This window comes from Paenibacillus sp. NPDC058367, from assembly GCF_042723305.1.
In the GTDB taxonomy this organism is placed as follows: Bacteria; Bacillota; Bacilli; order Paenibacillales; family Paenibacillaceae; genus Paenibacillus_AQ.
Genome location: NZ_JBHXIZ010000004.1, coordinates 1 through 115,343 on the forward strand (window position 1 = coordinate 1; position 115,343 = coordinate 115,343).

Here is a 115,343-nt window from a genome sequence, read left to right on the forward strand (position 1 = left end):
ACTTGCATGTATTAGGCACGCCGCCAGCGTTCGTCCTGAGCCAGGATCAAACTCTCCAATTAGTATTGAAAAGAGCGATATGCTCATTTTGAAACATCTGACGAGAAAATTAATTCTCTAATTTTGGATTTCACTTTCGTGATTTCCTACTCACTCGTTGTTCAGTTTTCAAAGATCAAGTTCTCGTTGGCGCCGTTTAATGTCTCAGCAGCAACTCTTATACTATATCATGTTCGACCGTTTAATGTCAAGCTCTTTTTTTAACTTCTTTTTCGAGCTCGGCATGTGTGTTTCTCGGCCAGAAATAGAATATATCATGTATAGAGATTCATTGCAACACTTTTTTTAAATATAATCTATAAATAAGAGACTGTGCTATTAATCTCCCTTTATATATTGGTATATACCTTTTAGCACAGTCTCATTTATACAGTCTCTTAATACTTCCTTCTCTAAGCAATGATCTCCTGAATATACAATTCTCGCTCCAACATTAGGTTCACAATCGTACCATCTACCTTAATCATAGGACGTGTTGGATTAGCACGGTCAGTAAATATGATCTCTCCATGACGTCCATCGCTCAGACGTATTCTGGTTCCATTAAACAAATCGGTACTCTTCTGTATAAAGGTCTGTACAACGACTGGGTCGAGCTTACCGAAGCTTTCTGTCATTATCTGCTCTAACACTAAATAAGGAGACTGTGCTTTTCTATAGGCCCTTTCTAGAGTCATTGCATGGAATATATCTGCTACCGCAACTACTTTAGCGTAAAAATGAATCTGGCTACCTTCTAGCTTAAGTGGGTATCCAGACCCGTCAACCTTCTCATGATGCTGCAATGCTGTTAGTCTTACCCCTTCATTAATCGCTGTAACATTACGCAACAATTGATAGCCATATGTAGTATGTCTGCGAACCTCTTCTATTTCAGCACTATTAAGTGACTCCGGCTTATGTAAAAGAGAACTATCTACTTTTGCGTTTCCGATGTCATGTAGCAATCCGGCAAAAGCGATCTGCATCCAATCCTTTTGCGGATACCCGCACCACTGAGCGATCTTATATGATGTTAACGCGGACAGTACGGCATTGTGATAGTTGTAATCCTCGTCTTTTAGCGTACGTGGAGAAAACTTCAACACATGATAATCCTTCAAATGACTAATAAGTAACTCTAATTGACTCCGCAACTCAAAAATAGGAAGTGAGGCTGCCGTTACCGAACGATAGCTGGTCCTAATAAGTGCGATCATTTTTTCATATTCATCATGTAGTGGGGAATTGTTCTTGATCAGCATCGATTCATTTATAATCGCTCCAGCTTTAAGTGCTGTCTGCTTGGCGTTTTTTTTGACAGCATCAGAGTTGGCCTCTCCCTGAACACCTTCGATCTCCACTTGCCCAACCAAAAAAGCTTCTAAAATTTCTAGATCACGGGGGAGTAGTATTTTTCCCTTGGTGAACAAAATCCCCCCCAAAGGTGTAATTACATCTTTGGTTATCTTTGAGCCCGCTTTAACTTCTCCAGCCAATACACTTGGCATATACTCAGCCCCTTAATTTCTATAACAATAAGCTCAGGATTACCGAAATCTAATATGACAGATAATTTCTGAGAAAATAGTACTTTATATACTGATTTATACTCTATCGGCTAATTATAGTACGGATAAAAGGAAGCGACTAGTGAAATGAAAACTATTCTTATAAAAATTCTCATTAAATTTCATTAAATAACTAGCTATTAATTAATCACAGCAAAAAGAGCAAGGGTCTCTGTAATAGAAGCCCTTGCTCTTTATTGAATAAAACCTACTCTAAATTATCTTCTTGATCCTCAGCGATTGTTTCCGGTTGATCAATATCACCAGATTCATCTACTGTTACTTGTTCCTCGAGGCCTTCCATATCTTCAGACAATTCGTCTTCTTCGTTCTTATCTGCTCTGCACAGAGTAGCCACTGCATCATCCTCGCGGATGTTAATTAGCTTAACCCCTTGCGCATAACGACCCATAGTAGAGATTCCATCCATGCTGGTACGAATCAAGGTACCGCTTGTAGTAATGATCATTAAGTCTTCATCGTTCTTAACGACTTTTAGACCAACTACAGGGCCATTCTTCTCAGTGAGATTAATGGTCTTGATTCCTTTACCACCACGAGTCTGGGAACGATAGTCACCGGCTGGTGTCCGTTTACCATAACCCTTGCTAGTAACAATCAGAACCTCAAGCTCCTTATCGACACAATCCATACCGATGACATGGTCATTACTATCAAGCGTAATGCCCTTCACGCCTGTCGCGCTACGACCCATAGAACGAACATCATTCTCTGAGAACGTAATCGACATTCCGCGAGCTGTACCGATAATAAGATTTTGCTGTCCATCTGTCAGCTTAACCTCAATTAGAGAATCCTCTTCACGAAGGTTAATAGCGATAAGTCCGCCTTTGCGGATGTTATTGTAATCCTCAAGCGGCGTCTTCTTCACGATACCTTCGCGGGTAGCAAAGAACAAGTACTTGTCACTATCGGTCTCTTCCACTTGGATTACGGCACTAATCTTCTCACCTTGTTCAATTTGAATCAGGTTGATGATTGGTGTCCCACGTGCAGTACGTCCCAGCTCTGGGATCTCATAAGCTTTAATCCGGTACACCTTACCCTTATCAGTAAAGAACATCAGATAGTTATGAGAGTTACTCACGAAGAGATGCTCCACAAAGTCCTGATCCTTGGTGTCCATCCCCATGACTCCGCGCCCTCCACGCTTCTGACTGCGGTAGGTGCTTACAGGTAGACGTTTGATGTATCCCGTATGTGTAATAGTGATAACAACCTCTTCACGCGGAATAAGGTCTTCATCCAGGATACTTTCTTCACCAACGGTAATCTCTGTCCGGCGTTCATCAGAATATCTATCACGAATATCCTGCAGCTCGTTACTGATGATTTCCAGTACAAGATGCTCATTCGCCAAAATTTCACGGTACTCTGCAATTTTAGCTAGCAATTCGTTATATTCATTCTCGATCTTTTCTCTTTCCAGACCGGTCAGACGCTGCATCCGCATGTCGAGGATCGCTTGAGCCTGCTCTACACTGAGGCTAAAGGTGCTCATTAATCCCTCGCGGGCTATATCCGTTGTCCGAGAAGCTCGAATTAACGCAATCACTTCATCCAGATGATCCAGCGCAATACGCAGACCTTCTAAGATATGAGCGCGTGCTTCAGCTTTTTTAAGATCAAATATAGTACGACGACGAATAACTTCAATCTGGTGCTGCAAATAATGATAGAGCACATCACGCAGATTAAGAATTTTCGGCTCGTTGTTCACGATGGCCAGCATGTTAATACCAAATGTAGATTGCATAGAAGTATGTTTATATAGATTGTTCAACACAACATTTGGATTCACATCACGTCTCATCTCGACAACTACACGCATACCGTTACGGTCAGACTCATCTCGAAGATCCGTTATACCCTCGATCCGTTTCTCACGTACTAATTCTGCGATTTTCTCAACCAGTCTCGCCTTATTCACCTGATACGGCAGCTCATGTACAATGATGCGAGCCTTACCGTTATTCTCTTCAATCGTTGCCTTTGCACGCATGGTCACTGAACCACGCCCCGTACGATAAGCCTGACGAATACCCTCACGACCCAAAATATATCCAGCCGTTGGGAAATCTGGGCCTTGGATATACTCCATCAATTCCATAGGGGTGATGTCAGGATTCTTAATCATCGCCTGCACACCATCGATAACTTCACCTAGGTTATGCGGTGGAATATTAGTAGCCATACCTACAGCTATACCAGATACCCCATTAACGAGCAGGTTCGGATAGCGAGCTGGTAATACAACTGGCTCATTCTCTTCACCATCATAGTTGGGTGCGAAATCAACTGTTTCTTTGTTCAAATCTCGAAGCATTTCGCCTGCAATCTTGGAAAGACGGGCTTCTGTATAACGCATCGCTGCAGCCATATCACCATCAATCGAACCAAAGTTCCCGTGACCGTCCACAAGCATATAGCGCATAGAGAAATCCTGAGCCATCCGTACCATTGTTTCATAGACGGCTGAGTCACCGTGAGGGTGGTACTTACCGATAACCTCACCGACGATTCTTGCCGATTTCTTATGAGGCTTATCCGCAGACATTCCAAGTTCCGACATCGCAAACAAAATGCGTCGGTGAACCGGCTTGAGTCCGTCCCGCACATCTGGCAAAGCCCGGCTAACAATGATGCTCATTGCGTAATCCATAAAGGATTCACGCATTTCCACGCCAATGTCCCGATCTTTGACTTGTGGGTTATTTTGTTCAGCCATGAGTTGCTGGACCTCCTTCAGTTAAAAAACCGCTACCCTTAATTATATTACTTTCACAAAAGTAGCACAATTAAACATGATAGCCTTTTATCTTCTAATATTGATTTCTTTTGCGCTGATTAGGGTATTCGCCCTTTCCGCAAATGTCTTTAGTACATAGACTGTAAAGACAAGAAACACGGTTTTATTATCCTAGTATCGTTCGATAAGGCATAACCCCATATCCTTATATTATACCATTGTTTAGGTAGCTTGTCCTGATTTTCAGCTGCCAAAGATTATGCTTCCACAGCAAGTTTTGTACAAGGGAATTCAAAAGAGCAAATGCTGCACAAAATTGTTAAGGAGGAAGATAATGAAGATTCAACGAGTCCCAAGTAAATGGGCTAAAACAAAAGTTATCCTTCAAAATCAATCTCTATCTCTATATGTGCCTGATACTCGTAAATATGATTTAAATGTTCTTAAAGAAATGCTTGCGTTATATGCCATGGTCTATATAAAACCTGATCGCGGAAGCTTTGGTATTGGTGTAATGAGAGCTGAGCAGCGTACGGTGATTTTAAGTCCTAGCCAGCAGAAGACTGAAATGACTGTCACCGCCAATAACGAGGAGAGAGAACAGCAAGAAGCACAGGTCCTATATATTTTAAGATATGCAAAGACGGCAGAAGTTTTCTTCTCCCCCGAAGAGCTGCATGAGGCCTTACAGAAACGAATTCAGAACCGTACCTACCTCGTCCAAAAAGGAATTGATCTCCTGCGTCATCAAGATCGTCCCTTCGACCTTCGAGTTCTTGCCCAAAAGACTCCATCAGGTGCATGGGAAACAACAGGAATGCTCGGAAGAGTAGCTGCCCCTCAGAAAATCGTCACCAATTATCATAGTGGAGGCAGTATTCTGTCAGTAAATACATTATTAAAAAATCATATGAACCCTTCTGAAACACTCTCCACGATTAATCAATTAAAATCTTTAGGGGTACAAATTGCAGGCCAATTGGAAACCACCTATCCAGGAATTAAAGAAATTGGTCTGGATATTGCCATGGATCAACATATGGATATGTGGCTGCTTGAGGTCAACACGCTTCCATCCATTGTTGTATTCAAGTTATTTCCTGATAAATCTATCTATCGTAGAATACACCGCTATGCTGTAGCATACGGACGTGTAAAAGCTAGAAAATCCCCATATACTACCCGCAATAGGCAATATACTAAAGCCTAAAAATCAGCTCTGAAACCAAAAAAACCTCCAGCATTCTCATTCCGTTAGGAACAGAAGCCGGAGGTTTTTATTCTTGAATGTAATTGTTACACATCAAGGTATCTGACGCTCTTCGCATGCTCATGGATAAAGTCACGTCTTGGTTCAACATTATCGCCCATCAGCGTATCAAAGATACTATCAGCGAGCATCGCATCTTCAATCGTTACTTGTAGCATCATACGAGCCTCAGGATCCATCGTCGTGTCCCACAGCTGGGTAGCATTCATTTCACCCAAACCTTTGTAGCGCTGAACATTGACCTTAACATTCTCACCAAAAGAGGCGATAATCTCATCGCGTTCCTTCTCGCTACCTGCATAACGGATCACTTTGTTGCGTTCTATCTTGAACAATGGCGGTTGTGCGATATAGATATAACCTGCATCTACTAGCTTCCGCATGTAACGGTAGAAGAATGTTAACAACAAAGTTCTAATATGAGCTCCATCGACGTCGGCATCCGTCATAATAACGACTTTATGGTAACGAGCCTTCGATAGGTCAAAATCATCACTGATTCCTGTACCAAGAGCAGTAATAATAGCCCGGATCTCGGCGTTAGATAAAATACGGTCTAAGCGTGCCTTTTCTACGTTTAGAATCTTACCACGCAGCGGTAGAATCGCTTGGAAATGACGATCCCGGCCCTGCTTGGCCGATCCACCCGCAGAGTCACCTTCGACGATATACAGTTCGCTGATAGACGCATCCTTGGATGAACAGTCCGCAAGTTTACCAGGTAGTGCACTGACTTCAAGCGCACTCTTACGGCGGGTTAACTCACGAGCCTTACGAGCGGCTTCTCGTGCACGTGAAGCTGAAAGCGACTTCTCAAGGACACGGCGTGATACTGCCGGATTCTCTTCCAGGAATTCCTGCAATTTCTCTCCGAACAGTGATTCTACTATTCCACGGACTTCACTATTTCCGAGCTTAGTCTTCGTTTGACCTTCGAACTGAGGCTCTGGAATTTTGACAGAAATAATGGCTGTCAATCCTTCACGCACGTCGTCGCCAGTCAGATTTGAATTACCATCCTTCAGCACACCCGCTTTACGGGCGTAATCGTTGATAATACGTGTTAGAGCACTTTTGAAGCCGGATTCATGCGTTCCGCCCTCATGGGTATTAATATTATTCGCAAAAGAGTAGATGTTCTCTGTATACGAATCATTATATTGGAGAGCTACTTCAACCTGAATCATATCCCGTGAGCCTTCCACGTAGATTGGTTCCTCGTGCAGCGCTTCTTTTTTCTCATTCAGATATTTCACATATTCAACGATACCACCCTCATATTTGAACACGTTGGTGACATCGGTCCGCTCATCATGCAGTGAAAGCTCAATTCCTTTGTTAAGAAAAGCTAGCTCCCGAATACGAGTAAGCAGTGTCGCATATTCAAAGACCGTGGTTTCAGTAAAGATTTCAGGGTCCGGATGAAAAGTTGTAGTCGTACCTGTCTCTTCCGTATCTCCAACAACTTTGATCTCATACTGTGGTGCACCACGTCTGTATTCCTGCTGATAAATATGCCCATCACGCTTAACATTAACAACAACCTTCTCAGACAAGGCATTTACTACGGAGATACCCACACCGTGTAAGCCGCCTGATACTTTATATCCGCCGCCGCCGAACTTACCGCCTGCATGCAGTACTGTCATTACAACTTCAAGCGTCGACTTTTTAAGTTTTTCATTTTCACCTACAGGTATGCCACGTCCATTATCGATAACAGTAATCCCGTTATCCTCATGAATAATCACTTGAATCCGGTCACAATAACCTGCTAGGGCTTCATCGATACTATTATCTACGACCTCCCACACCAAGTGATGGAGACCTTTAGAACTAGTGGAACCAATATACATGCCCGGACGTTTCCGGACAGCTTCTAGCCCTTCCAGTACCTGAATCTGGCTCTCATCATATGTCGGTTGATTCATTGACATGCCTTCACCTACTTCTTTCAGATTATCTCTTTGTTACTAAACGCAAGTTATATTTCGAGCAAAATTTTGGCTCTTTTTTTGAGAGTGGAGGAGGAAATGGGGGAGTAATACACGATATTTTTAGTTACGACAATAGATTTTGCTTCCTCTTCACCAATCCGCTCAAGCTTCTTGTCCTGCTCAGAGTGAATGACGAATTGCTTAGACACCTTGGAAGATTTCTCAATCGAAATATCAAATATTGCAATTAACTCCGAAGAGCGAATAATCTTCTCCCCGCCCAAATGAATATACATGATCTTCCTCCGCTCTTTATAACTCCACTTTTCCATCATGAACATGATATAGGCTGGCGCCCTTTAATTTATCGGCATTCAGACCCTCAATCCCGGTAGCGGTAATGAATGTCTGTACCTTGCTTTGAAAGGTTTCAATAAGCTGGGTCTGTCGGTAAGGATCAAGCTCGGATAAAACATCATCAAGAAGCAGCACAGGATATTCTCCGATTTCTTCATGGATCAGCTCGATTTCCGCCAGCTTGAGCGATAAAGCCGTTGTACGCTGCTGTCCCTGAGAACCGTAGACCTGGGCTTCCCTTCCGTTGATAAAAAAGGACAGGTCATCCCGATGGGGACCCGTCAGCGTCATGCCGCGCCTGATTTCTTGTTCTCTTGTTTGTGATAACTTTAACATAAAATTGTCTAATAAGACAGCTTCATCTTCCTCATCCCGATCGCCGAAAGAGGGGACATAGAGCAATTTCAGTTCTTCTCCGCCGTTCGTAATCCCCCGGTGTATGCTTTCAGCCCATATTTGCAGCTTCTTTATGAATTGTTTCCTTTTTTTGACGATTTTAACACCATGCTCCACAAGTTGAGCATCCCAAATTTCCAAAAGGTCTTTTCCCGCTGCCTCTTTCCCCCACAACTGCTTCAGCAAATTGCCTCTTTGTAAGAGAATTTTTTGATACTGCTGGAGGTGAAATAGATAACTGGGCTGGACTTGGCCAATCTCCATATCGAGAAAACGCCGTCTGATGCCAGGTGTGCCTTTGACTATCTCTAAATCTTCCGGTGCAAACATGACCACATTGAGTGATCCCACAAACTCACTAAGACGTCGCTGTTCTAAACCGTTAATCTTAGCTTTTTTACCTTTGGCAGATAGGGTGAGCTCTAGCTTGAGATCGCCGTACTTACGTTCTACCTCGGCAATGATCTGAGCAGCGTCTCCAGGGGCATCGAATGAGATAAGTTCGCGATCCTTCGAGGTGCGGTGGCTTTTGGTCATCGCCAGGACGAACAATGCCTCCATGAGGTTTGTTTTGCCTTGGGCGTTCTGACCCAGAATCAGGTTCACATCGCCCAAGCTCTCCAGACGCAGCAGCCCGTAATTCCGATAATGCTGCAGACCGATATTTTTAACAAACACGAAATGGTTCCTCCCCTAGCCTACTCCTCTTTGACTCCTCCGCCTTCAACCTGAAATGTGCCGTTATCCTGCACTTCAATTTGATCACCCGGATAAAGTTTTCTTCCGCGCCGTTCCTCTACTTCTCCGTTAACAAGTACATGTCCTTCTTGCAGCAAAGCTTTAGCCATTCCACCTGTGGATACACAATCAGAAAGTTTCAGGAATTGATCCAGCTTAATATATCCACTGTGGATAAGTATTTTTTTCATGGTTTTTATCCTTTCAGCCACTTATCCACATGTTCATGAATGTTGGCATTAATTTGTTGTACGGTAAGGCAAAATAATATACAAGCTATTGGTTTGATCGAGCGGCTTCAAAATGATCGGACTCATCATTCCTGTAAATGCTATTACAAGCTGCTCACTCTCAATAACTTTTAAGACATCGAGCATATATTTGGAGTTGAAAGATATTTTGAGCGGTTCACCTTTGAAATCAATGACTTCAAGTTCTTCGCGAACTTTACCAAGCTCAGAAGAGCTAGATGAAATTTCAATACCGCCTTGCTCAAGCGTCTGCATGCGCACAATATTGGTTTTTTCTTCACGGGACAGCAAATAAGCACGATCAATCGATTCGCTTAATTTTTTTGTGTCCAAAGTTAGTTCTGTTTTGTAGGTTGTTGGAATAATTCTAGAAGTATCCGGATAAATTCCATCAAGGATCCGTGAATAGAACAGTACTTTGTCGATTTTAAAGAGAACTTGATTGTCCGCTACTACAATATCAACGAGCATATTTTGATCAGGAATAATCTTGCTTAGCTCATTAAGAGTTTTACCGGCGATTACGATATTTGCAAATTGGACATTCTCCGTACCTTCTAGTCTTGCTGCTCTTGTAGCTAAGCGGTGACGGTCTGTCGCTGTAAACTTAAACTCATTATCAGCCAGATTCCACAGTATACCTGTTAAAATCGGAGTTGTCTCTTGGGTAGAAATAGAAAAAGCGGTTTGTTTAATCATATTTTTCAGCAAATCACCTGGCAGGGAGATAGTATCGTTCTCCTCAATACTCGGTAGCACCGGGAATTCTTCAGGGTCTAAACCTACGATCTGAATCTCAGTGGATCCAGAAGAAATATACGTTTGGAATCCTTCTTTAACTTCCATGTGAATCTCTTTGGAGGGCAGCTTCTTAATAATTTCGACGAAAAATTTAGCGGGAAGAACAACACTTCCTGGCTGATCTATCTTCACGATCGTATGGCTGTCATTCTCTGCTGGAATAAATGATTGAATTGAAATATCGGTGTCGCTTGCAGTTAATGTGACGCCTTGATGGCTAACTTCCAGCTTAATACCGGTCAGAATAGGGATGGTTGTTCTACTGGATATAGCTTTGGATACGTGTTGAATGGATTCGTTGAGTTCATTTTTAAGAATGCTTATTTTCATGATTTCACTCCTAGCTGAAAAATTGGGAATTTCGTTGTATTTGTATCTCTTTATTACGCGTCTTTACATGATGAATTATTATAGTTATTTAATAGTATTAGTAGTAGGGGCGTCTAATATGTGGATAACCCTATCAAATAGCATAAAATTAAGCCTACCCACATGTGTATAGATTGTGTATAGGCTCTTTGTTCCTCTTAGGAAGGATTTTTAATTTTCTCCGCAAGATTATTTACCACTTTGTACAACTCCTGATCGACCTTTAATGACTGTGTAATTTTGTCATGCGCATGAATTACGGTCGTATGGTCACGTCCTCCGAATGCCTCACCAATCTTAGGGAGCGAATAATCGGTTAGTTCACGGGAGAGATACATTGCGATTTGACGTGGAAAAGCTACGGCTTTCGTACGTTTTCGCGCTTTGAAGTCTTCAAGGCGTAAATTGTAGTATTCACCGACTTTTTGCTGAATATCAGCGATGGTAATCATCTTAGGCCGGCTGGAAGGAATAATATCCTTGAGTGCTTCAGCTGCCAAATGAGTGGTTACATCCTGGTTAGTTAGCGAAGAGTAAGCAACAACCCGGATTAATGCACCCTCCAGCTCACGAATATTGGTGTCAATCTGGTTAGCAATATACATCATGGCCTCATTAGGGATATCAAGGTTCTCTGCCTTCGCCTTTTTGCGCAAAATCGCAATTCGGGTTTCTAGATCGGGTGGTTGAATATCCGTAATCAAGCCCCACTCGAACCGGGAACGTAGCCGTTCTTCCAGTGTGGGAATTTCCTTTGGCGGTCGGTCGCTGGAGATGATAATTTGCTTGCGTTCTTCGTGGAGCGCATTGAACGTATGAAAAAACTCCTCCTGCGTGGACTCTTTTCCAGCGAGGAATTGAATATCGTCAATAAGCAAAATGTCAACGTTACGATACTTATTGCGGAAGCTTTCACCGCGGTTATCACGGATTGAATTGATAAATTCATTCGTGAATTTCTCTGATGAGATGTAAATAACCTTGTTATTCGGGTTATGTTCTAGAACATAGTGCCCAATGGCATGCATTAAATGGGTTTTGCCCAGACCTACACCACCATATAAAAACAAGGGATTGTATGCTTTGGCCGGCGCTTCGGCTACTGCCAGTGAGGCTGCATGCGCAAAACGGTTGCCGGAGCCGATTACAAAAGTGTCAAAAGTGTACTTGGGATTGAGTAGATGCGTTTGCGCTTCTTCTCGTGATACTACGGGAGTGGGAGCGGATTGTTGAACCACAAGCTCAGGCGGCTTGCTTTCTTCAATCACGAATTTTACATCCACTTGTTTCCCAGTGACTTCGTAGACCGTTGCTCCTACTAGTTTGGTGTAGCGACTTTCCAGCCATTCTACTGCGAACGTTGTAGGTGCCGAGATAATGAGAACCTGGGAGTTGAAGGTTATCGCTTTAGTAGCCTTAAACCAGGTATCAAAGCTCGGCTTGCTTAATTTGGTTTGAATAATCGATAAAATTTGCTGCCATAATTCGGAAGTATGGCTGTCCACAGACTGTCACTCCTTTAAATCTTCCAAATGTGGCATCAGCCATGAAGTGGAAATGTCGAAGAAAATAGGTTGGTGCTGATATTTATCCCCAGTAGGCAATATGAAGAGACAAAAAAATATGGATAAATTTGATTTGTTCACAACTTTATCCACAGCTTGTTGATAATTAAGAGAACAAACAAATCTATTCACATTCAAAAGTAATACCATCATAGCAAAACGCCCCTTATTTTTCAATGAGCAGGGCTATTTTATCCACAAATTCAAGCACTTGTGTACAATTATTAGGAACACCACTACATATTGTTGATAATTTGTTTACGGTTCGACACTTTACGCCAAAGCTTCGATAATTTTATACACAGGTTGTGCTCATCTGTGAGTAGTCGACTTTATTTTTTGATCACAGGTGGATAACTGTCATATCTTGTGGATTACTTTTTTTCTAATGGGAGTTGTGGATAAGCGGCTTGAATTAGAGAGAGGGTCTGGAGCCAGCAGTAGGTTGACTTTTGCGCATAAAATATGTTTAAATATATAAAGGTGTTTTCTGTAAGGATATGTCTCGATAATTAAATGATGATTCATGTAGATACTGTCCCTACTATAAGGACGGCTTAGACCGTTTCTGCTTATATGACAGTAATTAAGTTCCTGTAAGGGAGGTGCAATTATGAGACCGACATTTAGACCAAATGTGAGCAAACGCAAGAAGGTTCACGGTTTCCGTAAAAGAATGAGCACGAAAAACGGCCGTAAAGTGCTGGCAGCTCGCCGCTTGAAAGGCAGAAAAGTTTTGAGTGCGTAAGTTAGGCCACTAAGGGACCACTCCGGTGGTCTTTTTTTACTGCTTTTTATTATTATTTGCTCTGCAAACGACTAGGATCTCGCTTAATGCGCTAGCTACACTTTGCGGGGCTATTTAACGTATATACAGAATTATTTTGTGAGAAGTTGAGAATATTTTTCTTTCTATAATATAGAAGGGAAATTTCGGCGTTGTAGTCGCGGTCGTTTATGGCGACATCCAAATGACTATACTATTAGAAGAAAAAAATTCGGAAGGATACTTTTAACCGGATTTATGAAGGAGATTCCCGTGCACAAAAAGTTACGATTACGAAACCGTGCCGACTTCAGTCGTGTATATCGCCATGGGAAGTCATTTGCGAATCATCAATTTGTAGTGTATTGGTTTAGCAAAAAAGAGGTAGAGCGATTTAGAGTTGGGGTATCGGTCAGTAAGAAGGTTGGAAACGCGGTTGTCCGTAACCGAATGAGAAGATTGGTGAAGGAAATCGTCCGTCATCATGAACCTGAAATTGCAGGTGGACTCGATATGGTGTTTATCGTAAGAAAAGGAGCGCTTTCCATGGAATACGCAGAGCTCGAAAAAAGCGTGCTGCATGTACTGCGCAAAGCCAAGCTACTCAAGGCTTCCCGCAAATAAAGGACGCATAAGAGGCTTGTTTATTTGTATTCATAATTATGGTATGATTTACGGTGGAATGGAATGTTCAAGAGAGGGGTTTTGAAGTGTCTCTAATGAAGACTAGACGGGGAAAATGGTTTCTCCTCATCACAGTGATGGTGTTGTCGTTAGCTGTTCTGTCGGGATGCGCTCCGTCAGCTGCTGTTACGCACACTACGGAGGATTTAAAGAATGGAGGCTTCTGGCAAAGTAATGTAGTGTATTATTTCGCCATTGCCTTGGACAAGTTTGCTGATTGGTTTAACGGAGAATATGGTTTAGCCGTACTTGTGATGGTTATTATTGTCCGCACGTTGATTCTTCCGCTTACGATTAAACAGGTGAAGAGCTCGCGGGCAATGCAAGCCATTCAACCGGAACTCCAAAAGATCCAGAAAAAATATAAAGACACACCTGAAAAGGTGCAGCAAGAAACGATGCGTTTGTTCCAAGAGAATAAGGTTAATCCAATGGCGGGTTGTTTACCGCTGATCGTACAAATGCCTATCTTTATCGCTCTCTACAACTCGATCTACTATAATCCACATCTACGGGAGCACTCCTTCTTATGGCTGGAGCTAGGTAAGCCGGATCATCTGTTTATCTTACCAGTGCTTGCAGCATTAACAACATTTATACAAACTAGAATGATGACTAAAATGAACCCGATGCAACAACAAGGGCCAATGCAGTTCATGATGATGATCTATCCAGTTCTGATTTTCGTTATGTCCTACAACTTCCCAGCAGCATTGCCGTTATACTGGGTTTACAGTAACATTTACACTATTGTTCAGAACTATTTCTTATATCGCAACAACGATAAACATAAATTGGCAATCGCAAGTGCTGTGAAAAGTACAGATGACTCAACTGCTGTGAAGAGCAAAGGCGGCAGTAAAGCATCGAAGGGAGCCAAAAAGTCAAAATGAGCAAAGTCGTCGCAACAGGGAAAACCATTGAAGAAGCTGTAGAACGGGGACTAACCCAGCTTGGAGTTCAAAAGGACCGGGTAACGGTCAACGTACTTGAGCAGCCATCAAGAGGATTCCTGGGATTGATCGGTGCGAAAGGTGCCAAGGTTGAGTTAACCTTGATAGCCGAAGCCGCACCGGCATCAGCGGCGAGTGCTCCGTCACTGCCTCAGCAGTCAACAAGAGAGAGCAAACAGGAGGCTAACGGCGGTGTGCCACGCCAAGATTCCGGACAACCGGTGGAGGAAGCTTACCAAGAAGCCGTTCATTTCATTGTGGATGTCGCTAAGAGCATGGGGCTCGAAGTGGAAGTCGAAATCGTCCACACTAAGGAATCCACGATTCTGCAGATATCAGGTCCAGATTTGGGACTTTTGATTGGTAGAAGAGGACAAACTCTCGATGCTCTGCAGTATTTGGCTAATATCGTAGCTAATCGTTACTCCGACAGTTTTATACGGCTTGTGCTAGATGCGGAGAACTTCCGTGAGCGGCGTAAAAAAACTCTCGAAGAGCTGGCTGATCGTTTAGCCAGTCGTGTCATTCGGACTCGTAAAGAGGTAGTACTGGAACCGATGTCACCTCAGGAACGGAAAATTATTCACTCCAGATTACAGGATCATCGGCAAGTGAATACCCTTAGTAAGGGCGAAGAGCCAAATCGCCGCGTCGTTATAACTTTGAAGTAAAGACTATATGATGCAATGACTCCTTGACCAATGTAAGGGGTCATTGCTTTTTTAACAATATAAGACCGTTTATGATCAAAAAAATATAGGTTTTGGGGTGAAAAACAGCATGCTTAGTGACACCATTGCTGCCGTATCGACGGCATTAGGCGAGGGAGGAATTGCTATTATTCGGGTAAGTGGCCCTCAGGCTATTTCCCAAGTGGCGCCTTTGTTTCGTAGCCGAGTTCCGTTAACTGAAGCGGAATCGCATACCGTTCATTATGGGCATATCGTTAGTCCGGATAACGGAGAGAAGATGGAAGAAGTACTTGTAACCGTAATGAAGGGCCCACGTTCTTTTACGACCGAGGATGTAGTAGAGATCAGTGCTCATGGGGGTGTAATTTCTGTAAGAAGGGTGATGGACTTACTTCTTCAGCAGGAGATAAGGTTAGCCGAGCCGGGTGAGTTCACCAAGCGTGCTTTCTTGGGTGGACGTATTGATTTATCACAGGCTGAGGCGGTTATTGATCTCATTCGCTCGAAGTCGGATCGTGCGTTTTCTGTGGCTTTAAAGCAGGTTAGTGGATCCTTGTCGGATCGAATTCATGCTTTGCGCCATACACTTATTGAGATGCTGGCTCATATCGAAGTGAATATAGATTATCCAGAGCATGATGTAGAATCCATGACAGCTGAATTTATTAAAGATAAAAGCAGTGAAGTGATGGAAGGAATCACAAAGCTTCTTAAGACTTCTAATGAAGGAAAAATTCTTCGTGAGGGGATAACGACAGCTATAGTTGGTCGTCCCAATGTTGGTAAATCTTCTTTATTAAACGCGTTAGCACGTGATAACAAAGCGATTGTAACAGATATTCCCGGAACAACACGTGATGTCATCGAAGAATATATAACGATAAACAACATTCCGCTTAAGCTGCTTGATACGGCGGGAATTCGTGAAACGATGGACGTAGTGGAGAAGATTGGCGTAGAACGTTCCAAGGCGGCAGTTAGTGATGCGGATCTGATTCTACTTGTGCTAAATGCTAACGAAGAGCTGCATGAGGACGAATTGGCATTGATGGAACAAATCCACGGTAGACAATGCCTAGTGATCATGAATAAAATGGACTTACCGCCCAAACTGGATAAGGATAAGTTGCTCTCGTTCTTTGAGGAGTCCAACATCGTACCGATGTCTGTTCTGGAAGAGGAAGGTCTAGACAAACTTGAAGATGCCATTTCGACACTCTTTTTTGGTGGAAAGCTGGAATCGGGTGACTTGACATATGTAAGTAATGTGAGACATATTGCACTGCTTAAAAAAGCCTATAAATCACTACAGGATGCATACGATGCGGCGGAACAGTATATTCCAATTGATATGATTCAAATTGATGTACGGCTAGCATGGGAACAACTCGGTGAAATTATTGGCGATACGGCAGCGGATTCGTTGTTAGATCAAATATTCTCACAATTTTGTTTAGGAAAATAAGTTTTACATTTTAATATAACATTTAGGGGGAAACAGGACATGAGTTATGATGGAGGCAACTATGACGTAATCGTCATTGGCGCCGGTCATGCCGGTTGCGAAGCAGCTCTAGCGTCAGCACGAATGGGCTGCAGCACGTTGATGATCACAATTAACCTGGATATGGTTGCATTCATGCCCTGCAATCCGTCCATAGGCGGACCTGCCAAAGGACATGTGGTGCGTGAGATTGATGCGCTAGGCGGAGAAATGGGCCGTAATATAGATAAGACTTTTATTCAGCTTCGTATGCTTAACACAGGGAAGGGACCTGCGGTACATGCATTGCGTGCACAAGCTGATAAGTTCTTGTACCAACATACAATGAAGGAAACGATGGAGAAAACGCCTAATTTGACGCTTCGTCAAGGGATGGTTGAGCGTTTAATCGTTGAGGATGGACGCTGTGCAGGTGTAGTTACGAAGACAGGAACAGAATACCATAGTAAGACAGTTATCCTGACTACAGGTACTTACCTGCGTGGTAAAGTGATCATGGGTGAACTGACATATGAGAGTGGACCTAATAATCAGCAGCCATCAGTGAAGCTGTCTGAGAATTTGCGGGAGCTTGGTTTTGAATTGGTGCGTTTTAAGACAGGTACACCTCCACGTGTACATCGCGATACGATCGATTTCTCGAAGACAGAAATTCAACCCGGCGACGATGAGCCTAAATTCTTTTCGTTTGAAACGAAATCATCGAACAATGAACAGCTTCCTTGTTGGTTAACTTATACCTCTGAGGTTACTCATCAGATTATTAATGACAACCTTCATCGTGCGCCGATGTTTACGGGTATTATTGAAGGAACAGGTCCACGTTATTGCCCATCTATTGAAGATAAAGTAGTAAGATTTAGTGATAAATCTAAGCATCAGATCTTTTTAGAGCCAGAAGGAAAAAATACATCGGAATACTATGTACAAGGTCTGTCGACTAGTCTTCCTGAGGATGTACAGCTAGCCATTCTGCGTTCTATCCCTGGTATGGAAAAGGTAGAGATGATGCGTAACGGCTATGCTATTGAATATGATGCAATGGTTCCTACACAGCTATGGCCATCTCTTGAAACTAAACGTCTACCAGGTCTTTTCACTGCTGGACAAATCAATGGTACTTCCGGTTATGAAGAAGCAGCTGGCCAAGGTGTAATGGCTGGAATTAATGCAGCGCGCAAAGTGCAAGACAAAGAACCCGTAATCTTAGATCGTTCACAGGGATACATTGGTGTACTCATTGATGATCTGGTGACTAAGGGCACTAATGAACCTTACCGTCTGCTTACTTCACGTGCAGAATATCGTTTGTTGCTTCGCCATGATAATGCAGATCTAAGACTTACACCTATCGGTTACGACATTGGTTTGATTACACAGGAGCGTTTCGATAACTTCACGGATAAAAAAGAACGGGTGGAGCGTGAAATTGTTCGTCTGCAAGAGACAAAGGTTAAACCTGTTGAGGTAAACCATGTACTAGCGCAATATGAATCGGCACCTATTGTAGACGGCAGTAATTTGCTTGTTTTGATGCGGCGTCCAGAACTTGTATATAGCTTCGTAGATCAAGTCTCGCCATCACCGGAAATGCTGGATGCAGAAATGAAGGAGCAAGTAGAAATCCAAATCAAATATGCCGGATATATTGAAAAACAGCTCCAACATGTGGAGCGCTTGCAAAAGATGGAGAAGAAGAAAATTCCAGATGACATTAATTATAATGAAATCCATGGATTAGCGATGGAAGCGCGGCAGAAGCTGACTAAGATCCGTCCAATCTCTATCGGGCAGGCCTCTCGGATTGCGGGAGTCACACCTGCCGACATTTCCATTCTCCTCGTATATCTCGAGCATTATAACCGGGTAACCGCGGCGAAAGGATAATCTATGGATAATACGGAAGTTCAATTCACACAGCTTTTACAAGAAAGAGGCATTACACTTACAGCAGAACAATTGGAGCAATTCGATCTTTACTATAAGGAACTCGTATCCTGGAATGAAAAAATGAATCTCACTGGAATAACAGAGCGTGAGCAGGTTTACACGAAACATTTTTATGATTCGATCTCCCTAGCCTTTTTCCTTAATATCAATGAGATAAACAATTTGGCAGATATCGGTTCGGGAGCCGGGTTTCCAGGAATTCCGCTTAAAATTTGTTTTCCACATTTGAAACTTACGATCATTGATTCATTAAGTAAAAGAATTTCTTTTTTGCAGCATGTCTGTACTACGTTGAAATTAACTGATGTGCAATTGATTCATGGTCGAGCGGAGGATATTGCCCGGCAATTCAAGCATCGTGACGCTTATGATTTGGTGACTGCGCGTGCGGTGGCAAGATTATCCTTGTTGAATGAGTTTTGTCTTCCTTTCACACGTAAGGATGGAGTTTTCGCTGCCATGAAGGGAAGCGATCCATCAGAAGAATTAAGTGAGGCGAAGTACAGCTTAAAAGAGCTTCGTGCTCAACTTGGTAAAGTAGAGTCGTTCAGCTTGCCTGTGGAAAATTCGGCGCGACATATTGTCATTATTCGTAAGACAGGTGCCACTCCTGCTAAGTACCCACGAAAAGCGGGAATTCCTGCCAAAACACCACTTATCAAATAATGTTTCACGTGAAACATTATAGATTGGCAAATATATTTAAGGTCATCTTCTTTTTAGAGGATGACCTTTTTTGAGTGGAATTGCGATAACGATCTTATATGAACGTTAATTAAAAGATAAACTAAATTGATATGTTTATTAAGCGGCTATCATTATGAAAATGCAGGAAAAATAGGTCTTTACGGAGAATATGATTATGTAGAGAAAAGTGATAGAATAGCATAGTAGACTTTTAATTTTGTATATAACTCCTTCTCTGTACTCTTGTTCGAAAGAAGGAGAGATTATGATGCCTGATAGCTGCAGGCCATTTCATAATATCAGAATGTTTTTTATTGCTGTACGATACGCTTTCCGAGAAGAAGGTCAAGAAGATCGTACTATAACGAAATTAGGTGGTTATGAACGGAATGAAAGAACAATTTACCAAGCTATTTGGATTTACCGAGCGGAGCAGCGGAGAAGAAATTAAACAAATACCAGTTCATGAGGTCATTAGCAGTCCTTACCAACCACGGACGATATTTGATGACGACAAGATCGATGAGTTGTGCCAGACGATTAAAACTCATGGGGTCATTCAACCCATAGTTGTACGCATGCGAGATTCCGTGTACGAGATCATCGCAGGTGAACGACGCTGGCGTGCGGTCAAAAAGCTTGGTTTAGAGACGATTCCAGCCATTGTTCGTGAATTCAATGATTCACAGGCCGCATCTATTGCGCTTATAGAAAACTTACAGCGTGAGGGCTTGACCTCTATTGAAGAAGCTGTTGCTTATCAAAAGTTAATTGATCTTCATCAATTGACACAAGAAAGCTTAGCACAACGACTAGGTAAAAGTCAGTCTACCATAGCTAATAAAATTCGCTTACTTAATTTACCTGAAGAGGTTAAGACGGCGTTAATGGAGCGTCAGATTTCTGAAAGACATGCACGTTCATTATTATCACTCGATAGTGTGGAGATGCAACTGAAAGTGTTGGCAGAAATCATTTCAAAAGGCTTAAATGTTAAACAAACAGAAGCTCGTATTGCTTTCTACAAACAAGTCTCACAAACTAAAAAATCAAAGCGGGTCTCCTATACCAAGGATGTTCGTCTAGCTCTTAATACAATTCGTCAATCTATTGATATGGTGTCAGGCTCAGGGATGGAAATCAAAACGTCAGAAAATGACCGTGGTGACCATTACGAGATTGTAATCCAAATCCCCAAAAGATAAATTGTTTCAAAAGCTAAAGGCGGCCTTGAGGTGATTGGCCGCCTTTGGTGTGGCTAGGACCGGGATGTGTTGGTCAGGCCTGTAATTTAAAGTTCCAGTATATAATAGTTGTCTATATTCTTCATAAAGTGTGACGCTATCTCAGCGTCAGGAACATTTGTACTTGCGATCTACGAGAAGATTCTTCCTAACTATTCGAGGTGAAATAAGTGTCCAAGATTATTGCCATAGCAAATCAAAAAGGCGGTGTCGGTAAAACAACAACCTCCGTGAACCTAGGTGCCGGTATGGCTACATTAGGAAAAAGAGTGCTTCTAGTTGATATCGATCCTCAAGGTAACACTACTAGCGGCGTTGGCGTCAACAAGGCGGACGTGGCGAATTGTATATATGACATTCTTATAAATGAGGTAAATCCTCTAGAAACCATACTGGAAACTCAAAATGAAGGACTGCATATCATTCCGGCGACCATTCAATTAGCGGGTGCGGAAATCGAGTTAGTATCGACGATTTCCAGAGAGCTAAAGCTAAAAAAGGCGCTGAATGCGGTTAAAAACAATTATGATTATATTATCATCGATTGTCCTCCTTCACTTGGCATTTTAACAATCAATTCTCTTACGGCAGCGGATTCGGTAATCATCCCGATCCAGTGTGAATATTATGCGCTTGAGGGTTTGAGTCAGCTCTTAAACACCGTTCGTCTGGTGCAAAAAAATCTCAACCCGCATCTGAAGATAGAGGGAGTATTATTGACTATGCTCGATGCCCGGACCAATCTGGGAATTCAAGTGATAGAAGAGGTTAAGAAGTATTTCCAAGAAAAAGTATATAGAACGATTATTCCACGGAATGTCCGGTTAAGTGAAGCACCGTCACATGGGCAATCCATTATTACTTATGATCCTCGCTCTAAAGGAGCGGAAGTGTATTTAGAGTTGGCAAAGGAAGTGATTTCTTATGAGTAAACGATTAGGAAAAGGTCTGGATGCGCTAATTCCATCTTTATCAATTAATGAAGATGATAAGGTAGTTGAGATCCCTTTAGCTCAACTTCGGGCTAATCCATATCAACCGCGCAAAGACTTTAATGAAGAGGCCATTCAAGAACTAGCAGAATCGATCAGACAACATGGCGTGATTCAGCCGATCATTGTTCGTAGCGTATTGAAGGGGTATGAGATCATTGCCGGCGAACGCAGATTCCGTGCCTCGCAGTATTGTGGCAAAGCTACAATTCCAGCAGTCGTTAGAAATCTTAGTGATCAGCAAGTCATGGAGATTGCATTAATCGAGAACTTGCAACGTGAGAACCTAAATGCAATGGAAATTGCAGTGGCTTACCAAGGCTTAATGGATCAGTTTTCACTCACGCAGGAAGAACTCTCGCTTAAGGTAGGAAAGTCCAGATCTCATATCGCCAACTTCCTGAGATTGCTTTCTTTACCTGAAGAAGTAAAAGAATATGTTTCACGTGGAACAATGTCAATGGGGCATGCGCGGGCAATTGTTGCTTTAAAGGATCCAGAAGTAATTAAACAACTGGCCGAACAATGCGTGGAACAACAGTGGAGTGTAAGAGAGTTAGAAGAAACAGTGAAGAACTTGGACCGAAAACCTACTAATGGAGTTAAAGTCAAAGTTATTAAACGTGATCCCTATATTGATAATGTAGAGGAAGTATTGCGTGAACGTTTTAAAACAACGGTGAAAATAAAACAGGGTAAGGAAAAAGGGAAGATTGAACTGAATTACTACAGTGCTCAGGATTTAGAAAGATTGTTGGAATTATTGGGTAACTAAATGGGTATCTATGCCAAGAACATATCCTGAGATATCCTTAATCGGATAATTAGGGGTATGTTTTTTTGAATAAGTTGATTAAAAAAGGGTAATAGACGAGGAGCGAGGTTATGGAAGACTTCGTATATCTGGATCATGCAGCTACTTCCTGGCCTAAACCACCAGAGGTTGCAGCTGCGATGATGAATGCTCTGCAGTCAGGAGCGAATGCTGGTAGAGGTAATTACTCGCTAGCGATAGGAAGCGGTCGAGTGTTAGTAAGGACACGGAGTGTGCTGGCGGGATTGTTCGGTGTATCTAATGCGCAAGATATAGCTTTTACCCATAATACTACGATGAGTTTGAATATGGCGATCAGAGGGACGCTTAAAGCGGGAGATCACGTGATTTCAACGATGACAGAACACAATTCTGTGAGACGGCCGCTGGAATACTTGCGTAAGACACTTGGGATAAAAGTTGACTATTTAAAAGTGGATCGTGAAGGGCAATTGGATTTAAAAGAACTCAAAAATGCTTTCCAGCCGAATACCAAAATGGTGATCTGCAATCACAGCTCCAATTTACTAGGAAGTATACTCCCTATCGGTGATATTGGTGATATCGTTAAATCGCATGGTGCTGTGTTTCTAGTGGATGCAGCTCAAAGTGCAGGCTCACTTGATATTGATGTTAAAAAAATGAATATAGACTTATTGGCATTCCCGGGGCATAAAGGGCTGCTTGGACCACAAGGAACTGGCGGGCTTTATATATCACCTGAATTGGATCTTGAACCCTTAATGCATGGAGGAACGGGGAGTCAATCTGAAAACAGTGATCAACCCTCTGTTCGTCCAGATCGATATGAAGCGGGAACACAAAATACGGTAGGGATTGCCGGTTTACTAGCAGGTGTTCAAAAGGTACAATCTTTAGGGACGAATGTTATCCATGAGAGTGAATGGACATTAACTCAAAAGCTAATGGAAGGGTTGTCCAACATCCCAGGCATTAGAATATTAGGACCCTCTCTAGGGGCTCCGAGAACTGGCATTGTATCTTTTGTGGTAGATGGAGAAGAATCGGCGAATATTGCTCACCGTCTAGATCGTGATTATAAAATAGCGGTCAGAGCGGGTATGCATTGTACCCCTTTGGCACATAAGGCGGTTGACACGCTAGAGAGTGGTGCTGTTCGGGCGAGTGTAGGTGTAGATACGACAGAGCAAAATATAAGCAGAATGCTGGCTGCTATGGATGAGTTATATGGCAATGCCCGCAGCAGATGAATAAAAAGGATGGTCCATTCATGTCTGAATTAAATCAATTAATTAGTGAGCAGTTGCAGTGGTTTGTGTTTGGTTTTACAGTAATTATGTTGGTGCTGATAATCACTGTGATCGCCCAGGGGGCTAAGCTGCGTGCTATGCGGCGTAAATATGAGGCCATGATGGCTGGAAGCGGTGTGGAGGATCTGGAAGGCCTTCTAATTGATCTGAAGAACCAAAGCGACATGCTGGAAGAAGAACAACGTGAGCAAAAAAACGTATTAGAAGCAACTCAAACTAGAATGCGTGGCATGAAGTCCAATATTGCGCTGAAGCGTTATAATGCCTTTGGTGAACGTGGCAATGATCTGAGTTTCTCAGTCGCTATACTGGATGACAACAGTAGTGGTATTGTATTAACCAGTCTTCATAATCGTGAGAATTCTTACATTTACTCTAAACCTATGCAGAATGGCGAATCACAATATGTCTTATCACCTGAAGAAAAAGAAGTAGTTATTCTCGCGTTGCAGCGGACCTAGCATGAAGATTCCATTGCTTTAAGGCAGAATATAGACTCGTAGCTATAATATCAGATAATCGCATAACTAAACTTAATCGCGTGTTCTGTAATACGAAATACTCCATAAAGCCGCCGACATTAACGATTCCTGTCAAATGGATATCACCTACCGGCGGCAATTGTTTATTTACGCCAGCACCTGGTCTCAAAGGCCCTTCAACGACTTGGATGCATCCCACACTAGTAGAGTGACCTAAACAAGCATCTATACCGATGATAAAGGGGTTACTATATCTTTCGTTGATTAGGGATAGAGTTTCCTCAAGGTTAACGGCATGGACAGGCTCCTCAAGAGTTCCATATAAATGAAACAGCGGACTATGAAAACGCGACAATGCAGTGCCAACAAGAGGGCCAAGAGAGTCTCCTGTGGATCGGTCCGTACCTACACAAATGACGACAATCTGTGTTTCCGGGCGTGTACGTGCAAAGTGAAACAGCAGTCGGTGAGTAATAGCAGAATAGATATCGGGATCGGTATGTGATATTTTTAAACAGGACGTTTCTTGCGCTGATGTAGCTTTGGATGAAAAATTCATACCATCTTCCTTTCTGAAGCTGATTCTATTTGATGGTATCTAGTATATGGATAGAAGAGGGGTTTTATACTACAGCGGCAAGAGATAGGACGATAAACCTATGGGAGGCGTAACGTATATGCAGGAAGAGATGTTGATCGCGTTTGACTCTACCCAGCAGGCGCTTCGTGCTGAAATGCTGCTTGAGTATGCGGAAATTGAAATTGATATATTTCCAACCCCGAAAGAGATCACGGCAGGATGCGCGATATCGATACAGTTTTATCAAAGTGCACTGGAAGAGGTACAAAGGATAGTAACGGAACAGAATATCGAAATACGCGGTATCTACGGAAAACACAACGAGAACTACATACTGATTGAGAGGTAGGGAGGACTATACAATATGAATAGGTGGATATTAGAGGCTACTACTCCCGGTGATGCTGTAAAAGATGCCTTGCGTTTTAAAGATAAGGTGTGGAATTGGTTTACCGATGCTGATATGTGGGCAAATGTTTTATTCTCAGGACTACGAATTCTTATTATTTTTCTCTTAACTAGGGTCATTATTAAGATTGTTTCTAATATTATTGATCGTTCGCTTGAACGTAAAACCGGTGGCAGAATTCTGTCTAACACACGAAGGTTTACTACGGTAGGGGAATTGATGAAAAATGTAGTAACGGTTATCTGTAATTTTGTGATGATCATGCTCGTTCTTTCAGAGTTCCACTTCGATTTAGCACCCTTGTTGGCCGGAGCGGGTGTACTTGGTCTGGCAGTAGGTTTTGGAGCACAAAGTCTGGTGAAGGATGTTATTACAGGGTTCTTTATTATTTTGGAGGACCAATTTGCAGTTGGTGATGTAATTCAGACAGGTACTTATAAAGGGACTGTAGAATTAATCGGATTGCGAACAACAAGACTGTTAAGTGCAACCGGAGAAGTATTTATTATCCCTAATGGACTAATTACGAATGTAACGAACTATTCTCTTTCCAATGCATTGGCTGTAGTTGATGTTCCTGTTAAAATGGAGCGAAGCTTGGAAGCCACGTTAGGATTAATTGGCGAGGCGCTAAAAGGAATAGAAGAACGTAACTCCCATGTGCTTGCTTACCCTAATGTGCTCGGAATACAGTCCATGAGTACCTCGGAATATGTGATTCGTATAGCTGCCAGCTGTGCTCCTAATGCAAGAGATGCAGCGGAAAGACAAATTCAGAACGACATAAAGCAGGCATTAGAGAAACAGAGCATGCTGGAACTAGCTCAAGCTGAAGAAGAAGCACGTAAGAAAGCAGAGGCAGAGGCGAAGGCTGAAATAGATCTTGCGAAAACAGAACATGCACTAGAAGTTAAAGGGTCGACAAACACTGGATCAAGACGGCAAATCGCAGCTACACAAGAAGGAGAAGAGGGGGAAGAATAGTGGAACGTAAAGTTTTTCAGCTTGGGGATATAGTGCAAATGAAGAAGCAGCATCCTTGTGGATCTAATGAGATGGAAATCATTCGCATGGGGATGGATATCCGAATTAAATGTACAGGCTGTCAGCATAGTGTTCTGATTCCCCGTGCTAAATTCGAGAAGAATATGAAGAAGGTACTGCGCTCTGCGGAGGGAAATACAGACAATAATTAAGCTTGCAAATGGCATGTCTGCATGATACAATTATTTTTGCTGCGGAGAGGTACCCAAGAGGCCCAAGGGGGCTGACTCGAAATCAGTTAGGCGTGTCAAAGCGTGCGTGGGTTCGAATCCCACCCTCTCCGCCACTTCAGCATATATAACATTTAATGAATCCTTCGTTCCTGTAACGGAGGTTTTTTTGTGTCTATAATTGCCGATATACAGGATAATATATAACGCAAAAAGAAGGGCCCTTTCGGGTCCTTCTTCAGGAGGCAGTACATCAATGATGTTTGGAATTTCTCTGTTTATAGCGACTAAAGTGATTTAGGCGTTGCTGAGGCTAATGCTTTTTTAAGGCAATAACCCACTACTCTTCCCAGCTTACAATAGATGCTGAATCAGATCTCCTGTGATTGTGTTCGTCTACGACGGCCAACGGAACCACACCTCTCTTTTGTACTGCCTGAGTATAGTATGTGTAATGTCGGGCTTTTTATACACATTTATTTTTAAAATATTTTTGAATTAGTGGACCCGTGCTTTTTCAACCTTTTTCCACTTTCGATTTTTGTTGGTGGTCTCAGGGAAGGTGTCTCCTTTTTCCATTTTAATGTGCTGTGGATTAGAAATCTCAGTATGGAAGCTTCGGGCTTCGCCTACCTCTGTGTACATGCCTGGATTGGGGGCCTTGTCGCCTTCTTCATATTCCGTTTTCTCACCCATCATTATTCCTCCTTTTTTAGTGTAGATGAATTCGTAATTATTGTGCGCAGGTAGTGATTTTTTCATGTAAAAAGAGGGGGAGGAGTTGTCCTGTATTAATATTGCTTGCACTCTGCTGTTCATTTTGGTATATTAATCAGGTGCGAGTCTATGTTTGTGCTCGTTCCTTGCTCCTGACGTGATTAGGGGCCTCAGACCATAAGGAGGTGAAAATTATGCGCAAATATGAAGTGATGTACATTATTCGTCCTGACATTGAACAAGAAGCCGTTCAAGCAGCAGTCGATAAATTCCAAGGCATCATCTCCAATGGCGGGGAAATTACAAAGCACGAAGTGCAAGGTAAACGCCGTCTTGCGTATGAGATCAAGAAATTCCGTGATGGCGTTTATGTTTTGGTTAACTTCAATGCAGAACCTGCAGTAGTTACTGAATTAGAACGTCTTATGAAGATTTCTGACGAAGTTATTCGTTATCTCATTACGAACGACGTTGCTTAAGATCTTGACAAGCTTTGTAATGAATCGCTCTAAAGGAGGGGACCAGAATTGTTGAACCGTATCATTTTGATCGGACGGTTGACCCGTGACCCGGAACTTCGTTATACTCCCGCTGGTGTTGCCGTAACGCAATTTACGCTAGCCGTAGATCGTAACTTTACGGGCCAGAACGGTGAACGTGAGGCAGACTTCATCCCGGTTGTAACCTGGAGACAGCTAGCAGAAACCTGTGCCAATTACTTGCGCAAAGGTCGTCTGACAGCAGTGGAAGGACGCATCCAAGTGCGGAATTATGAGAATAACGAAGGCAAACGTGTATACGTAACTGAAGTTATTGCTGATAATGTTCGTTTCCTGGAATCTTCACAGAGCCGTGAAGGTGGAAATACTTCAAGTGGTGCAAGTAGTATGCCTGAAGAGCCAGCATATGGTGGCGGTGGTAACGCTGGACGCGGAAATAACAACAATAATTTCTCGCGTAACAACAATACTCAAGATCCTTTTTCGGGCGATGGTAAACCGATTGATATATCGGATGATGATTTGCCATTTTAATTAGGAAGGACTGAAAAGAATATGGCTTTTAAACCAAGAGAAGGCGCTGACAACGACAAAAGACCAGCACGTCGTGGTGGACGCAACAAGCGTAAAAAAGTTTGCTTTTTCACTGTGAACAAGATTACTCACATTGATTATAAAGATACCGAACTTCTTAAGAAGTTCATCAGCGAACGTGGAAAGATTTTGCCACGTCGTGTAACAGGTACAAGTGCAAAATACCAACGCGCTCTTACCATTGCTGTAAAACGCTCGCGTCAAATCGCGTTGCTTCCTTACACAACGGAATAGGACGTTTTATAAAAGCAGTCGGGAAACCGGCTGCTTTTTTTGTATGCAGAAAAGGAAGTATTAATAGTAGGGTAAGCATGAAATCGAATTATTTGGGCGTTGAATCGTTTGACGTTGGCACTTTATTATGTTAAATTACAGCTATCCTATAACTAAAGGGGAAATTTTGATGTCGGTGACCGTTCTTAACTAGCAATTTCATAACACTTGATTAGGAAGGCTTTAGCAGGCTCGTCATGAGGCGATTACGTGCTCTATTTGAGTTCGTATTACGCAGCAGTCTGTTGTTCCTTACGGGTGGATGATTTAGTTAAGAACACACGAAGCGTCAAATGGCCTCTTTACGGCTGTTGTTCTCTTTGTAATTAACCGTGCTCTTATTGCACGGTTTTTTTGTTTTTCGGCACCTGTTCTCATTTCGGGGCCTTAGGACGATAGAGGGCATCAGTATAAAAAGAAGGGCAAGGACTGCCATAGTGGCATTCTTTGCCCTTCTTTGCGTTATGGAGAATTAGGTCCAAACCAATAGAGATTTGAAGGAGGATTTGCTGTGAATTTACAAAGTCTAAACATGCTGGAATACGAAATCATTAAAACAGAGCTTGGGCGCCACGCAGTATCTTATGTAGGAAAAAAAGCTGTAGAAGAGCTTATGCCAATGACCTATTTGCCGACGATTCAAAGAGCAATGGAGGAAACTTCTGAAGCTAAAGAACTGCTGGAACGAGGATCGAGTGTACCCATTCCTTCACTAGAAGGCATTGAGTGGATCATGTCATTAATGGGGACTGGATATTTGTACAGTGAGCAAGATTTCACTGCGGTTGCTACATTTCTTAAGAGCTGTAGTCAACTGCGCAAATATATGGCCTCTAAAGAACAGAGCGCTCCGCGGATTGCTGCATATGCATCCTCGTTGATGGAGTTAAATCACGTGAGGGAGGCTATTGATCGCTGTATCCGTTTTGGAGCGATTGATGATGGAGCAAGCAAGGGGTTAGAGCGAGTTCGAAAACGGATTGTAGTGGCTAAAGAACGTCTTCATAAAAAAATCGACGGAATTATGTCACGCCATCAATCGATTTTGCAGGAGAATATTTATAGTCAGCGAGGTGGCCGTTACGTTATCCCCGTAAAACGGGAATATCATAAACAAATAAAAGGATCGGTGCTTGATCAATCCACAAGTGGACAGACGGTGTTTATTGAACCAGACGAGATCGCTGCTCTCCAAATTGAACTTGATTTACTTTTGGGTGAAGAGGCGCGAGAAGAAGCCGTAATCCTCAGCATGCTGACTAGCTTGGTAGAACAGGAACAGGCTGCCCTGCACCTTAATATTGAGGCTACGGGCACGTATGATTTTATTTTTGCTAAAGCTAAATATGCACGAACGCTGGGGGCATCTTCTGTTACGCTGAATGCGAAAGGCTTTCTAAAGATGAATGGAGGCAGGCATCCCATGCTGAAGGGGATGATTCCGATCAATCTGGAGGTTGGTAAGGGGTATAAATCCCTCATCATTACAGGTCCAAATACAGGTGGTAAAACTGTGGTCCTTAAGACACTAGGGCTGCTGACGATCATGGCTCAATCGGGGCTGTTGATTCCGGTCGAGGAGGGTAGCGAATTCACTATTTTTACGGATGTAATCAGTGTAATTGGCGACGGACAAAGTCTGGCACAATCCCTCAGCACATTCTCGGCGCAAATGAAGAGTATTGAGGGAATGCTGAGAGATGCATCTAAGGGGGTGCTGCTGCTCATTGACGAGCTGGCGGCTGGTACGGATCCCGGGGAGGGCATTGCGCTCTCTATCGCGATTCTGGAAGAGCTGAGCCGTAAAGGGGCGAATATTATTGTTACTACACATTTTAATGAGCTAAAAGCCTTTGCAGCCGCAACGACGGGCTTTCAAAATGCGCGAATGGAATTTGATAAAGAAACGCTACAGCCGTTGTATCGATTGACGATTGGAGAAGCGGGGGAAAGTTACGCTCTGCAGATCGCTAAAAAGCTGGGGATAGAGGATAACGTTATTAAGAGATCATGGGAAATCGTAGAGGCGCAGCAACAAAGGCTACAGAAAGGCAGCGGAGAGGCATGGGGAAATCTTTTCAGCAAAGATGGAGAACAGGAATATGATGCACTTCCAGTAGAGGAACATGGCAATGCAGAAGAAGAGGCTACTCCATCTGACCGCAGCAAGGAGAAGCTGATTCAATTTGAAATTGGAGATGCAGTCGTGGTAACGTCACTCGGCCGGACAGGGATCGTATATGAGAAGAGAGATCATTTAGGAATGGTTGGGGTGATGATCCAGAAGCAAAAAATGAAAATTAACCATAAGCGGTTGAAGCCCTATCTTTCAAAAGAAGAGCTATACCCGGAGGAATATGACTTTGATATTATTTTTGAGAGTAAGGATACACGTAAAAAGCGCAAGCTGATGCAGCGTAAACATGTTGAGGGTTTAACGATTACGCACAGAGATGAAGAATAGATTCAATGAAGATCTGTCCACGAGACAGGTCTTTTTTTATAGATATAACGAAATAAGTGAATTTCAAGCAGGAGTAAAGGCCTAGGGCTTAGAAGTTATTGTAACCACCATAAAACTTTGTTACAGTAAAAATATTTATGTTCCATAACTTAAATGTAGATATACGTTCAACTAGAGAAGGGAAGAAACACATGAATAATAAGAAAATATGCAGGTTGTTGTTAACGCTGCTCGTGATGGCAACTCTATTGTCAGCATGTAGTAGAACAACTTCTAGCAGTAATCCATTATCTTCGCGCCATAATATAGTAGACGATAAGCCACAAGCTGGTGGAGTAGTTACCTACGGATTCTCCTCACCATTTACGGGTTTGTTTGAGCCTGCTTTTTATGAAGGTGAAGATGATTTTCATGTGCTGGAATTTATTACTGAGCCGATGTTTCAGGTAAATGATGAACTAGTGACGGTTCCTAATATCGCCTCTTGGCAGGAATCTGATGATCATAAAGTATTTACCTTTAAAATTAAACCGGGAATCCGTTGGCATAACGGTGATGAATTAACGGTAGAGGATTGGAAATTCGCAATTGAAACTATTGCTAGTCCAGATTATACGGGCTCGCATTATTATAGTGTTGAAATGATTCAGGGTGCAGAGGCCTATCATGAGGGAGAAGCGAAGGGCATATCCGGATTGAAGGTTATAGATCCTTATACTTTGAAAATAACTGTAACTGCTGCACGGGTAAACACCATCGATAGTCTGTGGCCCTATCCGATGAATAAAAAATACTATACTGGAATTGCTGTTAAAGATATGCCTGAAAGTGACCAGATGCGAAAATCTCCTATAGGTATTGGCCCTTTTGAGGTTGAACATATTCAGCCTGGCCAGAGGGTAGAAATGAAACGTTTTGATCAATACTACAAGGGCAAAGCGCTATTGGATGGGATAGTGTATAAGGCATTTGACGATAAGGAAGTGGCTGAACGCTTTCAAACAGGAGAGATTGACATAGAGTCAGCCCCTCGGGATGCTTATGATGATCTAAAAAAACTGGATAACATTAACATCCTGCAAACTGCTGAGCTAGGCTATGAATATATAGGTTTTAAATTCGGGCATTGGGATACGGAAACCGAGACCATCGTAATGGATAACCCTAAATTTGAAGACAAAAGATTACGGCAAGCTATGTATTATGCTTTAGATCGTGAAGGGATCATCAAAGCATATTCCCACGGTCTAGCTGAGGCTGTAGAGACTCCAATATCTAGCACTAGCTGGGCGAAGATCCCTGATACTGAGATTAATGCTTATCTATATAATCCTACAAAGGCCAAGGAACTGCTGGATGCTGCTGGGTTCTTGGATCTAGACGGTGATGGATTACGGGAAGACCCAAAGGGCCAGAAGCTGATGATCCATTTTGATTCTATGCTAGGCAGTCAAACAGCAGAGCTACGTACTAATGCCATTTTAAGAAATTGGCGTGATGTTGGACTCGATGTACAGCTGAACGGTGGAGCCTTAAAGGAATTCCATGCTTTCTACGATGCAGTGGAAGCCGATGATCCGTCTATCGAACTATTTTACGGAGTATGGGGGTTAGCGAGTGATCCCGATCCAACAGGTCTATGGAGAGAAAATGATCTATGGAACTATCCCCGTTGGTCTTCCGAGCGGAATGAAGAGCTGATTCGTGAAGGCGTAAGTATGAAGGCATACGATATGGATTATCGTAAAGAAATATACTATGAGTGGCAGAAGCTGGTTAATGAAGAGGTGCCTATGATCTTTTTTGCCGAACGAAAAGCGATAGTTCCAGTAAATAAGCGCCTACAGGGCGTTCGCGTGAATTCAATGAGTACGATTATTGACCCTTATAAATGGTGGATTAAGGAAGAGGACGAAAAATAAAATAATAATTTTTTGTGAAAAGTGAAATCAAATTGTAGTTTCATTCGTCATATATAGTATGGAGGATGACGACGATGAAGAGACGGATAGTAGTGGGGGCAATCGCAGCTGTATTAGTCGTTGTCTTAATTGCGGTATGGAGGCCAACTGGGCTTGGTTTTAAACCGAATATTGACGCGGAATCAGCAGTGCTTCTAGATATGGATACCGGAGATATATGGGTGGATATTAATGGTGATGTACCCATGCCACCGGCCAGTGTATCTAAATTAATGACAGAAATGATTGTGCTGGATCAAATCTCCTCTGGAATGATTAGATGGGAGGATAGAGTCCCAATTAGTGCCTATGCAAGTAAAATGGGCGGCACAAGTCTCTCATTGAAGCGGGGAGAATTCTATACTATAAGAGAATTATTCGAAGGAGTCACTATTTATTCTGCCAACGATGCTACTGTTGCATTGGCTGAGTATATGGCTGGTTCAGAAGCCTCTTTTGTGCTCATGATGAACGACAAGGCACATAGTCTAGGCTTATCTTCTCGTACAATATTTACTAATGCAACGGGCCTATCAGGTAAGGATCTTGGTTTCACTGATCCGAATATGCATATCAGCGGTGAGACTATGATGACAGCTCGTGATACCGCTAAATTGGCTGCCGCACTAATCTATCATCATCCGGATATTCTCAATATTTCCAGCCGTACACAAATGCATTTGAAGAATAAGGGGCTATATGTAAGTAATAGCAATTTCATGTTGCCAGCTATGGGTGGCATTTACGCTTATGAGGGTACAGATGGTTTAAAGACTGGACATAATAACCGGGCAGGATACTGTATTGCAGGCTCGGCTCAGCGGGATGGGCATAGGCTTATTGCAGTCGTTATGGGGGCAAAGACTTATGAGAGCCGATTTGAAGGGGCAGCAAAATTATTTGATTACGGATTTTTCCGTGGTTTACAATCCGGAGATCGGGTTAAACATATGATGAATCCGCTCAGAATTAGGAACTAAAGTCGGAGCGCCATACCAGTATTTATTACTTGGTTTGGTGCTTTTTCCCTATTCATGTCGTTATTTGTGGTTTCTTTTTATCCATTTAGTGATTACAATAGAAATATTGTTTTAGTCCACATTATTTTAGAACAGCAAAAAACTTTTTTTTCTATAATTTTGAATGACCTGAATTTCTTGAAAGGGGGGACAATAAGATAATGGAATAAGGGTCAGTTGATCGCCGTGAGAAATAAAGTCATGACTGCCTGATAAAGATTCAGGAAGCATTATATATATGGCAAGCAATTATTCTACAATAAAGAAGGAATCAAAAATGAAGGAATCAAAGATGAAAAAAATAAAGAAAAGATATATCGCCCTCATTGTTCTTGTTGTTATTATAGCGGGAGGCTTTCTGTTTCGTAATTCCCTGGCTGTATTAGCCTTCGACCTCTTTTTGTCTGATCGGGTTGAAACTAAGCTAAAGGAAGAATCTTACCAGCCGCTTAAGGATGATAATAAGGTTAAGCCAGAACCGGTTGTGTACAAGAGCGATCCGTTCTCAATTATGTTGCTAGGTACCGATCAACGTGATAATGAAACGGCACGTTCAGATACCATGATGTACGCTGTTGTTCGGCCTGAGGACTATAAGATCCTGCTCATTTCTATTCCGCGTGATACGTATACGGAAATTATAGGTCATAAGGATAATAAAAAGGATAAGATTACACATGCCTATGCTTTTGGGGGGCAACAGATGGCCAAGGATTCTCTAGAAGCTCTGCTTGGTCATGATATTCAATATTATGCGACAATAAATTTCCAAGGACTCAAGGATGCTGTAGATGCTATTGGAGGCGTTCCGCTGCCGATTAAGAAAGACATTGTGAACAAGGGTAAGGATCATGAAAAGTTTACAATTGAAGCTGGAAAGTCGCTTTATAACGGACAAGAAGCACTGAACTATACGCGTTATCGTGAGGATAGTGACTTTAACCGTACCAAACGCCAACAGGTTTTTATTGATGTTGTAGCGAATAAAATGTTATCGATTAGTCAAATTGGCAACATTCCGAAGTTGCTGGATATTATGGGAGATAATTTCAAAACCGATATAGAGCCTTCGATGATCATTAGTCTAGCCAAAAAATTCATGGGCGGAAAAGGCATGGATATCTCAAGCTTCACAGTTATGGGTGAAGGTAAACGTATGGATGGTGTTTACTATGATATCGTTGATGAAGAGGATTTGAGTGAAGCTAAGGCGATGATCGACAACTGGATGAGTGCAGCAACACCTGTAGATCAACTAATTGAGCCGGGAAAAGCAAGTAATGCACTGGAGCCTAAATCAACAGCAGTTACGCAATAATTCTAAAGTGGAGTTCAAACTCATATAATTAATTGCAGCAGCCATTCACATTCTTATGGCTGCTGCTTACTGTCTTCATGCTATAATGTATTGGAACGATTATTAAGCTGCCACGTATTAATAATTTTGCATGGTAGTAAAAGGAAGTTAAAGAACCGTAATTCCTTCGGAACTCTTTGAGGAGGATCAAGAGATGAATATTGCATTTTTTTTACTTCCGAAACAGGAAGTCGCTTGCGTAACGATCGATTCAACGCTACGCCAAACGTTGGAGAGGATGGAGTATCACCGTTATACTGCTGTCCCTATTTTGAACCGAAATGGAGAATACGCTGGTACGGTTACAGAGGGTGATCTGCTCTGGTATATGAAGGAATCCGAGGGCAAGGTTACTTTCGAGAACGCTTCAAAATTCTTGCTTAAAGATTTGCCGTTGAGGATGAATAACAGACCTGTCTCGATTGATGCGGATATGGAAGATCTGATTAATTTGGCTAAGGTACAGAACTTTGTTCCTGTAGTCGATGATATGAACCGGTTTATTGGCATCGTTCGCCGGAGTCAAGTCATAGAATATTGTGAGAAATTTGTATCAAAACAATCTCAAGAGTCATTATAGCCCAATTTATTCGCGGTAATAGAAGCAATCGGAACAAGGCCTGTATTTCCGGCGATAACGGAAAGCAGGTCTTTTTTAAAAATGTAAGAAGTACTAGTTCATCCCTTGTTGAAGCATACTTAAGGTGCGCGGGGCGCCCTTGTGTGACACGGAATTTTTTATGCTATAATGGAGAATAAAGCTTTTTGCCGGAGGTAGAGAGACGTGTCCAATGTGCCGAAGGATCTGGATGTCGCTAAACGCGCCAAGGTAATTGAATGGTTAAAAACAGAAGTGATTGACCAAGTTTCACGGTTATTTAAAGCGTTATGGGAAGGCAGTACTACCCGTGTGGGCGACAGCCTGGCTAGTTTGATTATGAGCTCTTATATTTTGGGCCGCAGACTAGGGATTCCCTATCGTCAATTAGATGACTTGCTACTCGAGAAGCTCAGAAAGCATAAGCAGGAAGGGCATCAACTGGAAGAATGGTATCAAGATATATCTGCTTTAGAAGAACATATGCGTAAGAGGTGAATACTGTTGAAATTTCGCTGGTCATCTGTGGCTTGGAGCGTAGTATATTTACTTTTGCTGCTTAGTTTAACGACTCCACTGCTCATCATCACTACCCTATTTATGATTGTTCCGGCAGTAGTGTTATTCACTACGCTGAACACCAAACAATTCGTTATACACGTATTGCCGGTGTTGCTGATTGTTGGTCTGATTACACCTATTTATGTGCTGATCGCGGCGTATTTCTTAATACCTGCTCTGGTAATGGGACGTTGGTATAAAAGACATGCTTCAGCAGTATCTACCGTGATTGCAGGTACGGTTACGATTCTTGGAGAATTCCTGTTACTCTTATTACTCGGTACGGCGTTATTTAACTTTGATTTGTCTAACTATGTGAACGATGTGCTGCAGATGGTTAACTCTCCTCTGTCTGATCTTGGTACTGCTAATCCACTGTTTACTGATCTTGGATTTACGACTGAGGATGTAAACAAGCTAAGTCATATGACGGTTCAAATGATCCCAATGACTCTAATCGTAAGCTCTTTTATGATAGCTGTCATTACGCATTCTATTGTTCGTCCGATTCTGAACAGTATGAATTATGCAGTGCCTAAGATGAAGCCTGCTCGTGAATGGAGACTTTCGAGATCGTTTATTTGGTATTATTTGATTGGTGTGGTTCTTCAGCTCTTCTTCTCAGGATCAGAGAATAATTACATCCTCATGATTTCTGCCAATCTACTGCCGTTGCTACGAATTGGCTTTATGATTCAGGCGATTGGATTTTTCTTCTTCCTGGCGCATGAACGCAAATGGAACAAGATGGTTGCCATTCTGCTAGCAATACCGGTCATTTTGCTGCCGCCGCTACGCATTATCGGTATTATTGATCTTGCTTTCCCACTGCGGGAGTATGTGACGAAATCGAAACGATAGGGTGAGAGTTCATGCCTAAATTTCTGCAAAGGCGCTGGCACGGCTATCATACCGTATGGGCGTTCATGCTGCTGTTGGCCCTTATTATAATTGTTAGTATTTATAACTGGGCTCTTGGGGTCGTTAGCCTGTTTCTGGCAGGTACATTATGCTTCTATATGCTGAAGACGGAAATTTCGTTCCGCCGTAATCTGGTGGAATATATTAACGGATTAACTTTTCGTATTAAGCGAGTGGAGGGAGAAGCAGTGAGTATGCTGCCCCTCGGAATCATTCTGTTTAGCGAAGATCGAACAGTAGAATGGAATAACCGCTATGCTGGTGATATTTTTGCGCGCAAGTCTTTAGTTGGGGAACCGCTACTGGAATTGCTGCCGGATATGCAGTCTTTTTTTACGACGAATGTATCGGGAAAACGGGATGTTCACAAAGATGGCGTATTGCATGACACTCGCATTGAGCTCACTGTGGATGAACGATTTTATCAAGCTGTCATTATTCCAAGTGAACGTATTCTTTACATGTATGATATCACTGAGCTTGTGGTGCTACGTGAGCGTTATGAGGATGAGAAGCTGGCGATTGGCATAGTGATGATGGATAATCTAGATGAATCTGCTCAAGGAATGGATGATCAACAGCGTACTTCTCTGATCGCTAAGGTAGCGAGTGAGATCACCGAATGGAGTAAACAGTTTGATGTTTATCTGCGTCGTCTGTCGTCTGAGCGTTATCTAATGCTACTTAATCATCGTAGTCTGCAAGCACTGGAAGAAAGTCGATTCGTTATTCTCGATGAGATTAGGGAAATGACGGCCGACCTTAAAGTACCCATGACACTGAGTATTGGTATGGCATTTGGAGCGGACTCTGCAAGCGAGCTAGGTGCCTTAGCACAATCCAGTTTGGATATGGCGCTCGGCCGAGGTGGAGATCAGGCTGCTGTAAAAGCAGGCCAGAGGTTGTCTTTCTACGGTGGAAAGAGTAATGCTGCGGAGAAGCGTACACGAGTGCGGGCACGAGTCATTGCGCATGCGCTGCGTGATTTAATGCAGGAGAGCGACCGTGTGCTGATCCTCGGCCACCGGACACCAGATATCGATGCTGTTGGTGCTGCGATTGGCCTTCTGAGAGCCGCACAGATGTATAATGTAGAGGCTAGCATTGTGATGGAGACTCCTAATCCTTCCATAACGAACATGATGGAGCAGATTCGGAAAGATGATGAATTGTTTAAGTCGTTCATCACAACGGAGCAGTCTTTACAAGTGATGACGGAGCATACACTGCTTATTGTTGTAGATACCCATAAGGCATCTATGACAATGGAACCGCGGCTTGTGCAATATGCGAGTAGAATTGTGGTGGTGGATCATCACCGTAGAGGTGAAGAGTTCATCAACGATGCTGTACTTGTCTATTTAGAGCCCTATGCTTCATCAACCTGTGAGCTGGTGACAGAGTTGCTTCAATATATCCATGAGAAGGTAAAGATTAGTCCATTGGATGCTACAATGCTCTTAGCGGGAATTACTGTAGATACGAAGCACTTTGCACTGCATACAGGCTCACGTACATTTGAAGCTGCAGGGTTTCTGCGCCGAAATGGTGCGGATACCGTTCTTATTCAGCGTATGCTGAAAGAGGATTTACAGGAGTATATTTCAAAAGCCGAAATTATCAAACATGCGCGTATGATTTATGATCAAATCGCATTGGTCGTTACGGCACCAGGTATGAAGATTCCACAGCTACTTATCGCTCAGACTGCGGATACATTACTTGGGATGACGAACGTAGTCGCTTCATTTGTCATTAGTGAGCGACCAGACGGCCTGATAAGCATTAGTGCTCGATCACTTGGGCGTATGAATGTACAGGTCGTGATGGAAAAAATGGGTGGCGGTGGGCATCTATCGAACGCCGCGGTACAGCTAGAAGGAACATGTAAAGAAGCAGAAGCCAGACTGCTGCAAGTGCTGGCTGAAATCGAATCGAAAGAGGGTTTATTCGAATGAAGGTCATTTTCATAAAAGATGTTAAGGGTCAAGGTAAAAAAGGTCAGGTTAAAGAGGTATCCGAAGGTTATGCTTCGAACTTCCTATTACCACGTGGATTAGTTCGTCCGGCAACGGAAGGCAATGTGAAGACGCTTGAGAATCAAGCAGCTGCTGAACAACGCCGTAAAGATAACGAAAAAGAAGAAGCTCAGCAACTGGGCAAGAAGATAGATGAGCTTACCCTGACTATGAAAGCAAAAGCAGGTGAAGGCGGCCGTCTATTCGGCGCAATCACGAGCAAACAAATTGCTGAAACGTTAGCTTCCACTCAAAGCATTTCCATCGATAAGCGCAAGATTGAGCTAGGAGAGCCGATTCGTCATTTGGGAGTGTTTCAAGTAAGTATAAAACTACACACTGAAGTAAAGGCTACCCTTAAGGTTCAGGTAACGGAGGAGTAACATGGGTGGAGATCTCTTTTTCGATCGGGTTCCCCCGCAGAATCTTGAGGCGGAGCAAGCGGTAATTGGTGCTGTTCTGTTGCAGGATGAAGCGCTCATTACTGCAATGGAACGGGTGAATACCGAAGACTTCTACGATAAAGCGCATCAAATGATTTTTGAGGCGATGGTGCAGCTCGGAGAAGAGAGCCAGCCGATTGATCTTGTTACGCTTACTTCTAGACTGCAGGACAAGGGAGAGCTCGAAGATATTGGTGGTGTTAGCTACCTAGCTAAGCTGGCGCATGCTGTGCCTACTGCGGCTAACGTAGAATACTACGCGCAGATTATTGAAGAAAAGGCTATGTTACGGCGTTTGATTCGTACAGCGACGCAAATCGTAAGCGAGGGTTACACTGGCGGTGAAGATGTAGCCGATATGCTGAGTGATGCAGAACGGCGAATTCTTGAAATCTCTAACCGGCGCAGCGGCAGTGGATTTATCGCAATCCGTGATGTTTTGATGGAAGTATTTGATAAGGTTGAACTCCTCCATCAGAATAAAGATAAGGGCGGCATGTCAGGTATTCCAACGGGATTTGTGGATTTAGACCATATGACTAATGGATTCCAGCGCAATGATTTGATTATTGTTGCAGCCCGTCCTTCTGTAGGTAAGACAGCATTCGCGCTAAATATTGCTCAGAATGTGGCCGTGCGTGCCAAAGAGACGGTTGCCATATTTAGTCTGGAAATGTCTGCGCCGCAGCTAGTACAGCGGATGATTTGTGCCGAAGCTAATCTGGATGCGAATACTATGCGTACCGGTGACTTCAAGAGTGATGATGATTGGTCGAAGCTGACTATGGGCATTCAGTCCCTATCGGAGGCGGAGATTTATATCGATGATACAGCAGGGATTACTGTAACGGATATTCGTGCGAAATGCCGGAGGCTCAAGAAGGAAAAGGGCCTGGGGATGATCGTCATTGACTACTTGCAGCTCATTCAGGGCCGCGGTAAAGGCGGGGAAAACCGTCAACAGGAAGTATCGGATATATCCCGTACATTGAAGCAGATCGCTCGTGAATTGGACGTGCCGGTTATCGCCCTGTCGCAGCTTAGCCGGGGTGTGGAACAACGTCAGGATAAACGACCGATGATGAGTGACTTGCGTGAATCCGGTTCTATCGAGCAGGATGCCGACATTGTTGCGTTCTTGTATCGTGACGACTATTACAATCAGGACACTGAGAAGAAAAATATTATTGAAATTATTATAGCTAAACAGCGTAATGGTCCCGTTGGGACAGTAGAGCTTGTCTTCCTCAAAAACTTCAACAAGTTCGTTAACTACGAGCGAGCACATGCAGAACCATTTGCTGGGTAACCTGTCATGTATGATATCCGAACGATTGCACATTTCTTTGTGTAATCGTTCGTTTTATTTGACTTTGAAAAAAACGGCTGTTACACTGAGTATTGTCCTTTAGTGGGTAAATCCGCTTGGAGTCCGGAGGGCTACGTACATAAGAATGACGTACAGGGCCCATATTATGAAAAATAATGGTGCTTGCTAGCACCTACGGAGGAATGAACATGTCAACGGTAGTCGTCGTGGGAACACAATGGGGAGACGAAGGTAAAGGGAAAATCACTGACTTTCTAGCGGAAAGTGCAGATGTGGTTGCCCGTTATCAAGGGGGCAATAATGCCGGTCACACGATTCTGATTGACGGTGAGAAGTTTAAGCTCAGCTTAATCCCTTCTGGTGTATTTTATAAAGAAAAGACTTGTGTAATTGGTAACGGGATGGTTATTAATCCAGCTGCCTTGATCCAAGAAATTAATTATATTCATGAGAACGGCTTTGACACTAAAAACTTAGTGATCAGCGACCGGGCTCATGTTATTATGCCTTATCACATGGTACTGGATGCTCTGGAAGAAGACCGAAAGGGTCCGAACAAGATTGGTACAACACGCAAAGGCATCGGTCCATGTTACATGGATAAGGCTGCACGTAACGGTATCCGTATTGCTGACCTGATGGACGCTGAGGAATTCGAATTGAGACTTCGTCACTTGATGGAAGAGAAGAACCAAGTGATTACTCAAGTATATGGCGCTGAAGCTCTTGACGTTGAAGAGATTCTGACTCAGTACCTGGAATATGCGGAAGTGCTACGTAATTATGTGACAGATACGTCGGTCATTCTTAATGAAGCTATTGATGCAGACCGCAAAGTATTGTTTGAGGGTGCACAAGGGGTAATGCTTGATATCGATCAAGGTACGTATCCGTTTGTTACTTCTTCTAACCCTTCTGCAGGTGGCGTATGCATAGGTTCTGGTGTTGGACCTTCTAAGATTAAACAGGTTATCGGGGTTGCTAAAGCCTACACTACTCGTGTTGGAGATGGCCCGTTCCCTACAGAACTGAACGATGCAACTGGTGATTATATCCGTGAAACAGGTCATGAATATGGAACAGTTACAGGACGTGCTCGCCGTGTAGGTTGGTTTGACAGTGTTGTTGTAAGTCACGCTCGTCGTGTAAGTGGAATCACAGGCTTGTCTCTTAACTCGCTGGATGTGCTGAGTGGACTTGAGACTGTGAAGATCTGCACAGGCTACAAATACCGTGGTGAAGTAATCACGCATTACCCAGCTAGCCTTAAGATGCTGGCAGAGTGCGAAGCGGTGTATGAGGAGCTTCCAGGTTGGAGCGAAGATATTACTTCTGCAAAAACATTGGGCGATCTGCCAGCGAATACACGCAGATATGTTGAACGTGTATCTGAGCTTACAGGGATTCCGATCGCCATCTTCTCAGTAGGCCGTAACCGTGAGCAGACGAATCAAGTAATGCCAATTTATATCTAAATAAATTTAGTCATATATAAGGGACCTCGCGAGAGGTCTCTTTTTTATGTTTACTTTTATGCGTATGTTTCCCGAAGCCGGTTCTAGTCAATACTGGGAGTATAGAAAAACATGGAAAAAATATACCAGATAGACTTGAACATAGGTGAGAGGAGAGAAGAAATGAAGATCGTGAAGCGTGCACTGGGAGTATGTCTAATTGTAGTACTCGCAAGTACACTTTCTATTCTAACTACGGGCGTGGTTGTAAATGCTTATATTCAGTCGGTGCTGGCGAGCTTCGATATTAAAGTGGATAGTCCAGGCCCAGGTTTAGGTGGGATGGTCAAGAGCATTATTGGCATGGATAGCCAATCGGACTCCAATAAAGCGAATAAAGAAGCGACGACAACAGGCAGCGCGGTAAACAAGGATAAAGATAACAGTAAGGATACACCTGAAAAAGGGGAGCCGGTGGAGGAAAAAGCACCCGAGGATGCTTTACCGGTTATGGGCCAAGCCTCAAATGAGTCTTCTACTAACGAAAGCCAGAGTGGAATTTCAGAGGACCAGAAATTGGTAATGACACCTGAGGCAATAGGTGACTTAAAAGATAATCTCCCTTCGGCGGAGAAGGTAAATATATTCAATATCTTGATGTCCAAACTACCGCAGGATGAGATGCAGAAAATCTCCACGGCGATGGAGGATGGTCTAACGGAGGATGAGGTTAAGGAGCTGCAACAAGTCATTGCCAAATATGTTGATCGCGATGAATACGAGAGTATAATGAAAATGCTTACACCAACTACAGAAACTCTACAGCAGCCATAGTAATTGTCAATTTCTAGACACAAGAAAAAGGCTAAATTTTCATATTTGCGCAAAAAACCCGCGTATTTCGTGGGTTTTTTTATGTGTACAAAGTTGAAATTTTTCGCTCAGCTATGGTACATTAGACAAGGATGTTCAAAGGGTTAATTTTTTGTAACCAATTGTAACCTTTTTGAGGGTCCATTAGAAGCAGGAATTTAGAACTAGGATAAGCAGAAACATTCATGGTCGTAATCTATATAATCGAGATCGTACAACTAGCTTGGCCGTTCATATCAGATGACAGAGCGGACTGAAAGGGAGAGTTTCATGAAGGGATTTAAGTTCATGCGCCGGATGGGGAAACTGCGGAATAGTGACACAGCAGAATCCGGAGCAGATGTTCAGCAGAGCCACAATTTCGATCACGACTCCACACACTTTCATCAAGAAAAAGGGACTCGTAGATTCCGGCGTTCTTGGATTTTGGGAGCTGTTGGCCTAGTACTTCTAACCACTGTATTGATCGGTGCAGAGAAAAAGTATGTAGCAGCCAATACCGAAACCTACTATCAAGTGTTGGTGAAGGGTAAGGAGATCGGGAAGCTTAACGATCAGGCACAGCTTAATCAGCTGTATGATAAGAAGCAACAGGAATATCAGGACAAGTATCCAGATTCAACGATGGTGCTTCAGACAGAAGGCATTACAATTAAACAGGAGAAAGCGTACAAGCCGGAAGTTGATAGTGAAGCAACGCTTAATAAACTAGATGGAATGCTGAAGGCCTATGCCGTAGGTGTACAATTATTGGTAGATGGCAAGGTGGTTGGCATTGTTAAGGATCAAGAGACCGCAAATGCGGTGCTTGAAGGGGTAAAGAATCATTATGTTCCGCAAACTAAAGTAGCAACGGCTAGTAAGCTCACAAGAACAGCAGCCTCAAGTTCAAGTGCTGCGAAAGCAAAAGCTCCTAACCAAGTGGAGTCAGTCAAAATTAGTGAAGAAGTTGCTATTGTTCCAGTGAAGACAGATCCTAACAAAGTATTGGATGTCGAGGAAGCGGTCAAAACTCTTACCGAGGGTAAAGAAGCACCACTTCTTTATACCGTTCAAGAGGGCGATACGATTTCGGGGATTGCCAAACGGTTTGAAATTACGCAAAAAGAGATCTATAGTAACAACCCGGATGTGAAAGAGCTAACGTTGAAGATTGGAGATACACTGAAGCTGAAGGTACCACAGCCAGATGTTACAGTTGTTACTGTAGAGCAAGTGTCAGAGCAGGTGGTTACTGAGCCTGAAGTGATCGTGCGGAAAAGTGACCAGTTACCAGCAGGCAAAAGTAAGGTCGTTCGTCCAGGACAAACGGGCCTTAAAGAAATGCAGTATCGGTTAACAAAGAAAAACGGAATGGTCGTACAAGAAGAGTGGTTGGGTCAGACCGTTATTAAATCTTCTCTCCCTGAAGTGGTTTATCGGGGTACGAAGGTAGTTGGTGAAGGAACAGGCATGTTCAGTTGGCCAGTAAGCGGAGCAACCCTTACTAGTAGTTTCGGTGAGCGCTGGAGCCGTGCTCATAAGGGTCTAGATATGGTATCTGGCAACCGGAGCATTAAAGCCTCTGATGCCGGAACTGTAATCTTTGCTGGTGTGAAGAGTGGATATGGAAATGTGGTTATTGTGGATCACCGTAACGGATACGAAACCTATTATGGCCACTTAAACAGCATCTCCGTTTCTACGGGACAGCGTTTGGAGCAAGGCGCCAAAATTGGCGTAATGGGCAATACTGGACGCTCGACGGGAACACATCTGCATTTTGAGATTCGGAAGAATGGCACTGCGGTAAATCCAATGAAGTATTTGCGATAATTCATAGTTTAACCTCAACTGCTCGATTAAACTCGAGCGGTTTTATTTTTTTTAATATAGGAATGACGATATAGCTGTTTCTTTTTGCTGGGGAAGCCGATTCCTTATTTCGTAGGATGTGACGGTAAGACAGGTATGTTAAAATAAAGGAATGATCTTTAAGTAGGGATAGGAAGGTGAAGCTGAGACATGCAGATGGGAACGATTCTGGTAGTAGACGATGAACAGCCTATTGCTGATATATTGAAGTTTAATCTAGAAAAAGAAGGCTACGAGGTTATTTGTGCTTTTGATGGTAACAGTGCAGTAGAATTGGCATTGTCCAAAAAGCCTGATCTTATGCTGCTTGATCTTATGCTGCCTGGTAAGGACGGGATGGATGTTTGTCGTGAGGTTCGTTCTGCACATTTGGACATTCCTATCATTATGCTTACTGCCAAAGACGGAGAGATTGATAAGGTGCTTGGTCTAGAGCTTGGTGCGGATGACTATGTGACCAAACCTTTTAGTACACGTGAGCTACTCGCCAGAGTGAAGGCCCAAATGCGGAGACAGCACAAACCGTCACCGTCGGGAATGGCGAATGAACCTGCAGAGACCAGACAGGGTATATACCATTTTGATCTATTTATTGATACAGATATGTATCTGGTTTATAAGGGTGGGGAGCCGCTTGATTTGACCCATCGTGAATATGAGCTGCTCTACTATATGATTAAACATGCGGGTAAGGTGATGACCCGGGAGCATTTACTGCAGGCTGTGTGGGGATTCGAGTATTTCGGCGATGTGCGGACCGTAGACGTGACGATCCGTCGTCTAAGAGAGAAAATTGAGGAGAATCCCAGCAAGCCGGAATATATTTATACTCGGCGCGGACTTGGCTATTTGATGCATAGCCCTAAAAGCGGAGGACTGTGATGAAGTGGTGGTCCTTTTTCCGGACAATTCAGGCCAAGCTTATTATTATTTATGTGCTGCTGATTCTGATAGCTATGCAGTTAATTGGAGTCTATTTTGTCAGCTCGATGAAGAACTCGTTAACGGATAACTTCACGAAGGATCTTAAAGCACGTGCGGAGATGCTGTCCATCCTGACTGCTGATAAATTCGGTAGTGAGGCTGGTACCGTTGACGAGGAAACGGCTGTAGAAAGTCTGCGTGGTATGGTTAATAATCTTTACATTAACGGGGCCGAGATTCAGGTGCTTGATGCCAGCGGCAAAATCATCACCACCTCCGTGCCCTCACAGAATGACTATGTCGGACAGCGCAACACTCAGACCGTAGTCAATCGCGCCTTGCAGGGGATCAGTGATAATGAAGAATATATTATTGCTGATGATAATGTGCGGAAAAAGGTTGTGGCCAAGCCGGTACTTTCCGGTGACAAGGTAGTAGGTGCAATCTATATTGCTGCTGACATGAAAGATTTATATGCGACCATGGGCAGGATCAACAGTGTATTCATCTCTGGTTTGCTGTTAGCCTTGGGACTGACAGTTGTCCTATGTGTTATTCTTGCACACACCATTACGCAGCCGATTAAAGAAATGACTAGGCATGCAACAGCTGTTGCTGAAGGTCGGTTCAATCGAAAAATGCCCGTACTCGGCAACGATGAAATTGGACAACTCAGTCAGGCATTCAATTATATGACCGGCAGATTGCGTGAGGCGCTCTCTCAGAATGAGGAAGAGAAAGAGAAGCTTACCTCTATTCTGACGAATATGAGTGACGGTGTGGTAGCCACGGATGAGAATGGTGTAGTCATTCTTATGAACCTTCGAGCAGCACTTATGCTGGGAACAGAAGGTCCGTTGCCGGAAGGTGCCCCACTGGATAAATTGCTAGGTCTTGATTATGAGCAGAGTGGTTCCTTGGCTAAAGGAAATGCCCAGTCTGCAATGCTTCATCTGACACATATGGGTGGAGAAGATTCTAATATCGTGAGAGTTACGTTTACTCCGATTCATCGCCGTGAAGGTGGGATTGCCGGTACTATTGCCGTGCTGCAAGATGTAACTGAGCAAGAGAACCTGGAGGAATCACGCCGAGAGTTCGTCGCGAACGTTTCGCATGAGCTAAGAACACCACTTACAACGATTAAAAGCTATGTGGAGGCACTTGATGATGGAGCGCTTGAGGACCCGCAGTTAGCGGTTCGTTTTGTTGGGGTTATTCGTAACGAAACCGAGCGTATGATTCGTTTGGTTACGGATCTACTGCATCTGTCGCGTCTGGATTCCAAGGAGGCACTTCTCAGAATTCAGCAGACGGATATTACTGAAATGCTAGAGGATGTAGCAGACCGCTTTTCTTTTCAGATTCGGCAGAAGCGGATCGACATTAGTACAAGGGTCCGTAGGGATGTCAGCACAGCATGGCTCGATCGTGATCAAATCGATCAGGTCTTGGGGAATTTGGTCTCCAATGCATTAAAATATACGCCAGAAGGCGGTACGATTGAATTGGAAGCCTTGAAAAGTGAGGATGGAATGCTCTCCATTTCTGTACGTGATTCCGGGATTGGTATTCCGAAGAAAGACATCGAGCGGATCTTTGAACGTTTTTATCGGGTGGATAAGGCGCGTTCACGGAATATGGGAGGCACCGGACTTGGCCTTTCCATTGCCCGGGAAATTGTGAAAGCCCATGGAGGCTCTATTTCCCTGCAATCCGAGCTTAATGAAGGCTCTAAGGTAACCTTTACACTACCTCTGAATGCGCAAAGGGGGAGTGAGGCATGAAGGAGAGATTGAAGTCATGGATTCTAGCCTTGCTCGTGCTGGGAAGTCTTGTTGAGAGTTACTATTTGATTTATCGCTTGCCTGGTGCAGACTCAGCGGTACTCTCCGAGAATCTATATGTGAAGACAGACAATATGGGACCGGAGGAAAAGGTCGAGAACCTGCTGTACCCTGATAAAATGATCATCCATATGGGCGATAACAAACATACGCTTTTTTATCCAGACTCAACGTTCTATAGTTTGATTATGAATCGGTTAAAAGGGCGTGGATTTGAAAGCTTCCAGCGGCACTCGGTACAGGATTATGATTGGGATAAGATTCGAAATGAGAATCCGGGGATTGAGCTTTCGTTCGGATCCGGCATTCCGGTAACGTTACTTCAGCGGGTTATGCAGCTGTCACCTGATTCCCTATTTGAAGGAGAAAGCATTGATCGCATTTGGATCTATAACATTAAGAATGACTCCAAAGCGCATGCCATTTTCTTCAGTACGAGAGGCGACATTATATATGAAGCGGCAAAAGCGGATTTAACTGTGCAAGACGTGCAGCAGCATGTGGATTTCGGCAAGAACTGGACGCCTTACAAGTCCGTAGATGGTGATTATTATGTGCCAGACAGCAAGATTTCTCTGGTTCAGGTTGAGATGCCTTCAGGCATGTATACCATAGAACAAATGCAGAACAATCTTTTCTTCGATGTTGGAAGCACTAGATATATTCGCGAGAAAAATGGCTCGGAGATTTATACGGATAGCAAACGGAGTCTTCAGGTCGATAAGGAACGGAATTGGATGAGCTATAGCGATCCTGCCGCACTTCCAGCCGGAGACAGTACACCTGCCAAGGATGCGCTTGAAGCTGTAGAATTTGTGAACCAACATGGTGGATGGAATGGAACCTATCGTCTTGAAGCCACCGAGGAGGGGAGACAGGAGAGAAAGGTCTCTTTTCAACAATATTATGGTTCCTATCCATATGGCTCCTATCCGATCATGAGTAACTCGCAGCTGCAGTATGGTGTAATTAATCTGGAATTGCAGCAAGGCACCGTATCCTCTTATGAACGCTCGTTAATCTATATTGATGAGAGTAAGGCAGAAAAGAAAATCGTAGAGCTATCTGGAGGCGTGGAGCTAGAGAATCAATTGTCTGCGGTTAGCAAAACTTCGGCAGTGAAGGATTTAACGCCTGCGTATGTACCTGTAGTGAAAGAAGAGAAGCTGCAACTACTTCCAGTCTGGAAGGTTACGCTTATTGACGGCAGCGTTCTTACATTAAATTAATGTACAAGTTGTTCATATAACATTTAGGAGGTAAGGGTATGGATTGGGGAAGAGCCAAAAATGTACTAATTTGCGCCTTTTTAGGTCTAAATCTGCTGCTATGTTATCAGCTGTGGATTGATTTGCGCGATCAGGTTAGTGCCAATCTCGATTTCACTTCCCTGTCCGAAGAAACCCAGGCGGTCATGGAGCAGAAAGGGATTCGTGTGTTGTGTCCCATTCCGGCTTCTACCCCGCAGCTTCCTAATATAACTTATCGATATTCTGCTGAAGAGCAGAATGAACCACCCATTAAATTAGATGTTCCTATAGACAGCAAGCTGATCTATTCTTCCTTCACTGACCTTAGCAAGGCGCTTGAGAGTCAAATACCGGATATCGCAAATTATCGTTTTGATTCTCAAGAAAGTGAAGTTGGGAAGTTCGTGCTTCACCCGCTAGTTCAGAATCAGTGGTCGCTATTCCGAGTTAGGTTAGAGTTGATTAATAGTGATCAGAAGATTGTAGCTTTCCGCTCACCTAAGATTGAGATAGGGGCAAGCAGTAGCGATAAGGAACAGAAGGTACTGCCGGCATCGCAAGCGCTTAGCAGTTTGATTGAAAAATATTTTCCGGCAGACTCCGTAGTAAAGGAGATTGAGCTTGGTTATTATGGTGAGTTGTTCAACTCCGAAAGTCAGGTAGCGTCGCCAATGTGGCGGTTCATGCTGGAGAACGGCAATGCCTATTATGTGGATGCTATAAGTGCGGACATCATCAGTCCGAAGACAACAGATTAGAAGGAGTAAGGAAAATGGGGATTTCATTTACAGTACTGTCCAGTGGTTCTACCGGAAATGTAACGGTGGTTCGGAACGGGGAGACAACACTTATGATTGACGCGGGACTAAGTGCCAAGCGGATCGATGAGCTGTTGGCCATGCGCGAGCTAACGGGTAATGATATAGACGGGATTCTAGTCACACACGAGCATTCCGATCATATTAAAGGACTCGGGGCAATGGCCCGTAAATACGATCTTCCGATTTATGCGAACACCAATACCTGGGGAGCCATTGAAAAAGGCATTGGAAAAATACCCGACTATAACCGAATCATTATGGAGTCGGGACAGCATAGGGATTTTGGTAGTCTGCGTGTAGAATCGTTTGCAATTTCTCATGATGCGGCGGAGCCGGTGGGTTACAATTTTTATGATGGAAAAGAAAAACTGTGTGTAGCTACAGACCTGGGGTATGTTAGCGACAAGGTAAGAGATGCAATTTCAGAGGCCGACGTATTGGTGCTGGAGGCGAACCATGATATTGAAATGCTGAGGATGGGACGTTATCCGTGGAATACGAAACGACGCATACTTGGCGACATGGGTCACCTTTCTAATGAAGCAGCCGGAGCAGCACTAAGTGAAATTCTCACAGGACGGACTAAACGTACCTATTTAGCGCATTTAAGCCGGGATCATAATATGATGGATTTGGCTAAAATGTCGGTACGTTGCGCAATGGAGGATCGGGGCTGTTTCTTTAAAGATAGTGAGTTTAAGCTTTGCGATACGTATTATGACCAACCTACGCCATGGGATAAGCTGAGCCAGTTGTCATAAGCTGATCAAGCTCAGCAGTCTTTCGTTCTAATTCTTGGCGGGAGATCAGGCCTTTATCGATCATCAATTCGATCATAGCACTGAAGGCAAGGGTCATATGGTAGTGTTCATCCTTCAAATCGCCAAGCTTACCGATAAACTCCACCAGATCCATATTTGTGGAAAAAGAATTCATAATTATACCTCCTTATGTAGTAAAAACAGAACTGGAGTTGTAAAAAATTCGCAGGCTTTTTACCTCAGGAAAATCACGAATTGAGGGTTGCCTGTGATACAATTATAGACGTGATAAGCAAACTCTAAATTTATGGAACCTTTCTATTAGTGTAGTCTTTTAAGTTGCAAAATATTCCTAGTAGAGAAGATATATTGAAAGATTCTAAAATTCTTTCGATTAACTGAAACTATTGTGTGGTTAATGGATAAAGTGAAACTTTTTAGTGATTGTTGGAGTCTAAAGGATGCAGAGGTATATGCTTGGAACGTGATTGCTAGAGGTTCAGGTTTTAGATACTGTGAACGGTTGGCAATAGAAGGGGGAGATTTTCGGTGGGATTGTTTGATGACGATTTCTATTCAACTAAAGTATCACGGTCCAGAGGGGATGAAGCATCAAAGGGATCATTTGCTAACCGCAAGCATTCTGTGCGAAGATCGCGCAAGGGCTTATCCACTTGGCAAATATCCGCCGTCTGCTCCTTAATCAGTGCTGTGGTGGCAGTGTTTTTATTCAGTATGCTTACTGGACAAATGAGTCACGAAACTGCCCCGAAGTCGGTAGTAACAACTGAGGAGGTTGCCCCAAGCAGAGATCCGTTTGATCGTATCATTCAAGCCGCTGCTACGGTTCGTCCTGCAGTAGTAAGTATTATCAATCATAAAGAAGATAATAAAGAATTGAACATTCTGGATGAGTCAGCATTAGGCTCTGGAGTGATTTATAAAAAGGTAGATAATAAAGCATTTATCATTACTAATAACCATGTCATCGAAGACTCTAGCAATCTTGAAGTCGTAACAGTAGATGGCGAGACACGTAAAGCTACACTCGTTGGAACGGATAAAGTGAGTGACATTGCGGTGCTTTCTATTGATGCCAAGGGTATCAATACAATCGCAGAGCTCGGGGATTCCTCGAAGCTTCGTTTAGGTGAAACGGTCATTGCCATCGGAAACCCGTTGGGACTTGGTGACACATTGACTTCAGGTATTGTCAGCTATACTGAACGGAAGGTTCCCGTATCCTTGAATCAGGACGGCGTATATGATTGGGAGCAAGAGGTCATTCAGACCGATGCAGCAATTAATGAAGGCAATAGCGGCGGGGCGCTTGTAGATCTGGATGGTAAAGTCATCGGTATTAACACGATGAAAATCTCCGATGCAGGTGTAGAAGGGCTGGGTTTTGCTATTCCAGCTAACCATGTGATAGATACCGCTAATGAACTGGCTGAGAAAGGGCGAATTGCCCGTTCCTACTTAGGCGTATATTCGGTAGATTTAAACAATCCTTACATTCCTCTCGCAGAGGACCAACGCAAGGAACTGAACCTACCGAACAATGTTAAGGATGGGGTTGTCGTTCTGGATGCTGTTGGACCTGCACAAGAAGCGGGAATACAGTTTAATGATGTAATTACGAAATTTAATGATGAACCTATTACATCCACGCTCTCCCTTCGCAAGTATTTATATAATCAGACGAAGATTGGTGAGGATCTGAAGATTACCTATTATCGAAATGGGAAAGTCAATCAGACTACAGTAAAACTTCTTGAAAAACCAGAGGAATAATATGCTGGAAGTCGGCATATAATGATATAGCAGTAATGACAAGTAGAGCGGACTACCCCTTCGGTTGAGAAGGTAGAGCTTCCTGAAATAGCGATACTCTGTATCGCTATCGGGGATCTATTTCTTCTAAAGTTTTGATAAATATGGCAATTATAAGCTGATTTAATCAATTTTGGGCTGACTGGCAACCCTTACATTGGAAGGTAATACTTATTAGGGTAGAAACGGATATATACGGATGCCAGCTTGCCTTTGCTAATCAGGTGTGGTAATATGATATCAATCATACATTTAGTCCCTAATTTTCGCATTGAAAAGGGCTGTTATATTCGGTAATACAACCTTTTTCAATGTGTGAATTTTTTCTTTGTTTGAAGATAAAAAGAACATATTAATTTAAATTTGTGGAGGTAACACACATGCAAACAGGTACAGTTAAATGGTTCAACGCAGAAAAAGGATTCGGATTTATCGAAGTTGAAGGCGGAAGCGACGTATTCGTTCACTTCAGCGCAATCACTGGCGACGGCTTCAAAACTTTGGACGAAGGCCAACGCGTTGAATTCAACGTTGTTCAAGGCAACCGTGGACCACAAGCCGAAAACGTTGTAAAACTGTAATAATAGAAGAAACCGTCCCAGCTTGTGAAAGTTGGGACGGTCTTTTTATATCTAGTTAGTCACTATTGACTTACAGGATGGGAGGAACGGCAATGAACTACCGGAAGAAACCTTTGGAAGAAATACCGGAAGAAAATACCGCGATTTGGGCGTGTACCAATGATGGATGCAACGGATGGATGAGGGATAATTTCGCATTTGAACATGCGCCTTCTTGCCGTCTATGTGACTCTCCAATGGTTCGCAGCACGAAGATGCTACCACAATTGCTTAATTCGAATGGCGATCTCAAATCGCTGAAGAAGGGTATTTCCATTACCTAACCAATGCCTTTATGAGTCAAGCTTGTTATAGAACAGTGAACAACTTCAAGACGGTCAAACCGTCTTATTTTTTTTGCTTTTTTTAAGGTAAATTGTGATTTTTGTCACAAATCATTTGAATTTCACCGTTAAAAGTATCCCTTTGTGTGACATTTATCACAAAATGACGTCTAAATTTTTGACACAATATAATTAACGAAAAGGGGAGAAGGAAGGGAAAAATATGGATACAGTAATGCTGTCGCGTATACAATTTGCGTCGACGACAATATTCCACTATTTCTTTGTACCGGTATCAATCGGACTAGCGCTCTTGATTGCGATCATGGAGACCATGTACGTTAGAAAAGGCAATGAAGAGTACAAAAGAATGGCACAGTTCTGGGGAAAGCTATTTCTCATCAACTTTGCAGTAGGGGTAGTTACAGGTATTTTGCAGGAATTTCAGTTCGGGATGAACTGGTCTGATTATTCACGTTTTGTGGGTGATGTCTTCGGGGCTCCGCTTGCAGTTGAAGCATTGGCAGCCTTTTTTCTGGAATCTACTTTTATTGGGATTTGGATATTCGGCTGGGACAAAGTGTCCAAAAGAGTGCACTTGTTATCCATCTGGCTGGTAGCATTCGGTACGATGTTATCCGCTTTCTGGATTCTAGCAGCGAACTCCTTTATGCAGCATCCTGTGGGCTTTGCGATAAATAATGGACGGGCAGAAATGAATGATTTCTTCGCGCTCATTACGAACGGACAATTGCTGGTTGAATTCCCGCACACGGTTCTTGCTGCGTATGCAACAGGCGCCTTCCTCGTAACGGGTATTAGTGCGTATAAGATATTGAAGAAACAAGATGTATCTTTCTTTAAGAAATCTTTTCAAATTGCAGCAATCGTAGGTATCATTTCTTCTATTGGTGTAGCCGTGGCAGGCCATGCGCAAGCACAGTATTTGGTTGAGACTCAACCTATGAAGATGGCGGCTTCTGAAGGACTGTGGGGTAAGAGTGGTGACCCAGCACCTTGGACCGTATGGGCTAACATTGATCCTGACAAGCAGGAAAGTACTGGAGAATTTCAAATTCCGTATATGCTAAGCTTCCTTTCATACAGTAAATTTTCCGGTGAAGTTAAAGGTATGCTTGAGCTGCAAGCTGAGTATGAGCAAACCTATGGCCCCGGTGACTATATCCCGCCAGTACGTACGACATTCTGGAGTTTCCGGATCATGGTTCTAGCAGGAACGTTAATGATCGTAATGGGTATGTACGCAATGTATTTAATGTGGCGCAAAAAGATGGACCGTCCAAACACTTGGTTTATGCGGTTTATGTTATGGGGAATACTGCTTCCTCCAATCGCGAATACAGCGGGTTGGGTCATGACCGAATTCGGGCGTCAGCCATGGACGGTATTCGGATTGATGACAACGGAAGACAGTGTGTCGCCTAACATTACAAGTGGTCAGGTTCTATTCTCTGTTATTTCTTTTACAGCGATTTACGCCATTCTCGGATTAGTTCTAATTGGTTTGTTTATGAAAGTGATTAAAAAAGGTCCTTATGCGATGGATAACGATCACGGGGATTCGCATGATCCATATAACGAGGAGGGCGCCCAATGATGTCTCTTAATGAATTGTGGTTTGTGCTCATTGCAGTTCTGTTTATAGGGTTCTTCTTCCTGGAGGGTTTCGATTTCGGCGTAGGGATGGAAACACAAATTCTCGCTAAGAATGACACTGAGCGCCGGATTCTGATTAACTCGATCGGACCCTTCTGGGATGGAAACGAGGTATGGTTAATTACTGCTGCGGGTGCAATGTTTGCGGCTTTCCCTGAGTGGTATGCAACGTTGTTTAGCGGATTTTACATTCCCTTTGTCTTTGCTTTATTAGCTTTGATTGCACGTGGTGTTGCTTTTGAATTTAGAGGTAAACGGGATTCAGTAGCTTGGAAAAAAACTTGGGATGTTTGTATCTTTTTCGGCAGCTTCCTCCCACCTTTCCTCCTTGCTGTGGTGTTCGCCAGCTTCATCAAAGGTTTGCCGATTGATGGGGATATGCAAATGTACGCAGGTTTTACAGATATCGTAAATGTGTATACCGTAGTAGCTGGTGTGACTGTTGTCCTTCTTTGTTTGGTACATGGTCTCATGTTCACAACGTTGCGTACAGTGGGTGATCTACAGGCTCGCGCTCGAAAAATGGCGCAAAGATTGCTTTTGCCACTTGGGGCTCTATTGCTCGCTTTCGTGGTAATGACTTATTATATGACTGATATTTTCGAACAACGTGGTTTAGTTCTTATGATTATAGTAGCGCTGGGAATTATCGCGTTCATATTATCGGGTTATTTCATGACGAAGAAGAAGGATGGCTATGCTTTTGGAATGACAGGAGCGGTAATAGCATTGTCCGTAACTTCTATCTTTGTAGGATTGTTCCCACGTGTCATGATTAGTTCAATCGATCAAGCCTTTAATTTGACAATTACCAATGCGGCTTCGGGACATTACTCTTTAAAGGTAATGACGATTGTGGCACTGACCATCCTTCCATTCGTATTGGGATATCAAATTTGGAGTTACTTTGTCTTTCATAAACGCGTTCACGAGAAGGAGCATCTTGAATACTAATGGATAAAAATTTGCTTGGGTATAAAGGAGTTAAGCCGGTATTTCTGATCGTTGGCCTCCTTACCCTGGTGCAAAGCATGTCCATACTTCTGCTGGCCAAATGGCTGGCAGAAGTCATCTCTGCGCTATTTGCAAGAGAACCTCTGAAGGAACAATGGGCTACTTCGCTATTGTTCCTTCTTGCATTTCTAGTGCGCCATGCTTGCGCCATGCTGATGAGCCGTATCTCTCACCGCTTTGCGGAAGCAACAGGCAGCAACATGCGGAGGGAAATGATGGATAAGCTCTTCCAGCTTGGACCCAGAATGGTGGGCGGGCGTGGAACCGGGGATCTTGTCACACTTGTGCTGGAAGGCGTAACAAAGTTCCGCACATATTTAGAAGCGATTATCCCTAGAATGGTAGGGATGTCAATTACACCGATTTTGGTGCTTATTTATATCTACAAGATGGATACCGCGAGTGGGATAATTCTAACGATCACTATGCCGATTATTATTGTTTTTATGATCTTGATCGGGATGACGGCTCGCAAGCAGATGGACCGTCAGCTGAAATCTTATCGTACCTTATCTAATCATTTCGTAGACTCCCTCCGTGGGCTAGAAACGCTGAAATTTCTGGGCCGCAGTCGTAGTCATAGCACGAGTATTGCCACCGTCAGCGATCGGTATCGCTCGGCGACGATGCGTACACTGCGAGTAGCCTTTTTGTCTTCGTTCGCGCTGGACTTCTTTACGATGTTATCCGTTGCTTCCGTCGCGGTAAGTCTCGGCCTGCGTCTGGTCAACGATCAGATGACACTGGTTACGGGCTTAACCATTCTGATCTTGGCACCGGAATATTTTTTGCCTGTACGATTGGTAGGTTCGGATTTCCATGCTACTCTCGATGGTAAGGAAGCCGCTGAGGCAATGAAAAGCATTATAGATCAGGATGAAGTGAAAGCTGAAGTAGTAGGTTCTAATGGTGACCAAGCATTGAGATCAGCATCGAAAACACCAGAAGAGATATTCACTTGGCATAAAAATAGCGTACTTACATTAAATGATGTCAGTGTGAAATACGAGGAAGCTGGTCTTTCTTCGCTGGAAGCGGTGAACCTGCAATTTAAAGGAGCAAGCAAAATTGGGATTATCGGAGAGAGTGGGGCCGGTAAATCTACACTAGTCGATATCTTGGGTGGTTTCTTACACCCTACTTCAGGAAGTATCACAGTAAACGGTACAACGGTTAGCGCATTAACGGATGAGGCTTGGCGAAAGCAGACCTCGTATATCCCGCAGCGCCCTTATATTTTTAGTGGTACATTGGCTGATAATATTCGCTTCTATTACCCTGAGGCTTCTATGGAAGCTGTGGCTGCAGCTGTGAAAGCTACTGGATTATCAGAGCTGGCGGCAACCCTTCCGAATGGCTTGGATGAGATGATCGGCGGCGGAGGTCGTTCGTTCAGTGGCGGGCAGGAGCAGCGGGTTGCGCTGGCTCGAGCTTTACTCAGCAGTCGTCCGATTATGTTATTGGATGAGCCAACGGCACATCTGGATATTGAGACGGAATATGAGCTGAAGGAGACGATGGTGCCTCTTTTTGAAGGAAAGCTGGTCTTTCTGGCTACACATCGCCTGCACTGGATGCTTGATATGGACATTATTGTAGTAATGAAACAAGGAAAAGTGGCAGAAATCGGTACCCATCAGGAATTGCTTGCCCGCAAGGGTGCGTATTATGAGTTGATTGGGTCGCAATTGGAGGGAATCCATTGAAACGTGAAGGATGGTTTGCTCCGTATGTATCGTCGTATTTTTGGCGTTTTGTGCTTATTATCGTGCTTGGGGCGTTGACGATTTTTACAGCCTCATCATTAATGTATACTTCAGGATTTCTGATCTCAAAAGCGTCTACACCCGTCGAAAATATTCTAATGATTTATGTACCGATTGTAGGTGTGCGTACGTTCGGAACGAGTAGGGCTGTCATTCATTATGTAGAACGTTTAGTTGGGCATGACACGATTTTGCGAATTCTATCTAAGATGCGTGTGCGTCTGTACAATATTTTGGAGCCACAGGCTTTGTTCCTGTCGTCACGCTTCCGCACTGGGGATATTCTCGGGATGCTTGCAGATGACATTGAATATTTGCAAAATGTATATCTACGCACCGTGTTTCCAAGCATTATTGCTTTGCTGATTTATGGAGCAGCTGTGATTGCACTGGGTACTTTTGATATCGCCTTTGCGCTATTGATGGCTCTGTATATATTGGTGTTAGTAGTGGTGTTGCCGTTCTTATCTCTATTGTTCACACAGAAGCGCCAACGTGAAGTGAAAGTAGAGCGTAATCGTCTCTATCAAAAGCTGACTGACGCCGTACTTGGTATGGGTGACTGGGTCATTAGTGGACGACAAAGCCAGTTCGTAGACACTTATGAAGCAGATGAGAGAAAAGTAGCCAAAACCGATGCAGCGCTGCGCAGCTGGGCACGTATTCGTACGTTCATTGGGCAAGCGGTAATTGGGATTGGCGTGCTTTCTATGCTGTATTGGGCCGCTGGAGAGTTTGCAGATGGTGCTATTGCAGGTACTTTGATCGCAGCTTTTGTATTGGTTGTTTTTCCTGTAGCAGATGCTTTTCTGCCAGTGTCCGAAGCGGTGGAGAAAATCCCGCAGTACCGTAACTCCTTGGAGCGATTGTCTGGTGTAAATGGAACTGAGCAGAACATCGTATCTGAAAAAGTATCAGTAGTCGATGCTCTACCTAAGGCCATAAAGAGTGCTCACATCAAGCTCGAAAATGTAGGTTACCACTATGGATCAGCGGATAACTGGTCGGTTCGCGATCTCAGCCTCGATATTCCACAAGGTAAAAAGATTGCGATCATCGGCCGAAGTGGTGCGGGTAAATCGACGTTATTAAAGGCTATTCAAGGTGTTATTGAACCTTCTGAGGGCTCGGTTACGATTAATGGAATCGCTGCAGATGCCTATGGCGAGCATATTCCTTCTATTATAGCGGTGCTTAATCAGAGTCCACATTTATTCGATACTACAGTAGCTAACAATATTCGTATGGGTGATCCGAAGGCTTCCGAACAAGCCATTAAAGAAGCTGGCGCCTTAGCCAAAATGGATACGTTGATCTCCTCGTTGCCAGATGGATATGATACCTTTGTTCGTGAAGCGGGGCAACGTTTCTCCGGTGGAGAGCGTCAGCGGATAGCGTTAGCTCGTATTTTGCTGCAAAATACCCCTGTTGTCATACTCGACGAACCGACTGTAGGGTTGGACCCGCGGACGGAACGTGATCTTTTGAAGACAATGTTTGAAGCCATGAAGGATAAGTCACTAATTTGGGTAACGCATCATTTGGTCGGTGCGGAGCAGATGGATGAAGTGATTTTTATGGAAAATGGCTCGGTAGAAATGCGTGGAACCCATGCAGAGCTGATGAAAAAAGAACCACGTTACCGCAGATTATATGAGCTGGATCGTCCGGTGGAGTTTCTAGGGTAGGATGGAGAGTTTAAAATAATATTTATAGATAATAGAGAGAGAGAAATGATGAGATTCCTTTTGCCCTTCGGGGTGGGAGGAATCTTTTTTTGGTGAAGGGCAAGAATATAGACAATGGATGAACAGATCGCTGGAATGGATAGATAGGAGTTCCATTTTCGTGGGAAGTATGGTAGAACAATAGAAGGAGTATTAGGCCGTAGCGGCACAGAAAGGGATGCTTGGTTGAATGTATGTAGTATGTAAAGAACATGTAGAATTAGCTATTGATTTGTTTGTGGACGAGTATGAAGATGCACCAGATGTAGTAGATTTGAAGGAAACGGAATTCTCTGACTGGGACCCGCCGGCAAAGTGCACCCAATGTGAGAAGAACGCTGAATATTTGGTGGTCTAAAGGACCTTTAAGACTTATAAAAAAACACCTTGCAGTCCCGGAAATGGGCCGCAAGGTGTTTTTGCGTGGAATAATTATAGGTGCATTGGAGGATTAATCTTATGCATCTGCTGCATCTGCCATATTGGTCAGGGAGCTACCTGGGTTGTTCTTGCGGTAGACAATGGCTGAGATGATGGCAAGCATTGCTGCAATAGAGAGTCCCCAGTAGATGTTTGAGTAAGCGGCCCGGAGCGGCAGCCCACGCTGCCATTCCAATGCACTTGCGGCCATAGCTACGCTGAAGGCGCCGCTAAAGAATTGCAGTAGCTGGAACAGTCCCATCCCGGAGCCTATTTGTGAGGAAGGCAGAATCCGTGAGATTTCATTGGATACACTACTGGACAACGTCGTGAAGGCAAGACTCATAATCATATAAATCAGCATAACGGCAATCCAGGACCGCCCAGCGAAGAATGCGAACAGGACGGTAGCAGTCAACACAAGCAGTGGAGCGAAACGCAATATCCCCGCATTGCCATAACGGTCGATGATTCGTCCGACGGAGCGGGAAACGAAAATGGCGAGCAGCGAACCCGGAAAGATCACAAGCCCGGCATGACTTGCACTGAAGCCAAAGCGATGAGTCAAAATCTGTGGCAGCAGGAACAAGGTGGCGAAGCTGCACAGATAGGAGGCGATACCGACCACCGCCAGTACGAGATATGAGCGGTTACGGAAAAGCGCGGGCATTACAAATGGGTCGGGCGTGCTGCGGATGCGGCCAACAAATAAAGCGATGGCGACAAGTCCGGCGACCAAGGCCACCCACAGCCCACTAGTCAGGAACAGCAGCAGACCGGTGGTGCCGACGCCCAAGAGCAGCCCACCAAGCACATCGAAGGAGCCCCGGGTGGGTACCTCTTTAGGCAACAGGATAAGGAACAATGGCACGAGAAGCAAAATAGCTGCCGTTACAGCGAACAACCAGATCCAGCCGAGATATTCGACGATGGCTCCGCCCGCGACCGGACCAAGGCCTAGGCCGAGTGAAACGGCTGACATAATCGTCGCCATCGCTTTGCCGCGACGGGCTTGCGGGACATAGCGGGTAAACAGCACAAGAGATAAGGACATTACTGCGCCCGCGCCCGACGCCTGTAGAATACGCACGATAAGCAGAAAGATAAAGTTGGTGCTGAAGAAGCCGGCCACAGCCGCAAAGCCTAGCGTCAACAAGCCTATCACCAGCAGGCGGCGGATCGGCAGAAAATCAGAGAGCCGGCTGTACGTGATTGAGGCGATCGAAAACATAATGGAATACCCGGTAACAATCCAAGAAGCGGATGCAGCTGTAATGCCGAAGGCTTCGGTTACATCAGGCAGTGCCAGATTGAACATGGCTGTATTCATGATGACGAGAACCACAGCGATGCTGAACAGCAGAGTCAGCAGGCCTTCCCGTGGAAGAGTCGCTTCCGGAGCGGAGGCTTCATGATCCGCATTCACGGATAGGTTATTTACAGAAGTCATGTGCGAAGCACTCCTTTTTTATTGTTTAATAGTTCGATTACTTACGAACAATTGAAATATAGCATGCGTTGATATAAAATGCAATTAGGATCACCAATATTTTTTTCGCATTAAAAGTAGGACAAAGGGGATAATCATCCATGAAAATACTATTTCATCCGGACCGCAAGGACATTCAGCTTGCTTCCGTATTGTATGCGCTCAGCGATCCGATTCGCCTCCATATCGTATCGGATATTCATAGAAATGGAGAACAGGCTTGCAACGGCTTCAACGTTCCGATTGCCAAATCCACCATGTCTCACCATGCCCGTACGCTGCGCGAGTCAGGGGTTGTGTTTACGCGGGTGCAAGGAACCCAGCGTATACTGTCGCTACGGAAAGAGGATCTGAGCGCACGTTTCCCAGGATTGCTGGATTCTATATTGAGTGCTTATGAAGCTGGGGAAAAGCCGGATTTTGTAATGGAGGAGCGGGAGGAAGGGAAGTAACGGATTGAGCCCTATGAGGACAGGGAATACATGAAATACAAGAGATATAAGGATTGGGCGAGAGAAGGTACTCTCTAAAACTATAAGGGACGCCTAGAGCGCGTCCTTTTGCTATTTCTATAGAGGACTATAATAGGAGGCATTTATGCTTATTCAAATTATTGGCGTAGGAAAATTGAAGGAAAAGTATTTGATCAGTGGCATCGCGGAGTATGCTAAACGGCTGACACCGTACCTGAAATTTCAGGTGATTGAGGTGGCAGATGAAAAAGCACCCGACTCTCTAAGCGAAGCAGAGGTCGGTATTGTTAAGGCGCGCGAGGGGGAACGCATCCTCGCGCACATAAAGAGCGAGGCGCATGTCATTGCGCTCGCGATTGACGGCAAGCTGTGGAGCTCGGAAGAGCTTGCCGCAGAAATTGACCGGCTCGGCACCTACGGGACGAGCCATGTCGTGTTCGTCATCGGAGGGAGCCATGGGCTCTCCGACGAGGTCATGCGCCGCGCGCAGCAGCGCATGAGCTTCGGGCGCATGACGCTGCCCCATCAGCTCATGCGCCTGGTGCTGGTGGAGCAGATTTATCGCGCGGTGAAGATAAATCGGGGGGAACCTTATCATAAGTAGGGCGAAATATTATGCTTTTGAGTATGAATCTTCGCACAATCTCCGTTGTCGGCTTCGGTAAATGACTACTAAATTAATTTGTCATGTGACAATACTGATGACAGCGGTCACTATTAAATACAATTAGTTCCATTATAATAGATCTAGCTAGTGGTGCTAAGTGGTATACCCGGATTGTTCGCGACAGATGAAGGTAAGGCATATGAGGCAGTGAGCTTTGCTGGAGGAACGGGACTTGAAGGTGATCCCTATCAGATTGAAACCGCCGAACCATTGAATGCTGTTCGTAATTATTTAGGTGCTGGTATCTACTTCGAATTGACTAAATATGGGGGAAAGCAAAGTGATAAAAATAAAAAGACTGCAATTATCTATTGTACTTGTGCTTGTAATGACGTTGTTTGTGGTTCCTGTTGCTCAGGCGGCTCCGGTCGGCCAAGTGGCCGAGATTACTATTATCGTTAATGATAGCGTAATCCCGAGTGACGTCGAACCCGTTGTCCATAAAGGAACCGCGCTTATGCCTTTGAGGGTCCTTGAAGACTCGCTCGGCGTGTCTCTTAACTGGAACAGTTCTACACAAACAATAGCGGTTTTTAAAGGAGATGCATCGGGTACGCTGATTATAGGCGACCCGACCGCCAGCATTAAAGTCGGTGATGTAGAGGAGAAGGTCACGCTCGATCAACCTGCTAAGATCATTCAGAACCGGGTTATGGTACCGGTACGTTTTATTGCCGAATTATTCGGTGCAAAAGTAGTATGGAATTCCACCATGAAAACCATCACCATCAGTACTCAGCCATCGGGTGACCAAGAATCGCAGAATTCTAAAGGCAGTGGAGTCAAGGGTGATAAAGGCGATACCGGAGCGACTGGGCCAGCGGGAGCACAAGGCCCATCAGGACCGGCGGGATCACAAGGAGATCCGGGGCCAGCGGGAGTACAAGGCCCATCAGGACCGGCGGGACCACAAGGAGATCCAGGGCCAGCGGGAGCACAAGGCCCATCAGGACCGGCGGGATCACAAGGAGATCTGGGGCCAGCGGGAGCACAAGGCCCATCAGGACCGGCGGGAGCACAAGGAGATCCGGGGCCAGCGGGAGCACAAGGCCCATCAGGACCGGCGGGAGCACAAGGAGATCCGGGGCCAGCGGGAGCGCAAGGCCCAGCAGGACCGGCGGGAGCACAAGGAGATCCGGGGCCAGCGGGAGCGCAAGGCCCATCAGGACCGGCGGGAGCACAAGGAGATCCAGGGCCAGCGGGGACTTCTTTTACCTCGGAAGGATTTTCTGTTACGGGTACGACATACTCAATCGCTAGTGGCACGATATTTACGAATTGGAGTGAGGCGTCCCCTTATTACGCAAACCCTGCATTTAATCCTGCTACAGGGATATTTACGGCACCGGCCACTGGCAAGTATGCTATACATGCAACTGTTAACTATAAGACTAACGTTCCAGTTAGTATAAGCTTAGGAAGTGGCATTGATCCATTTTTTACCGTAAAGAAGAATGGCAGCACTGATTTAATAAAAGGTTATATGCCTATCTTGGACGTCAATATGGCGTTAATTTTAACTATAAGGACCGTACTAAGTAGTGCGACGGTGACGCTATCCGGTGATGTAGAGCTGCAAGCAGGTGATGAAGTTGGATTATATTACGAAGCTGACGGTCTAACCCTTGGTTTCAGTACGAATATAGTATGGTCGATTCATCGGCTATCCTAATACAAGGTTGCATGAGGTGAAGTTGAACCTTTGGTAATAGAAACACATCTTAACAGATATAGAGTCGGGCCATTCTCTTTGGGAGAATGTCTGGCTCTATTTTTGAATAGGACTCTTTAACGAGGATAGTTAAGCAAATGTCTACAACAAATTATTGATCTTTAGGGGTGACTGGTTCAGAGTAGAACTGTTGATATCGTTCCAACAATTTCTTACCATTCTTCTTGACATAGTCTCGTTACTTTCTAACATTATATCCTTTATAGGAACCATAGAAAATTCCTGAAGATGAGTGTAGATTTACAGCGTTTGATGCCACGCGGTTTGTAGGTTCTGTATTAATTTCTACACTGTCATAAAAGCGACTTCTTTTTGCATCACAACAGTTGCATTCCAACCTTGCTTGTTTTTAATGTGCTTGGCTGGGGAGCGGGCGTTATCGTGTTGGAACCCGAATCATTCCGAAATTGGATTCGTGAGGAAGCCCAAAGAATTCTAAAACGCTACTGACATAACGTTGTCAGTAGCGTTTTTTTATAATTGGACATGTAAATGTAAAGGAGATAGATAGTAAAAAGTATGTTTTACAACGGCTGTGGGACACAGCCAGACCTATTATTAGGAAGGATGATATCTTGTGAATTTCGCTTCTGTACGTATCATTACTGACGACGTGGATCGTCTCGTCGAGTTCTATGAGAAAGTCATGGGGGTTTCGGCAGAGCGACCTGCGCCCGTATTTGCCGAACTCGTTCTGCCATCATGCACCCTTGCAATCGGCCACTCCCAGACGACGCAGCTATTCGGCGCCGGTTCCGCAGTGGGGGCCAATAATCGCACTGTCATTATTGAGTTCCGCATCGACGATATTGAAGCTGAATATATGCGCTTGAAGCCATTTGTTGATAATTGGGTAAAGGAACCGACCATGATGCCGTGGGGGAACCGTTCTATGCTGTTCCGCGATCCCGATGGCAATCTTCTTAACCTCTTCGAGCCGGTGACCGAGGATGCGATTAAACGGTTTAGAAGTAGACATTGACGGGCAGTAAAGGATGGACTTCAAACTTGCCGTTACAGACAGCGCAGGGAACCGTATCATAAGTAGGGCCAAATTTTAATGCATACTATTTTTGGTTAAATCAACGCTCCAGTGAAATAATGCTGGGGCGTTGATTTCTTGTTTGGCGATTAGTTGGCTTCAGCAGAATTTTGCATATGGACAAACTTTCTGACTTCATTTCTAATAAATTTCTTGATTGCGCTTTTATTGTATTGAATTTCGAATAGTTCTGAAAGAGAATATTGAAGGATGTGAGTTTCATTTATTAATAAAAGCATAATGGGTTGAGAAATTACCTTGTAATTGTGTGAGGTTAAGTAGATGTTACGGTGAACCGTATCATAAGTAGGGGCAAGTTTCTTTCATTTTGGGTTGGTGGGTCTTAGTGATAAAAACTTGGATTATAGTCAGAACGGGGTTCAAGCACGTGGCGGATCGGGAAGGGGAACATATGACAAGGGTGCCTGCGGAGAATCTTCCCTCTGCCCGATAAGAAAGAAAATGCCCCCTCCGCTATTTTGGCGGAAGGGGCCGGTTCCTTACATCAAAAACAGCAATCAGGATGTTGTTGTTCTTTCCGCCAGTGTAGTAATCGACTCAATGTCTTGATCGGTTAATAGATCTAGAAAATGCTTGCGTATTGCCTTTGAGACTATGGGAAGGGCTTCGTCTAAGGCTGACCTTCCGGCGGAAGTAATGATGACTTGAACACCGCGATCTGTGTCTAGAGGTTTCCTCAGAACTAGACCTCGTTTTTCCATCCGCGTTAGATGATGTGATAGTCGGCTCTTATCCCAGTCCATCGAGTCAGCTAATTCCTGTTGGCGAAGCTTACCATTGCCAAATTGGACTAGCCGGTCTAATACTCCAAAATCACCCTCTGAGAGTCCTGTGTGTTCAGACATTTCTTTTACAACGCGACCGAAGATTCGTTTAAAGGAGCCTTTCCACATATTCCATATCCGCATTTCATCTTCGTTAAGTTCGTTTATATCCATACGAATATAATATCATGGTTGACGCATCAACCACAAGGTGTTACTATGTATTCATAGGTTGATATGTCAACTTAAGGGAGTGGTATTGTCTTAAGGTTGATACATCAACTGAAAAAGGTATTTAATGGGTCTGCAGATGATGCAAGGAAGGAGAGGGGAAATGCATAAACCCGTCGCCTTGGTCACTGGGGTCAACAAAGGAAACGGCCTTCGAACATCCCGTGCGCCTTGCGCTCCTCGACGAGGACGGTCCGACGGGCACATTTTTAAACGAGAGACGTCAGCTACCTTGGTAATGTAATCACGAGCGACGTATCACCGAGAGATCCACGAAACCTAAAGGCGTAACGCCTTCCCCTACAAATATATAAGGAGTGTGTTATTAAATGGAATATGTGAAGCTTGGACGCAGCGGGTTAGAGGTTTCGAAGTTAAGCCTTGGAACCATGAGTTTCGGCGTACCTGAACGCGGCAATACTCCATGGTCTCTGGATGAGGAGCAAAGCAGACTGATTATTAAGAGGGCACTCGAATTGGGCATCAACTTTTTCAGTACTGCCAACATGTATTCCGACGGAACAAGCGAAGAAATCCTCGGGCGTGCCTTAAAGGACTTCGCTCATCGTGACGAAGTCGTCATAGCTACAAAGGTATTTGTTCCGATGCGCAAAGGTCCGAATGCTATGGGACTTTCCCGCAGGGCCATCATGACCGAAATTGATAACAGTCTAAGACGACTCGGAACAGACTACGTCGATGTGTACCAGATCCATCGGTGGGATCCAAATACGCCGATTGAAGAGACGATGGAGGCTCTTCACGATTTAGTTAAGGCGGGCAAGGTCAGATACCTCGGAGCATCTTCCATGCTGGCATGGCAGTTTGCGAAAGCTCAGCATGTTGCAGAGCGCAACGGTTGGACACGGTTCGTCTCTATGGAGAATAGATTAAACCTGCTCTACCGGGAAGAAGAAAGAGAAATGCTCCCCCTTTGCAGAGACGAGGGAGTTGGCGTCACTCCTTACCTGCCTTTGGCTGCAGGCCGGTTAACTAGGGATTGGAATGAACAGACCTCACGATCCGAGAATGACCAGATAGCTAAAGCGTTGTTTATTAAAACGGAAGAAGCTGATCGTAAAGTAGCAGAGAGAGTTGCGGAAGTCGCTGCTAACCAAGGAATTCCACGCGCACAAGTTGCTCTTGCATGGTTGCTGCAAAAAGAAGAGATCACCGCCCCAATTATCGGTTCGACCAAGACCAGCCATCTCGAAGATGCCGTTTCGGCGTTGTCGGTTAAATTGACACCTGAAGAAATTACCAGTTTAGAAGAACTTTATGTACCACATCCATTAGTATAAATTGGACACATCTATACAACGAATCCTATGTATTGAACTCTTCATGGAAACGATCCATGAAGAGTTGATGCATGGAAACTCCCATGAAAGAGGAGCCACAAAAGGTGTTTGTAACACTTAAGAATTCTACGGCAGTTTCAAAAACATGCCGTTTCAGCCATCGCGGTGAACCGTATCATAAGTAGGCCGAAATTTTTGTGCTTTACCACTTAACAACATGAAGAGTTAAGACCACTACCAATTGTCGTTCTGTAGTCTATGTCACTGTTGTGTCTAAAGGTAACAGGCGAACCTTGCCACTCTATTTGGCTATCACAAGCTCATGCGACGTAGCCGTCGGGGAGATGAATAACTGGTGAAAGAAGATTAATTCCCATTCTGTGTATTCTTTTTGTTTTTAATCAAAATTGCACTTGCGAATGTACCAATTAATAAGAAGATACCAATCAATAGTGTTACATTTTGCATACCTGAATTAAAAGCATTAAAAACGAGCGTCTTCATTTCATCAAAAGCAGGCATAGCTTTAAATGTTTCAGCTTGCTTGCTATCAAAAATTTGTGAACCTGCAAAAGCTCCAGCTTTATGGAAAACATCCAGCATTTGATTTTTAAACTCGGTAGGAATATTGGTTAAATTCATGATATTAGTGTTCAACGAATCGTTATAACCTTCCGTTAATTTAATTCCTAGCATTACAACACCAAAGGAGATTCCCACTTGTCTAAAGACATTTAAGATACCAGAAGCCATACCTACATACTTTTTATCAACTGAACCCATAGCAGCATTTGTAATAGGTGGATTGACTACAGCATTGCTAATCCCTAAAAGAATAAAGCCAGGCATCAGATAGCTCCATTCAAACGGAACTTTGATCATATAACGCATAACAAATATTCCGATTGCACCGATAAGTAGTGCTCCACTGATTAACCAACGATTACCAATTTCCCCTGAGATAATTCCTGCGATTGGACTAAGAACTATCGTGAAACCACTAATGAGTAGCATTTTTACACCTGTATCAAAAGCTGAATAACCCATGTAATTTTGCATAAGAATGGTTAAGTAAGTAAAACCCCCGTATAGTCCAGCACCTAATACAAAAGCTGCAATATTAGCTCCATTGAATGACCAATTTCTAAAAATAGATAATTCAATCATGGACTGTGCTACTTTTCTTTCAGTAACGATAAAAGCTATAAGCAAAATAAGTGATAATCCAAGTAGACCTAAAATGTGCCAGTCAGTCCATGCATAATCTCCATTCATCGCCTTTTGAATTAAGGCCAAAATCATCGTAAAAATCATGGCTGTGCTGAAAATCAGTCCCCAAATATCAATTCTTCCATTTTTGTTTGTTTCACTTTCTTTAATAACAAACATTCCTAGTAAAATTGCTACAATCCCAACAGGAATGTTAACGCAAGTAAGGTAGAATCTACACCTCTTTTCCCGAATGAATGAAAATCAATGTTCCAATCAAGCTTTTGCTCTATAGATGTTAAGGTGAACCGTATGACAAATTTTAGCCATAAAAAAACCCGAAAAGCAACACTTTTCGAGTGTGTTTTCTTTCGGATCATTTCGTCATATCAAGGACGATTCGACCATTGATTTTGCCTTCTAACATAAGATCGTAGATCTCATTAATATCTTCTAGTTTACGTGTCTCAATAATGGTTTTTATTTTTCCTTCTGCAGCGAATTGTAATGTTTCTTGTAAATCTTTGCGAGTGCCGACAATCGAACCGACTACCTTTGTACCGTTTAATACCGTATCAAAGATCGGGACATCCATGGATTCAGGAGGCAGTCCAACCATGACGCAGGTACCGCCGCGACGAATGGCCCGGTAGGCTTGGTCGAATGCTTTTTTCGCAACTGCTGTACAAACGACACCATGCACTCCTCCGATTTCCTTTTGAATCCAGTCTGCGGCATCTTCTTTTAATGCGTTTACGGTTTTGTCTGCGCCAAGCTGTTTGGCAAGCTCCATCTTTTCATCCGACGTGTCGATGGCCACTACGTTCATTCCCATCACTTTTGCATATTGTACGCCAAGATGACCCAATCCTCCGACGCCGAAAATGGCTACCCACTCACCTGGCTTTACACCCGATACTTTCAAAGCTTTATAGGTCGTAACGCCAGCGCAAAATAAAGGTGCCGCTTCGATGAAGCTTAAATTATCAGGAACCTTCACTACATAATCGGCAGCTGCCACACAATATTCTGCATATCCACCATCTACGGAATATCCAGAATTTTGCTGATCGAGACAAAGAGTCTCTCTTCCTGTAAGACAATACTCACAATGACCGCAGGCTGAGTACAGCCATGGAATTCCTACTCGGTCTCCTACCTTTAAGTGTGTAACTCCTTCACCTATTTCTTCAATAATCCCAACGCCTTCATGTCCGGGAATAAGAGGGAGTTTCGGTTTGACGGGCCAATCGCCATGAGCAGCATGCAAATCAGTATGACACACTCCGCACGCCTGAATATGGACAAGGATTTCTTTGTGTCCGGGTTTTGGTTTAGGTACGTCTTGTAGTTCTAACTTTTCTTTGAATTTCTTTACTACAGCGGCTTTCATCAGCATACTCCTTTAGTTTTTTGCTTTTCAAAAAGTAGTATGTTCATGAGGCTAACTTTAAATTCTTGAGACTTTTATCACTGATTAACACTCACATCACAAGTAATATGTTAGAATATCAGAACAGCTTTACTGCGTTACCGCTTTATCAACTTCATAATTCACGAGCTATGATGGCTAAGGATTACACTTTAGCTGGAGCAGCTTCTGGAGAGACTGCAGAAATTCCGCGGCGCCGAAGGGTTCACAATCTCAGGCAAAAGGACAGAAGAGTACTGAATATGTATTTGTCATGCTGATCGCCATCAGTAGGGCGAATATTATTTGATATTCTTACGATCTGGGAGATTGGATGACATCCAATCTCTCTTTTTTTATTCCAATTTATTGTACTCACAAGGGGGAACTAGGTATGGCACAACCAGAATTAAAGAGAGAGCTGGCTAATCGGCATGTTCAACTTATTGCTATTGGCGGCACCATTGGTACAGGATTATTCTTGGGATCAGGCAAGGCGATAGAGAAGGCAGGCCCATCCATTATGATCACGTATTTAATCGTGGGTATTGCTGTGTTTTTTGTGATGAGAGCACTGGGAGAACTCCTATTATCTAAAGTGGGCTATCAATCGTTTACGGATATTGCTGAAGACTACCTTGGATCACGGGTCGCATTCATTACTGGTTGGACCTATTGGTTTTGCTGGATCATGACGGCTATGGCTGATGTCATTGCTGTTGGCGTATATGTACAGTACTGGTTTGATATCCCGCAGTGGGTTCCTGCCATCGCCTGTCTAGTCGTGTTATTAGGACTTAATCTATTAACTGTAAAGAGCTTCGGGGAACTCGAATTTTGGTTTGCTTTAATTAAGGTAATTACGATTCTCGCCTTAATTGGTCTTGGGGTCATTTTGCTGATCATTGGGTTTAAGACGGATGCAGGATCGGTGACGGTACGAAACCTATGGGAGCATGGGGGATTTTTTCCGAACGGCATATCAGGCTTCTTATTTTCTTTTCAAATGGTTGTATTTGCTTACGTGGGTGTGGAATTGGTCGGGGTGTCGGCAGCGGAAACAGCGGATCCGGAAAAAAATATCCCGTCGGCAATCAACAAAATTCCTTTACGGATTCTATTTTTCTATGTCGGTGCGCTTTTTGTCCTGCTATGCATTAACCCTTGGACGGAGCTCAGCCCGGCAGAGAGTCCTTTTGTAAAAACCTTTACTTTAGTAGGGATTCCAATTGCCGCAGGGATTATTAATTTTGTCGTATTAACTTCAGCCGCTTCCGCTTGTAATAGTGGGATGTTCTCGACCAGCCGAATTCTCTATAATTTGAGTAGAAATAATCAGGCGTCACCTCGTTTGGGCAAACTGAATAAAAACCATGTACCAGGTAACTCGTTATTCATTTCTACAATTGTTATATCTGTGGGTGCACTTTTGAGTAAACTTATTCCGGAGCAGGCTTTTGGAATCGTGACAACGATAAGCGCCATTTGTTTTATATGGGTGTGGGGCATTGTGCTCATCTGCCATATTAAGTATAAGAAAACCCGGCCAGACTTACAGGCGAAATCCAAATTCAAAGCACCGTTCACACCGGCTATTAATTATATTGTCTTAACCTTGTTCGCTGGAATACTGATCATCATGCTGTTCGCTGGAGAAACACGCCCGGCTTTATTGTGTACTCCGTTATGGTTTATTTTATTATTCATCTTGTATTCGATTAGAAGCAAAAAAGGGAAAAGTAATCAAGCTTGAGTGAGGTCAACATCAACTATCGTATGCCTAGTGTTAACTGCAACTTGGGGTTGCGGGGCTGCAACTAAAGCGTTCTTTACTTCTGCATACGATTAATCCAATATAGGCTTATGAATTGCAGAAAGGTAGTTGCTGCTATGATCTTTGGGGAGAAGTTAAAAGCGGAAAGAAATAAAAAAAGTTGGTCACAAGAAGAACTGGCCGAGAAGCTGTTTGTAAGCCGACAGTCGGTTTCGAAATGGGAGAATGGTCTAAACTACCCAAGCATTGAAATCATTATTAAAATAAGCGATCTTTTTGGGGTAACTATCGATGAGTTACTAAGGAGTGACGAGGAGTTGACCAAAAAGGTGATAGAAGAAGGCAAGAAATTGGCTCACCCGAAATTAAAGTTTGTATTTGATGTCTTCGTAATAGCAGGCATTGTGCTATTAGTGATTAAACTCTGTGTTCTCTTTCTGAACAAAGTAATGGCACTAGAGATTACCTTGAATGGCGGGTCATTCTTTTGGAACTTCGGTTCTTTGATTTTAATGGTTATCGGGGGAATTGGCTCCAGCATACTGAAAGAAAAATATAAACAAGAGTAAGCCGGTGAGCCGGGAATAGCTATTAATAATGTAAAAAGGACAGCTGATCGCTGTCCTTTTTACATTCCACTTTATAAGGTTATTCCTTGTTAACTAGGTTTGCTTTCTTTTCAACCATGATCTTGCTCTTCATCGGCATAAATAATGTTATAACAAACGCGGCGACGGATAAAATCATCATAAAGTAATAGGCGTCACTTGCCCCAAGAATGGATGCAAGAGATTTAAGGATCTCAGGAGTAGTCGAGGGATTGCTCTGCATCACTGTGGCCGCATGACTTGTTGCCTGCACAGTATAAATCGTAATTACGACAGCAGTTCCGATGGCTCCGGCAATTTGGCGAACGGTATTGTTCACTGCTGTACCATGGGTGCCGAGTTGTTTGGGCAGTGCATTTAGTCCAGCCGTATTGAGTGGCATAGTAATGAAGCTTAATCCAATTCGTAAACCAATGGTACGAATCATTAGATACATATACGTGGTCGATTCAGATAGATCAGTTACCGCCCACATAGATGGAATAATAAACAGTAAACCAATGATGAACAGTGGCTTGGCACCAAAACGGTCATATAATTTACCGGTGACGGGTGACATGAACGCATTTACGAGTGCCCCCGGCAACAAGAGTAGTCCTGCATCAAATGCTGTAAAACCACGGCCATTCTGCAGATAAATAGGCAATAAAATCATATCTGCGTACATCATCATCGTGATTAATACGTTAATAAGAGAAGTCATCGTAAAAACTTTATTTTTGAAGACAGACAGGTTCAGCAGTGGATCATCAGACTTGATTTGTCGAAGACAGAATACGGCCGTAACAGCGATCCCGATCCCTAAGGTCAGAATTACTATTACATCGTCCCAGCCTTTACTGCCTGCACTACTGAAGCCGTATAAAATTAAGCCAAATCCAACGGTTGATAAAAGAACACTTACTACATCAAGCTTAGACTTAGACGTCTCGGATACATTCACTAAATACTTGAATGCCAACGCTATAACAATGATGACGAGTGGAATGAGGCCGATAAATAACCAGCGCCAAGAGTGATATTCAACAATAAATCCCGCAAGCGTCGGCCCAATAGCAGGAGCAAATATCATCGCCAGTCCAAGCAGTCCCATAGCACTGCCGCGTTTTTCAACAGGGAAAATAGCGAGCACAACGCTCATCATGAGCGGCATTATAATACCGGCACCTGCAGCTTGGATCATCCGTCCGACTAAGAGTAGACTAAAGCTCGGCGCTGCTGCACAAATGATTGATCCAATTAATAAAAATGACATGGCACTTAGAAATAATTGACGTGTTGTAAAACGTTTCATTAAATAGGCTGTAATCGGAATCAATATCCCGTTGACCAGCATAAAACCCGTTGAAATCCATTGTACAGTTGTTGCCGTGACATCAAATACATCCATCAGACTACTTAAGGCGACATTTAAAAGCGTCTGATTGAGTGTAGATAAGAAACAACCAAAAATTAGAATGGTTAGTAGGATTCCTTTATTTATTTTCTTAATATCTTCTTGCATGGTGCAGGCCTCTCTTCATTGCTTTTTCGACATAGTGTCGATAAAATAAATCATATCAGCATTTAAACGGTATTCCTATTTGCAATTTTATTGAAAATGTCGACTAATCGACAGAATGGGTAAATTAGTTGATGAAATACTATATAAACGATAATAGAGGGATGAAATGTCCGAACATAAAAGAGTTGATCCACGAGCCATTCGCTCAAAAAAGATGCTGAAAAATGCTGTTTTTTCATTATTGGCCGAGAATGTGGAGATTTCTCAATTGACTGTCCAAAAAATCGCCAACCGTGCTGAGCTGAATCGTTCAACGTTTTATTTGCATTATGAGGATATTAACGATTTATTGCGCCAGATCGTACATGAAATCTTTGATGACCTGTCCATGAAGGTTGAACCGTTATTACAAGTGAAGAGCAGTATCGAGCAGGAGCAGTTGGTCACATTTTTAAGTTATTTTTATGAATACCGGCAAATCTTTGCTGTATTGGTAGAGCACAAAGGTTTTAAAAACCAATTAACCAACCTATTAAAAAATACTATCGAAAAGCGAAGAAACGTGAGAAACATAGATTCCACTAAGGAGGTTGTCTCCCTTGATATTATTGCAGCATCACTATTAGGGATTATTATGTGGTGGATTAAGGATGGCAGCCAATATAGTGCGGAATACATAGCAGGCCAAATTACCTTGATGTATAAAAGAAGGTATTTATAATCGCTAGACTATGCTACAGGAGGACATGGGTAAAAACCGCTGTATGATGTAGAGAGACAAATTTCAAGATAACGGATATTCTCCGCACCAACCTTAGGTAAAACTATAAAAAGCGGCAGTCTAGGACGTTATTTCTCGTCCAGAGGCTGTCCGCTTTTTTTAAAATCAAATTATTTAAAATCAACTTTAATTTGTGCTATCTCACTGTTCGTACCAATGCGTAATGGCGGTCCCCAGGTACCCACACCTGATGTAACAATAACTTGAGGACTGTCTAAATTCTTCTGATAGTGTCCGTAATCTACTGTGAACATAGCATTGGTGATTAGATTTGCAGGGAATACTTGTCCTTGATGCGTATGTCCACTAAGTATTAAATCGACGTCATCTCCGTATTCAATCATATTCGTTGGTTGATGATCCATTACGATAACGGGCATAGTTGTATTAATGCTACTCATCACTTCAGAAGTAACTGCTCTAGCATGTCCTTGATCACCAATCGGTGATGAATCTCTCCTGCCAACTACAACGAATTGATTATCAATAACGACATGCTCATCATTTAGAAGTTTAATATTACTCTTATCTATAAAGTTCACAATCTCATCGTATGATCGTCCTGCATCATGGTTACCTAAACAAGCATAAACCCCATAGGTGGACTGAATAGTATTTAATAACTCTATTCCTTTGGAAGGATTAGAGAGCGCATAGTAGTTACCATTAAATATATCTCCTGACATCAACACAATATCCGGCTGCATGTTATTAATACGATCAACAACGTCTTCAATAAACTTTACATCATTTACGTAGCCTAAATGTAAGTCGCTGATCAGAACAATATTTAAATGATCTAACGACGTGCTTTTATGTATTTGGATCGGATAAGTAACTTCTTTTATTTGATTCGCATTATAAATCCCATAGGACACCAACCCTATGACTAGAATTAATACTACTGACCTTGTATGAAAAATAACACGTTTTGGCGCAGGGGAGGGGATGATTTTGATCCATTTACTAATAAGTAAGATTACATCGGAAAGGAGTAACAACAAGAACAAATAGAAGTAGATCCCCATCCAATAGTCCCCGAATTGACCAATAAAATTAACAATACTTGAATCGGTCGTCATAGCTGAAGAGGACAATAGTAAATTAATAATGATTGTTACCGCACACAAGCTGTAGATGACTCCGTATATAATCCCATTAATATTTGAAAATACATGTTGTAACCATTTGAAAATTTTTCTTGCGATGTAATAGTTACTTGCCGCGTACATAGCGAATATAAACAGAAATGCGAATACCATATGATGCACCGTCCTATTTTTTTAGATTTCAGAGAGCAATCGTTTATAATCAATAATTATGAGCAAATGGTCAGGTACTCAGTAACAGTAACATATTTTTTCATGTTGGAAGAGGAGATTGTTGATTTTGAATAAGAAGAAAAATGGATCAGATCAAATCGTACTAGCCGCAATCGAAACGATTGAGGAAGTGGATTTTCTACTTATGACGGAGTTAACGGCATGGTTTGTTCTTTCTGGTTATTTGGAAATTATGCGAAATGGTTCGGATATTTTGATTCGGACAGGCGATATTTTCGTTTTTAATAAAGGTGATATTGTCCGTGTAATTGGCAGTGAAGAGAATGCGACGCTCTCGGTAAAGTTTCTAACCAATGAGTATCAAGAGGAGTTTCCGGCATTTAAGCTTAACATTCCACTATCGATGGTGTACAAAAAAGATGGATATGAGCTTGTGAAGAATTGTATGGCGTACTTGTACGTCGAAAGGATATATCCGGGAGCCGGTTCTGATTATATCATCGAAGGGTATTCGAAACGTTTAATCGGATTGCTGTACCGATATCTTGGGCCAGAAGATGAAAAGAAGCAAGTGCATACTGCTTCGGATAAGGTAAAAGAAATTGTATCATATATCAATGTTAATTATGCGGACAAACTCAGCCTGGATGAGATTGCTGAAAAGTCTTATAGTAGCAAATACTACCTGGCACATTCCTTTAAAAATCAGCTAGGGATTTCAATCGGAAATTACATCAAAGAAGTGCGATTGTTTCATAGCTTACGTATGCTGGAAAATACGAACGAGAAGATTGTCACGATTGCTTTAGCTAACGGCTTTCCCAATGTACGCTCATTTAACGAGGCATTTAAAATAAGGTATGAGCTTTCACCTGCTGAATTTCGTGAACAGCGTCAAATAAGAGCGGTGCAGAATCGTGTCGACGCGGAGCTGTCCCAAGATGTATTAGCCTTACTATCGCCGTATGTGCCGTTAGGTGAATTACCGGCTGGCCCATCTATTGCCCCCAATCGCATCGAGGTTCAATTAGATTTGCATAAAACGATCGGCCAGTACTCAAAGGTGAATCATGTTCTTAAAATAAAAGGTAAACTTATGGATAGCCGTTTGCTCGAAGTGCGTCAGCGTCTAGGGGTGAAGTGGGTAGCGGTCAATCGTATTTTTAAAAAAGTGGATATACGGTTGAGCGAAGGGAAGCTGGTCTGTTCATTTAGTGAGTTGGATCGAATATTGCAGCAGATCGTGTCTGTTGGCATGATTCCCTACCTTCAATTTCAATCTATAGATTTGGATGATTGGGAGGAGCGGGGATTTCATAACAATGAATGGTTTCAAACGGTAATGACTGAATTGAATCTCCATCTGCAGCAAAATTATATGACAAGTCAGGATTGGATGTACGAGTTCCGCTGCTTCTATGAAATGAAAAATAGCAGGCAATTGCGTCTGTCGCTAGTGAATGCCATTTCAATTTTTAAAAACTATAAGAACGTGGTCATTCATTTTCCCATCCCGCCAGAAGATGCGGTGTTGCTTGATATAATCTGCCATAATGCCGTTTATTGCATTGATGACTGGACCCGTATGCGCAAGATTCCACTTGAAACTGCGCTTAATTATCTATTTGATGAAGACTACATTCGGGTCATTGGTGAGAATACAAACATGCAAGATCAGAACCGTATTTTGGATCGAATGCTGATTTACGATCAGGATGATTATCTACACGCCTATTCGGATCTAGCGCAAGCAAATGCAAGCATTTGGCAATATATAAACCTAATGAATCAAAACGAAATTGCAGGTCACTATTTCCCTCCATTATCACTCGATTCAGCGAAGCTGTTTGAGTATTTTCCAGATGAGCTGGCAAGTAAGCTTTCATTACTTACACCGGATGGTCGTTACAAGGACAATTGGTATGCGACAGAGTTTGTGAGTCGCTTGTTTGATGAGATTGTGTTCAAAAACAACTCATGTATCGTGACAAAACAGCAAGATAATTACCGCATTTTAACTGTTTATCCAGAAGAAGAGCAACATCTGTTTATCAATGAAAATAAGGAAAAACTAGAATTAGCTTGGCATAAGGCAAAAAGTCCCTATGTTTTTATAAAGATGGAACTTACAAACCTTGAAGGGACATACCGATTGATCAAGCAACGATTAACTACTGAGCAAGTAGATCAGCGATTAGACCTTGCTGATTTAAGGAAATGCAAAAAGTTGTCTTTCGAAGATATTGCGTATTGGAATGCAATTAATCGACCTTCGAGAAGCGTAGAACAACTGAAAATAAAGGGGAATCATACACTTGAGTTCGAAGTTCCGCTATTTGGGATTGTTATGATCGACTTAGAAAAAACCAACGATTAATGCTAAATATTGCTCACTCGATTTCTTGATAAATCGAATGAACGCAATATTTAGCTTTTTTTTCGACAAGATCCTGATAGTTAAAATGTAAGCGCTATATTATGATTGTGAAAAAGAAAGACGATACCGGAGGGGGTCGCCGTGGTGGACAATTTTAATACTAAACGCGTTAAAAAAAGTGAAATCGTGCAAAAGGTGAAGGAAGATAAAGCTAAGCTGCGAGCGCGAAAGCAAGAAATTAAAGCGCTACCGGAAGCAGAACGAACAGCAGCGATTGAACAGGACAAACAATTAAGAAAAGAGCAAAAGCAACAAACAAAAATGGAGTTGAAAGCTCTAAGTCGCAAAGATCGTAGAGCGATGAAAAAAGAAGCTAAACGCTACAAGAAAATTAAAAATAGACCAAGACGTTTCACCGGCTGGTCGATCGTAGCGCTTGTTGTCATATTGTTGTTCGTACAATTCGGTGCAACCGCTTCTAGCATCATCGATGCGCTGACAGGAAAACACATTACAGCCGTAACCGATTCCCCTGAGGCGCTTGCAGCACGTGAACAAGGTGGGAAAATAGCTGAAGAAATTGCGAATGAAGGCATTGTTCTATTGAAGAATGATGATAAACAGCTGCCTTTGAAAGATAAAAAGGTTAACGTCTTCGGATTAGCTGCATTAGAGCTACGTTATGGCGGCGGAGGATCGGGTGCGGGGGATACTTCCCGTGCGGTTAATTTATTTAAAGGTCTAGAAAATGCAGGTATTTCATACAATACCGAGCTTCATGACTTGTATCAAGAGGTTGGTGCAAAAGCAGGAGTGGGCAGCAAGGCGAGTACCGGAGTCATTCAAGTTGTAAAAGGCATGTTAGGCGGAAACTCTAGCGATGAACCTAAAATCGATTATTTATCGGACGAAGCCATAGCACAAGCGAAATCCTATTCGGAAAATGCAATTATTGTCATTGCTAGTGAGAGTACAGAAGCTAGTGATGCGACCGCTGAGCAGTTGAAATTGACAGCTAATAAACGCGCTTTGATTGAAAAGGTTGCACAGTCATTTGAAAATGTCACAATCGTTGTAAATGCGGGGAATGCCTTAGAGCTTGGTTTCGTAAATGAATTTAAATCTATTAAATCTGTCTTGTGGATAGGAACACCTGGGCCTTATGGTGCCAACGCATTAGGAAATATTCTTGCAGGAAATATTAATCCATCAGGCCGTATCACGGATACGTACGTGTATGACAATTCATCGGCTCCAGCAAGTGAGAACTTTGGAGACTATAAATACGATAATTTGAAGTATTCATTCCTCAATTATCAAGAAGGGATCTATGTCGGCTACCGTTTCTATGAAACCTTCTTTTTAAATGATGAAGCAGGCTATCGAGATACCGTGTTATATCCTTACGGACATGGATTAAGCTACACGGATTTCGAGTGGAAGGTTCTGAATCAGTCATTGTCGGTAGACAAGATTGAACTACAAGTCGAAGTGAAAAATGTTGGCGACAGAGCCGGAAAAGATGTTGTTCAAGTATATTATTCAGCTCCGTATATTGCAGGCGGCATTGAAAAATCGGCCATCGAACTGGCCACTTATGCAAAGACGTCTCTGCTGGAAGCAGGTCAATCCGAGGTGCTTACCCTTTCGTTCGCTACGGAAGAGATGGCTTCTTATGATATGAACGTAGAGGAAGCGTATGTATTAGACCCAGGCACATATACGATTAAAGTGGCTCGCAATGTACATGATATCGTGGCAAGCTATGACCTTGAGTTGGCTGACAAGAAGGTTTTCAAACAAGATAAGGATACCGGAACACCTTACGAGAATCGCTTTGAATTAGCAAAAGGTGAAGTTACGTATTTGTCCCGGAATGATTGGGAGAAGACTTACCCTTCAGATGAAAATATTAGTCATAAAGCACCGCAAAATGTGGTCGACGCATTCTCAAAAGAGCCGGAAGCTTCAACGATGGAAATGCCAACGGTTGGCGCTAATAATGGCTTAGTACTGGAGGATTTGAAAGGTTTAGCCTTTGATGATCCGAAATGGAATGAATTCATGGATCAGTTTACATTGGACGAAATGATTGATTATGTAGCAAACGGCGCTTATAGAACGATGGCAGTAGAGCGTTTGGGTGTTCCTAAAACGTTGTTGATGGACGGACCGGCTGGATTTAGTTACTTCTTTAAGCCAATCGAAGCCGCGTCATATCCGTCTGAAATCGTCATTGCAGCAACATGGAACAATGATCTAGCCTATCAAATGGGAGAAGCGGTTGGTAAAGAAGCGCGTGCGTATGGCATTCAAGGCTGGTATGCACCGGGGATGAATATTCACCGTACAGCACAAGGCGGCCGTAACTTTGAATACTTCTCAGAAGATCCTGTGCTTTCAGGAAAAATGGCGGCATCAATGATAAACGGCGCAGAAGACCAAGGCATTATTGCCTTTATGAAGCACTTCGCGCTGAACGATCAAGAAACCAATGCTCGTTCAGGAAATCTGATCTGGGCCAACGAGCAAGCGATTCGCGAAATTTACTTGAAGCCGTTTGAGATTACGGTTAAAGAAAGCAGCCCTCTAGGCGCAATGTCCAGCTTTTCGATCATCGGGACAAAGTGGGCAGGAGCGAATTCCATCTTGTTAAATGATGTTCTGCGTAAGGAATGGGGCTTTGCTGGATTTGTTTCCAGCGATGCAGTCTTTGGGTTTATGAAAGCGCCGGATGCGGTTGTAGCTGGCAATGACCTCATGCTTGATATTATGACACCAAGTAAAAACGAGAAATTATTAAAACAAGCATACAAGAAGGATCCTGCAGGAATCACAAACGGGGTTCGCACAAGTGTTCAGCATGTGTTGTACACGATCCTGCAAACCTACTTATTCGAAAAATAGGCGTAAGCATGCGGGGTGAAGAGATTGAAGTATAGAGCATTAATCGAAAGTATGACCGTAGAAGAAAAGGCATCTTTAATGTCTGGCGCAAACTTTTGGAATACAAAAGCAATCGACCGGGTGAAGATTCCCAGCATTATGCTGACAGATGGACCGCATGGTTTGAGGAAGCAAGGCGGAAAGGCAGACCACTTAGGCTTAAATAAAAGTCTGCCTGCCACTTGTTTTCCGACGGCGGCAACCTTGGCTAATAGCTGGGACAGACAATTGATCTATGAGGTTGGTCAAACGATTGGAAAAGAAGCAGCTAGCGAAAAAGTGAGTGTGTTGCTTGGTCCTGGATTGAACATCAAGCGGAATCCGTTATGCGGACGAAATTTTGAGTATTTTTCCGAGGACCCTTATTTAACGGGAGAATTAGCGAGTGAGATGGTCAAAGGCATTCAGGTGAACGGCATTTCTGCATGTCCTAAACACTTTGCGGTCAATAGCCAAGAACATATGCGAATGACGATTGACGAAGTCGTGGATGAACGCTCGTTAAGAGAATTGTATTTAGAAGGATTTAGACGTGTAGTTGAGAAGGGTCAACCGAAAACCATCATGACCTCTTACAACAAAGTCAACGGTACGTTCGCCAATGAAAATAACGATTTGTTACAGGATATTCTGTACGGTGAATGGGATTTTAATGGCGTAGTCGTTACGGATTGGGGCGGTAATAATGACCGTGTTGCAGGATTGAAAGCAGGCAATCAATTGGAGATGCCTTCAACCAATGGAATTACGGATCAAGAAATCGTGCAAGCCATTAAAAACAATGAGCTAGACGAAGAAGTACTGGATGACGCTGTCGATCGTCTGCTTGAGTTAGTCTTTACTACCCAGCTACATGATCAAGATACATCGCGTATCGATTATGAGGAGCACCATGATAAGGCGATTGAAGCTGCCAAACGTTCGATTGTGTTATTGAAAAATGACGACAAGATATTACCGCTTAAACATGGCAATAAAGTTGCGATTATTGGTGATTTCGCCAGTAATCCTCGCTACCAGGGTGCTGGAAGCTCGCTTATTAATCCTGCCAAGCTATCCAATGCCTGCGATGTGCTCGGTCAATCTGGCTTATCGATTGTGGGATATGCGAAAGGCTTCAAGCGAATGGGTGGAAAAAATGACCGTTTACTAAAGGAAGCTGTTACGTTAGCTCAGAAAGCAGATACCATTTTGCTGTTCTTGGGGCTAGACGAAGGCAGCGAAGCCGAAGGTGTTGACCGCGTAAACCTTAGCTTACGTGATAACCAGCTCGAACTGCTTCGTTCATTAACAGAAGTCAATTCCAATATTGTGGTGATTCTCGCTGGCGGTGGTGCCATTGAAATGCCGTTTATAAAGAATGTCAGAGCTATCGTTCATACCTATTTATCTGGACAAGGAAGTGCTGAAGCGTTAAAGAGTGTTTTACTTGGAGAGTACAACCCAAGTGGTAAGCTCAGCGAGACATTCCCGATCAAGTATAGTGATGTCTCTTCTGCTCCTTATTATCCAGGTAAGGAGGCAACCGCAGAGCATATCGAAGGCATTTTTATCGGTTACCGTTATTTTGATACCGTGAATAAACCTGTGTTATTTCCGTTTGGTTATGGGCTGTCCTATACAACCTTTGCATATACAGATTTAACGGTTGATCAGCATCAGGTTTCATTTACCATCACCAATACAGGGGCAGTCGCAGGGGAAGAGGTTGCGCAGCTCTACATCCAGAAACAAGATTCATCGATATTTAGAGCCAAACGAGAATTAAAAGGTTTTGAAAAGGTGAGCTTAGAGCCTGGCGAAAGCAAACGTGTCACAATGATTCTGGAGGAACGTGATTTTTCGTATTATAATCCGACGATTCACGATTGGGCGGTCGAGCCTGGCGCTTACGACATTCAAATCGGAAGTTCGATCCAGTCTATTCTTTTGCAGGAACGTGTTATGCTTACGGGCGATTCCGTTTCTTGTGAACATACAAAGGAGCAATTCCCACATTATTTTAGCGGACATGTTCATGAAGTAACGGCAGCGGAATATAAGGGGCTCTTGGGTTATGAACCTCCTTCTCCTTATTGGGATCCAAAGCAGGACTTGGGGTTAAACGACACCATTGCTCAAGCCAAATATAAGAACGCACTTGGAAAAACAATCTATCATATTGTCCTTTTCTTTAACAAGTTTTTTGAAGTAGTCAATAAACCTCTGCTAGCGAATAATGTCTACTTTGTTCTGAATATGCCTTTTCGTCAAATCGACCGTTTTACTGGTGGAAAAATTAGTCGAAAGCAAATCTTGAAGGTGTTGAAATGGATAAACCGATAGGAAAATAGTAAGCGAGGAAAAGGGGATACCACGGTATCTCCTTTTTCTAGGCTTCAAAGGAGAAATAGAAGAGTATGAGCGAAGTGAATATCGAGAAAAACACAGGAATGATGGATGTTTGGAATAAATTCAAGGGACAACATCCGAATATTGCACAATTCATAGTATTTTTTATACTGAGTGCTGGAATGACGGTATTACAACTTGTTCTAATGCCTTTATTTAAACTGATATTTGCACAGACATCATTACTATCTACAAGCTTTCAAGTTTTTCAGTTGGGACATAACTTTGATGGAAGTGCTTATTATATATTCGATTATGCGGCTGGTTCGCTTACATCAGGAGGTGGAGGAGGACTTGGCTATTTTCTTGCCGTTCAAATCACGCTCGCCATTGCACAGATCATTAACTTTTTCGCACAGAGAAGCATTACATTTAAATCAAACAGTAACGTTTGGAAGGCTGCTTTCTGGTATGTATTAGCGTATATTTTTATAACCGTTGGTGCTGCCGCGGCGCAAGGATTTTACAAGGCTTCTATCTATAACTTATTAATTAACACATGGGGAATGGGTTCAATGGGGGAGACAACAGCGGATATTATTACAATGATTATCAATAGTACAATTTCGTTCTTGATATTCTACCCTATTTTTAAAATCATTTTTAAACAGGAGCCTGCAAAATAGGCTTAGTAAAGGTACACCTTTCCTGATTTACGGGGGAGGTGTTTTTTTTATTTAAAGCGTTTATTTATCTGAAAGCTTTATAAAAATGTAAACAATAACATTTTACGACAATATTCACCTTACTTTTACATGGGAGGTATGATATATTCTGGTGGAAAATGGATAATAGGAAAAGTGAAAGGAAGAATGCTTATGGAAGCGCTGGTGTGGACATCCAATGATAAGCTAGAGCTCTGCGAATGGGAAGAGCCACAGATTGTAACCCCGGATGAAGTTAAGATTCGGATTGAGATGACAGGCATTTGTGGAACAGATCTAGCGGTCATAACCGGTAAAGAGGAAGGAGTTCCAGGAATCATTCGCGGTCATGAGGCTGTAGGGACCGTAATCGAAATTGGCAGTAATGTTGACCGTGTTAGGGTGGGGGACCGAGTAGTTATCGATCCGAATCAAAGCTGCAACGAATGTTATTTTTGCTTGAAAGAACAGCCGCACTTATGTATAGGCTCCGATGGAAATGGGATGCCTATTGCTGGTTTGAATCGAAATGGGACATTCACTTTTTTTTTCTCAACTGTACAAACGTTTGCACACCCTTTACCTGATCATATGAGCTGGGAGACGGGGGTATTGATCGAGCCGCTTGCCTGTGTGCTGCACAATTTCAAAGAAGCTAATGTCACGGCTGACGATAAGGTGCTCATTCTTGGATCGGGTCCAATGGGGCTGTTAAGTCAAATGGTGAGTAAATCAAAAGCTGCGCTCACGGTAGCGACGGAAATTAATCCCTATCGGTTGGCATTTGCCAGAGAAATCTCGGATTTTGTTCTAACACCATCCCAATTAAATCAAGCTACCGTAGATGAAATCTGCGCGGGACATAAGTTTGATGTGATTATCGATACGGTGGGCACTCAGCTCGAAGTAGCGGAGGAATGGATTGAGCGAGGAGGGCGCATTGTTCCTTTTGGAATTAATGCGAAGTATCGGTACACCTTTTCCCCTACCAGATTCGTACAGCATGCAATCAAAATTATCGCAGCGGGCGAATACCGCTACATGTTCGAGGAGGCTTTGCGGTTTGCCGCTGAGACACCTGAACTGGAGAAACTGGTGACCAGAAAAGTTAAGCTCAATCAGCACGAGACAGCAATAAACGAGTTGATCGGCTATGAATTGAACTCTTTGAAGGTGGTTGGGAGTGACACCGTAAAGACGGTTTTTGTTCCCTAAACGTAGAACTGCAATCAATGAGAGGTGGATCTGTTAATGAGCAAAGAAAGCAAATTTAGACTTGTTCAGGATTACTTGTCTACACACAAAGATAAAGACGTCGCGCCAATTTGGATTCCTGCTGTGTGGAATGAGTGCAGATATGAGTGTGTTCTTTTGGAAAAAGACGGTGAAATTTGTGTACATCCGTATGATTTTTTGACAGAGCATTTGAAGTATGTAGACAAGCTTTCGTGGAGATATTCGCTCAAGGAACGCACGAATTTAGACGACAGCGCGATCTATTCTTCATTAATTCGTTATTCGACGGCTTGGGATTATAACCATGATGGAACAATTGAATCCGGCACTTTTTTAAGATTCCTTATTCTTCTGCCGCTGTTAAAAAAAATGGGCATCAATATTCTGTATATGCTTCCAGTGAACCAGTACAGCAAGTTGAATCTGAAAGGAGATATCGGGTCACCTTACGCTGTGCAATCGTTATTCCACTTGGATCAGAACCTACACGATAGCCTGCTGGATGGTATGGAGGAGTTTACGATCCACGATGAGCTCAGCGCTTTGGTAGAAGCTTGTCATTTGCTTGATATTAAGACTGTTGTTGATTTCATTCCCCGTGTAACGGCGAAAAACAGTGCGTTCATTACCGAACATCCTGAATGGGTGTATTGGATCAAAATGCAGGAATTAGAAGGCTTTGCACCGCCATCGATTCCTGAGCTTGGATTCTTTGAGGAGTGTACGCCTGACAAATTGGAGACGGTCTACCACAGCCAGGAAACCGCAGCATTTCTGCGGAAGTTTTCGCCGCCGCCCAATGAACTTCATCCAATCCTTTGGCAGCAGTTAAAAGAGAGAGCTGCTAAAACTGGAGATGAGCTATTAACTTTGGTGGAGCAAGAGATGGGGATAACGACTGCTCCCGCGCATTCGGATTGGATTAACGATGTGCAGCCGATTTGGACAGACATTACGTTCTTGCGCCTCTACAAGGACTTTTCTCCGCAAGTGAGACATCTTATAAGTTCGGATCAGGCACCATATGTTCTTTTTGATACGATTAAATGCAATGACTACCCGGGTGAGGAGCCGAATCTGGAGCTGTGGGATGTGCTGGAGGAGGCCGTACGGTTTAATCTCGAAAAGTATGGGATTGATGGCTTCCGCATCGATATCGGACATGTACTTCCTATTCCGCTGTTGACTCGTATTTTTGACACGATTAAAGAGTTGAATCCGAATGCGATCTTGATCAGCGAAGATTTGTTCAATCGTAATCACAAGAAGGCGGCGAGCACCGGCTACAACATTATGCTTGGCAGCGGATGGAATGTCATGACGCAAATTAATAAGGACAATCTCGTTTCATTCTTAGAGGAGCTGCCTGAGTTAAACATTCATGTGTTCGCCTGTGCAGAAACAGCAGATACGCCTCGGATCACGAGCCGTGGCGGAGTTGAGGTGGCTCGGATGATCGCGGTATTTAATCAATTTCTTCCGAATGCAATTCCATACGTGACGACTGGCTATGAAATGAATGAGGAGCAGCCCCTCAACTGTGGTCTTGGGGACAACACGAACGGAGAGGAGATTTCCCGCGCTTTTTTTAACGTCATGCAAATTAATTGGACAAATCCTGCACCGATGCTGCCGCTGCTGACAGAGCTAAGTGAATTTAAGAAAGATTGGCCCCAACTAGTGAAGCCAGAAAACTTTTTCGTGGCTCAATCCCCGGAAGGTACAGTTCTGTACGGGTATATGCATGGGGAGCTGACACTGCTGTGCTGCTTTAACTTGAGCGCTGATACCTCCTGCCAAGTTGATTTGAAGGCTGCGATACCTGGGCGTTACCCAATGACCGTGACGCTGGATAGTTCCTTAACGGGCAGCATCGTAGGTCAGACGTTAGACAGCTTACTGCTTGCACCAAATCAGGCTTTAGTGCTCGTAAACAATCATAGACAAGTTAGTTAAGGGGGAGAGGCAGCGATGGAAAAGAAGAGCAAAGAAATCGTGTTATGGCATGAGTTTGACGGTCCGGGAGATACCTCGATTGAGGTGTTAGAGGGAATTTGCAAGCTGTATACAGAGCGCTTCGGCGTACAAATTACGCCACAAGTGATGAACATTACGGAGTTGACTGCGCGCCTGAACCAAATTAAGGACACTCATCAAGGTCCGCATCTGGCGATGGTTCCTGCGGATATGTCCTCCTATGTTGAGAATGGCCTTTACTCTAAAGTACCGGGCTGGCTATTCGATGATGCACTCACTGAAGGGGCACTTTCAACGATGCAACTGGATGGTGTTCAGTATGGTATCCCGGTATTACGGGGCAATCATCTGGTTGTGTATTACAATCCGGAGATTTACGCCAGTGCGCCGACGACATGGGAAGTGTTCGAAGAGGCAGCAGAGAGGTTGTCCGCTCAAGGCATCATACCGATTGGGGCAGATTTACAGCAGGGTTATTGGTTTATTCCGTTTCTTACAGCTTTCGGTGGTTGGCCTGTCCAGGATGGAAAGCCGAATATCGTAACCCCTGAAATGAAGCGAGCACTTGAGTTCATCCATGACAAGATGGATCAAGGCGTGCTCGTTAGTCTCGACGGTTCCACAGGACTGCTAGATCAGTTTATTGACGGTAAGATTGGCGCCATTATTTGTGGAGAGTGGATTTATAACCATCTGGACAAGCAGATGAACAACAGGCTTGCGGTCTGCCAGCTTCCGGTCATAGAAGGCCAGCAATCGCTATCCATGTCTTCTTCTATCGGCCTAATTTACCCGAATCATTCGTTAACATCGGAGGAGCGGGAAGATATCTTGTCGTTCACGCATTTTATGCTGAGTGATGAGTGCCAAACCATGTGGACGCTGGGTGTACAGCGGATTCCAGCTCAGGAAGAGGTGCTGAACCGTCTAGCTGCCTCTGCTACGCTTAACAAAAAGATGATTATATCGCTGTTGGAGCACGCACGGCCGATGCCGACTTACCCCTTCATGATTCATGTATGGGAGGCGCTAAATGCGGGTCTAACCGAGCTGCCCTTAAGCAATTCTGAACAAGCATTGAAAAAAATTGAACAGACCATCCAAGCATTCTGGGGCGCATATAAAAGCTAAAAAGAGACGGGGAGAAGAAACATGAAAACAACGATATTCAGCCAAATTTCGATTGACGGTAAGCTCACTATGGGAGCTGGTAATTCGAGTAAGGAGCTTTTTTCTTTGTTTTCCAGTGAGGATATGGAATTCATTCATCTATTCCGGGGGAATGTGCAGGGCATTATGGTCGGAAAAAATACAATTCTGACGGACAATCCCTTTCTTACTAATCGGTATGAGGAGAACAAAAATCCAATCCGGATCATTCCGACGACCACCTTGGATATTCCGCTGGATAGCAATGTGCTCTCGGATGAGGGGAGGACGATTATTGTCACAACGGAGAAAGGACGGGATGAATATAAAATCAAGCAGATCCGGGAAAGAGGGAAGGAGTGCCTCATCTGCGGTGAGGATAAAGTCGATTTCGTGGAGCTTGAACGTCAGTTGGAAGACAACTTCGGGATTACCAGCTTGATGGTCGAGGGCGGCGGCTTTTTGAACTGGCATATCTTCGATCAGGACATCGTCGATGAAATTATTCTGATGCAGCTTCCGATCATCATAGGGGGTTCCACGAACATTACTTTAGTGGATGGAGACGGGTATCAGCAATTGTGCTTTGCGAAAAAGTTCAAGGTTGTAGAGATTCAGCCAAAAGATAATTATACGCTCATGCGCTACAAAAAAGTGATATAACCTCACACGAAGTCATAAACTGCGAATGGCTATGGACGCGGTAAAATCGAGAATATGGGGGTTGTGAATGATCCATGTCAGAGAAAGAGAACTTCTACAAAAGTGTGTATAAAATCGCTGTACCCGTTACGCTTCAAAGCTTACTGATGTCATTGCTCAATTTGACGGATCAGTTGATGGTCGGGCAGCTTGGAGATGTGGCGATTGCCTCGGTGGGAATGTCCACCAAAATATATGGGATCATCGCGGTTGTCTTGGCTGGTCTATCGACGGGTGTGTCTATTTATGCAGCCCAGTTTTGGGGGAACAAAGATTCTAAAAGCGTCTCCCAGGTGCTGGGCCTTGGACTAATCGTCGGCTTCGCGTTCTCGTTCTTATTTTCTGCGGCTGTCTTCATCGATTCGCCGCTTTTCCTGAGCATGTTCACGACAGATGCGAATGTAATAGATAATGGGTATATTTTTCTGCAGATCATGTCGATCGGCTTTGTACCTGTTATGCTCACGATGATGTATTCCGCGATTTTGCGTAGTACGGGCCATGCCAAATGGCCGATGTATGTAAGCTTAATTGCTGTTGTGTTGAATATTATACTGAATTACGTACTTATTTACGGGAACTTCGGCGCTCCAGCGCTTGGTCTGAAGGGTGCGGCTATTGCTACCCTTATTTCCAGGGTAATAGAATGTTTGTTGATCATTGGTGCCGTGTACCGGTATCGTTTACCGGGCGCTGTTGGGTTAAAGAACTTGTTCATCATTCCTAAACCGCTCATCCGCAAGTTTTTTGGAACGACGTATCCACTGCTGCTGACTGAATTGATCTGGGTATTGGGTGAAACGGCATATGCGATCATCTATAGCCGCATGGGGACGATGGAGATGACGGCGATGACCATTACCTTCCCATTGCAAGGGCTTTGCATCGGCTTATTGTCCGGTCTGGCTAGTGCAGCTGGGGTTTTGGTCGGCAACCGTTTGGGCGCGAACGAAACGGATATCGCACTCGATCATGCGAAAAAGTTCATTCGTCTTGGCATTATCATCTCTCTAATTGTCGGGGTTATCATTGCGGCAGGCTCGAAGCTGTATGTCTCCGCGTTCAATATCTCCGAGGATGCTAAACAGATGAGCATATATATCGTTATCGTATTCGCTGGATTTCTTTGGGCCAAAGTTTCCAATATGATTATAGCAGGCGGCATTCTAAACAGTGGGGGAGACAGTAAGTTCGTGTTCAGTATGGAATCGACCGCGACATGGCTGATAGGTGTCCCCTCCGGGCTATTGCTGTCATACGTCTGGAAGCAGCCTGTCTACCTTGTATATCTCGTCATATCACTTGAGGAGGTTGTCCGTTTTGGCTTCGGTTACGCCCGGATTTACTCCCGGAAGTGGATGAGAAATTTAGTTAACGATTTGGCTGAAAAGGCGATGTAAGGTTCTCAGTCGCTCAAGGCTCCCGTGTATTCCCGCCTAAGGGAAAGTCACGGGAGTCTTTTTATAACTAATGATATGATTGTCGTATGGGGTGGCTTTGAACGGGTGATAATTAATTAAAAATGTCTAGTCAGAAAGGAACTGCTATGCAAGAGACTTCTAGAAACCTTAGGTTCAATTATTTTTTTGAAATGATTCTCTACCTCATTTGCGGAGTATCAATTGTTTATTTTGCCCTGATTGGGAATTATGATAAAACATTTCAAGCGGGTCTTATCATTGTCGTCCTGATACTCTTTAGGGGCTTAATCACATGGACCAAAAGTGAACTGCCTCCTGCACTACGATTCTCGGTGCTGGTCTTTATCGCGATTACGATGATGCTCGCCAATTTGTTCAATATGTATGGTGTTATCCCTTATTTAGACAAGATTGAGCATCTGCTGTCTGGAGTTATTTTATTCTTCGTAGGACGATTCATCTTGATCAAGATGGCTAAGCGTAAAGGGCTGGGCGGTCTGCCTTCCAACATCATCATTTGGTTCGCGTTTCTATTTGCTGTTGCAATGGCTGGAATATGGGAGATTTATGAGTTTACGGTGGATCATCTCTTTGAGCTTCATTCGCAAAATGGCAGTTTGAACGACACGATGCTGGATATGATCTGCGGAACATTGAGCGCTGGCATCGCATCCTTTTATTTGTACGATAAAGTACGCAGAACAAGTAGAGTGGATCCACGTTGATTCTAAGGTTCAATGATCTGTTTTTTCGCTGATAGCCCGTTAAGCTCATAAAGGCATAGTTACCTTCATATGACGTACAGGAGAAATACGATCGAACACCGGAAAACTACTGCTTAATCCCGTCAACTACGAGGGACCCGCTTCTTTTTTTATTTTTTTTGTAGTAAGCTCTATAATTATGCTGTTTATTCCAGTAAAGAAAAAGCTTGAAGAGGCTGAGTCTGATTATGGAACGCTTCAGTTCAGGTTAATAAACTAATCATTAAATAATAGGGAGAGACCCTGCTCTTGTATCTCACTAAAATATGATGGAAGCAGGGAGATCTGATGAATAATAGGCAAAAAGAGATTTTTCGCATTTTGTTAACAGAATCGAACCGATTATTGTTAGTGCAGAATCTAGCTGATGAGATCAACTGCTCAGAGAAAACCATTCGGAGCGATCTGAAAATTATAGAAGAATATATAGAAAGGTACTCAAATACAAGCTTGGTGAAAAGGCCGGGGCGGGGCATTTATCTGGAGATTGACGAAGCCGATCAGGCTGATTTATTCCACCGTCTTTATGCAGGAGAAAGTTCGGCTAGACATGAATCCGACGAGGAAAGAGTTCTGCATCTCGCTTATCGGCTGCTGATGGATGCCAAGCCCGTAGCCATTCAGGACTTAGCGTCGCAGTATTTTGTGAACAAAGCTGTTATTCGTAAAGATGTAGAGAAAATTGAGGTGTGGTTACAACCCTTTAATTTAGCCTTAATCTCCAAGCAGAGAGTTGGCCTTGCAATTGAAGGCTCCGAAAAAAATAAAAGGACGGCTTTGGTGCGCTTGGACCAGTTGATAGACAGCTCGGAGTTGACGGGACAGATGATGATGAAGCAATTTGAGCAACACGAGATTGCTGGCGTATACAATGAATTAAGGGCGCTGCAAAAACGGCATTCGCTTTATTACACAGATGAAGCCTTTGAAAGTCTAATGCTACATATTTTGCTGATGGTCAAACGAACCAAACTTAAACAACCAATCTCTCTCTCCGATCAAGAAATTGCTTTTTTGCAGAAAAAAGCGGAATTTATATGGGCCGAGGAGTTTTTGCTGCGTTTGAAACGGCTGTTTGCCGTGTCTTTCCCCAGTAAAGAAGCAGCTTATTTAACATTGCGCCTACTTGGTGGGAAATTCCGCTATCGTCAGGAGAGTGAGGGTTCTAGTGGGGACGATTTGGCGGACAGACAGCCTCTCTTACAGGGGATTGTCGAGCAGCTGACGCGCCGGATGTCGGTGCTTAACATGATTCAGTTTTCCCAAGATCAAGTATTGATGAATGGTCTGAAAGTTCATTTATATACTACCCTGAACCGTCTTGATTACGGGCTGGCCGTGTCCAATCCGATGCTGGCCGAGATCAAAAAAATGTATCCCTATATGTTCGACCGGGTCATTGTTGCGCTGGAAGAGATGGGTGAATCGCTTCATTTATCTATTCCCGAGGAAGAAGCAGCCTATCTGACGCTGCATTTCCAGGCATCTGTTGAAAGGCTTCATAAAGGCCAGAGTAATCCAAAAAAGGTGATTATCATATGTCACATGGGTATTGGTATGTCCCAACTGCTCCGAACGAAAATTGAACGTAAATTTCCATCTGTGCATGTGGAAGCATCGATGGCCAAAGCGGAAGTGCATGACTATTTAGCTACCCATAAAGTTGATCTTGTCATTTCTACCGTCGCTCTTTCGGGGCTGAAGATCCCTCATATCCATGTCTCCCCCTTGCTGGAGGCTAGAGACGAGCGAAAGCTGGAACATGAAATTAAACAGCTTGATGAGCCAAACAACAGACAAGAATCCATTTTTTTGAAGTACACAACACCATTTCTAGTCTTTCTCCAGCAGGATGTGCAGCAGCCAGACCAGATTATAGCTAAGCTGGGGCAAGTATTGGTGGACAAGGGATATGCGGAGGCAGGTTATTCGGAAAGCACTCTGGGGAGAGAAAAAATGTCGTCTACGACTATAGGGGGAGGGATTGCCATTCCGCATGGTAGCCCTCAATTGATCAAACAATCGGTAATTGCAATCGCCACCTTAAAGCAGCCACTCCTCTGGGGAACTGAAAAAGTGGAGCTCGTGTTTATGCTAGCGTTAAAAAGTGAAGAACGGGAAGAAGCGAGGCAGCTATTTAAGGAATTGTCGCTGATCAGTGAGCGTCCGGCTTTTGTCAGTGCTTTGTCCAAGGAAACTGATGTGATGAAATTTCTGAGCAGACTGAAAGGGTAAATTAAAATTAGGCTATACACACGAAAAAGCATGACCTTTTAATATCGCTTTATTTTTTTGACAAGAATAAATTTAGTTTTTCCGGAAGTTGCGGTAAAATTTCAATCTGAGAAGGAGATGGTTGGCGTTTATACTATGAATGTAAGCGGAAACATTTATAGTGAAGGAGAATGGCTATGAAAATATTGGCAATTACCTCATGTCCTAACGGAATAGCACATACGTATATGGCCGCCGAAAATCTTCAAAAGGCGGCAGCTAAACTAGGCATCAAGATGAAGGTTGAAACTCAGGGTTCTATTGGAGTGGAGAATCAGTTAACCGAGCAGGATATCCGTGAAGCGGATGGCATAATTATCGCGGCAGACAAAACGGTCGTAAAGGATCGGTTTGTCGGCAAGAAGCTGCTTGTAGTTGGCGTACAGGAAGGCATCCGCCATCCGGAAGAGCTGATCAGACGGGTGATGAGCGATGATGTGAAGGTCTACCGAGCACAATTACGGTCTGCTGAAGATATCAAGCAGGAGAAAAAGTCGAAGCAAAATCCGATTTACCGCCATTTGATGAATGGTGTGTCCTATATGGTGCCGTTTATCGTTGTCGGCGGCTTACTGGTCGCAATTGCGCTGACCCTTGGTGGCGTGAAAACTCCGGGAGGACTAGTCATACCGGATGATTCATTCTGGAAGACGATATTGGACATCGGATCGGCCGCATTTACCTTCATGGTGCCCATATTAGCCGGTTTTATTGCGATGAGTATTGCGGATAGACCAGGTCTTGTTCCGGGTATGGTAGGAGGATTCATCGCCGCAAACGGAAGTTTTTACGGAAGTGAGGCGGGAGCTGGATTCATCGGCGGAATTATCGCCGGTTTCCTAGCGGGTTATGTAGCGCTTGGAATCAAGAAAATGAAAGTTCCTAAGGCACTAAAACCTATCATGCCAATCATCATTATTCCAATATTAACCTCCCTGATTGTCGGTTTGATTTTTGTATTCCTGATTGGTTCTCCAATCGCACAGCTGTTTGAATCCCTGACGGGGTGGCTCGCAGGTATGCAGGGTACAAGCTCGATTTTGCTAGCCCTGATTCTGGGTGCGATGATTTCTTTCGATATGGGCGGTCCAGTGAACAAGGTTGCATTCCTATTCGGCTCGGCCATGATCGGAGAAGGTAACTATGAAATTATGGGTCCAATCGCCGCTGCTATTTGTATCCCTCCAATTGGTATGGGACTTGCAACGATGATTAGCAAACGTAAATTTGAACCGGCAGAACGAGAGGCCGGCAAAGCGTCATTTACAATGGGACTGTTTGGTATCACCGAAGGTGCAATTCCGTTTGCCGCACAAGATCCTCTGCGTGTCATTCCGAGTATCATGGTAGGGTCGATGGTCGGTTCGGTGATAGCGATGCTTGGCCATGTTGGGGACAGAGTAGCCCATGGTGGACCGATTGTAGCCGTGCTTGGTGCAGTAGACAATGTGTTGATGTTTTTTGTCGCCGTCATTGTCGGTTCGGCGGTAACAGTTGTCATGATCAGGCTGCTGAAAAAGGATGTTACAGCTGAAACCCAGGCTGTCTTGGGAGAAGCGGATCTTGAATATTCTGTCATAGTAGCTGAGAAAACTACCACAGACGTGTCGGCATTGGAACAGGCAAATGACCGGACCGCGACGGAAGCGCCAGCCATTCACATTGAGAAATTAACCGATATTCTTACACCGGATTTGATTAATCTGGATCTGAATGGAGATACTAAGGACGCTATTATTAACGAAATGATTGGAGCGCTGGAGAGGGCCGGAGCGGTAAGCTCTGCCGGTGAATTCAAAGAGGCTATATTGGCCCGGGAAGAAGAAAGCTCGACAGGCATCGGTCTGAATATAGCCATTCCCCATGGTAAATCGGACGCCGTACTTAAGCCAAGCATTGTATTTGGTATCAAGCAGAACGGAGTAGATTGGAACAGCCTAGACGGAAGCGAAGCTAAACTGATCTTTATGATAGCGGTGCCACGCAGCAGTAAGGGAAACGCCCATCTTAAAGTACTGCAAATCTTATCTCGTAAGCTGATGGATGATGATTTCAGGGGAGATCTCTTGGCGGTTAAATCCAAGGAAGAAGCATACCAGTTGCTTGGTCAGGTGTATTGATCCAATACGCTGAGCTTAAAGTAAATAACAAAAGAGGCTTTCTCGCTGTTGCAGCGGAGAGCCTCTTTTATGATTAATGATTTTGTTTTGAAGAAGAGCTGGTATGGTGCACCGCCCCTTACTCCTGTACAATTTAGAGAATAGTAAAACTGAGGAGGGATAGGAATGGCGGGTGTCTTATTTATTAATGCTGGATCAGAGGGACATATCAATCCAACGATTGGCGTTGTACAGGAGCTTATTTCTCGTGGAGAAGAGGTAGTATACTTCACTATAGAAGCTTTTCGGGAGCGTATGGAGGAAACAGGCGCTGTAGTAAGGACATTGGATGATCAACAATTTATAAAGGCCTTTATTTCAGGTGGGAGGGATTATCTGCTCGAAAGAGTCAATGGGCTTTTACTTACGGCGGATATCGTTATACCATGCGTTCTTGAACAGATCAAAGGGGAGCAATTCGATTACATCATCCATGATTCGATGTTTGGTTGTGGACGTTTAATTGCTCAAATTCTTAAGCTTCCTGCTATCAACTCTTGTACTTCTTTTGCACAGACTAAAGAATCATTTAATCAAATCATGGAACGATTCTACACAGAAGCCCCTGCAGAAATAGTAAAAGCTGTAGACGATAGATTTCAAAGTCTGAGCGTAAAAATAAAGGAACAATATGGTGTGCAGATTCACTCTCCTTACGAAGTGTTCTGTAATCCTGCACCACTTACAATCGTGTATACGACAAGGGAGTTTCAACCTTATGGAGAAGCCTTCGACCCATCGTATAAATTCGTGGGTCCTTCCATCTGTTCACGATTAACGCCAGATCATTTTGATTTTTCTGCAATTGAGGGGAAGGACCTAATTTACATTTCAATGGGTACGGTCTTCAACCAAGCAAGTGATTTCTATAAGCTTTGTTTTGAGGCATTCGGGAATACGGAGCATACGATTGTTATGTCCATTGGGAACAAAGTGCAAATCTATGATTTGGGAGAAATTCCTCCCAACTTTATAGTTAAAAACTATGTTCCACAGACGGATATATTACAGTACACAAAAATATTCATTACACATGGTGGAATGAATAGTGCGCATGAGGGTCTCTACTATGGGGTTCCGCTAATTGTAATCCCACTAAGTGCGGATCAGCCGATCATTGCGGAGCAAGTCGTCAATATTGGAGCGGGCATTAAATTACAAATGCAAGGATTAACTGCAACCCAACTGCGTGAAGCTGTAGAGCTTGTGCTCACCCTTCCGTCATTCCAAAAAGCTGTTGCAACGACTAAAGATTCCTTTCGGTCATCCGGTGGACCTCATCAAGCTGTTGATGAGATTTTCGAATGGAAGTGTCAATATCTTGGTTAGTGTGCATGGCCATCCGTTGAAGGATGGCCATATTTGTTTAACTTTCGAGACAAGCCTATCGCGTACTCTCCACATAATTAAAAATAGCATCTCTCAACTCAAACTCGTACGTTAAACCATTCACAAGTCCCACCACATGATTGCTGTCATACAGATCAAGCATGAAGCCAGCCATTTCCTTTGCGGTATGGAATTTCCGCACAGTGCCGTGATATTCGAAATTCGTGACATCGAAAGCACGTTTCGCGAATTCTGTTTCTGTTGCGGCAGGTGCCAACACTTTAGCCTGCATAGGTGCACCTTGACTCTTCAACTCATGGGATAGTCCTTCAGTAAATGCACTTACATAAAACTTCGTTGCACAGTACGTTATAGCATTGCCTACAATCGTATAACCGCCACCAGATGAAACGTTAATTAATTGCGTGCCATCAATAGTGGAGTAGTCTCGAACGAATAAAGAGGAGAGTATAGTCAACGCTTCTATGTTCAGATGTAGCATTGTAGTTATTTTATTTAAATCTTGCTCGGCCACTGAAGCAAAGTTTCCAAATCCGGCATTGTTGATCCAGGTTTCGATGGCATATCCTCGCAGGCTTTCATACAACGTATAAGCATTCTCGATAACGGATAAGTCAATCTTTTGAATGACAACCTCTACATTAGGATGAATACGAGCGATTTTAGACTGTAATTCCTCTAGCTGTTCCTTTCTGCGGGCCACAAGGATTAAGTTTTTTCCACGAGAAGCAAAAGCTAGGGCAGTTTCATAACCTATCCCTGAACTAGCCCCGGTAATTACAGTATATTTCATGTGATTTCCTCCTATTTTTCTACGAGAATGTAATTCGATCTTACAGCGATTTGATTATATAGGTTAGAGTTTACTCTAAGGCAAATGTTTTTTATAATCAGGGTGACTTTCAAAATAAAATAGATTAGAGGATATGCATGTACACGATTAGCGAGGTATCCAAGTTATTGGAGATAACCACATATACACTGAGATATTATGAAAAAGAAGGGATCGTTGCTCCGATACGCAATGCGAATGGAGAAAGGGTATATGATGATACTCATCTTGCTTGGCTGCGATTTGTACTGAGGTTGAAACAAACCCAAATGCCCATCTCACAAATCCGGCAATATGCCCAGTTATATTTAGAAGGAGAACATACAAGCCAAGCCCGCTTGAATCTTCTGGAAGATCATAGAAGCTCAGTTCAGGATCAAATCAGACATTTAACAGAGACAGAGAAGATGCTGAACGACAAAATTGCTAATTACAAGGTCTTCATTAGTAAAGGGAATACACTGGATTTGTCTATGGATGATTAGTTGTAAAATTACGCTTTATCCATGAAAAAGGGGATTACCTCAGGCCTCACGGCCAACAGGTAATCCCCTTTTCCTCATACATATGGATCTGTTGCAGCGTTTATTATTTCAGAGGAATTTTGATCTCTAGTTGCTTGTTGTAATTTTTAACTACATTACCTTTGGCATCTACTTTATAAGCCCCTGCAGTGCCTTTTTCAAACACCGCTTGATAAGGTCTGATAATGAGATATTCTGCGGCCGGGCGAAGCGCCTCGAACAATAAATCTTCAGAAACAGTATTCTGGGTTGTTGCAACAGATTCCCGTGCAATATATTCTAATTCATTTCCCAGATTATCATAAATGTCATATCCTAAAGCCTGTGCTTGGGTAGCAATCCCTTTAACTACTAAAGCAATGCGCACAGAAGTCTCTCCCACAGCAACACGATTGGTTTTGATTTCAAATTGGTTGTCTTTCTTTAAAGCTGGTAGCTGAATGTTACGCGCTACTCCTGCTTGCTTGAGAGAAAACTTTAGTACATACGGATCTTCGATTCCGTTAAGCTTCACATGGATGCTCAATTCAGAGGAAGCCAGGCTTGCCTTTTGCTGCTCAGTTAGCCATCCGGTCTGCAATACAACAACCGCCTTGTTGGCGTCACCATCACTGATCCAGCGTGGTGATTTAAAATCAATTCCACCTGAATTAGTGAGCTTGGCGTCTACTGCCATAATGGTTCCTTCTGCAAGGTAAGGCTCACCTTTATCGTTCAAGGTTACCCCTGCGAGCATTCCTGAGAACAGGGATCCCTCACGGCTCAGATCGATCTTAATATAATTACCGTCAAACTGTGCACTGCCCTTTAAAGTAAGCTGATCGTGTGAATCGGCGGCTTTTGTTGTATTCAGGGAAGCTTCAGCGGCGGTTTGAACACTGGCTGCTTGGGTTAAAGCCGGCATTCCCAACGCTCCAAGGCATACAGCAGCACTTAAAATTACAGACAATTTCGTTGTCATTTTCTTCATGATATCATTCTCCTTAGTGTTTATTTAACTAGCACGTTTATTTCCAGACCATCGATATAATGCTTCACAGGATTTCCGGAACTGTCTGTTTTGAATGCGCCACTCTTACTTTTTGGATCCTCGAACTCATAAAGATAGCCACGGATTGTGAGCATATTGGGATGTTTCTCGAACGGCTCTACAAGCAGATTCAGATCCTGTGATCTATTGGATGAAAGGAGTGCTTTTTGCGATATATTTTCCAAAACCAGTCCCTGTTCATCCGTCACTTCAAAGCCCAATGTATTAAAATCTGCGTAATCCCCGTCAGTCTCTTGTTCAATGTTGAGTAACAGACGCGTGGTTAATGGGCTATATTCCAGTTTTTGCAGCGTCAGACTCCATCCCTCTGCTTGTGCGCGCATATCAGGTACGACAATACTATTTTCTGTAACCTTACGTGCAGGAATCTCCAGAATGTATGGTGTATCTATACCGTTTAAAAGAAGGGTTACAGTCAGTTCAAATTGATCAGGGAAAGGCTTGGTGATCCCCAAATTCGAAGAATCCACCAGTTGAAAAATAGCTGTACTCTGCTCCTTGCCTTCCATCCAGGTTAGAAAAGGAATAGCTTCCCAATGACCATCTGAGAATTCCTCCATTGAAACCCCATCGATCAAAACTTCTGCGGACATTATTGAACCTTTGCCTAGAAAAGGCTTCCCATCCGCTCCAATCGTCACGCCGGTGAGCTTCCCGTCCAGCCCTTCTCCCTCGCGCTTCACTGAGAATGCCAATCGGTTGCCATCAAATACAGCCTCTTCGGCAGACAAGGTGATTCCATCATGCGTATCACTGCTATTCGGTCGGGTAATCAGACCCAGACGCTGAGCAGCTTGCAATCCTATATCATCTGCCCGTTCAAAAATTCCGCCTATCCATGGAAGCTGCTTGAGCGCATTGGCCAACGTTGGCGGATAGACGGCCGTTAGCATAACACTTAGCACTATCGCTGCAGATACAGCAGCTGCGATTTTTGGATATATCCTTTTTTTCTTTTCCTTTTCCACAGGATCCTGGACAATTGTGGCGAGTGATGCATAAATCGAATCCTGCCGCGACCGCAGTAAAGGTGGAAGCTCCTGTATATTAGCCTTTCCTAGCTCCCTGATCTGCTTTTCTAAATTGTTATTATTCATTAGCAAGACCCTCCTCCCGCACAGGATGTATCTGTTTGGACAACAATCTCCGTGCGCGATGAAGTCGTGCCCTGACCGCTCCTTCGGAGATGTCGAGCACATCTGCAATCTGCTTAATGGATAAATCGTCATAATAAAAAAGCACGATAGCAAGCCGCAGGGATTCGTCCAACTGATTAATGAAGCTTTGCAGGTCTACGTTGCCTGAATCTTCAAAATGCACATAGGAATCGACCGGTTCTTCGGGAATTTCCGCCACAGCTATAGTTCGCTCTCGCATACGAAGTAACTGATTGCATTCATTAATCAGGATGCGTATAACCCAGGTTTTAAAAAACTTAGGCTGCTTAAGGTTGGCCAACCCTTTATACACCTTCAGTGTCGTCTCCTGAAGAGCATCCGCGCAATCTTCATCTTTTAGCAGAATGGTTTTGGCTAATCTGTACAACTGGGATTCCAGTTGCCTGAAAAGACGGGTAAACGCCTCGTGGTCGCCTTTCTGCGCTTTTTTGATATCCAGTTCGTTTTCCAGCAAATGATTGTTCCTCCTTGAGGGCCCTCTGTATGATTAGATGGAGAAGGCATACAAAAAGTTATATTTGGATAAAAAAATCTGAAATCTATTTAATATCATCTATTTCAGAATAATGGAAAACGAAGATTAAAGCCTATAAAGCTTGCTTAAGCATACAAAATGTTATCTTTTCATCCGTTACTAAATATTTTAACTATTGGTATATTGATTTGTAAGTGCTTACATAACTTAGGACGCACACATATGCATCTGAAAATTTAGAATGGAAGGTGATCAGAACGTGAGAGTTAATCAAAAGGGTATCTCTGCATTTTTAGCAGTGTTGTTGCTGCTAAGTTCATTCTCATTCAACATGAGGAGTGCTTTGGCTGCAGATTCGAACAGTTCTTTAATAGTAAATGGCGGTTTCGAGGACAATTTCTGGGAAGATGGATCATGGAGTGTCGATACGTCAGATTGGAATCAAGTAGAAATTAAGCATTTTGCATATGCCGATGATACTTGGCTAAATCCAGATGAAGGAGCTCATGCTTTCAAATATTGGATTAACAAAGTCGCTACTGGAAACCAGACCATCTCGCTTAAGCAGACTATAACGAACCTCCCTGCGGGAAGTTATGAGCTCTCAGTCAAGTCGATGGGCGGTACTGACAATGAGACGGGGAATGTTGAATTGTTTGCGGGTGACGAGAAGGCATCCGCTGTTGCTACCACTGGCTATAATGCTTGGGGAACGCTCACCCTGAAATTTATCTTGAAGCAGGATACCCCGAGTCTTGAGGTTGGTGCGAACATAAGCGGCGCTCCAAGCGCATATGGATTTCTGGACAGCTTTGAGTTGAAACAGTTGAGTACGGATACGACCCAGCCGGTGCCGGCGGATATTTTTGTAAAGAAGGTGGAAGGACTCCAGCCTGATTTTATTAAAGGCGTGGATATCTCCAGTATTATTTCTTTAGAGAATAGCGGAGTCGAGTTTTACAATGAAAACGGAGAAGTGCAGGATATTTTTACAACCGTACATGAAGCCGGGGTTAATTACGTTCGGGTACGGATATGGAATGATCCTTTTGATACAGCTGGAAAAGGTTATGGTGGTGGCAATAATGATCTGGCCACCGCGATTGAAATTGGAAAAAGGGCGACCGCAAACGGCATGAAGCTGCTAGTGGATTTTCATTATTCCGACTTTTGGGCCGATCCGGCCAAGCAGCATACGCCTAAGGCATGGGCCAATCTGAGTTTCGAAGATAAGAAGACCGCACTTTACGAATATACCAAAGTAAGCCTGCAAGCTCTGCTTGATGCAGGTATTGATATTGGCATGGTTCAGGTAGGCAATGAAACGAATGGACAATTCGTTGGTGAATCTAATTGGACGAAGATGAGCCAATTGTTCAATGAGGGAAGCAAAGCTATTCGTGAGATCGATCCTAATATTCTGGTTGCTCTGCATTTTACAAATCCGGAGTCGGCAGGCAGATATGCCACTATAGCGAAGAATTTGCAAGATAACAATGTAGACTATGATGTGTTTGCAAGTTCTTATTATCCATTCTGGCATGGTACATTAAGCAATTTGACATCCGTGTTGAAGCAAGTAGCTGATACTTATGGTAAAAAAGTAATGGTAGCCGAAACCTCTTACGCGTATACCGCAGAAGACGGGGATGGACACGGAAATACAGCGCCGCAAAGTTCAGGTCAAACTTTAAACTACCCTATCAGCGTTCAAGGTCAGGCTAACTCAGTTAGAGACGTGATCGAAGCGGTTGCGAATGTGGGTAAAGCGGGAATTGGCGTGTTTTATTGGGAGCCTGCTTGGCTTCCGGTAGGTCCGAAAGAAAATCTGAAGCAGAATAAGTTGATTTGGGAACAGTATGGTTCCGGTTGGGCATCCAGCTACGCGAAGGAATATGACCCTGATGATGCAGGGGAATGGTATGGCGGAAGTGCCGTTGATAACCAGGCTTTGTTTGATTTTAACGGACATCCGCTTGCCTCGCTGAATGTGTTCAAATATGTGAATACAGGCGCAGTGGCCCCTATTGCTGTAGATGAAATTAAGGATGTTTCGATAACGGCGATTGCTGGGGAGCCAATCCATCTGCCAACAGACGTAAGTGTTACTTACAATGATGGAAGTTCCGGCAAGATGTCAGTGGTTTGGGATCAAGTTGCGCTTGAGCAAGCCATTAGCAAGGGTGCGGGTAGCTATGTGATTGGTGGAACGACGGAAGGCGGTCAGGTGGTAAAGGCTCTTCTAGTTATTAAAAAAGAGAACTTTATCATCAACGCAGGCTTTGAAAATAGCGATAGAAGCATGTGGAAAATCACCTATGCTGACGTTAATGCTCCACATACAGACTACCAAAATAAAGTTACAGATGCCAAAACAGGCAACTATTCACTACATTTCTACTCTGCGAAAGCAGTGGATTTTAGAGTAGAGCAGACTATTTCTGGTCTGAAGCCGGGATATTATAATCTTTCGATGTTTATTCAAGGGGGAGATGCTGCCAACCCCAATATGAATCTGTTTGCTGTAACGGATGGTAAGGAAGTAAAAGTAAACACCGGTGTGAAAGGATGGGCACAGTGGAATAATCCTGAGATCCAGGATATTCTCGTTACCGATGGATCCCTTACCATCGGAGCTAATATCAAAGCAGACGGCGGCGCATGGGGATCGATTGATGATTTCTATCTAAGCTTTGTCAAAGGTATTGAGGAACCTGCTATTGTTGATACGGATGCAGAAGTACAAAATATCACTTCTATGACAGCTACGGTTGGAGGAAATATCACTTCGGACGGTGGTGCTAAGGTTACAGAGCGAGGAATCGTATATTCTACTAGTGCCAATCCGACCATTGAGGATGGTAAAGTTATAGCTGAATCAGGTGGAACAGGAGCCTTTTCAGTAAGTCTTGCAGGACTTCAATCTGGATCTACCTATCATGTACGTGCCTATGCAGTGAATGCAACCGGAGTAAGCTACGGACGAGAGATTACGTTTACAACTTTAAGTTCTAGTGCAAGCTTGAATAGCTTGGATTTGAGCGGCATAACATTGGATCAAACAGTGAGCGGAAGTGTATACGACTATACAGCGAGTGTACCGTATTCCTTATCTAACTTCTCAGTGACGGCAACGGCCAGCGATGCTGTTTATGGTACCTTGACAGTGAGTATGTACAATAGCGTCAATACACTTGTGGCTGGTCCGATAAGTTTGGCAAGTGGGGCAACAAGCATAGAGCTTCCCCTTGAAGTAGGTAGTAACCGATTGGAGTTATTCGTAATTGCCCAAGATGGCACAGGTACGAGATACACAGCAACAATAACGAGAGCTGCGCAAGATAATGGTTCTGATGGTGGTAGTACCTCTAATGTCGTACTTCCGGTTATCTCCTCCAATGGGAAACTGACGCTTCCTGCAGGTCAAGCGGGTGAAGTCAAATTGGATAATGGTCTTGTGATTTCAATTCCAGCTAATGCTTCAGGCAAGCAGTTGGTATTAACGATTGAGAAAGTGCTCGATTCGCAGAATCTTCTCAGCAATCATGAGATTCTCGTAAGCCCGATCTATGAAGTTCTAAAAAACTTCGCGGAGAACTTTAATAAACCAGTCACGCTAACCTTTGTGTTCGATTCAGGACAAGTGAAGAGCGGCCAAACTGTAGCGATCTTTTATTATGATGAAGTGAAGAAGAGCTGGGTGAAAGTTAATGGCGGCAAAATAGATGGAAATCGCATTGCTGCAGATGTGGATCACTTTACGAAGTTTGCTGTACTCGTAGTGGATCAAGCGACTGGATTACCGGTAACCAATGCATCTACTGAACCGACAACAGAGGCTCAATTTAGCGATATCTCGGGACATTGGGCACAGGCTAATATTAAGAAAGCGGTGAGCGAAGGGATCGTCAAGGGTTATACCGACGGAACGTTCAAACCGAATGGTGCGGTGACACGCGCTGAATTTGCGGTGATGCTGATGAATGCGCTGAAGCCAACAGGAAACGGTGTGGAATTGGGCTTCACAGATACAATCCCTGCTTGGGCTGAGAAGTCCATTGCACAAGCTTTAGAGGCGAAGATTATACGCGGCTATGAGGATGTTACCTTCCGTCCGGCAGCGAGCATAACACGTTCGGAGCTAGCAGTTATGATCTCTAGAGCAGCAGGGGGAGATTTAACAACGGCGGCATCAACAGGCTTTGCTGATGATAGCCAAATTCCTGCATGGGCAAAGGATGCGGTTGCAGCCGTGAAGAAATCAGGCATTGTGAGCGGGCGTAACGGCAATGTATTTGCACCAAATGAGACGGCAACAAGAGCAGAGGCAGTAACCATCATTATGAATCTGCTGCAAACTAAATAGTAAACTTACTGTAGTAAGAAAAAAGACCGTCCTAAGGACGGTCTTTTTGTCTATTCTCTATATGTGCCCAAGCTTGGCATTCAAAAAAAAGAAGAACCAGCAGAGTCTGCTGGTTCTTCTTACTTATATAAATAATTTGCATGCAAAGAAAGATCGTGATATTATAAAATAATCACTGTTCATTTCACTAATTTACACATAAGTGTAACATCTTATCTACACTATTATAATACCATGTGGATTAACAGTTTGTCAAATTTTAATTTTTGCTTCTTTATAACAAGAATGAAAAGGAGCGTGTTCGTGAAGATGGTAAATGTAATGGATTGGCAGCAAGAACAAGATCGGCTTGATTTGGTTACGGAAAAGCTGCAATCAAGAATCGCAGAACTAGAGCCAGAAGTGACTGGGCTACGTGATCAAGTGGTGGACATTCGCAAGCGGTTTTGGGAAGAAGTCACGGTCAATACGAGCACAGACGAAGATTTCGAAGAGACCTTCTACAGTATAAAGCAGCAAGAAGCGTTGTTGTCGGAGCGGGAGCGCAGCCACCGGCAGCGGGTGCAGCGTTTTAAGAATATGAAACGGCTACTGCCATCTCCCTATTTTGGGCGAATGGATTTTCAAGAAGATGGTTTGGGCTTGAGTGAGAAAATTTATATCGGAGTGGCTTCTTTCGTTGATGCAGACGGTGTGGACTTTCTGGTGTATGACTGGCGAACGCCTATTGCAAGCATGTATTATGATCATTCCCCAGGGCCATCTACTTACGAAACGCCGGGAGGACAGATTACAGGTGAGATGATGCTGAAGCGGCAATATCAGATCCGTTACGGTCAGCTCCAGAACGTGTTCGATACGAGCTTAACGATCGGGGACGAATTGCTTCAGCAGGTGCTTGGCAAAGGCGCAGATTCACAAATGAAGAGCATTGTGGCGACCATCCAGAAGGAACAGAACGCCATCATCCGTAATGACAAAAGCCGTATGCTTATTGTGCAAGGAGCGGCTGGCAGCGGAAAAACGTCTGCAGCGCTGCAACGGGTAGCGTATTTATTATACAAACACCGCGATAGGCTCAAGGCAGATCAGATCGTTCTTTTTTCGCCAAATCCGATGTTTAACAGTTATGTATCGACGGTGCTCCCTGAGCTCGGCGAAGAGAATATGCAGCAAACGACCTTTCAGGAGTACCTTGCCTATTGGCTCGGATCCACGATGAATTTGGAGGACCCCTTCGAGCAGATTGAATATGTACTGACGTCACAATCCTCGCAGGGGTATGAAGCACGGTTAACGGGGATGCAATATAAGGCTTCTGAGGCTTTCCTGCATGCTCTTCAAAGCTACGCGTTATGGTTAGGCAAAGAAGGTATGCTGTTCCACAGTATCCGTTTCCGGGACCGCGAGTTGATTACTGCGGAGCAAATGAAGTCGCAATTTTACAGCTACGACAGCTCTATACGATTGGCTAATCGCGTTGCTTTACTACGTGAATGGCTGCTGCGTGAGCTGACTAAGCTAGAGCGTCAGGAAATGGAAGCGCCCTGGGTTCAAGATGAAGTCGATTACCTCGACAACGATCAATATGCCGAAGCTTACAGTGAGGTGCTTAAGAAGTACCGGCGAGAGGAAGCTGTCTTCGATTTTACAGAGCAGTATCTTGAAATCTATGGCGATTTTCGTACTCAGAAGGACGGGGAAGAGAATGTCTTTGACTTTAGCTCACAGGAAGATGAGTTACTGCGTCGTATGATCGTGAAGGAGCACTTCAAACCGCTAAGACGGGATGCCAAACGGTTGAAATTCATAGATACGATTGGATTATACGAGCAGTTATTTAGGGATGAAGCCACGTATCAGAAAATGACGGGTGAGACCGAAGTGCCTGACCAATGGTCAGAAATTTGTAAGCAGACGAAGGAAAAGTTGAGCCGTACCGAGCTGTTTTATGAGGATGAGACCCCATTCCTATATTTAAAAGAGCTTATCGAGGGTTCGCGTACGAATACAATGGTGCGGCATTTATTTATTGATGAAGGACAGGATTATTCGCCGTTCCAATTCGCGTTCCTCAAGCAATTGTTTCCCCGCGCCAGCATGACAGTTCTCGGCGATTTCAGTCAAGCGATTTTCCCGCAAGCGACGAATCTGCAAGAGGTAGATTCTCCTTTGATCCGGCTTTATGGTGAAGAGGAAACGAATCTATTTCGTTTAATCCGAAGCTATCGTTCGACTCGCGAGATTGTGGAGTTTACGAAGGCGCTGCTACCTAATGAAGAGATCGTGCCTTTTGATAGGGGCGGCAAGAAGCCGCACCTATTGAAGGCTAGCAATGAGGTGGAGCGGGCGGTACGGATAAAAGAGGAGCTTGCGGCGCTTATGGCCGAAGGTCTCGACTCCATCGCCGTTATTACTAAGACTGCTGCGGAAAGCCGCGAAGCCTATGAAGCACTGCTTGCTCAGGGTGGGGAGAATCTGCGGCTTATTACGAAGGAGACACTCACCTTTGAGAAGGGAACGCTAATTATTCCTGCGTATCTTGCTAAGGGCGTAGAGTTCGACGCCGTGCTAATCTACGATGCTTCTACACAGACTTATCATCGGGAGAGCGAACGTAAACTCTTTTATACAGCTTGTACGCGCGCGATGCATCGGCTTCTGCTATACACGACAGGCGATTGGTCGGGCTTTATTCAAGCCTTGGATACCTCTTTGTATGAGGAAGTGTAATTAGACATATCAAAATCAACCTCTTCAAGAAATTCGATAACTTCCCCATTGGGGCTGTGAACGATCGCGTTCTTGATCAGAAGAGGCGGTTCACCAAGAGAAAGCGAATCTGGTTCTATAAAAGCCTTTGCTCCATGAGCAAGGGCTTTTTGGTACATTTCATCTACATTATCCACATAGAAGGCGAAATGTAAGAGTGCTCCGTGAGCTATACCCTCTTCAGACAAGGCTTTTTTGCCTTGGGCTGCAATGACTGCATCCTTATCAAAAATCTCTATGCAAGTTCTTTGATCAGGTGAAATAAGCATTGAAGCTTCTTTGATTTGAAAGGAGGGCAGACTCCAATGATGACCTAACTTAAATCCTAAGGCGTCAATGTAAAATGAAATTGTTGCTTTATAATCTTTGGCTTGAATCGCTATATGTGCAAGACCTTTTACGCTCATTATTAATCACTCCTATATCTAATGTACTATTTATTATAGTTGGATTAAAATAGGAGATACATATATAAGATAAGTGTTTTATCCTGACATGGTTATTGAATATAAGGTATTTTAGTTGAATGGGTTTATTTATTAAAAAGAGCTAGGAGGCGCTTGATATGGAACATCTTATGGATGATATTGATAAAAAGATTATGCAATTATTGCAGTACAATGCTCGAATGCCCATTTCACAAATCAGCAAAGAGGTTTCGATGTCACAACCATCCGTTAAAGAAAGAATCATTAAGTTGGAGGAAAGGAACATCATATCGGGGTATCATACAGCTTTTAATTTGCGGGATCTGAACCGGGGTACGACTACTTTTATTCTAATCAAAACAGAACATTGCCAAGAGCTCACCGATTTTTGCAACGATGCTATGGAAGTTACCGATTTGTTCCGCATTAGTGGAGAATATAATTATCTCATTAAGGTACAGACCTCAACGATTGAGGCGCTTGCTGAATTTCAAGATCATCTTATAAAGTTCGGACCTTCCAAATCGCATATCAGCTTGAAAAATATTTTGGAGAACAGAGTGCTACTCTAAAGCGAAGTTTCCAAATACAAGATATAGTAACCGCTTTCTTTTCATTGTAAAATGGGTCAAAATAGCATTCGTATTGATACGTATATAAGGGAGCATGCGCATGGAGAGGAAACTGTCTAGTAAAAAGTATATTCCATTCACATACAAGATGATGATTCCGTATCTCATTCTTGTATTGCTGACAGATGTGCTGGTTGGCTATATAGCCTATACAATGCTCGTAGAGTCCAGGACTGAAATGGCCGAAACGAATGTCCGGACTGCATTAAAGCAGACGAGGAACAACATCGAATACCAGACAGATGAAATCAAACGAATGACCAACTCGCTGTTTCTAAATACGAATTTTCAGAATGCCCTTCAGTTCAGGGGAGACCCTTTAGAAAATATGCTCAAAATGAGAGATGATATCGTTCCTTATATGAAGGCCCCTCTACAACTGTATGGGAACAAGCTGAGACTTGCGCTTTTTACGGTCAATGAGACGATGCTTGAAATTACTGGTGATGATATGTCGACACCTATCGGTCGAAGTGATTATTATGTTCTTTCTGATCAGGTGATCGAGAATACGGAGTGGTTTAAGTCGATTGCTGCGAATAATCAAGATAGTTTGTGGCTTCAAGCGGATACCGACCGTGAGCTAGGTAATATTTCATATTTCCGCAAGCTTGTTTCTTCCAAGGCAGCACCTGCGATTATCGGATATATTCGCGTTACGGCGAGGATTGATGAGCTATTTGGTAACTTTGATACTTTTCCGATTGAACAGGGGATTGAACTTCGTCTGTTGGATAGGGCTACAGGAATGACTTTGTATGAACAAGGTGTTGCTGCTGAAGATACGAAACAAGATGATTATTTAATTATTAGTGAAGATATTCCGGTATCAAGCTATGTCATTGAGGCGCGCGTACCTCACTCTTATTTGAACAAAGATGCTAGTAGAATGCGGAAGGTGATTAGTACCGTTTGTTCCATCAGTTTTTTGGTGATGGCTATTATCGGTTTTCTAGTTGCACGTATATCTGGCAAGAAGATCAAGCGGATTGTGTATTTGGTTCGATCTTTTCAGGAGGGTAATTTTTATAAAAGAATCGGATTTCCGGGGAACGATGAATTTGTCTATATCGCTAATAGCTTCAACCAAATGGCGACCAGCATTCAGGAACTCATCCGGAACGTCTATGTGCAGGGCATTCAGAAAAAGCAAGCGGAGCTGGATGTGCTTCAAGCCCAGATCAGTCCGCATTTCTTGTACAATACGCTGTCGACCATCGGCAGTCTGGCCAATTTGGGGGAAGTGGAGAAGGTTACGCAGATGGTACAAGGTCTCTCCAAATTTTATCGACTCACATTAAACGATGGGCATGTATATATCTCCCTTGAAAATGAGCTGGAGCAGGTGAGGATGTATCTGGAAATTCAGAGAGTGAAGTATGCGGACGCCTTTGAGGTTTATTATGATGTCGATCCGGAAATTTTACAGGTGCCTATTATTAAGCTGATTTTACAACCGTTTGTGGAGAATATATTCAAGCACGCCTGGTTTGGGGAGACCATTGCGATTCGTATTACTGGAAAGCGGCTGGGTGACCGCATCGAACTCAAGGTCATTGACAACGGGATCGGCATGCGGCCGGAGACACTTCAAAACATGCGATCAAGCGCATATCAACCAGGCAGCTACGGTCTGAGAAACGTGGAAGAACGAATTAAACTGCGATACGGGAGCGATTTCGGCATTCAAATCGGTAGCTATTTTGGAGCGGGAACGACAGTTCAAATTATTTTACCGGTGGAAAATGCAGAGATCAGGGAAGTGATGGGGGAGTGAGGAGTATGGCGATGGAAATCAATGTTCTGCTGGTGGATGATGAAGTAATCGATTTGGAATGGCTTAGACGGCGTGTAGCCGGCAGTGATCATTTGCCTTTGCATAGCGTGAGAACGGCAACAAGCGGGTTTGCCGCTTTGAAAATGATGGAGCAGCACCCTGTAGATATCATTCTCTCTGATATCGGTATGCCGATTATGTCAGGCGTGGAATTTGCACGGAAAGCGAAGGAGATTAACCCAGATGTCCATATTCTATTTATTAGCGGACATCAGGATTTCAATTATGCCAAGGAAGCGATTCAATTGAACGCATACAGTTATTTGCTTAAGCCTGTGGATGATGACGAGCTGAACGAGACGCTGACCGAACTCTGCACAAAGATTGAGAAAGAGAGGACGCAGCGTACTTCCTTGTCGGAAACGCTGACACTTGTTAATCAGGAGCTACTGCTGCGTTGGTTTAACGAGGCTGCACCGGGACAGGTTGAAACGCACATTCACAACGTTCTCACGCCATACTTACAAGGTGCATCAGCGGTTGCCCTCATTGAGATCGACGACATGGCGCGAAAAATCCAAACCTGGACGGAAGAAGAGCGGAGTTTATGGAGCAGCACTGCCAATCAGTTTATCCGAAAGTTTGCACAGGATCAAAATTTGGGCATGGTGATTACGACTTATGACTATCACTTTGTGATCCTTGCTGCGGTTCAGGAACAATATTTTACAGCTTTGCTGGAAGAGTTGATTCGGGCGTTCTATCAGGAGTTCTCCTGTTCGATTACGATCGGAAGAGGAATGTACACAACCGACCCGGTCAAGCTACATGATTCCTATCGGCAGGCGCAGGCCGCTCTAAGCATTAAATGGATCGTAGGGAAGAATAGGTTGATCCAAGATGCCTCGGAATGGTCTCCAAAGGAAAAGATGGCTTCGGACTTAGAGGTTATTGTGGATCGTATGCTTAAAGCTATGCTCGACTACGACCTTACCACTATTGATGATTGCTTGCTTCAGCTATTTGCCGGAGACAGCCCGATCTCCCAGAAAAACGACATCTACGATATCATTATCCGGATTACCTCTAAGCTTCATGCTGATCTGCAGCAAATGAATGAGCATTTGTACGAGATTTTGAATTGGGATTCTCATCATCCTTTTGTGCTGTTTCAGTTCGAAACGGTGCATGATATCCTTTCGTGGCTGAGAAGAAGATTCTTTGAACTGTCGGAGCTGCTTTATTTGAAACGCCAAAGGCAAAAGCGCAAGTTAATTGATGAAATCACGGAGTATGTGAAAGAAAGATTAGATCAAAAAATAACGCTAAACGAGGTCGCTGCACATTTCGACTTTACCCCTAACTATCTGGGGCATCTGTTCAAGGTCGAAACCAATAGTCTCTTCAGCGATTTTCTAAGTGAATTGCGTATGAAGCGGGTATGCGAGCTGCTCGAGGATCCAACGAAAAAAGTATATGAGATTGCGGAACAAGCCGGATATAAAAATATTATTTATTTCAATAGGCAGTTCAAGCAATATATGGGCATGTCGCCCGGCGAGTACCGGAAGAAAAATAAAATCTGAATCGATTACTTATTGGGGAGGCTCATGTTCTATATGGAACAGGGGCTTCTTTTTTATCGAAATTGTTTATGAATCGTTGAATTAGTATTATGTTTAGTTGTTTCGCTGAATTATCTCACCGCCGCCTTCCTTTTATAATGAGAGATATAGAGAAGAAAGGGGTGCAAAGATGAAAGGGCATACATTTTGGAGCGATTTAAAAAACTATAGGGTTCTGTTGCTGATGCTGGCTCCGGCGGTTGCTTTTTTTCTTTTGTTTGCCTATGTCCCAATGGCGGGCATTATTATTGCCTTCAAGCATTATGATTACGCGGGCGGTATTTTTGGAAGTGCCTGGAACGGGCTTGATAACTTCCGCTTTTTCTTTGAATCAGGAGATGCCTGGCGGGTAACACGGAATACAGCATTGTACAATATTGCATTCATCGTTGTAAATAACTCTTTGCAAATTTTTGCAGCCATTATGTTGTTTGAGGTCGGTGGCAAATGGTTCCGCAAAATTACGCAATCGGCGTTGTTTCTTCCCTACTTTATTTCATGGGTAGTTGTCGGCGCGATTGCCTATAACCTGCTCAATTATGATATTGGTACTGTGAACGCACTCCTTAGAGGACTCGGGCTAGAACCTATTGATATTTACAATACGCCTGCCTACTGGCCGTATATCCTAGTTCTCGTTTCTGCCTGGAAAGGCCTTGGATACGGAACAGTAATGTACTTGGCCGCGATTACGGGCATAGATACTGAACAGTATGAGGCAGCTGAAATCGATGGCGCCAATATTTTTCAGCGGATCCGGAAAGTGACGATTCCAAATCTTTACCCGACGATTATTATTTTGGTGCTGCTGGCGGTCGGGAATATTTTCCGCGGTGATTTCGGGATGTTTTATAACATGATCGGCAATAACGGTTTGTTGTTCTCTTCGACGGACGTTATCGATACTTTCGTGTTCAGATCGCTGATTACTTCGAATGATATCGGCATGTCGGCTGCGGCTGGCGTTTTCCAGTCCGTTCTTGGCTTCGCAACGATCATGACTGTGAACTATGCTGTTCGTAAATACGATAAAGACCGCGCCTTATTCTAACCGCATCAGAGGTACAGTTTTCATAATGGAGGTAACGATATGAAGCAGCTCGATCGTAAAATATTCTCGGGTATTGGGTATGTATCCCTAATCTGTCTCGCAATTTTATGTATATTCCCGTTTATACTTGTCGTATCTTCATCGCTGACGGAAGAGTCAAAAATATTAACAGATGGCTATCAATTTATACCTACGGCCTTCTCAACAGAAGCCTACAGCATTTTGTTTAAGTATCCCGACCAGATGATTCAAGCCTATATGGTGACCATAGGCGTTACTATAATAGGCACACTGTTTGGTTTGTTTCTGACTTCAATGACGGCTTATGCGCTTTCCAGAAAAGATTTTAAATGGCGTAATAAATTTTCATTCTTCTTTTTCTTTACAACTTTATTTAACGGCGGTCTGGTTCCTTGGTATCTGCTTATGGTCAATTACCTCCATATCAAAGATACATTGCTGGCTTTAGTAATTCCGATGATGCTCAACGTCTTCTACATCATTGTTATGAAGTCGTTTATGGGCAGCATTCCGGAAGCAATCGTAGAATCGGCTAAAATTGACGGTGCAGGCGATTTTAAGATCTACGCTCGTCTAATCTTGCCTCTCTCCAAGCCGGCGCTAGCGACTATTGGTTTGTTTCTGGCTCTTGCCTATTGGAACGATTGGTACAATGCCCTTCTATTTATTTCCGATGAGAAGCTGATGCCGCTTCAATATTATTTGTACAAAATGCTTGGCAAT

The 115,343-nt window shown here is 43.5% G+C and carries 97 protein-coding genes, 1 tRNA gene, 1 rRNA gene and 1 riboswitch (1 of these 100 running past the window's edge); of the genes, 76 read left to right on the plus strand and 23 right to left on the minus strand.

Annotated features, from left to right (window positions below; translation table 11 throughout):
• From ACFWMP_RS20705 to gyrA, 3 genes are all read right to left on the minus strand, one after another.
• Positions 1–62: ribosomal RNA gene (locus ACFWMP_RS20705) — 16S ribosomal RNA — on the minus strand; the annotation flags it as partial.
• Between the two features lie 390 nt (positions 63–452).
• Positions 453–1,550, minus strand: a complete 1,098-nt coding sequence (locus tag ACFWMP_RS20710) for an HD-GYP domain-containing protein (RefSeq protein ID WP_339244169.1) — start codon at positions 1,548–1,550, stop codon at positions 453–455.
• 268 nt (positions 1,551–1,818) lie between these two features.
• Positions 1,819–4,359 (minus strand): DNA gyrase subunit A, encoded by a 2,541-nt coding sequence (gene gyrA, locus ACFWMP_RS20715; protein ID WP_042183783.1) that lies wholly within the window; start codon positions 4,357–4,359, stop codon positions 1,819–1,821.
• Between the two features lie 355 nt (positions 4,360–4,714).
• Between gyrA and ACFWMP_RS20720 the strand changes: the two genes are divergently transcribed.
• Complete coding sequence (locus tag ACFWMP_RS20720; RefSeq protein WP_339244167.1) at positions 4,715–5,590, plus strand: YheC/YheD family protein; 876 nt, start codon at positions 4,715–4,717, stop codon at positions 5,588–5,590.
• A gap of 86 nt (positions 5,591–5,676) precedes the next feature.
• Here the strand turns inward: ACFWMP_RS20720 and gyrB are convergent, their stop codons facing one another.
• The 6 genes from gyrB to dnaA form a co-directional block, all read right to left on the minus strand.
• Positions 5,677–7,587: a DNA topoisomerase (ATP-hydrolyzing) subunit B gene (gene gyrB / locus ACFWMP_RS20725; RefSeq protein WP_042183779.1), complete on the minus strand. Its 1,911-nt coding sequence runs from the start codon at positions 7,585–7,587 to the stop codon at positions 5,677–5,679.
• 47 nt (positions 7,588–7,634) lie between these two features.
• Entirely contained in the window at positions 7,635–7,883 is a 249-nt protein-coding gene (gene remB / locus ACFWMP_RS20730) for an extracellular matrix regulator RemB (RefSeq protein WP_036677731.1), read from the minus strand.
• Between the two features lie 16 nt (positions 7,884–7,899).
• Positions 7,900–9,018 (minus strand): DNA replication/repair protein RecF, encoded by a 1,119-nt coding sequence (gene recF, locus ACFWMP_RS20735; RefSeq protein ID WP_042123050.1) that lies wholly within the window; start codon positions 9,016–9,018, stop codon positions 7,900–7,902.
• Positions 9,019–9,038: 20 nt separating this feature from the next.
• The gene (yaaA, locus tag ACFWMP_RS20740; protein WP_042123047.1) at positions 9,039–9,269 is read right to left on the minus strand and encodes a S4 domain-containing protein YaaA; all 231 of its coding nucleotides are present in this window, start codon (positions 9,267–9,269) and stop codon (positions 9,039–9,041) included.
• Positions 9,270–9,317: 48 nt separating this feature from the next.
• Positions 9,318–10,460 (minus strand): DNA polymerase III subunit beta, encoded by a 1,143-nt coding sequence (gene dnaN, locus ACFWMP_RS20745; protein ID WP_042123045.1) that lies wholly within the window; start codon positions 10,458–10,460, stop codon positions 9,318–9,320.
• A 197-nt stretch (positions 10,461–10,657) separates the two neighbouring features.
• Complete coding sequence (gene dnaA / locus ACFWMP_RS20750; RefSeq protein ID WP_042183777.1) at positions 10,658–12,004, minus strand: chromosomal replication initiator protein DnaA; 1,347 nt, start codon at positions 12,002–12,004, stop codon at positions 10,658–10,660.
• A 673-nt stretch (positions 12,005–12,677) separates the two neighbouring features.
• Here dnaA and rpmH point away from each other — a divergent pair.
• From rpmH to ACFWMP_RS20810, 12 genes are all read left to right on the plus strand, one after another.
• On the plus strand, positions 12,678–12,812 hold the full coding sequence (rpmH, locus tag ACFWMP_RS20755) for a 50S ribosomal protein L34 (RefSeq protein WP_039295761.1): 135 nt from the start codon (positions 12,678–12,680) through the stop codon (positions 12,810–12,812).
• A 291-nt stretch (positions 12,813–13,103) separates the two neighbouring features.
• On the plus strand, positions 13,104–13,454 hold the full coding sequence (rnpA, locus tag ACFWMP_RS20760) for a ribonuclease P protein component (RefSeq protein WP_042193070.1): 351 nt from the start codon (positions 13,104–13,106) through the stop codon (positions 13,452–13,454).
• An 86-nt stretch (positions 13,455–13,540) separates the two neighbouring features.
• Complete coding sequence (locus tag ACFWMP_RS20765) at positions 13,541–14,407, plus strand: YidC/Oxa1 family membrane protein insertase (protein ID WP_042193068.1); 867 nt, start codon at positions 13,541–13,543, stop codon at positions 14,405–14,407.
• Positions 14,404–15,138 carry an RNA-binding cell elongation regulator Jag/EloR gene (gene jag, locus ACFWMP_RS20770; protein ID WP_042193066.1) on the plus strand — a complete coding sequence of 245 codons (735 nt, stop codon included), beginning with the start codon at positions 14,404–14,406 and terminating at the stop codon, positions 15,136–15,138. The genes ACFWMP_RS20765 and jag overlap by 4 nt, the downstream gene beginning before the upstream one ends.
• A gap of 109 nt (positions 15,139–15,247) precedes the next feature.
• A complete protein-coding gene (gene mnmE, locus ACFWMP_RS20775) occupies positions 15,248–16,624 on the plus strand; it encodes a tRNA uridine-5-carboxymethylaminomethyl(34) synthesis GTPase MnmE (RefSeq protein WP_042193063.1) in 1,377 nt (458 codons plus the stop codon).
• Positions 16,625–16,663: 39 nt separating this feature from the next.
• Positions 16,664–18,550, plus strand: a complete 1,887-nt coding sequence (gene mnmG / locus ACFWMP_RS20780; RefSeq protein WP_042193060.1) for a tRNA uridine-5-carboxymethylaminomethyl(34) synthesis enzyme MnmG — start codon at positions 16,664–16,666, stop codon at positions 18,548–18,550.
• A 3-nt stretch (positions 18,551–18,553) separates the two neighbouring features.
• Positions 18,554–19,279, plus strand: coding sequence for a 16S rRNA (guanine(527)-N(7))-methyltransferase RsmG (gene rsmG / locus ACFWMP_RS20785; protein ID WP_379424608.1), 726 nt, complete (start codon positions 18,554–18,556; stop codon positions 19,277–19,279).
• A gap of 410 nt (positions 19,280–19,689) precedes the next feature.
• Positions 19,690–20,505, plus strand: coding sequence for a nucleoid occlusion protein (gene noc / locus ACFWMP_RS20790; protein WP_076285062.1), 816 nt, complete (start codon positions 19,690–19,692; stop codon positions 20,503–20,505).
• A 209-nt stretch (positions 20,506–20,714) separates the two neighbouring features.
• Positions 20,715–21,476 (plus strand): ParA family protein, encoded by a 762-nt coding sequence (locus tag ACFWMP_RS20795; protein ID WP_042131728.1) that lies wholly within the window; start codon positions 20,715–20,717, stop codon positions 21,474–21,476.
• Positions 21,469–22,311 carry a ParB/RepB/Spo0J family partition protein gene (locus ACFWMP_RS20800; RefSeq protein ID WP_149644927.1) on the plus strand — a complete coding sequence of 281 codons (843 nt, stop codon included), beginning with the start codon at positions 21,469–21,471 and terminating at the stop codon, positions 22,309–22,311. Before ACFWMP_RS20795 ends, ACFWMP_RS20800 begins: the two co-directional genes overlap by 8 nt.
• A gap of 110 nt (positions 22,312–22,421) precedes the next feature.
• Complete coding sequence (locus ACFWMP_RS20805) at positions 22,422–23,582, plus strand: aminotransferase class V-fold PLP-dependent enzyme (protein ID WP_379424609.1); 1,161 nt, start codon at positions 22,422–22,424, stop codon at positions 23,580–23,582.
• A 20-nt stretch (positions 23,583–23,602) separates the two neighbouring features.
• The gene (locus tag ACFWMP_RS20810; RefSeq protein WP_379424610.1) at positions 23,603–24,103 is read left to right on the plus strand and encodes a DUF4446 family protein; all 501 of its coding nucleotides are present in this window, start codon (positions 23,603–23,605) and stop codon (positions 24,101–24,103) included.
• Here ACFWMP_RS20810 and yyaC read toward each other — a convergent pair.
• Positions 24,078–24,683 carry a spore protease YyaC gene (gene yyaC, locus ACFWMP_RS20815; protein ID WP_042131724.1) on the minus strand — a complete coding sequence of 202 codons (606 nt, stop codon included), beginning with the start codon at positions 24,681–24,683 and terminating at the stop codon, positions 24,078–24,080. The genes ACFWMP_RS20810 and yyaC overlap by 26 nt on opposite strands.
• Before the next feature lie 118 nt (positions 24,684–24,801).
• Here yyaC and ACFWMP_RS20820 point away from each other — a divergent pair, with 118 nt between their 5' ends.
• From ACFWMP_RS20820 to ACFWMP_RS20835, 4 genes are all read left to right on the plus strand, one after another.
• Positions 24,802–25,053, plus strand: coding sequence for a putative Se/S carrier protein (locus tag ACFWMP_RS20820; RefSeq protein ID WP_042193047.1), 252 nt, complete (start codon positions 24,802–24,804; stop codon positions 25,051–25,053).
• 15 nt (positions 25,054–25,068) lie between these two features.
• Complete coding sequence (locus ACFWMP_RS20825) at positions 25,069–26,097, plus strand: mechanosensitive ion channel family protein (protein ID WP_339799577.1); 1,029 nt, start codon at positions 25,069–25,071, stop codon at positions 26,095–26,097.
• Positions 26,097–26,309, plus strand: coding sequence for a DUF951 domain-containing protein (locus ACFWMP_RS20830; RefSeq protein ID WP_036677772.1), 213 nt, complete (start codon positions 26,097–26,099; stop codon positions 26,307–26,309). Before ACFWMP_RS20825 ends, ACFWMP_RS20830 begins: the two co-directional genes overlap by 1 nt.
• Before the next feature lie 43 nt (positions 26,310–26,352).
• A tRNA-Ser gene (locus tag ACFWMP_RS20835) sits at positions 26,353–26,443 on the plus strand.
• A gap of 382 nt (positions 26,444–26,825) precedes the next feature.
• Here the strand turns inward: ACFWMP_RS20835 and ACFWMP_RS20840 are convergent.
• On the minus strand, positions 26,826–27,023 hold the full coding sequence (locus ACFWMP_RS20840) for a YjzC family protein (protein WP_042131720.1): 198 nt from the start codon (positions 27,021–27,023) through the stop codon (positions 26,826–26,828).
• 215 nt (positions 27,024–27,238) lie between these two features.
• On the opposite strand from ACFWMP_RS20840, the gene rpsF reads away from it, so the two are divergent.
• From rpsF to ACFWMP_RS20945, 21 genes are all read left to right on the plus strand, one after another.
• Entirely contained in the window at positions 27,239–27,523 is a 285-nt protein-coding gene (rpsF, locus tag ACFWMP_RS20845) for a 30S ribosomal protein S6 (protein WP_036677776.1), read from the plus strand.
• A 48-nt stretch (positions 27,524–27,571) separates the two neighbouring features.
• The gene (gene ssb, locus ACFWMP_RS20850) at positions 27,572–28,078 is read left to right on the plus strand and encodes a single-stranded DNA-binding protein (RefSeq protein WP_036677780.1); all 507 of its coding nucleotides are present in this window, start codon (positions 27,572–27,574) and stop codon (positions 28,076–28,078) included.
• A gap of 21 nt (positions 28,079–28,099) precedes the next feature.
• Positions 28,100–28,372: a 30S ribosomal protein S18 gene (gene rpsR / locus ACFWMP_RS20855; RefSeq protein ID WP_036651767.1), complete on the plus strand. Its 273-nt coding sequence runs from the start codon at positions 28,100–28,102 to the stop codon at positions 28,370–28,372.
• A 550-nt stretch (positions 28,373–28,922) separates the two neighbouring features.
• On the plus strand, positions 28,923–30,875 hold the full coding sequence (locus tag ACFWMP_RS20860; RefSeq protein WP_379424611.1) for an endonuclease MutS2: 1,953 nt from the start codon (positions 28,923–28,925) through the stop codon (positions 30,873–30,875).
• 191 nt (positions 30,876–31,066) lie between these two features.
• Positions 31,067–32,797 (plus strand): oligopeptide ABC transporter substrate-binding protein, encoded by a 1,731-nt coding sequence (gene opp4A / locus ACFWMP_RS20865; protein ID WP_379424612.1) that lies wholly within the window; start codon positions 31,067–31,069, stop codon positions 32,795–32,797.
• 74 nt (positions 32,798–32,871) lie between these two features.
• On the plus strand, positions 32,872–33,816 hold the full coding sequence (locus ACFWMP_RS20870) for a D-alanyl-D-alanine carboxypeptidase family protein (RefSeq protein WP_339244147.1): 945 nt from the start codon (positions 32,872–32,874) through the stop codon (positions 33,814–33,816).
• Between the two features lie 316 nt (positions 33,817–34,132).
• A complete protein-coding gene (locus ACFWMP_RS20875; protein WP_179085792.1) occupies positions 34,133–35,173 on the plus strand; it encodes an LCP family protein in 1,041 nt (346 codons plus the stop codon).
• A gap of 193 nt (positions 35,174–35,366) precedes the next feature.
• Positions 35,367–35,792 carry a CBS domain-containing protein gene (locus ACFWMP_RS20880; protein ID WP_042193039.1) on the plus strand — a complete coding sequence of 142 codons (426 nt, stop codon included), beginning with the start codon at positions 35,367–35,369 and terminating at the stop codon, positions 35,790–35,792.
• Positions 35,793–36,005: 213 nt separating this feature from the next.
• Positions 36,006–36,308: a MazG-like family protein gene (locus ACFWMP_RS20885; RefSeq protein ID WP_170880353.1), complete on the plus strand. Its 303-nt coding sequence runs from the start codon at positions 36,006–36,008 to the stop codon at positions 36,306–36,308.
• Between the two features lie 6 nt (positions 36,309–36,314).
• Entirely contained in the window at positions 36,315–37,232 is a 918-nt protein-coding gene (locus tag ACFWMP_RS20890; protein ID WP_042193038.1) for a DUF2232 domain-containing protein, read from the plus strand.
• 11 nt (positions 37,233–37,243) lie between these two features.
• Positions 37,244–39,250 carry a DHH family phosphoesterase gene (locus ACFWMP_RS20895; RefSeq protein ID WP_340973556.1) on the plus strand — a complete coding sequence of 669 codons (2,007 nt, stop codon included), beginning with the start codon at positions 37,244–37,246 and terminating at the stop codon, positions 39,248–39,250.
• Entirely contained in the window at positions 39,247–39,693 is a 447-nt protein-coding gene (rplI, locus tag ACFWMP_RS20900; protein WP_042193036.1) for a 50S ribosomal protein L9, read from the plus strand. Before ACFWMP_RS20895 ends, rplI begins: the two co-directional genes overlap by 4 nt.
• A gap of 1 nt (position 39,694) precedes the next feature.
• A complete protein-coding gene (gene dnaB / locus ACFWMP_RS20905; protein ID WP_042131710.1) occupies positions 39,695–41,062 on the plus strand; it encodes a replicative DNA helicase in 1,368 nt (455 codons plus the stop codon).
• A 209-nt stretch (positions 41,063–41,271) separates the two neighbouring features.
• Positions 41,272–42,558 (plus strand): adenylosuccinate synthase, encoded by a 1,287-nt coding sequence (locus tag ACFWMP_RS20910; protein WP_379424613.1) that lies wholly within the window; start codon positions 41,272–41,274, stop codon positions 42,556–42,558.
• 162 nt (positions 42,559–42,720) lie between these two features.
• Positions 42,721–43,371 (plus strand): hypothetical protein, encoded by a 651-nt coding sequence (locus ACFWMP_RS20915; protein ID WP_339244141.1) that lies wholly within the window; start codon positions 42,721–42,723, stop codon positions 43,369–43,371.
• Positions 43,372–43,680: 309 nt separating this feature from the next.
• A complete protein-coding gene (locus ACFWMP_RS20920; protein WP_339244140.1) occupies positions 43,681–45,225 on the plus strand; it encodes a peptidoglycan DD-metalloendopeptidase family protein in 1,545 nt (514 codons plus the stop codon).
• Between the two features lie 189 nt (positions 45,226–45,414).
• Positions 45,415–46,146, plus strand: coding sequence for a response regulator YycF (yycF, locus tag ACFWMP_RS20925; RefSeq protein ID WP_339244138.1), 732 nt, complete (start codon positions 45,415–45,417; stop codon positions 46,144–46,146).
• Positions 46,146–47,975: a cell wall metabolism sensor histidine kinase WalK gene (gene walK, locus ACFWMP_RS20930; protein WP_042193031.1), complete on the plus strand. Its 1,830-nt coding sequence runs from the start codon at positions 46,146–46,148 to the stop codon at positions 47,973–47,975. Before yycF ends, walK begins: the two co-directional genes overlap by 1 nt.
• Positions 47,972–49,264 carry a YycH family regulatory protein gene (locus ACFWMP_RS20935; protein WP_042193030.1) on the plus strand — a complete coding sequence of 431 codons (1,293 nt, stop codon included), beginning with the start codon at positions 47,972–47,974 and terminating at the stop codon, positions 49,262–49,264. Before walK ends, ACFWMP_RS20935 begins: the two co-directional genes overlap by 4 nt.
• Before the next feature lie 38 nt (positions 49,265–49,302).
• Entirely contained in the window at positions 49,303–50,043 is a 741-nt protein-coding gene (gene yycI / locus ACFWMP_RS20940; protein ID WP_042193029.1) for a two-component system regulatory protein YycI, read from the plus strand.
• A 14-nt stretch (positions 50,044–50,057) separates the two neighbouring features.
• Positions 50,058–50,867, plus strand: coding sequence for an MBL fold metallo-hydrolase (locus ACFWMP_RS20945; protein ID WP_042193028.1), 810 nt, complete (start codon positions 50,058–50,060; stop codon positions 50,865–50,867).
• On the opposite strand, the gene ACFWMP_RS20950 is transcribed toward ACFWMP_RS20945, so the two are convergent.
• Positions 50,833–51,042 (minus strand): hypothetical protein, encoded by a 210-nt coding sequence (locus ACFWMP_RS20950; RefSeq protein ID WP_379424614.1) that lies wholly within the window; start codon positions 51,040–51,042, stop codon positions 50,833–50,835. The two genes, ACFWMP_RS20945 and ACFWMP_RS20950, sit on opposite strands and share 35 nt — an antisense overlap.
• Positions 51,043–51,416: 374 nt before the next feature.
• Between ACFWMP_RS20950 and ACFWMP_RS20955 the strand changes: the two genes are divergently transcribed.
• The 8 genes from ACFWMP_RS20955 (at position 51,417) to ACFWMP_RS20990 (ending at position 60,146) form a co-directional block, all read left to right on the plus strand.
• Complete coding sequence (locus tag ACFWMP_RS20955; RefSeq protein WP_379424615.1) at positions 51,417–52,661, plus strand: S1C family serine protease; 1,245 nt, start codon at positions 51,417–51,419, stop codon at positions 52,659–52,661.
• A 419-nt stretch (positions 52,662–53,080) separates the two neighbouring features.
• Entirely contained in the window at positions 53,081–53,281 is a 201-nt protein-coding gene (locus ACFWMP_RS20960) for a cold-shock protein (protein ID WP_019914582.1), read from the plus strand.
• A gap of 92 nt (positions 53,282–53,373) precedes the next feature.
• The gene (locus ACFWMP_RS20965) at positions 53,374–53,604 is read left to right on the plus strand and encodes a cold-shock protein (RefSeq protein WP_042131698.1); all 231 of its coding nucleotides are present in this window, start codon (positions 53,374–53,376) and stop codon (positions 53,602–53,604) included.
• Positions 53,605–53,827: 223 nt separating this feature from the next.
• A complete protein-coding gene (locus ACFWMP_RS20970; protein WP_339244133.1) occupies positions 53,828–55,222 on the plus strand; it encodes a cytochrome ubiquinol oxidase subunit I in 1,395 nt (464 codons plus the stop codon).
• The gene (gene cydB, locus ACFWMP_RS20975) at positions 55,219–56,235 is read left to right on the plus strand and encodes a cytochrome d ubiquinol oxidase subunit II (RefSeq protein ID WP_042193024.1); all 1,017 of its coding nucleotides are present in this window, start codon (positions 55,219–55,221) and stop codon (positions 56,233–56,235) included. Before ACFWMP_RS20970 ends, cydB begins: the two co-directional genes overlap by 4 nt.
• Positions 56,235–58,001, plus strand: coding sequence for a thiol reductant ABC exporter subunit CydD (gene cydD / locus ACFWMP_RS20980; protein ID WP_379424616.1), 1,767 nt, complete (start codon positions 56,235–56,237; stop codon positions 57,999–58,001). The genes cydB and cydD overlap by 1 nt, the downstream gene beginning before the upstream one ends.
• On the plus strand, positions 57,998–59,749 hold the full coding sequence (cydC, locus tag ACFWMP_RS20985) for a thiol reductant ABC exporter subunit CydC (protein WP_379424617.1): 1,752 nt from the start codon (positions 57,998–58,000) through the stop codon (positions 59,747–59,749). The genes cydD and cydC overlap by 4 nt, the downstream gene beginning before the upstream one ends.
• 229 nt (positions 59,750–59,978) lie before the next feature.
• A complete protein-coding gene (locus tag ACFWMP_RS20990; protein WP_076120603.1) occupies positions 59,979–60,146 on the plus strand; it encodes a CxxH/CxxC protein in 168 nt (55 codons plus the stop codon).
• 99 nt (positions 60,147–60,245) lie between these two features.
• On the opposite strand, the gene ACFWMP_RS20995 is transcribed toward ACFWMP_RS20990, so the two are convergent.
• A complete protein-coding gene (locus ACFWMP_RS20995; RefSeq protein WP_379424618.1) occupies positions 60,246–61,658 on the minus strand; it encodes an MFS transporter in 1,413 nt (470 codons plus the stop codon).
• A gap of 140 nt (positions 61,659–61,798) precedes the next feature.
• Here ACFWMP_RS20995 and ACFWMP_RS21000 point away from each other — a divergent pair, with 140 nt between their 5' ends.
• The 5 genes from ACFWMP_RS21000 (at position 61,799) to ACFWMP_RS21015 (ending at position 65,551) form a co-directional block, all read left to right on the plus strand.
• Positions 61,799–62,149, plus strand: a complete 351-nt coding sequence (locus ACFWMP_RS21000; protein ID WP_379424619.1) for an ArsR/SmtB family transcription factor — start codon at positions 61,799–61,801, stop codon at positions 62,147–62,149.
• 145 nt (positions 62,150–62,294) lie between these two features.
• On the plus strand, positions 62,295–62,774 hold the full coding sequence (gene rlmH, locus ACFWMP_RS21005) for a 23S rRNA (pseudouridine(1915)-N(3))-methyltransferase RlmH (RefSeq protein WP_379424620.1): 480 nt from the start codon (positions 62,295–62,297) through the stop codon (positions 62,772–62,774).
• Between the two features lie 343 nt (positions 62,775–63,117).
• Complete coding sequence (locus ACFWMP_RS21010) at positions 63,118–64,509, plus strand: stalk domain-containing protein (protein ID WP_379424621.1); 1,392 nt, start codon at positions 63,118–63,120, stop codon at positions 64,507–64,509.
• A 414-nt stretch (positions 64,510–64,923) separates the two neighbouring features.
• On the plus strand, positions 64,924–65,019 hold the full coding sequence (locus ACFWMP_RS31500; protein ID WP_445254226.1) for a WCX domain-containing protein: 96 nt from the start codon (positions 64,924–64,926) through the stop codon (positions 65,017–65,019).
• A gap of 127 nt (positions 65,020–65,146) precedes the next feature.
• A complete protein-coding gene (locus ACFWMP_RS21015; RefSeq protein ID WP_283909630.1) occupies positions 65,147–65,551 on the plus strand; it encodes a VOC family protein in 405 nt (134 codons plus the stop codon).
• A gap of 578 nt (positions 65,552–66,129) precedes the next feature.
• Here the strand turns inward: ACFWMP_RS21015 and ACFWMP_RS21020 are convergent.
• Positions 66,130–66,570 carry a MarR family winged helix-turn-helix transcriptional regulator gene (locus ACFWMP_RS21020; RefSeq protein WP_042193018.1) on the minus strand — a complete coding sequence of 147 codons (441 nt, stop codon included), beginning with the start codon at positions 66,568–66,570 and terminating at the stop codon, positions 66,130–66,132.
• Positions 66,571–66,956: 386 nt separating this feature from the next.
• Between ACFWMP_RS21020 and ACFWMP_RS21025 the strand changes: the two genes are divergently transcribed.
• Positions 66,957–67,928 carry an aldo/keto reductase gene (locus tag ACFWMP_RS21025; RefSeq protein ID WP_339244118.1) on the plus strand — a complete coding sequence of 324 codons (972 nt, stop codon included), beginning with the start codon at positions 66,957–66,959 and terminating at the stop codon, positions 67,926–67,928.
• Between the two features lie 366 nt (positions 67,929–68,294).
• On the opposite strand, the gene ACFWMP_RS21030 is transcribed toward ACFWMP_RS21025, so the two are convergent.
• Entirely contained in the window at positions 68,295–69,317 is a 1,023-nt protein-coding gene (locus ACFWMP_RS21030; RefSeq protein ID WP_379424622.1) for an MFS transporter, read from the minus strand.
• A 196-nt stretch (positions 69,318–69,513) separates the two neighbouring features.
• A complete protein-coding gene (gene adhP / locus ACFWMP_RS21035; protein WP_341129480.1) occupies positions 69,514–70,530 on the minus strand; it encodes an alcohol dehydrogenase AdhP in 1,017 nt (338 codons plus the stop codon).
• A 197-nt stretch (positions 70,531–70,727) separates the two neighbouring features.
• Positions 70,728–70,808: riboswitch (glycine riboswitch) on the plus strand.
• A gap of 134 nt (positions 70,809–70,942) precedes the next feature.
• Between adhP and ACFWMP_RS21040 the strand changes: the two genes are divergently transcribed.
• Both ACFWMP_RS21040 and ACFWMP_RS21045 read left to right on the plus strand, forming a co-directional pair.
• Complete coding sequence (locus tag ACFWMP_RS21040; RefSeq protein ID WP_379424623.1) at positions 70,943–72,301, plus strand: amino acid permease; 1,359 nt, start codon at positions 70,943–70,945, stop codon at positions 72,299–72,301.
• Between the two features lie 137 nt (positions 72,302–72,438).
• Complete coding sequence (locus tag ACFWMP_RS21045) at positions 72,439–72,891, plus strand: helix-turn-helix domain-containing protein (RefSeq protein ID WP_042193014.1); 453 nt, start codon at positions 72,439–72,441, stop codon at positions 72,889–72,891.
• A 79-nt stretch (positions 72,892–72,970) separates the two neighbouring features.
• On the opposite strand, the gene ACFWMP_RS21050 is transcribed toward ACFWMP_RS21045, so the two are convergent.
• Positions 72,971–74,434, minus strand: coding sequence for a DHA2 family efflux MFS transporter permease subunit (locus ACFWMP_RS21050; protein ID WP_042193013.1), 1,464 nt, complete (start codon positions 74,432–74,434; stop codon positions 72,971–72,973).
• Between the two features lie 166 nt (positions 74,435–74,600).
• Here ACFWMP_RS21050 and ACFWMP_RS21055 point away from each other — a divergent pair, with 166 nt between their 5' ends.
• Positions 74,601–75,155, plus strand: a complete 555-nt coding sequence (locus tag ACFWMP_RS21055) for a TetR/AcrR family transcriptional regulator (RefSeq protein WP_379424624.1) — start codon at positions 74,601–74,603, stop codon at positions 75,153–75,155.
• 170 nt (positions 75,156–75,325) lie between these two features.
• On the opposite strand, the gene ACFWMP_RS21060 is transcribed toward ACFWMP_RS21055, so the two are convergent.
• On the minus strand, positions 75,326–76,477 hold the full coding sequence (locus ACFWMP_RS21060) for a metallophosphoesterase (protein ID WP_379424625.1): 1,152 nt from the start codon (positions 76,475–76,477) through the stop codon (positions 75,326–75,328).
• A 127-nt stretch (positions 76,478–76,604) separates the two neighbouring features.
• Between ACFWMP_RS21060 and ACFWMP_RS21065 the strand changes: the two genes are divergently transcribed.
• The 13 genes from ACFWMP_RS21065 to ACFWMP_RS21125 all read left to right on the plus strand — a co-directional run bounded on the left by ACFWMP_RS21065 (position 76,605) and on the right by ACFWMP_RS21125 (position 97,867).
• Positions 76,605–78,875, plus strand: coding sequence for a helix-turn-helix transcriptional regulator (locus tag ACFWMP_RS21065; RefSeq protein WP_379424626.1), 2,271 nt, complete (start codon positions 76,605–76,607; stop codon positions 78,873–78,875).
• 144 nt (positions 78,876–79,019) lie between these two features.
• Positions 79,020–81,782 carry a glycoside hydrolase family 3 N-terminal domain-containing protein gene (locus tag ACFWMP_RS21070; protein ID WP_379424627.1) on the plus strand — a complete coding sequence of 921 codons (2,763 nt, stop codon included), beginning with the start codon at positions 79,020–79,022 and terminating at the stop codon, positions 81,780–81,782.
• A gap of 24 nt (positions 81,783–81,806) precedes the next feature.
• Complete coding sequence (locus tag ACFWMP_RS21075; RefSeq protein WP_379424628.1) at positions 81,807–84,146, plus strand: beta-glucosidase; 2,340 nt, start codon at positions 81,807–81,809, stop codon at positions 84,144–84,146.
• 74 nt (positions 84,147–84,220) lie between these two features.
• Complete coding sequence (locus ACFWMP_RS21080) at positions 84,221–84,838, plus strand: hypothetical protein (protein WP_379424629.1); 618 nt, start codon at positions 84,221–84,223, stop codon at positions 84,836–84,838.
• A 192-nt stretch (positions 84,839–85,030) separates the two neighbouring features.
• Positions 85,031–86,071 carry a zinc-dependent alcohol dehydrogenase gene (locus ACFWMP_RS21085; RefSeq protein ID WP_379424630.1) on the plus strand — a complete coding sequence of 347 codons (1,041 nt, stop codon included), beginning with the start codon at positions 85,031–85,033 and terminating at the stop codon, positions 86,069–86,071.
• A 36-nt stretch (positions 86,072–86,107) separates the two neighbouring features.
• Entirely contained in the window at positions 86,108–88,048 is a 1,941-nt protein-coding gene (locus ACFWMP_RS21090; protein ID WP_379424631.1) for an alpha-amylase family protein, read from the plus strand.
• A 15-nt stretch (positions 88,049–88,063) separates the two neighbouring features.
• Positions 88,064–89,200, plus strand: a complete 1,137-nt coding sequence (locus tag ACFWMP_RS21095) for a sugar ABC transporter substrate-binding protein (protein ID WP_379424632.1) — start codon at positions 88,064–88,066, stop codon at positions 89,198–89,200.
• Between the two features lie 21 nt (positions 89,201–89,221).
• Complete coding sequence (locus ACFWMP_RS21100) at positions 89,222–89,881, plus strand: dihydrofolate reductase family protein (RefSeq protein ID WP_042193005.1); 660 nt, start codon at positions 89,222–89,224, stop codon at positions 89,879–89,881.
• Between the two features lie 74 nt (positions 89,882–89,955).
• Complete coding sequence (locus ACFWMP_RS21105; RefSeq protein WP_379424633.1) at positions 89,956–91,320, plus strand: MATE family efflux transporter; 1,365 nt, start codon at positions 89,956–89,958, stop codon at positions 91,318–91,320.
• A 122-nt stretch (positions 91,321–91,442) separates the two neighbouring features.
• The gene (locus ACFWMP_RS21110; RefSeq protein ID WP_379424634.1) at positions 91,443–92,066 is read left to right on the plus strand and encodes a DUF2238 domain-containing protein; all 624 of its coding nucleotides are present in this window, start codon (positions 91,443–91,445) and stop codon (positions 92,064–92,066) included.
• A 327-nt stretch (positions 92,067–92,393) separates the two neighbouring features.
• Positions 92,394–94,340: a BglG family transcription antiterminator gene (locus ACFWMP_RS21115; RefSeq protein WP_042193003.1), complete on the plus strand. Its 1,947-nt coding sequence runs from the start codon at positions 92,394–92,396 to the stop codon at positions 94,338–94,340.
• Between the two features lie 176 nt (positions 94,341–94,516).
• Entirely contained in the window at positions 94,517–96,499 is a 1,983-nt protein-coding gene (locus ACFWMP_RS21120) for a PTS fructose transporter subunit IIABC (RefSeq protein ID WP_042193002.1), read from the plus strand.
• Positions 96,500–96,664: 165 nt separating this feature from the next.
• Complete coding sequence (locus ACFWMP_RS21125) at positions 96,665–97,867, plus strand: macrolide family glycosyltransferase (protein WP_379424635.1); 1,203 nt, start codon at positions 96,665–96,667, stop codon at positions 97,865–97,867.
• A gap of 55 nt (positions 97,868–97,922) precedes the next feature.
• Here the strand turns inward: ACFWMP_RS21125 and ACFWMP_RS21130 are convergent, their stop codons facing one another.
• A complete protein-coding gene (locus ACFWMP_RS21130; RefSeq protein ID WP_379424636.1) occupies positions 97,923–98,681 on the minus strand; it encodes an SDR family NAD(P)-dependent oxidoreductase in 759 nt (252 codons plus the stop codon).
• A 137-nt stretch (positions 98,682–98,818) separates the two neighbouring features.
• On the opposite strand from ACFWMP_RS21130, the gene ACFWMP_RS21135 reads away from it, so the two are divergent.
• Positions 98,819–99,205, plus strand: coding sequence for a MerR family transcriptional regulator (locus ACFWMP_RS21135; protein WP_379424637.1), 387 nt, complete (start codon positions 98,819–98,821; stop codon positions 99,203–99,205).
• A 103-nt stretch (positions 99,206–99,308) separates the two neighbouring features.
• Here the strand turns inward: ACFWMP_RS21135 and ACFWMP_RS21140 are convergent, their stop codons facing one another.
• From ACFWMP_RS21140 to ACFWMP_RS21150, 3 genes are read right to left on the minus strand one after another with little or no spacing between them, the layout of a single operon-like run.
• On the minus strand, positions 99,309–100,214 hold the full coding sequence (locus ACFWMP_RS21140; protein ID WP_379424638.1) for a DUF5643 domain-containing protein: 906 nt from the start codon (positions 100,212–100,214) through the stop codon (positions 99,309–99,311).
• Positions 100,215–100,234: 20 nt separating this feature from the next.
• Entirely contained in the window at positions 100,235–101,392 is a 1,158-nt protein-coding gene (locus ACFWMP_RS21145) for a DUF4179 domain-containing protein (RefSeq protein ID WP_379424639.1), read from the minus strand.
• A complete protein-coding gene (locus tag ACFWMP_RS21150; protein WP_231573368.1) occupies positions 101,385–101,927 on the minus strand; it encodes a sigma-70 family RNA polymerase sigma factor in 543 nt (180 codons plus the stop codon). The genes ACFWMP_RS21145 and ACFWMP_RS21150 overlap by 8 nt, the downstream gene beginning before the upstream one ends.
• A 352-nt stretch (positions 101,928–102,279) precedes the next feature.
• Here ACFWMP_RS21150 and ACFWMP_RS21155 point away from each other — a divergent pair, with 352 nt between their 5' ends.
• Positions 102,280–106,314, plus strand: coding sequence for a glycosyl hydrolase 53 family protein (locus tag ACFWMP_RS21155; protein ID WP_379424812.1), 4,035 nt, complete (start codon positions 102,280–102,282; stop codon positions 106,312–106,314).
• A gap of 309 nt (positions 106,315–106,623) precedes the next feature.
• A complete protein-coding gene (helD, locus tag ACFWMP_RS21160) occupies positions 106,624–109,047 on the plus strand; it encodes an RNA polymerase recycling motor HelD (protein ID WP_379424813.1) in 2,424 nt (807 codons plus the stop codon).
• Here helD and ACFWMP_RS21165 read toward each other — a convergent pair.
• The gene (locus ACFWMP_RS21165; RefSeq protein ID WP_379424640.1) at positions 109,011–109,493 is read right to left on the minus strand and encodes a VOC family protein; all 483 of its coding nucleotides are present in this window, start codon (positions 109,491–109,493) and stop codon (positions 109,011–109,013) included. The two genes, helD and ACFWMP_RS21165, sit on opposite strands and share 37 nt — an antisense overlap.
• A 158-nt stretch (positions 109,494–109,651) precedes the next feature.
• Between ACFWMP_RS21165 and ACFWMP_RS21170 the strand changes: the two genes are divergently transcribed.
• The 5 genes from ACFWMP_RS21170 to ACFWMP_RS21190 all read left to right on the plus strand — a co-directional run.
• Complete coding sequence (locus ACFWMP_RS21170; RefSeq protein ID WP_076285015.1) at positions 109,652–110,086, plus strand: Lrp/AsnC family transcriptional regulator; 435 nt, start codon at positions 109,652–109,654, stop codon at positions 110,084–110,086.
• A gap of 100 nt (positions 110,087–110,186) precedes the next feature.
• The gene (locus ACFWMP_RS21175) at positions 110,187–111,923 is read left to right on the plus strand and encodes a sensor histidine kinase (RefSeq protein ID WP_379424641.1); all 1,737 of its coding nucleotides are present in this window, start codon (positions 110,187–110,189) and stop codon (positions 111,921–111,923) included.
• A gap of 5 nt (positions 111,924–111,928) precedes the next feature.
• A complete protein-coding gene (locus tag ACFWMP_RS21180; RefSeq protein ID WP_341126539.1) occupies positions 111,929–113,509 on the plus strand; it encodes a response regulator in 1,581 nt (526 codons plus the stop codon).
• Between the two features lie 169 nt (positions 113,510–113,678).
• The gene (locus ACFWMP_RS21185) at positions 113,679–114,599 is read left to right on the plus strand and encodes an ABC transporter permease (RefSeq protein ID WP_042192982.1); all 921 of its coding nucleotides are present in this window, start codon (positions 113,679–113,681) and stop codon (positions 114,597–114,599) included.
• A gap of 39 nt (positions 114,600–114,638) precedes the next feature.
• A protein-coding gene (locus ACFWMP_RS21190; RefSeq protein ID WP_042192980.1) for a carbohydrate ABC transporter permease crosses the window boundary here: on the plus strand, positions 114,639–115,343 show its 5' portion. Its footprint extends 177 nt past the window's final position; the window shows 705 of its 882 coding nt (coding positions 1–705); the start codon lies at positions 114,639–114,641; the stop codon falls past the right edge of the window.

Bases quoted from the DNA above. Each gene is read 5' to 3' on its own strand.
- ACFWMP_RS20710 (WP_339244169.1), bottom strand. From the start codon at position 1,550: ATGCCAAGTGTATTGGCTGGAGAAGTTAAAGCGGGCTCAAAGATAACC.
- gyrA (WP_042183783.1), bottom strand. From the start codon at position 4,359: ATGGCTGAACAAAATAACCCACAAGTCAAAGATCGGGACATTGGCGTG.
- ACFWMP_RS20720 (WP_339244167.1), top strand. From the start codon at position 4,715: ATGAAGATTCAACGAGTCCCAAGTAAATGGGCTAAAACAAAAGTTATC.
- gyrB (WP_042183779.1), bottom strand. From the start codon at position 7,587: ATGTCAATGAATCAACCGACATATGATGAGAGCCAGATTCAGGTACTG.
- remB (WP_036677731.1), bottom strand. From the start codon at position 7,883: ATGTATATTCATTTGGGCGGGGAGAAGATTATTCGCTCTTCGGAGTTA.
- yaaA (WP_042123047.1), bottom strand. From the start codon at position 9,269: ATGAAAAAAATACTTATCCACAGTGGATATATTAAGCTGGATCAATTC.
- dnaN (WP_042123045.1), bottom strand. From the start codon at position 10,460: ATGAAAATAAGCATTCTTAAAAATGAACTCAACGAATCCATTCAACAC.
- rpmH (WP_039295761.1), top strand. From the start codon at position 12,678: ATGAGACCGACATTTAGACCAAATGTGAGCAAACGCAAGAAGGTTCAC.
- jag (WP_042193066.1), top strand. From the start codon at position 14,404: ATGAGCAAAGTCGTCGCAACAGGGAAAACCATTGAAGAAGCTGTAGAA.
- mnmE (WP_042193063.1), top strand. From the start codon at position 15,248: ATGCTTAGTGACACCATTGCTGCCGTATCGACGGCATTAGGCGAGGGA.
- mnmG (WP_042193060.1), top strand. From the start codon at position 16,664: ATGAGTTATGATGGAGGCAACTATGACGTAATCGTCATTGGCGCCGGT.
- rsmG (WP_379424608.1), top strand. From the start codon at position 18,554: ATGGATAATACGGAAGTTCAATTCACACAGCTTTTACAAGAAAGAGGC.
- noc (WP_076285062.1), top strand. From the start codon at position 19,690: ATGAAAGAACAATTTACCAAGCTATTTGGATTTACCGAGCGGAGCAGC.
- ACFWMP_RS20800 (WP_149644927.1), top strand. From the start codon at position 21,469: ATGAGTAAACGATTAGGAAAAGGTCTGGATGCGCTAATTCCATCTTTA.
- ACFWMP_RS20805 (WP_379424609.1), top strand. From the start codon at position 22,422: ATGGAAGACTTCGTATATCTGGATCATGCAGCTACTTCCTGGCCTAAA.
- ACFWMP_RS20810 (WP_379424610.1), top strand. From the start codon at position 23,603: ATGTCTGAATTAAATCAATTAATTAGTGAGCAGTTGCAGTGGTTTGTG.
- yyaC (WP_042131724.1), bottom strand. From the start codon at position 24,683: ATGAATTTTTCATCCAAAGCTACATCAGCGCAAGAAACGTCCTGTTTA.
- ACFWMP_RS20820 (WP_042193047.1), top strand. From the start codon at position 24,802: ATGCAGGAAGAGATGTTGATCGCGTTTGACTCTACCCAGCAGGCGCTT.
- ACFWMP_RS20825 (WP_339799577.1), top strand. From the start codon at position 25,069: ATGAATAGGTGGATATTAGAGGCTACTACTCCCGGTGATGCTGTAAAA.
- ACFWMP_RS20840 (WP_042131720.1), bottom strand. From the start codon at position 27,023: ATGGGTGAGAAAACGGAATATGAAGAAGGCGACAAGGCCCCCAATCCA.
- rpsF (WP_036677776.1), top strand. From the start codon at position 27,239: ATGCGCAAATATGAAGTGATGTACATTATTCGTCCTGACATTGAACAA.
- rpsR (WP_036651767.1), top strand. From the start codon at position 28,100: ATGGCTTTTAAACCAAGAGAAGGCGCTGACAACGACAAAAGACCAGCA.
- opp4A (WP_379424612.1), top strand. From the start codon at position 31,067: ATGAATAATAAGAAAATATGCAGGTTGTTGTTAACGCTGCTCGTGATG.
- ACFWMP_RS20870 (WP_339244147.1), top strand. From the start codon at position 32,872: ATGAAGAGACGGATAGTAGTGGGGGCAATCGCAGCTGTATTAGTCGTT.
- ACFWMP_RS20875 (WP_179085792.1), top strand. From the start codon at position 34,133: ATGAAGGAATCAAAGATGAAAAAAATAAAGAAAAGATATATCGCCCTC.
- ACFWMP_RS20880 (WP_042193039.1), top strand. From the start codon at position 35,367: ATGAATATTGCATTTTTTTTACTTCCGAAACAGGAAGTCGCTTGCGTA.
- ACFWMP_RS20895 (WP_340973556.1), top strand. From the start codon at position 37,244: ATGCCTAAATTTCTGCAAAGGCGCTGGCACGGCTATCATACCGTATGG.
- rplI (WP_042193036.1), top strand. From the start codon at position 39,247: ATGAAGGTCATTTTCATAAAAGATGTTAAGGGTCAAGGTAAAAAAGGT.
- dnaB (WP_042131710.1), top strand. From the start codon at position 39,695: ATGGGTGGAGATCTCTTTTTCGATCGGGTTCCCCCGCAGAATCTTGAG.
- ACFWMP_RS20910 (WP_379424613.1), top strand. From the start codon at position 41,272: ATGTCAACGGTAGTCGTCGTGGGAACACAATGGGGAGACGAAGGTAAA.
- ACFWMP_RS20915 (WP_339244141.1), top strand. From the start codon at position 42,721: ATGAAGATCGTGAAGCGTGCACTGGGAGTATGTCTAATTGTAGTACTC.
- ACFWMP_RS20920 (WP_339244140.1), top strand. From the start codon at position 43,681: ATGAAGGGATTTAAGTTCATGCGCCGGATGGGGAAACTGCGGAATAGT.
- yycF (WP_339244138.1), top strand. From the start codon at position 45,415: ATGCAGATGGGAACGATTCTGGTAGTAGACGATGAACAGCCTATTGCT.
- walK (WP_042193031.1), top strand. From the start codon at position 46,146: ATGAAGTGGTGGTCCTTTTTCCGGACAATTCAGGCCAAGCTTATTATT.
- ACFWMP_RS20935 (WP_042193030.1), top strand. From the start codon at position 47,972: ATGAAGGAGAGATTGAAGTCATGGATTCTAGCCTTGCTCGTGCTGGGA.
- yycI (WP_042193029.1), top strand. From the start codon at position 49,303: ATGGATTGGGGAAGAGCCAAAAATGTACTAATTTGCGCCTTTTTAGGT.
- ACFWMP_RS20945 (WP_042193028.1), top strand. From the start codon at position 50,058: ATGGGGATTTCATTTACAGTACTGTCCAGTGGTTCTACCGGAAATGTA.
- ACFWMP_RS20950 (WP_379424614.1), bottom strand. From the start codon at position 51,042: ATGAATTCTTTTTCCACAAATATGGATCTGGTGGAGTTTATCGGTAAG.
- ACFWMP_RS20960 (WP_019914582.1), top strand. From the start codon at position 53,081: ATGCAAACAGGTACAGTTAAATGGTTCAACGCAGAAAAAGGATTCGGA.
- ACFWMP_RS20965 (WP_042131698.1), top strand. From the start codon at position 53,374: ATGAACTACCGGAAGAAACCTTTGGAAGAAATACCGGAAGAAAATACC.
- ACFWMP_RS20970 (WP_339244133.1), top strand. From the start codon at position 53,828: ATGGATACAGTAATGCTGTCGCGTATACAATTTGCGTCGACGACAATA.
- cydB (WP_042193024.1), top strand. From the start codon at position 55,219: ATGATGTCTCTTAATGAATTGTGGTTTGTGCTCATTGCAGTTCTGTTT.
- cydD (WP_379424616.1), top strand. From the start codon at position 56,235: ATGGATAAAAATTTGCTTGGGTATAAAGGAGTTAAGCCGGTATTTCTG.
- ACFWMP_RS20990 (WP_076120603.1), top strand. From the start codon at position 59,979: ATGTATGTAGTATGTAAAGAACATGTAGAATTAGCTATTGATTTGTTT.
- ACFWMP_RS20995 (WP_379424618.1), bottom strand. From the start codon at position 61,658: ATGACTTCTGTAAATAACCTATCCGTGAATGCGGATCATGAAGCCTCC.
- ACFWMP_RS21000 (WP_379424619.1), top strand. From the start codon at position 61,799: ATGAAAATACTATTTCATCCGGACCGCAAGGACATTCAGCTTGCTTCC.
- rlmH (WP_379424620.1), top strand. From the start codon at position 62,295: ATGCTTATTCAAATTATTGGCGTAGGAAAATTGAAGGAAAAGTATTTG.
- ACFWMP_RS21020 (WP_042193018.1), bottom strand. From the start codon at position 66,570: ATGGATATAAACGAACTTAACGAAGATGAAATGCGGATATGGAATATG.
- ACFWMP_RS21025 (WP_339244118.1), top strand. From the start codon at position 66,957: ATGGAATATGTGAAGCTTGGACGCAGCGGGTTAGAGGTTTCGAAGTTA.
- ACFWMP_RS21030 (WP_379424622.1), bottom strand. From the start codon at position 69,317: ATGTTTGTTATTAAAGAAAGTGAAACAAACAAAAATGGAAGAATTGAT.
- adhP (WP_341129480.1), bottom strand. From the start codon at position 70,530: ATGAAAGCCGCTGTAGTAAAGAAATTCAAAGAAAAGTTAGAACTACAA.
- ACFWMP_RS21040 (WP_379424623.1), top strand. From the start codon at position 70,943: ATGGCACAACCAGAATTAAAGAGAGAGCTGGCTAATCGGCATGTTCAA.
- ACFWMP_RS21045 (WP_042193014.1), top strand. From the start codon at position 72,439: ATGATCTTTGGGGAGAAGTTAAAAGCGGAAAGAAATAAAAAAAGTTGG.
- ACFWMP_RS21050 (WP_042193013.1), bottom strand. From the start codon at position 74,434: ATGCAAGAAGATATTAAGAAAATAAATAAAGGAATCCTACTAACCATT.
- ACFWMP_RS21055 (WP_379424624.1), top strand. From the start codon at position 74,601: ATGTCCGAACATAAAAGAGTTGATCCACGAGCCATTCGCTCAAAAAAG.
- ACFWMP_RS21060 (WP_379424625.1), bottom strand. From the start codon at position 76,477: ATGGTATTCGCATTTCTGTTTATATTCGCTATGTACGCGGCAAGTAAC.
- ACFWMP_RS21080 (WP_379424629.1), top strand. From the start codon at position 84,221: ATGAGCGAAGTGAATATCGAGAAAAACACAGGAATGATGGATGTTTGG.
- ACFWMP_RS21085 (WP_379424630.1), top strand. From the start codon at position 85,031: ATGGAAGCGCTGGTGTGGACATCCAATGATAAGCTAGAGCTCTGCGAA.
- ACFWMP_RS21090 (WP_379424631.1), top strand. From the start codon at position 86,108: ATGAGCAAAGAAAGCAAATTTAGACTTGTTCAGGATTACTTGTCTACA.
- ACFWMP_RS21095 (WP_379424632.1), top strand. From the start codon at position 88,064: ATGGAAAAGAAGAGCAAAGAAATCGTGTTATGGCATGAGTTTGACGGT.
- ACFWMP_RS21100 (WP_042193005.1), top strand. From the start codon at position 89,222: ATGAAAACAACGATATTCAGCCAAATTTCGATTGACGGTAAGCTCACT.
- ACFWMP_RS21105 (WP_379424633.1), top strand. From the start codon at position 89,956: ATGTCAGAGAAAGAGAACTTCTACAAAAGTGTGTATAAAATCGCTGTA.
- ACFWMP_RS21110 (WP_379424634.1), top strand. From the start codon at position 91,443: ATGTCTAGTCAGAAAGGAACTGCTATGCAAGAGACTTCTAGAAACCTT.
- ACFWMP_RS21115 (WP_042193003.1), top strand. From the start codon at position 92,394: ATGAATAATAGGCAAAAAGAGATTTTTCGCATTTTGTTAACAGAATCG.
- ACFWMP_RS21120 (WP_042193002.1), top strand. From the start codon at position 94,517: ATGAAAATATTGGCAATTACCTCATGTCCTAACGGAATAGCACATACG.
- ACFWMP_RS21125 (WP_379424635.1), top strand. From the start codon at position 96,665: ATGGCGGGTGTCTTATTTATTAATGCTGGATCAGAGGGACATATCAAT.
- ACFWMP_RS21130 (WP_379424636.1), bottom strand. From the start codon at position 98,681: ATGAAATATACTGTAATTACCGGGGCTAGTTCAGGGATAGGTTATGAA.
- ACFWMP_RS21135 (WP_379424637.1), top strand. From the start codon at position 98,819: ATGTACACGATTAGCGAGGTATCCAAGTTATTGGAGATAACCACATAT.
- ACFWMP_RS21140 (WP_379424638.1), bottom strand. From the start codon at position 100,214: ATGAAGAAAATGACAACGAAATTGTCTGTAATTTTAAGTGCTGCTGTA.
- ACFWMP_RS21145 (WP_379424639.1), bottom strand. From the start codon at position 101,392: ATGAATAATAACAATTTAGAAAAGCAGATCAGGGAGCTAGGAAAGGCT.
- ACFWMP_RS21155 (WP_379424812.1), top strand. From the start codon at position 102,280: ATGAGGAGTGCTTTGGCTGCAGATTCGAACAGTTCTTTAATAGTAAAT.
- helD (WP_379424813.1), top strand. From the start codon at position 106,624: ATGGTAAATGTAATGGATTGGCAGCAAGAACAAGATCGGCTTGATTTG.
- ACFWMP_RS21165 (WP_379424640.1), bottom strand. From the start codon at position 109,493: ATGAGCGTAAAAGGTCTTGCACATATAGCGATTCAAGCCAAAGATTAT.
- ACFWMP_RS21170 (WP_076285015.1), top strand. From the start codon at position 109,652: ATGGAACATCTTATGGATGATATTGATAAAAAGATTATGCAATTATTG.
- ACFWMP_RS21175 (WP_379424641.1), top strand. From the start codon at position 110,187: ATGGAGAGGAAACTGTCTAGTAAAAAGTATATTCCATTCACATACAAG.
- ACFWMP_RS21180 (WP_341126539.1), top strand. From the start codon at position 111,929: ATGGCGATGGAAATCAATGTTCTGCTGGTGGATGATGAAGTAATCGAT.
- ACFWMP_RS21185 (WP_042192982.1), top strand. From the start codon at position 113,679: ATGAAAGGGCATACATTTTGGAGCGATTTAAAAAACTATAGGGTTCTG.